Annotated in this window: 96 protein-coding genes, 1 tRNA gene and 2 rRNA genes (1 of these 99 running past the window's edge); 45 read left to right on the top strand and 54 right to left on the bottom strand. The window is 57.8% G+C overall.

Annotated elements, in window-relative coordinates; all coding sequences use genetic code 11:
* On the bottom strand, window positions 1–816 hold the 5' portion of the coding sequence (locus tag U5A05_RS02185; RefSeq protein ID WP_261740644.1) for a threonine aldolase family protein. 225 nt of this gene lie to the left of the window's left edge; only the first 816 of its 1,041 coding nucleotides appear in the window; its start codon is at window positions 814–816; its stop codon lies off the left edge, out of view.
* Window positions 817–1,244: 428 nt separating this feature from the next.
* Here U5A05_RS02185 and glyA point away from each other — a divergent pair, with 428 nt between their 5' ends.
* The 9 genes from glyA to rloA2 all read left to right on the top strand — a co-directional run bounded on the left by glyA (window position 1,245) and on the right by rloA2 (window position 11,563).
* Window positions 1,245–2,498, top strand: coding sequence for a serine hydroxymethyltransferase (gene glyA / locus U5A05_RS02190; RefSeq protein ID WP_261740645.1), 1,254 nt, complete (start codon window positions 1,245–1,247; stop codon window positions 2,496–2,498).
* Between the two features lie 22 nt (window positions 2,499–2,520).
* Window positions 2,521–3,771 carry a sarcosine oxidase subunit beta gene (locus U5A05_RS02195; RefSeq protein ID WP_261740646.1) on the top strand — a complete coding sequence of 417 codons (1,251 nt, stop codon included), beginning with the start codon at window positions 2,521–2,523 and terminating at the stop codon, window positions 3,769–3,771.
* A gap of 14 nt (window positions 3,772–3,785) precedes the next feature.
* A complete protein-coding gene (locus U5A05_RS02200) occupies window positions 3,786–4,118 on the top strand; it encodes a sarcosine oxidase subunit delta (protein WP_261740647.1) in 333 nt (110 codons plus the stop codon).
* A complete protein-coding gene (locus U5A05_RS02205) occupies window positions 4,115–7,132 on the top strand; it encodes a sarcosine oxidase subunit alpha (RefSeq protein WP_261740648.1) in 3,018 nt (1,005 codons plus the stop codon). Before U5A05_RS02200 ends, U5A05_RS02205 begins: the two co-directional genes overlap by 4 nt.
* A 79-nt stretch (window positions 7,133–7,211) precedes the next feature.
* On the top strand, window positions 7,212–7,844 hold the full coding sequence (locus tag U5A05_RS02210) for a sarcosine oxidase subunit gamma (protein WP_261740649.1): 633 nt from the start codon (window positions 7,212–7,214) through the stop codon (window positions 7,842–7,844).
* Window positions 7,845–7,991: 147 nt separating this feature from the next.
* On the top strand, window positions 7,992–8,849 hold the full coding sequence (gene purU, locus U5A05_RS02215) for a formyltetrahydrofolate deformylase (RefSeq protein ID WP_261740650.1): 858 nt from the start codon (window positions 7,992–7,994) through the stop codon (window positions 8,847–8,849).
* A gap of 66 nt (window positions 8,850–8,915) precedes the next feature.
* Window positions 8,916–10,115, top strand: a complete 1,200-nt coding sequence (gene fdhA / locus U5A05_RS02220; RefSeq protein ID WP_261740651.1) for a formaldehyde dehydrogenase, glutathione-independent — start codon at window positions 8,916–8,918, stop codon at window positions 10,113–10,115.
* Between the two features lie 347 nt (window positions 10,116–10,462).
* A complete protein-coding gene (locus U5A05_RS02225; protein WP_261740652.1) occupies window positions 10,463–11,020 on the top strand; it encodes a DUF2780 domain-containing protein in 558 nt (185 codons plus the stop codon).
* A gap of 42 nt (window positions 11,021–11,062) precedes the next feature.
* Window positions 11,063–11,563, top strand: coding sequence for a retropepsin-like aspartic peptidase RloA2 (rloA2, locus tag U5A05_RS02230; protein ID WP_321835492.1), 501 nt, complete (start codon window positions 11,063–11,065; stop codon window positions 11,561–11,563).
* Window positions 11,564–11,611: 48 nt separating this feature from the next.
* Here rloA2 and U5A05_RS02235 read toward each other — a convergent pair whose 3' ends face one another.
* The 7 genes from U5A05_RS02235 to U5A05_RS02265 form a co-directional block, all read right to left on the bottom strand.
* Entirely contained in the window at window positions 11,612–11,788 is a 177-nt protein-coding gene (locus U5A05_RS02235; RefSeq protein ID WP_261740654.1) for a hypothetical protein, read from the bottom strand.
* Window positions 11,785–12,897 (bottom strand): PepSY-associated TM helix domain-containing protein, encoded by a 1,113-nt coding sequence (locus U5A05_RS02240; RefSeq protein WP_261740655.1) that lies wholly within the window; start codon window positions 12,895–12,897, stop codon window positions 11,785–11,787. Before U5A05_RS02240 ends, U5A05_RS02235 begins: the two co-directional genes overlap by 4 nt.
* Before the next feature lie 140 nt (window positions 12,898–13,037).
* Window positions 13,038–15,452 (bottom strand): TonB-dependent receptor, encoded by a 2,415-nt coding sequence (locus tag U5A05_RS02245; RefSeq protein ID WP_321835494.1) that lies wholly within the window; start codon window positions 15,450–15,452, stop codon window positions 13,038–13,040.
* A gap of 90 nt (window positions 15,453–15,542) precedes the next feature.
* Window positions 15,543–16,520, bottom strand: a complete 978-nt coding sequence (locus U5A05_RS02250) for a FecR family protein (RefSeq protein WP_321835496.1) — start codon at window positions 16,518–16,520, stop codon at window positions 15,543–15,545.
* Window positions 16,517–17,041 (bottom strand): RNA polymerase sigma factor, encoded by a 525-nt coding sequence (locus tag U5A05_RS02255; RefSeq protein ID WP_261740658.1) that lies wholly within the window; start codon window positions 17,039–17,041, stop codon window positions 16,517–16,519. Before U5A05_RS02255 ends, U5A05_RS02250 begins: the two co-directional genes overlap by 4 nt.
* Before the next feature lie 210 nt (window positions 17,042–17,251).
* Entirely contained in the window at window positions 17,252–17,962 is a 711-nt protein-coding gene (locus U5A05_RS02260) for a 3'-5' exonuclease (RefSeq protein WP_261740659.1), read from the bottom strand.
* A complete protein-coding gene (locus tag U5A05_RS02265) occupies window positions 17,959–19,893 on the bottom strand; it encodes a putative nucleotidyltransferase substrate binding domain-containing protein (protein ID WP_321835498.1) in 1,935 nt (644 codons plus the stop codon). Before U5A05_RS02265 ends, U5A05_RS02260 begins: the two co-directional genes overlap by 4 nt.
* Window positions 19,894–20,187: 294 nt before the next feature.
* Here U5A05_RS02265 and U5A05_RS02270 point away from each other — a divergent pair, with 294 nt between their 5' ends.
* Window positions 20,188–20,628, top strand: a complete 441-nt coding sequence (locus tag U5A05_RS02270; protein WP_321835500.1) for a response regulator — start codon at window positions 20,188–20,190, stop codon at window positions 20,626–20,628.
* A 75-nt stretch (window positions 20,629–20,703) separates the two neighbouring features.
* Here U5A05_RS02270 and U5A05_RS02275 read toward each other — a convergent pair whose 3' ends face one another.
* Window positions 20,704–22,881 carry a malate synthase G gene (locus tag U5A05_RS02275; protein WP_321835501.1) on the bottom strand — a complete coding sequence of 726 codons (2,178 nt, stop codon included), beginning with the start codon at window positions 22,879–22,881 and terminating at the stop codon, window positions 20,704–20,706.
* A gap of 435 nt (window positions 22,882–23,316) precedes the next feature.
* Between U5A05_RS02275 and U5A05_RS02280 the strand changes: the two genes are divergently transcribed.
* Complete coding sequence (locus U5A05_RS02280; protein WP_261740663.1) at window positions 23,317–23,835, top strand: glycine cleavage system transcriptional repressor; 519 nt, start codon at window positions 23,317–23,319, stop codon at window positions 23,833–23,835.
* A gap of 3 nt (window positions 23,836–23,838) precedes the next feature.
* Here U5A05_RS02280 and rarD read toward each other — a convergent pair whose 3' ends face one another.
* The 5 genes from rarD to U5A05_RS02305 all read right to left on the bottom strand — a co-directional run bounded on the left by rarD (window position 23,839) and on the right by U5A05_RS02305 (window position 29,701).
* On the bottom strand, window positions 23,839–24,726 hold the full coding sequence (gene rarD, locus U5A05_RS02285) for an EamA family transporter RarD (RefSeq protein ID WP_261740664.1): 888 nt from the start codon (window positions 24,724–24,726) through the stop codon (window positions 23,839–23,841).
* A gap of 174 nt (window positions 24,727–24,900) precedes the next feature.
* Entirely contained in the window at window positions 24,901–25,875 is a 975-nt protein-coding gene (locus U5A05_RS02290) for a serine/threonine protein kinase (RefSeq protein ID WP_261740665.1), read from the bottom strand.
* Between the two features lie 190 nt (window positions 25,876–26,065).
* Window positions 26,066–27,967 (bottom strand): PhoX family protein, encoded by a 1,902-nt coding sequence (locus U5A05_RS02295; RefSeq protein ID WP_321835504.1) that lies wholly within the window; start codon window positions 27,965–27,967, stop codon window positions 26,066–26,068.
* 171 nt (window positions 27,968–28,138) lie between these two features.
* Window positions 28,139–28,903 (bottom strand): TOBE domain-containing protein, encoded by a 765-nt coding sequence (locus U5A05_RS02300; protein WP_261740667.1) that lies wholly within the window; start codon window positions 28,901–28,903, stop codon window positions 28,139–28,141.
* Window positions 28,904–28,960: 57 nt separating this feature from the next.
* On the bottom strand, window positions 28,961–29,701 hold the full coding sequence (locus tag U5A05_RS02305; protein ID WP_321835507.1) for a ComF family protein: 741 nt from the start codon (window positions 29,699–29,701) through the stop codon (window positions 28,961–28,963).
* Between the two features lie 86 nt (window positions 29,702–29,787).
* On the opposite strand from U5A05_RS02305, the gene bioB reads away from it, so the two are divergent.
* The 7 genes from bioB to U5A05_RS02340 all read left to right on the top strand — a co-directional run bounded on the left by bioB (window position 29,788) and on the right by U5A05_RS02340 (window position 38,513).
* Complete coding sequence (gene bioB, locus U5A05_RS02310) at window positions 29,788–30,843, top strand: biotin synthase BioB (RefSeq protein WP_261740669.1); 1,056 nt, start codon at window positions 29,788–29,790, stop codon at window positions 30,841–30,843.
* 171 nt (window positions 30,844–31,014) lie between these two features.
* Complete coding sequence (bioF, locus tag U5A05_RS02315) at window positions 31,015–32,187, top strand: 8-amino-7-oxononanoate synthase (protein WP_261740670.1); 1,173 nt, start codon at window positions 31,015–31,017, stop codon at window positions 32,185–32,187.
* Window positions 32,180–32,911 (top strand): alpha/beta fold hydrolase, encoded by a 732-nt coding sequence (locus tag U5A05_RS02320; protein ID WP_261740671.1) that lies wholly within the window; start codon window positions 32,180–32,182, stop codon window positions 32,909–32,911. Before bioF ends, U5A05_RS02320 begins: the two co-directional genes overlap by 8 nt.
* Entirely contained in the window at window positions 32,904–33,716 is an 813-nt protein-coding gene (gene bioC, locus U5A05_RS02325) for a malonyl-ACP O-methyltransferase BioC (RefSeq protein ID WP_321835511.1), read from the top strand. Before U5A05_RS02320 ends, bioC begins: the two co-directional genes overlap by 8 nt.
* Window positions 33,713–34,393, top strand: coding sequence for a dethiobiotin synthase (bioD, locus tag U5A05_RS02330; protein WP_261740673.1), 681 nt, complete (start codon window positions 33,713–33,715; stop codon window positions 34,391–34,393). Before bioC ends, bioD begins: the two co-directional genes overlap by 4 nt.
* A gap of 280 nt (window positions 34,394–34,673) precedes the next feature.
* The gene (locus tag U5A05_RS02335) at window positions 34,674–36,479 is read left to right on the top strand and encodes a phenylacyl-CoA dehydrogenase (RefSeq protein ID WP_261740674.1); all 1,806 of its coding nucleotides are present in this window, start codon (window positions 34,674–34,676) and stop codon (window positions 36,477–36,479) included.
* A gap of 255 nt (window positions 36,480–36,734) precedes the next feature.
* Window positions 36,735–38,513, top strand: coding sequence for an acyl-CoA dehydrogenase C-terminal domain-containing protein (locus tag U5A05_RS02340; protein ID WP_261740675.1), 1,779 nt, complete (start codon window positions 36,735–36,737; stop codon window positions 38,511–38,513).
* A 266-nt stretch (window positions 38,514–38,779) separates the two neighbouring features.
* Here the strand turns inward: U5A05_RS02340 and U5A05_RS02345 are convergent, their stop codons facing one another.
* Entirely contained in the window at window positions 38,780–39,679 is a 900-nt protein-coding gene (locus U5A05_RS02345; RefSeq protein ID WP_261740676.1) for a LysR family transcriptional regulator, read from the bottom strand.
* Between the two features lie 217 nt (window positions 39,680–39,896).
* Between U5A05_RS02345 and U5A05_RS02350 the strand changes: the two genes are divergently transcribed.
* Window positions 39,897–41,180, top strand: coding sequence for an aspartate aminotransferase family protein (locus U5A05_RS02350; protein WP_321835514.1), 1,284 nt, complete (start codon window positions 39,897–39,899; stop codon window positions 41,178–41,180).
* Window positions 41,181–41,365: 185 nt separating this feature from the next.
* The gene (locus tag U5A05_RS02355) at window positions 41,366–41,524 is read left to right on the top strand and encodes a YqaE/Pmp3 family membrane protein (protein WP_004419451.1); all 159 of its coding nucleotides are present in this window, start codon (window positions 41,366–41,368) and stop codon (window positions 41,522–41,524) included.
* A 169-nt stretch (window positions 41,525–41,693) separates the two neighbouring features.
* On the opposite strand, the gene U5A05_RS02360 is transcribed toward U5A05_RS02355, so the two are convergent.
* The 15 genes from U5A05_RS02360 to rpsU all read right to left on the bottom strand — a co-directional run bounded on the left by U5A05_RS02360 (window position 41,694) and on the right by rpsU (window position 60,911).
* Complete coding sequence (locus tag U5A05_RS02360) at window positions 41,694–43,526, bottom strand: S9 family peptidase (protein ID WP_321835517.1); 1,833 nt, start codon at window positions 43,524–43,526, stop codon at window positions 41,694–41,696.
* Window positions 43,492–44,628, bottom strand: coding sequence for a pyrroloquinoline quinone biosynthesis protein PqqE (gene pqqE, locus U5A05_RS02365; RefSeq protein ID WP_321836483.1), 1,137 nt, complete (start codon window positions 44,626–44,628; stop codon window positions 43,492–43,494). Before pqqE ends, U5A05_RS02360 begins: the two co-directional genes overlap by 35 nt.
* A 7-nt stretch (window positions 44,629–44,635) precedes the next feature.
* Window positions 44,636–44,911: a pyrroloquinoline quinone biosynthesis peptide chaperone PqqD gene (gene pqqD / locus U5A05_RS02370; RefSeq protein WP_261740679.1), complete on the bottom strand. Its 276-nt coding sequence runs from the start codon at window positions 44,909–44,911 to the stop codon at window positions 44,636–44,638.
* On the bottom strand, window positions 44,908–45,660 hold the full coding sequence (gene pqqC / locus U5A05_RS02375) for a pyrroloquinoline-quinone synthase PqqC (protein ID WP_261740680.1): 753 nt from the start codon (window positions 45,658–45,660) through the stop codon (window positions 44,908–44,910). The genes pqqD and pqqC overlap by 4 nt, the downstream gene beginning before the upstream one ends.
* Window positions 45,661–45,792: 132 nt before the next feature.
* Window positions 45,793–46,704, bottom strand: a complete 912-nt coding sequence (pqqB, locus tag U5A05_RS02380) for a pyrroloquinoline quinone biosynthesis protein PqqB (RefSeq protein WP_321835520.1) — start codon at window positions 46,702–46,704, stop codon at window positions 45,793–45,795.
* 95 nt (window positions 46,705–46,799) lie between these two features.
* On the bottom strand, window positions 46,800–46,874 hold the full coding sequence (gene pqqA, locus U5A05_RS02385; RefSeq protein WP_003444522.1) for a pyrroloquinoline quinone precursor peptide PqqA: 75 nt from the start codon (window positions 46,872–46,874) through the stop codon (window positions 46,800–46,802).
* A gap of 153 nt (window positions 46,875–47,027) precedes the next feature.
* The gene (gene pqqF / locus U5A05_RS02390) at window positions 47,028–49,475 is read right to left on the bottom strand and encodes a pyrroloquinoline quinone biosynthesis protein PqqF (protein ID WP_321835522.1); all 2,448 of its coding nucleotides are present in this window, start codon (window positions 49,473–49,475) and stop codon (window positions 47,028–47,030) included.
* Window positions 49,476–49,514: 39 nt separating this feature from the next.
* A complete protein-coding gene (locus U5A05_RS02395; protein ID WP_261740683.1) occupies window positions 49,515–50,309 on the bottom strand; it encodes a carbon-nitrogen hydrolase family protein in 795 nt (264 codons plus the stop codon).
* A gap of 130 nt (window positions 50,310–50,439) precedes the next feature.
* Window positions 50,440–52,122 carry a flavin monoamine oxidase family protein gene (locus tag U5A05_RS02400; RefSeq protein WP_261740684.1) on the bottom strand — a complete coding sequence of 561 codons (1,683 nt, stop codon included), beginning with the start codon at window positions 52,120–52,122 and terminating at the stop codon, window positions 50,440–50,442.
* A 150-nt stretch (window positions 52,123–52,272) separates the two neighbouring features.
* The gene (locus U5A05_RS02405; protein WP_261740685.1) at window positions 52,273–52,725 is read right to left on the bottom strand and encodes an Lrp/AsnC family transcriptional regulator; all 453 of its coding nucleotides are present in this window, start codon (window positions 52,723–52,725) and stop codon (window positions 52,273–52,275) included.
* A gap of 48 nt (window positions 52,726–52,773) precedes the next feature.
* Window positions 52,774–52,850: transfer RNA gene (locus U5A05_RS02410), tRNA-Ile, on the bottom strand.
* A gap of 15 nt (window positions 52,851–52,865) precedes the next feature.
* A complete protein-coding gene (locus U5A05_RS02415) occupies window positions 52,866–56,237 on the bottom strand; it encodes a bifunctional diguanylate cyclase/phosphodiesterase (protein WP_321835525.1) in 3,372 nt (1,123 codons plus the stop codon).
* A gap of 116 nt (window positions 56,238–56,353) precedes the next feature.
* Window positions 56,354–58,201 (bottom strand): RNA polymerase sigma factor RpoD, encoded by a 1,848-nt coding sequence (rpoD, locus tag U5A05_RS02420; protein ID WP_261740687.1) that lies wholly within the window; start codon window positions 58,199–58,201, stop codon window positions 56,354–56,356.
* Window positions 58,202–58,268: 67 nt separating this feature from the next.
* The gene (gene dnaG, locus U5A05_RS02425) at window positions 58,269–60,224 is read right to left on the bottom strand and encodes a DNA primase (protein WP_261740688.1); all 1,956 of its coding nucleotides are present in this window, start codon (window positions 60,222–60,224) and stop codon (window positions 58,269–58,271) included.
* A 471-nt stretch (window positions 60,225–60,695) separates the two neighbouring features.
* Window positions 60,696–60,911 (bottom strand): 30S ribosomal protein S21, encoded by a 216-nt coding sequence (gene rpsU / locus U5A05_RS02430; protein WP_002551877.1) that lies wholly within the window; start codon window positions 60,909–60,911, stop codon window positions 60,696–60,698.
* Between the two features lie 198 nt (window positions 60,912–61,109).
* Between rpsU and tsaD the strand changes: the two genes are divergently transcribed.
* Window positions 61,110–62,135, top strand: coding sequence for a tRNA (adenosine(37)-N6)-threonylcarbamoyltransferase complex transferase subunit TsaD (gene tsaD, locus U5A05_RS02435; protein ID WP_261740689.1), 1,026 nt, complete (start codon window positions 61,110–61,112; stop codon window positions 62,133–62,135).
* Between the two features lie 44 nt (window positions 62,136–62,179).
* Here tsaD and plsY read toward each other — a convergent pair whose 3' ends face one another.
* Window positions 62,180–62,749 carry a glycerol-3-phosphate 1-O-acyltransferase PlsY gene (gene plsY, locus U5A05_RS02440; protein WP_261740690.1) on the bottom strand — a complete coding sequence of 190 codons (570 nt, stop codon included), beginning with the start codon at window positions 62,747–62,749 and terminating at the stop codon, window positions 62,180–62,182.
* Window positions 62,750–62,823: 74 nt separating this feature from the next.
* Here plsY and folB point away from each other — a divergent pair, with 74 nt between their 5' ends.
* The gene (gene folB / locus U5A05_RS02445) at window positions 62,824–63,177 is read left to right on the top strand and encodes a dihydroneopterin aldolase (protein WP_261740691.1); all 354 of its coding nucleotides are present in this window, start codon (window positions 62,824–62,826) and stop codon (window positions 63,175–63,177) included.
* The gene (folK, locus tag U5A05_RS02450) at window positions 63,168–63,695 is read left to right on the top strand and encodes a 2-amino-4-hydroxy-6-hydroxymethyldihydropteridine diphosphokinase (protein WP_321835528.1); all 528 of its coding nucleotides are present in this window, start codon (window positions 63,168–63,170) and stop codon (window positions 63,693–63,695) included. Before folB ends, folK begins: the two co-directional genes overlap by 10 nt.
* Window positions 63,696–63,838: 143 nt before the next feature.
* Here folK and U5A05_RS02455 read toward each other — a convergent pair whose 3' ends face one another.
* From U5A05_RS02455 to U5A05_RS02505, 11 genes are all read right to left on the bottom strand, one after another.
* Window positions 63,839–65,068, bottom strand: a complete 1,230-nt coding sequence (locus tag U5A05_RS02455) for a multifunctional CCA addition/repair protein (protein ID WP_321835529.1) — start codon at window positions 65,066–65,068, stop codon at window positions 63,839–63,841.
* 63 nt (window positions 65,069–65,131) lie between these two features.
* Window positions 65,132–66,694, bottom strand: coding sequence for a SpoVR family protein (locus U5A05_RS02460; RefSeq protein ID WP_261740694.1), 1,563 nt, complete (start codon window positions 66,692–66,694; stop codon window positions 65,132–65,134).
* Window positions 66,691–67,965: a YeaH/YhbH family protein gene (locus U5A05_RS02465; RefSeq protein ID WP_261740695.1), complete on the bottom strand. Its 1,275-nt coding sequence runs from the start codon at window positions 67,963–67,965 to the stop codon at window positions 66,691–66,693. Before U5A05_RS02465 ends, U5A05_RS02460 begins: the two co-directional genes overlap by 4 nt.
* Before the next feature lie 99 nt (window positions 67,966–68,064).
* On the bottom strand, window positions 68,065–69,987 hold the full coding sequence (locus U5A05_RS02470; protein WP_261740696.1) for a PrkA family serine protein kinase: 1,923 nt from the start codon (window positions 69,985–69,987) through the stop codon (window positions 68,065–68,067).
* 299 nt (window positions 69,988–70,286) lie between these two features.
* Window positions 70,287–70,616: a thiosulfate sulfurtransferase GlpE gene (glpE, locus tag U5A05_RS02475; RefSeq protein WP_261740697.1), complete on the bottom strand. Its 330-nt coding sequence runs from the start codon at window positions 70,614–70,616 to the stop codon at window positions 70,287–70,289.
* Between the two features lie 32 nt (window positions 70,617–70,648).
* Window positions 70,649–71,530 carry a symmetrical bis(5'-nucleosyl)-tetraphosphatase gene (locus U5A05_RS02480; RefSeq protein ID WP_261740698.1) on the bottom strand — a complete coding sequence of 294 codons (882 nt, stop codon included), beginning with the start codon at window positions 71,528–71,530 and terminating at the stop codon, window positions 70,649–70,651.
* Window positions 71,530–71,910, bottom strand: coding sequence for a Co2+/Mg2+ efflux protein ApaG (apaG, locus tag U5A05_RS02485; protein ID WP_261740699.1), 381 nt, complete (start codon window positions 71,908–71,910; stop codon window positions 71,530–71,532). Before apaG ends, U5A05_RS02480 begins: the two co-directional genes overlap by 1 nt.
* A gap of 123 nt (window positions 71,911–72,033) precedes the next feature.
* Entirely contained in the window at window positions 72,034–72,852 is an 819-nt protein-coding gene (rsmA, locus tag U5A05_RS02490) for a 16S rRNA (adenine(1518)-N(6)/adenine(1519)-N(6))-dimethyltransferase RsmA (RefSeq protein ID WP_261740700.1), read from the bottom strand.
* Window positions 72,849–73,838, bottom strand: coding sequence for a 4-hydroxythreonine-4-phosphate dehydrogenase PdxA (gene pdxA, locus U5A05_RS02495; RefSeq protein ID WP_261740701.1), 990 nt, complete (start codon window positions 73,836–73,838; stop codon window positions 72,849–72,851). The genes rsmA and pdxA overlap by 4 nt, the downstream gene beginning before the upstream one ends.
* Window positions 73,835–75,169, bottom strand: a complete 1,335-nt coding sequence (surA, locus tag U5A05_RS02500; protein ID WP_395247281.1) for a peptidylprolyl isomerase SurA — start codon at window positions 75,167–75,169, stop codon at window positions 73,835–73,837. The genes pdxA and surA overlap by 4 nt, the downstream gene beginning before the upstream one ends.
* Window positions 75,150–77,903 carry an LPS-assembly protein LptD gene (locus U5A05_RS02505; protein ID WP_261740703.1) on the bottom strand — a complete coding sequence of 918 codons (2,754 nt, stop codon included), beginning with the start codon at window positions 77,901–77,903 and terminating at the stop codon, window positions 75,150–75,152. The genes surA and U5A05_RS02505 overlap by 20 nt, the downstream gene beginning before the upstream one ends.
* Before the next feature lie 131 nt (window positions 77,904–78,034).
* Here U5A05_RS02505 and U5A05_RS02510 point away from each other — a divergent pair, with 131 nt between their 5' ends.
* The 3 genes from U5A05_RS02510 to U5A05_RS02520 are packed head-to-tail and all read left to right on the top strand — an operon-like array spanning window position 78,035 to window position 80,494.
* The gene (locus U5A05_RS02510; protein ID WP_321835536.1) at window positions 78,035–79,060 is read left to right on the top strand and encodes an aminoglycoside phosphotransferase family protein; all 1,026 of its coding nucleotides are present in this window, start codon (window positions 78,035–78,037) and stop codon (window positions 79,058–79,060) included.
* Window positions 79,057–79,728: an N-acetylmuramate alpha-1-phosphate uridylyltransferase MurU gene (murU, locus tag U5A05_RS02515; RefSeq protein WP_321835538.1), complete on the top strand. Its 672-nt coding sequence runs from the start codon at window positions 79,057–79,059 to the stop codon at window positions 79,726–79,728. Before U5A05_RS02510 ends, murU begins: the two co-directional genes overlap by 4 nt.
* Window position 79,729: 1 nt before the next feature.
* Window positions 79,730–80,494: a DnaJ domain-containing protein gene (locus tag U5A05_RS02520; protein ID WP_321835539.1), complete on the top strand. Its 765-nt coding sequence runs from the start codon at window positions 79,730–79,732 to the stop codon at window positions 80,492–80,494.
* 6 nt (window positions 80,495–80,500) lie between these two features.
* Here U5A05_RS02520 and U5A05_RS02525 read toward each other — a convergent pair whose 3' ends face one another.
* Window positions 80,501–81,478, bottom strand: coding sequence for an alpha/beta hydrolase family protein (locus U5A05_RS02525; protein WP_261740707.1), 978 nt, complete (start codon window positions 81,476–81,478; stop codon window positions 80,501–80,503).
* A 74-nt stretch (window positions 81,479–81,552) separates the two neighbouring features.
* Here U5A05_RS02525 and U5A05_RS02530 point away from each other — a divergent pair, with 74 nt between their 5' ends.
* From U5A05_RS02530 to U5A05_RS02555, 6 genes are all read left to right on the top strand, one after another.
* The gene (locus U5A05_RS02530) at window positions 81,553–83,943 is read left to right on the top strand and encodes a PAS domain-containing sensor histidine kinase (RefSeq protein WP_321835541.1); all 2,391 of its coding nucleotides are present in this window, start codon (window positions 81,553–81,555) and stop codon (window positions 83,941–83,943) included.
* Window positions 83,944–83,950: 7 nt separating this feature from the next.
* On the top strand, window positions 83,951–84,586 hold the full coding sequence (locus U5A05_RS02535; RefSeq protein WP_261740709.1) for a response regulator: 636 nt from the start codon (window positions 83,951–83,953) through the stop codon (window positions 84,584–84,586).
* Window positions 84,587–84,982: 396 nt separating this feature from the next.
* Window positions 84,983–86,107, top strand: a complete 1,125-nt coding sequence (locus U5A05_RS02540) for an ABC transporter ATP-binding protein (RefSeq protein WP_261740710.1) — start codon at window positions 84,983–84,985, stop codon at window positions 86,105–86,107.
* Between the two features lie 40 nt (window positions 86,108–86,147).
* Window positions 86,148–87,188: an ABC transporter substrate-binding protein gene (locus U5A05_RS02545; protein WP_261740711.1), complete on the top strand. Its 1,041-nt coding sequence runs from the start codon at window positions 86,148–86,150 to the stop codon at window positions 87,186–87,188.
* Between the two features lie 68 nt (window positions 87,189–87,256).
* A complete protein-coding gene (locus U5A05_RS02550; RefSeq protein ID WP_261740712.1) occupies window positions 87,257–88,504 on the top strand; it encodes an ABC transporter permease in 1,248 nt (415 codons plus the stop codon).
* Window positions 88,505–88,514: 10 nt separating this feature from the next.
* Entirely contained in the window at window positions 88,515–89,339 is an 825-nt protein-coding gene (locus U5A05_RS02555; RefSeq protein WP_321835544.1) for an ABC transporter permease, read from the top strand.
* On the opposite strand, the gene U5A05_RS02560 is transcribed toward U5A05_RS02555, so the two are convergent.
* Window positions 89,336–89,794, bottom strand: coding sequence for an REP-associated tyrosine transposase (locus U5A05_RS02560; protein WP_321835545.1), 459 nt, complete (start codon window positions 89,792–89,794; stop codon window positions 89,336–89,338). The genes U5A05_RS02555 and U5A05_RS02560 overlap by 4 nt on opposite strands.
* Window positions 89,795–90,127: 333 nt before the next feature.
* Here U5A05_RS02560 and rpe point away from each other — a divergent pair, with 333 nt between their 5' ends.
* The 3 genes from rpe (at window position 90,128) to trpE (ending at window position 93,169) form a co-directional block, all read left to right on the top strand.
* Window positions 90,128–90,802, top strand: coding sequence for a ribulose-phosphate 3-epimerase (rpe, locus tag U5A05_RS02565; protein ID WP_019823117.1), 675 nt, complete (start codon window positions 90,128–90,130; stop codon window positions 90,800–90,802).
* Window positions 90,799–91,617: a phosphoglycolate phosphatase gene (locus tag U5A05_RS02570; protein ID WP_261740715.1), complete on the top strand. Its 819-nt coding sequence runs from the start codon at window positions 90,799–90,801 to the stop codon at window positions 91,615–91,617. The genes rpe and U5A05_RS02570 overlap by 4 nt, the downstream gene beginning before the upstream one ends.
* Window positions 91,618–91,687: 70 nt before the next feature.
* Window positions 91,688–93,169 carry an anthranilate synthase component I gene (gene trpE / locus U5A05_RS02575; RefSeq protein ID WP_261740716.1) on the top strand — a complete coding sequence of 494 codons (1,482 nt, stop codon included), beginning with the start codon at window positions 91,688–91,690 and terminating at the stop codon, window positions 93,167–93,169.
* A 54-nt stretch (window positions 93,170–93,223) separates the two neighbouring features.
* Here trpE and estP read toward each other — a convergent pair whose 3' ends face one another.
* Window positions 93,224–95,155 carry an esterase EstP gene (gene estP / locus U5A05_RS02580; protein ID WP_321835548.1) on the bottom strand — a complete coding sequence of 644 codons (1,932 nt, stop codon included), beginning with the start codon at window positions 95,153–95,155 and terminating at the stop codon, window positions 93,224–93,226.
* Window positions 95,156–95,552: 397 nt separating this feature from the next.
* Between estP and U5A05_RS02585 the strand changes: the two genes are divergently transcribed.
* The 4 genes from U5A05_RS02585 (at window position 95,553) to U5A05_RS02600 (ending at window position 98,872) form a co-directional block, all read left to right on the top strand.
* A complete protein-coding gene (locus tag U5A05_RS02585) occupies window positions 95,553–96,146 on the top strand; it encodes an aminodeoxychorismate/anthranilate synthase component II (RefSeq protein WP_261740718.1) in 594 nt (197 codons plus the stop codon).
* Between the two features lie 9 nt (window positions 96,147–96,155).
* Window positions 96,156–97,205, top strand: a complete 1,050-nt coding sequence (trpD, locus tag U5A05_RS02590; protein ID WP_261740719.1) for an anthranilate phosphoribosyltransferase — start codon at window positions 96,156–96,158, stop codon at window positions 97,203–97,205.
* On the top strand, window positions 97,202–98,038 hold the full coding sequence (trpC, locus tag U5A05_RS02595) for an indole-3-glycerol phosphate synthase TrpC (protein ID WP_261740720.1): 837 nt from the start codon (window positions 97,202–97,204) through the stop codon (window positions 98,036–98,038). The genes trpD and trpC overlap by 4 nt, the downstream gene beginning before the upstream one ends.
* A gap of 132 nt (window positions 98,039–98,170) precedes the next feature.
* Entirely contained in the window at window positions 98,171–98,872 is a 702-nt protein-coding gene (locus U5A05_RS02600; protein ID WP_261740721.1) for a lipoate--protein ligase family protein, read from the top strand.
* On the opposite strand, the gene crp is transcribed toward U5A05_RS02600, so the two are convergent.
* Window positions 98,869–99,513, bottom strand: a complete 645-nt coding sequence (gene crp / locus U5A05_RS02605; RefSeq protein WP_261740722.1) for a cAMP-activated global transcriptional regulator CRP — start codon at window positions 99,511–99,513, stop codon at window positions 98,869–98,871. The genes U5A05_RS02600 and crp overlap by 4 nt on opposite strands.
* 222 nt (window positions 99,514–99,735) lie before the next feature.
* On the opposite strand from crp, the gene U5A05_RS02610 reads away from it, so the two are divergent.
* A complete protein-coding gene (locus U5A05_RS02610; RefSeq protein ID WP_003444470.1) occupies window positions 99,736–100,158 on the top strand; it encodes an OsmC family protein in 423 nt (140 codons plus the stop codon).
* Window positions 100,159–100,263: 105 nt separating this feature from the next.
* Here U5A05_RS02610 and coq7 read toward each other — a convergent pair whose 3' ends face one another.
* The 6 genes from coq7 to hemJ all read right to left on the bottom strand — a co-directional run bounded on the left by coq7 (window position 100,264) and on the right by hemJ (window position 104,305).
* Complete coding sequence (gene coq7 / locus U5A05_RS02615) at window positions 100,264–100,911, bottom strand: 2-polyprenyl-3-methyl-6-methoxy-1,4-benzoquinone monooxygenase (RefSeq protein ID WP_261740723.1); 648 nt, start codon at window positions 100,909–100,911, stop codon at window positions 100,264–100,266.
* A 118-nt stretch (window positions 100,912–101,029) separates the two neighbouring features.
* Complete coding sequence (locus U5A05_RS02620) at window positions 101,030–101,368, bottom strand: histidine triad nucleotide-binding protein (protein WP_083369746.1); 339 nt, start codon at window positions 101,366–101,368, stop codon at window positions 101,030–101,032.
* A gap of 66 nt (window positions 101,369–101,434) precedes the next feature.
* Window positions 101,435–102,223: an SDR family NAD(P)-dependent oxidoreductase gene (locus U5A05_RS02625; protein WP_261740724.1), complete on the bottom strand. Its 789-nt coding sequence runs from the start codon at window positions 102,221–102,223 to the stop codon at window positions 101,435–101,437.
* A 76-nt stretch (window positions 102,224–102,299) separates the two neighbouring features.
* A complete protein-coding gene (locus U5A05_RS02630) occupies window positions 102,300–102,815 on the bottom strand; it encodes a DUF805 domain-containing protein (protein WP_261740725.1) in 516 nt (171 codons plus the stop codon).
* Between the two features lie 62 nt (window positions 102,816–102,877).
* A complete protein-coding gene (locus U5A05_RS02635) occupies window positions 102,878–103,849 on the bottom strand; it encodes an NAD(P)H-dependent flavin oxidoreductase (RefSeq protein WP_321835554.1) in 972 nt (323 codons plus the stop codon).
* A gap of 30 nt (window positions 103,850–103,879) precedes the next feature.
* Window positions 103,880–104,305: a protoporphyrinogen oxidase HemJ gene (gene hemJ / locus U5A05_RS02640; RefSeq protein ID WP_261740727.1), complete on the bottom strand. Its 426-nt coding sequence runs from the start codon at window positions 104,303–104,305 to the stop codon at window positions 103,880–103,882.
* A 133-nt stretch (window positions 104,306–104,438) separates the two neighbouring features.
* Between hemJ and argC the strand changes: the two genes are divergently transcribed.
* Complete coding sequence (argC, locus tag U5A05_RS02645) at window positions 104,439–105,473, top strand: N-acetyl-gamma-glutamyl-phosphate reductase (protein WP_321835556.1); 1,035 nt, start codon at window positions 104,439–104,441, stop codon at window positions 105,471–105,473.
* 167 nt (window positions 105,474–105,640) lie between these two features.
* Window positions 105,641–105,991 carry an iron-sulfur cluster insertion protein ErpA gene (erpA, locus tag U5A05_RS02650; protein WP_016782396.1) on the top strand — a complete coding sequence of 117 codons (351 nt, stop codon included), beginning with the start codon at window positions 105,641–105,643 and terminating at the stop codon, window positions 105,989–105,991.
* 65 nt (window positions 105,992–106,056) lie between these two features.
* Here the strand turns inward: erpA and U5A05_RS02655 are convergent, their stop codons facing one another.
* Both U5A05_RS02655 and U5A05_RS02660 read right to left on the bottom strand, forming a co-directional pair.
* Entirely contained in the window at window positions 106,057–107,148 is a 1,092-nt protein-coding gene (locus tag U5A05_RS02655) for an anhydro-N-acetylmuramic acid kinase (RefSeq protein WP_261740729.1), read from the bottom strand.
* 3 nt (window positions 107,149–107,151) lie between these two features.
* Complete coding sequence (locus U5A05_RS02660) at window positions 107,152–108,555, bottom strand: peptidoglycan DD-metalloendopeptidase family protein (protein WP_321835559.1); 1,404 nt, start codon at window positions 108,553–108,555, stop codon at window positions 107,152–107,154.
* Between the two features lie 213 nt (window positions 108,556–108,768).
* Between U5A05_RS02660 and tyrS the strand changes: the two genes are divergently transcribed.
* From tyrS to U5A05_RS02675, 3 genes are all read left to right on the top strand, one after another.
* On the top strand, window positions 108,769–109,968 hold the full coding sequence (gene tyrS / locus U5A05_RS02665) for a tyrosine--tRNA ligase (protein ID WP_261740731.1): 1,200 nt from the start codon (window positions 108,769–108,771) through the stop codon (window positions 109,966–109,968).
* Between the two features lie 479 nt (window positions 109,969–110,447).
* Window positions 110,448–111,984 (top strand): 16S ribosomal RNA (locus U5A05_RS02670).
* 327 nt (window positions 111,985–112,311) lie between these two features.
* Window positions 112,312–115,203: ribosomal RNA gene (locus tag U5A05_RS02675) — 23S ribosomal RNA — on the top strand.
* The 16S and 23S rRNA genes sit together here, the layout of an rRNA operon.
* The last annotated feature ends 140 nt before the right edge of the window (window positions 115,204–115,343 follow it).

Consider the following 115,343-nt stretch of genomic DNA (forward strand, 5'->3'; position numbering starts at 1 on the left):
GCTCAGCAATTGCGCGCAGTGGTTGGCGTGGCGGGAGTGTTTGAGCCATGCGTCGTTTTCCAGCAAGCCCACCCAGGGTGCCGACAAAAAGCGCATTTTTGACGCCAGTTGCCCGGCCTGTTTGCAGCGGTAGTCAAAGTCCACCGACAGGTCGTGGTTGAAGAACAGAATTGCTTCACCCACTGCCATGCCGTTTTTGGTCCCGCCAAAGCACAGCACATCCACGCCGGCTTTCCAGCTCAGCTCTGCCGGGGTGCAACCGAGGAAGGCGCAGGCGTTGGAGAAACGGGCGCCGTCCATGTGCAGCAACAAGCCCAGCTCTTTGCAGGTAGCGCTGATGGCGCGAATTTCTTCAGGGCGGTACACGCTACCGACTTCGGTGGCCTGGGTAATGGTGACCACGCGCGGTTTTGGGTAGTGGATATCTTTGCGCTTGAGGGCGATTTCGCGGATCGACTCGGGGGTGATCTTGCCGTTTTCAGTGCGGGCGATCAGCAGCTTTGAGCCGTTGGAAAAGAACTCAGGAGCCCCGCATTCGTCGGTTTCGACGTGGGCGGTTTCGGAGCAGATTACGCTGTGGAAACTCTGGCACAACGACGACAGGGCCAAGGAGTTGGCCGCAGTACCGTTGAAAGCGAAATACACCTCGCAGTCGGTTTCGAACAGGTTGCGAAAATCGTTGGAGGCACGCAGGGTCCACTCATCGTCGCCGTATGAGCGCTGGTGGCCGTGGTTGGCCTTTTCCATGGCAGACCAGACTTCGGGGCAGATACCGGAGTAGTTGTCGCTGGCGAATTGTTGGCTCTTGTCAGTCATTTCCCGGTTCCTTGGTCGAATGTTGTGGTGCACTTTATCCAAGAATCTTGCGGGTGCACAGACACGACTTAAAGTGCGGAAAATCCCTACAAAAGAATAGTTCTATAACTCCGTAAAACCTGTAGCAGCTGAGGAGCGGAGCGAGGCTGCGTTCGGCAGCGAAGCGGCCGTAAACCTGCGATCTGAATTTAACTGGCACACCGCAGGGCCTGATTTTAGGGCTGCTGCGCAGCCCGACGCAGCCTCGCTCCGCGAGTCAGCTGCTACGAGGGGCCTGTTGTGCAGAGATCTGCTTTTGCGCCATGTCGTAAACGCACCATTGCGTGGCGTCCATAGGCATTTGATCCGTCTGCGCCAGCTCTACCATCGGCTCAAAGGGCACAAGCCCCACCGAGACCAAAAGGCGCGCTGGCGCTGGGAGACACGCAATGTTCAGCAAGCAGGATCAGATCCAGGGTTACGACGATGCCTTGTTAGCGGCCATGAATGCCGAAGATCAGCGCCAGGAAGATCACATCGAGTTGATCGCCTCCGAGAACTACACCAGCCAGCGCGTTATGGAAGCCCAAGGCAGCGGTCTGACCAACAAGTACGCCGAAGGCTATCCGGGCAAGCGCTACTACGGCGGCTGCGAGCACGTGGATAAAGTCGAGCAACTGGCCATCGACCGCGCCAAGCAACTGTTCGGCGCCGATTACGCCAACGTGCAGCCGCACTCCGGCAGCCAGGCCAACGCGGCGGTGTATCTGGCGCTGCTGAATGCCGGTGACACCGTACTGGGCATGAGCCTGGCTCACGGTGGGCACTTGACCCACGGCGCCAGCGTCAGCTTCTCCGGCAAGTTGTACAACGCCGTGCAGTACGGTATCGACACCGCTACCGGTCTGATCGACTACGACGAAGTGGAACGCCTGGCCGTTGAGCATCAGCCAAAGATGATCATTGCCGGGTTCTCGGCTTATTCCAAATTCCTCGATTTCCCGCGCTTTCGTCAGATCGCTGACAAGGTGGGCGCCTACCTGTTTGTCGACATGGCCCACGTTGCCGGTCTGGTGGCGGCGGGGCTGTACCCGAACCCGCTGCCGTACGCCGATGTGGTCACCACCACCACTCACAAAACCCTGCGCGGGCCACGGGGCGGGCTGATCCTGGCCAAGGCCAACGAAGCGCTGGAGAAAAAGTTCAACTCGGCGGTGTTCCCTGGTGGTCAGGGCGGGCCGTTGATGCATGTGATCGCGGCCAAGGCAGTGTGCTTTAAAGAGGCGCTGGAACCCGGCTTCAAAGCGTATCAACAGCAGGTTATCGACAACGCTCAAGCCATGGCTGAAGTGTTTATCAAACGTGGGTTTGACGTGGTCTCGGGCGGTACCGACAACCATCTGTTCCTGCTCAGCCTGATCCGTCAGGGCCTGACCGGCAAAGACGCCGATGCTGCACTGGGCCGCGCCCATATCACGGTCAATAAAAATGCCGTGCCCAACGATCCGCAATCGCCGTTCGTGACCTCGGGCCTGCGCATTGGCACCCCGGCGGTGACCACTCGCGGTTTCAAAGTGGCGCAATGCACGCAGTTGGCGGGCTGGATCTGCGACATCCTCGATCACCTCGGCGATGCCGATATCGAGGCCGACGTGGCGCGCCAGGTGACCTCGCTGTGCAAAGACTTCCCGGTTTATCGCTGAGCGCGTTTTTGGAGTTAATCCTATGCAACGGTATTCAGGCTTCGGCCTCTTCAAACACTCCCTCAGCCACCACGAAAACTGGCAGAAGATGTGGCGCACACCGACCCCGAAAAAGGTCTACGACGTAATCATCGTCGGCGGTGGCGGCCACGGGCTGGCAACGGCCTATTACCTGGCCAAGGAACACGGCATCACCAATGTGGCCGTGGTCGAAAAGGGCTGGCTGGGCGGCGGCAATACGGCGCGCAACACCACCATTGTGCGTTCCAACTACCTGTGGGACGAGTCGGCGCACCTTTACGAACATGCGATGAAACTGTGGGAAGGCTTGTCCCAGGACTTGAATTACAACGTCATGTTCTCCCAGCGTGGCGTCTACAACCTGTGCCACACCCTGCAAGACATACGCGACTCGGAGCGCCGGGTCAGCGCCAACCGCCTCAACGGCGTGGACGGTGAGCTGCTCGACGCCAAACAAGTGGCGGACGAAATTCCGTACCTCGATTGCTCAAAAAACACTCGTTACCCGATCATCGGTGCCACCGTACAACGCCGAGGCGGCGTGGCCCGTCACGATGCCGTGGCCTGGGGCTTTGCCCGCGCTGCGGATGCGCTGGGCGTGGACTTGATCCAGCAAACCGAAGTACTGGGGTTTCGCAAGGAAAACGGCGTGTGCATCGGCGTCGAAACCAGCAAGGGCTTTATCGGCGCCAAGCGCGTGGGCGTGGTCACCGCCGGTAACTCCGGGCATATGGCGCGCCAGGCCGGCTTTCGTTTGCCGATCGAATCGCACCCGCTGCAAGCGCTGGTGTCGGAGCCGATCAAACCGATTATCGACAGCGTGATCATGTCCAACGCGGTGCACGGTTACATCAGCCAGTCCGACAAGGGCGACCTGGTGATCGGTGCCGGGATCGACGGCTACAACGGCTACGGCCAGCGCGGCTCATACCCGGTGATCGAGCACACGATCCAGGCGATTGTAGAAATGTTTCCGGTACTGTCCCGCGTGCGCATGAACCGCCAGTGGGGCGGCATCGTCGACACCACACCCGACGCTTGCCCGATCATCTCCAAGACCCCGGTGCCGAACCTGTTTTTCAACTGCGGCTGGGGCACGGGTGGCTTCAAGGCTACGCCGGGCTCGGGCAACGTGTTTGCCGCCAGCCTGGCCAAAGGCGAGATGCACCCATTGGCTGCACCGTTTTCCATTGACCGGTTCCATTCCGGCGCCCTGATCGACGAACACGGCGCTGCCGCTGTCGCCCACTAACAGGAGAAACACCCATGCTCCATATCTTCTGTCCCCATTGCGGCGAATTGCGCTCCGAAGAGGAATTTCATGCCAGCGGCCAGGCGCACATCCCGCGCCCGCTCGACCCCGGCGCCTGCACTGATGCCGAGTGGGGCGATTACATGTTCTTTCGCGACAACCCTCGCGGCCTGCACCACGAACTGTGGAACCACGTCGCCGGTTGCCGCCAGTTCTTCAATGCCACGCGTAACACCGTGACCTACGAAATTCTTGAAACCTACCTGATCGGCACCAAGCCACAGTTCACTGAACAGGCGGCGCCACTGATCACCACGGCCACTCGCGAGCAGGGAGAAAAGGTATGAGCCAGACCCATCGCTTGCCTAATGGCGGCCGTGTCGACCGCAGCAAGGTGCTGACCTTTACGTTCAACGGTCAACAATACAAAGGCTACGAGGGCGACAGCCTGGCCGCCGCGTTGCTGGCCAATGGCGTCGACGTGATTGGTCGCAGCTTCAAATATTCCCGGCCCCGTGGCATCTATGCCGCCGGTGCCGAAGAGCCCAACGCGGTGCTGCAAATCGGCGCCACCGAAGCTACCCAAATTCCTAACGTGCGCGCCACGCAACAGGCGCTGTATCAGGGCTTGGTCGCCACCAGCACCAACGGCTGGCCCAACGTCAACAACGATGTGATGGGTATTTTGGGCAAGGTCGGCGGCAAGCTGATGCCGCCTGGCTTCTACTACAAAACCTTTATGTACCCGCAGTCGTTCTGGATGACCTACGAGAAGTACATCCGCAAGGCAGCAGGCCTGGGCCGTTCGCCGACTCAGAACGATCCTGACACCTACGACTACATGAACCACCATTGCGACGTGCTGATCGTCGGTGCAGGCCCTGCAGGCTTGGCGGCGGCTTTGGCCGCAGCGCGCAGCGGCGCCCGAGTGATCGTTGCGGATGAACAAGAAGAGTTCGGCGGCAGCCTGCTCGACAGCCGTGAAAGCCTGGACGGCAAACCAGCGATGGAATGGGTCGGCAAAGTCATCGCTGAACTCAAGGAACTGCCGAGCGTAACTCTGTTGCCACGGGCGACAGTCAACGGCTATCACGACCACAACTTTCTGACCATTCACGAACGCCTCACCGACCACCTCGGCGATCGTGCCCCGATTGGCCAGGTGCGTCAGCGTATTCACCGGGTACGGGCCAAGCGCGTGGTGTTGGCCACCGGTGCCTGCGAGCGGCCATTGGTGTACGGCAACAATGACGTGCCGGGCAACATGCTGGCGGGCGCGGTGTCCACTTATGTACGTCGCTACGGCGTAGCGCCAGGCAAAAAAATGGTGCTCAGTACCAACAACGACCACGCCTACCGCGTCGCGCTGGATTGGCTCGATGCCGGTCAGCAGGTGGTAGCTGTGGCTGATGCGCGCAGCAACCCTCGTGGCGCGCTGGTAGAAGCGGCACGGGCCAAAGGTATCCGTATTTTGACCTCCAGCGCGGTGATCGAAACCCGTGGCAGCAAGCATGTGACCGGTGCTCGGGTGGCGGCGATTGACCTTAAATCCCTCAGTGTCGCTAGCCCCGGCGAGTGGCTGGAATGCGATCTGGTTGCGACCTCGGGCGGCTACAGCCCGGTGGTGCATCTGGCCTCGCACTTGGGCGGCAAGCCGACCTGGCGCGAAGATATTCTTGGTTTTGTACCCGGCGAAGCACCGCAAAAACGTGTGTGCGTAGGTGGCATCAACGGTGTTTACGGGTTGGGCGACAGCCTCGCCGATGGTTTTGAAGGTGGCGTGCGTGCTGCCAGCGAAGCCGGGTTCAAAGCGGTCGAAGGGGTATTGCCCAAAGCCCTGAATCAGCTTCAGGAAGCCACGCTGGCGCTGTTCCATGTACCCCATGAAAAGGGCACGGCGCGGGCACCGAAGCAATTTGTCGACCTGCAAAACGACGTCACCGCCGCGGCCATTGAACTGGCAACCCGCGAAGGCTTCGAGTCGGTCGAGCACGTCAAACGCTACACCGCGCTGGGTTTTGGTACCGACCAGGGCAAGCTGGGCAACGTCAACGGGCTGGCCATTGCCGCGCGCTCGCTGAACGTGACTATCCCGCAGATGGGCACCACCATGTTCCGCCCCAACTACACGCCGGTGACCTTTGGCGCTGTAGCTGGTCGCCATTGCGGGCATATTTTCGAGCCGGTGCGCTACACCGCGCTGCAAGCCTGGCACGTCAAGCAGGGCGCCGAGTTTGAAGACGTCGGTCAATGGAAACGTCCATGGTACTTCCCGCGTAACGGCGAGGACCTGCACGCTGCGGTCAAGCGCGAGTGCCAGGCAGTGCGTGACAGCGTCGGCATTCTCGATGCTTCGACCCTGGGAAAAATCGATATTCAAGGCCCGGACGCGCGGGAATTCCTCAACCGCATCTACACCAACGCCTGGACCAAACTCGATGTGGGCAAGGCCCGCTATGGCCTGATGTGCAAAGAAGACGGCATGGTCTTCGACGACGGTGTGACCGCGTGCCTGGCCGACAACCACTTTGTGATGACCACCACCACCGGCGGCGCAGCGCGGGTACTGCAATGGCTGGAAATCTACCAACAGACCGAATGGCCTGAGCTGAAGGTGTATTTCACCTCTGTGACCGACCATTACGCGACGATGACTCTGTCCGGCCCCAACAGCCGCAAGCTGCTGAGCGAAGTCACCGATATCGATCTGGACCGTGAGGCCTTCCCGTTCATGACCTGGAAGGAAGGGTTGGTGGGCGGTGTACCGGCGCGGGTGTTCCGAATCTCGTTTACCGGCGAGCTGTCGTACGAGGTCAATATCCAGGCTGACTACGCGATGGGTGTGCTGGAGAAAATCGTCGAGGCGGGCAAGCAATACAACCTCACCCCGTATGGCACCGAGACCATGCACGTGCTGCGGGCCGAGAAGGGTTTCATCATCGTCGGCCAGGACACGGACGGCTCCATGACCCCGGACGATTTGAACATGGGCTGGTGCGTGGGCCGCACCAAACCGTTCTCGTGGCTGGGCTGGCGCGGCATGAACCGCGAAGACTGTGTGCGTGACCAGCGTAAACAGCTGGTGGGCCTCAAACCGGTCGATCCGAAACAATGGCTGCCGGAGGGCGCGCAACTGGTGTTCGACCCGAAGCAGGCAATCCCGATGACGATGGTCGGCCACGTGACGTCCAGCTATGCCCACAACTCACTGGGTTATTCGTTTGCAATGGGTGTGGTCAAAGGCGGTTTGAAGCGCATCGGCGAGCGGGTGTTCTCGCCCCAGGCCGACGGTAGCGTGATCGAGGCTGAAATCGTGTCTTCGGTGTTCTTCGATCCGAAAGGCGACCGGCAAAATATTTGAGTGAAGCCCTTTCGCGAGCAGGCTCGCTCCCACAGGGGATGTGGGAGTCAATCAACACAACATTGCTAACGGGTGACCCATGACCACAGCCAACGTATACCAACAACGCCCGGACTCGGGCGCCAAAGCCGAGTCATCGTTGCACCAGGCCAATCTCGCCGGTCTGATCGGCAAGGGCCGTAAAAACCCTGGCGTGCGGGTGCGCGAGAAAAAACTGCTGGGCCATTTGACCCTGCGCGGCGACGCCAATGACCCGGCCTTTGCCGCAGGCGTGAACAAGGCCTTGGGGCTGGAATTGCCCGTGGCCCTGAGCCTGGTGGCCAAGGACGAAACATCGCTGCAATGGATGGGGCCGGATGAGTGGTTGCTGATCGTACCCGGTGGCCAGGAGTTCGCCGTGGAACAGGCGTTGCGCGCCGCATTGGCCGGGTTGCACATCTCGGTGGTCAACGTCAGCGGCGGGCAACAACTGCTGGAGCTGAGCGGGCCAAAGGTGCGCGAAGTGCTGATGAAGTCCACCAGTTACGACGTGCATCCGGACAACTTTCCGGTGGGCAAGGCGGTGGGCACGGTGTTCGCCAAATCGCAGCTGGTAATCCGTCATACGGCCGAAGACACTTGGGAACTGCTGATCCGTCGCAGCTTTTCGGACTATTGGTGGCTATGGTTGCAGGATGCAGCGGCGGAGTATGGGTTGAACGTCGAAGCGTAAATATGATCCTGCCTGCGCCTCTGTGGGAGCGGGCTTGCTCGCGATTGCAGCACCACGGTCATCCGGATGTACCGTGTTGTTTGCATCGCGAGCAAGCCCGCTCCCACACAGGTCGTGTGCGTTCCAATACCCATCAAGGAGCACCCCATGAGCCGCGCCCCCGACACCTGGATTCTCACCGCCGACTGCCCAAGCCTCTTGGGCACGGTGGACGCGGTCACGCGTTATCTGTTCGAACACAGTTGCTACGTCACCGAACACCATTCCTTCGACGACCAGCGCTCGGCACGTTTCTTTATTCGGGTGGAGTTTCGCCAGCCCGACGGTTTTGACGAGCACGCCTTTCGTACAGGCTTGGCCGAACGCGGCGCGGCCTTTGGCATGACCTTTGAACTGACGCCTCCCCATCACCGGCCCAAAGTGCTGATCATGGTGTCCAAGGCCGATCACTGCCTTAACGACCTGCTCTATCGCCAGCGCATTGGCCAGTTATCGATGGACGTGGTGGCCGTGGTGTCCAATCACCCCGATCTTGAGCCCCTGGCTCGCTGGCACGGTATCCCGTATCACCATTTTGCGCTGGACCCGGCAGACAAACCGGCCCAAGAGGCCAAGGTCTGGCAGGTGATCGAAGACACTGGCGCCGAACTGGTGATCCTTGCGCGCTATATGCAAGTGCTGTCCCCTGAGCTGTGCCGCAAGCTCGATGGCAAGGCGATCAACATTCACCACTCCTTGCTCCCCGGTTTCAAAGGCGCCAAGCCCTATCACCAGGCCTACGAAAAGGGCGTCAAGCTGGTGGGCGCGACGGCGCACTACATCAATAACGACCTGGACGAAGGTCCGATCATCGCTCAGGGCGTCGAGGTGGTGGACCATAGCCATTACCCCGAAGACCTGATCGCCAAGGGCCGCGACATCGAGGCCCAGACGCTGGCTCGCGGCGTGGGCTATCACATTGAGCGGCGCGTTTTCCTAAATGGAGGTCGTACCGTGGTGCTGTGAGGCACCTGCAAGTTCTAAGCTGCAAGCAGCAAGTTAATCCCTCCAATAACAACAAGGGTGAATACGATGGCTGACAACCGCGGTGTGGTGTACCTGGGCAATGGCCAGGTTGAAGTGCAAAGCATTCCATTCCCCAAGATGCAAAACCCTCAGGGCAAGCAGATCCACCACGGCGTGATTCTGCGGGTGGTGTCGACCAATATTTGTGGCTCCGACCAGCATATGGTGCGTGGTCGTACCACGGCGCAAACCGGTCTGGTGCTGGGCCATGAAATTACCGGCGAAGTGATCGAGGCCGGGCGCGATGTGGAACATCTGAAGGTCGGCGATCTGGTGTCGGTGCCGTTCAACGTGGCATGCGGGCGTTGCCGCAGCTGCAAGGAACAGAACACTGGCGTATGCCTGACCGTCAACCCGGCCCGTCCCGGTGGCGCCTATGGTTACGTGGACATGGGCGATTGGGTCGGCGGCCAGGCTGAATATGTGTTGGTGCCCTACGCCGATTTCAACCTGCTCAAGCTGCCCAACCGTGACGCTGCGATGGAGAAAATTCGCGACCTGACCTGCCTTTCCGACATTCTGCCCACCGGCTACCACGGTGCCGTAACCGCAGGCGTTGGCCCTGGTAGCACGGTGTATATCGCCGGTGCTGGTCCGGTCGGTCTGGCGGCGGCGGCCTCGGCGCGCTTGCTGGGGGCGGCGGTGGTGATTGTCGGCGACGTGAACCCGATTCGCTTGGCTCACGCCAAGGCTCAGGGTTTCGAAATTGCCGACCTGTCCAAAGACACACCATTGCACGAACAAATCGCCGATCTGCTGGGCGAACCTGAAGTGGATTGCGCCGTCGACGCCGTGGGCTTCGAAGCCCGTGGTCACGGGCATGACGGGGTTAAACACGAAGCGCCGGCCACGGTGCTCAACTCGCTGATGGGCGTGGTGCGGGTGGCGGGCAAGATCGGGATTCCGGGCTTGTACGTAACCGAAGATCCGGGTGCTGCCGATGCAGCTGCAAAAATGGGCAGCCTGAGCATTCGCTTTGGTCTGGGCTGGGCCAAGTCCCACAGCTTCCATACCGGGCAAACGCCGGTGATGAAATACAACCGCCAACTGATGCAAGCGATCATGTGGGACCGGATCAAGATCGCCGATATCGTAGGCGTTGAAGTGATCAGCCTGGACGACGCGCCGCGGGGTTATGGCGAGTTCGATGCGGGTGTGCCGAAGAAGTTTGTGATCGATCCGCACCGGATGTTCAGCAAGGCTTAACAATTGGCAGAAAACCTGTAGCAGCTGCCGAAGGAACGAGGCTGCGTTCGGCTGCGAAGCAGTCGTAAAACCACACAATGCGGTCGTTCAGATAGACCGCGATTACCGGTTTTACGAGGGCTTTGCCCTCGGACGCAGCCTCGTTCCTACGGCAGCTGCTACGAGGGTTTGGTGCCTGGTACAAAACGGGGCCGCCAGTTCGCACAGCGGATGCACTGGTTTTCAATTAAGATTGCCCGCCGTTTGATCCAATAGTGGCACTTGGGAACAACTGCCGGGGTTTTGGGTCATACACATAGTTTTACCGCTCCATGGCGGGCGGTTTTTTGGTTCTAGAGGTTTGAGCGATGAATAAGTTGAGCGGCGTGGCACTGGCAACATTGATGACCGTGGCAGCGAGCCCGGTGTTTGCAGGTTTCAGCCTGAGCGACGTAGCCAACGTGGCGGCGCAAGTACAGGGTGCCAACGGGAATGGCGCGACCACCGACAAATCGGCGCAAGCCGTACAGATGCTGACCAAGGTCAACGAGCTGGGTGTAAAGCCTGAGCAAGCGGCAGGCGGTATCGGCGCGATGTTGAGCCTGGCGAAAAACCAGCTGACCTCCAGCGACTATTCCGAACTGACCCAGCAAGTACCAGGTGTTAACAAACTGGCTGGCGCCGGTGCACTGGGTCAGTTGAGCCAGTTGGGCGGCCTGTTGGGCAAGTCCAGCGGCGTATCCGAGACCGCGACCAGCGCAGTCAGCAACGTGGCCAACACTGATCAGTTGAACGGCGCATTCACCGCGCTGGGCATGCAGGACGGCATGGTTGCCAAGTTCGCACCGGTATTGCTGGACTACTTCAAGGGCCAGAACGTCAGCACTTCGTTGCTGAGCAAGTTGGGCAGCGCCTGGGGCGTTTAAACACTTACTGCGTGCTCTGTACTCTTTGAAGGAACTGCCTGCATGAAGTCTATTCTTGCGTTGCTTTCTGTATTGGCGCTGCCGGTGATGGCCGCCGAGCCGACCCTTTATGGGCGTTACGAATACATCAAGTTGCCAGAAATCGGCGAGACCCTTCAGGCCAAGATGGACACAGGCGCCCTGACCGCGTCGCTGTCGGCGAAAAATATCCAGACCTTTACCCGTGATGGTGACGAGTGGGTACGCTTTCAGCTGGCGACCGAAGGTGCGAGCAGCAAGGTGTACGAGCACAAAGTAGCGCGCATCAGCAAAATCAAAAGTCGCTCCGATGAAGACGAAGACAGGGATGTACCTGAAAGCGCCAAGCGGCCGGTAGTTGATCTGGAAATGTGCCTGGGTAACGTCAAGCGCACTGTGGAGGTCAACCTCACCGATCGCAGCAGCTTCAACTATCCGTTGCTGATTGGCGCCAAGGCCTTACGTGAGTTTGGTGCGGCAGTGAACCCGGCACGTCGTTATACAGCGGACAAACCGGACTGCTGATTGCCGATTTATGTGGGTGCGGGCTTGCCCGCCCCCACAGATTTGGCGTTAGCGTTTAAGCAACCCGCGCACACTGATCCACAGCGGAATTCCCAGGCCAATCCAGCTCAATATGTCCCAGGCGCCGTCTCCCAATAGCGCGCTGAACAATCCCGTCACACTGACGAGTCCAATCGCCAGCGGGATCGCAAATACCTTCCAGAAGTTCGACTGCCGTGGCCTCATCGAGCGCTCTCCTTGGCCGCGCGTCTGCGCACCCACCATAGGTACAACCCGCTGCCGAGCACCACAATGGTCAGCAGGTCGAGGGCTGCCCAGAGGATTTTCATCGGCATGCCGCCGTAGTCGCCAAAGTGCAGCGGCTGCGACATGCCCATCGCGTCCATGTACCACGGGCGACCCGCCACGGCGGTGACTTCAAGGGTGCTGGCGTCAATCAAAACCGGGGTCAGCAGGTGTGAGGTCAGGTGTGTGCTGCCTTTCATGAAGACCGCGTAATGGTGCTCGCTGGAGAACCGGGTGCCGGGGAAGGCGATAAAGTCCGGGCGCATGTCGGGTGCGGCCTTGGCTGCGATTTCCAGGAGTTGGCTGGCTGGGGCGAGGTGAGTCAGCGGTGGGGCATCGCGGTAAGGCTCGATCATGGCGCTGAGGCTGTCATTGCGCCAGGCGGCGATGATCAGGTCGGCACAGGCGCTGATAACACCGGTCACTCCCACCACCAGGGCCCAGGTCAAGGTCACGGCGCCAATCAGGTTATGCAGGTCGAGCCAGCGCAAGCGGGTGGACTTGTCGGTACGCACGGTCGCGAATTCGTGGCGGCGCATAAACGGCAAGTACAGCACCGTGCCGGAGATGATCGCCAGCACAAACAGCAGCCCCATAAATGCCAGCAGCAGCTTGCCGGGCAGCCCGGCAAACATGTCCACGTGCAGGCGCAGCATGACCATCATGATCCCGCCATTGGCTGACGGCACTTCTATCGCCTCACCGGTACGCGCATCGAGCATAAAGGTGTGGGACGAGTTGGGCTCGGTGCCTGCGGTGGGCGCCATGATGGTCAGGACTGCGTTGGGTTCGTCTTCTTCCCAGCCGAAATACTGCATGACCTCGCCCGGCCGATGAGCCTCGGCGGCGCGTACCAGTTGTTGCAGGTCAAGGGTCGGGGTATCGGCGGGCAGTTCTTTGACTTGTGGCGCATCGCCCAGTAGATGGTCGATTTCATGATGAAAAATCAACGGCAGACCGGTGAGTGCCAACAGCAGCAAAAAAGCGGTGCTAATCAGGCTGGTCCAGGTATGGATAAAGGACCAGCGGCGGATGGTTTTGCTTTTCATGACTTTCCCAATTGCAACAACACCCTGTGGGAGCGGGCTTGCTCGCGATGCAGACAACCCGGTGTATCTGAAAATACCGAGGTGATGCTATCGCGAGCAAGCCCGCTCCCACAGGGGGAGGTGATGCGCCAACGATTTGTTTAGAACTCCAGCTGCGCCGAGAACTGCACGGTGCGCGGGTCGCCCAGGTAATGACTGTTGAGCCAGTAGTCTTTGTTGGCCAGGTTGCTGACGTTCATGCGCAAGGTCAGATCATTTTCCGAAACTTTCATGCGGTAGCGTGCACCGGCATCAAAGGTGGTGAACGACGGCAATTGATAGTCGTTGTTGACGTCGGTGTATTGCTTGCCGGTGTAGAACGCGCCACCGGTCAGGGCCAAACCGGGTACGGTATTGATGTCGTATTCGGCGTAAACCTTGGCCAGTTGCTTGGCAACGTCGACCGGGGCATTGCCATCGTTGGCCTTGTTGTCTGCGTCCTTGACCTTTGGATCAAGCAAGGTAAAACCGCCTACAACCGTCAGTTCCGGGGTGACCTTACCGGTCACGCTGAACTCCAGGCCGTTGTTAACCTGCTTGCCGCTTTCGGTGTAGGTCATGGTCTCGTTGAGGAAACCATTAGGCTTTTCGATGTTGAACAAGGCCAGGGTAAATAATGTGTCGCCCACGGTAGCTTTGGCGCCTACTTCGTACTGCTTGCTGACTTGCGGCGCGAAGATTTGACCGGCGTTGCTCGCGTTGTAAGGTGCCGTGCCGCCTGCCTGTAGGCCTTCGATGTAGGTGGCATAGGTGGTCAGCCAAGGGACCGGTTTGTAGATAAGCGAAACGCTGGGCGAGGTTTTGCTTTCGTCGTAGCGGGTTTTCTTCTCGGGTGTGGAGTAGATGAAGTCATTGGCATAAGACTTGATCTGGGTGCGGGTCACACCGAGGATGCTCGACCATTGATCATTGAAGGTAATGACGTCGCCGATCAGGAAGTTATTGTTTTGTGAGGTGCTCGCCAAACGCTGATCGCCATGGCCAACCGAGTAACCCGGCTTGTCGACTTGTTGGCTGTTGCCGAAAGGGATCGGGCCGCCGCCGACGTCGCCATACTGTGTGCCGTTCGAAGGGATGTGGTCCTCGTACATGCGCACGCGTGTGTCATTACCCTGATAGCCCATGGTCATTTTGTGGCCAATGGTGCCTGTCGCAAAGGCGGCATCCAGAAACAGGTATGCAGAGTTCTCCACATGCTCAATGGGCGCAAAGGCATACAGCGGTTGGGTGTAAACCCCAGGGCTGTAAACGGTCGGGCCGGTGTAGGTGTTCTGTTCGGTGAACTTCTGAGTGGCGAGTGCGCCGCGCAGGGTGAAGGTGTCGTTCAGGCGCCACTTGGCCCTTACGCCGCCTTTGTCGGTTTCGTTATCCGAGAATGCCCATTTCTGGCTGTACAGTTTGTTGTTATCCAACTGCGAGGCACGGGGGCGCAGCGCCTGATCACCGAAGTACCAGTAACTGGTGACTCCCCGGATTTGAGTTTTCTTGTGTGATGCATCGAACTGAATTTGCAGGTCGTCGCTGACGTTCCAGTCCACGGCCAGGCTGATCATCTCGCGGCGGCGTTTCTGCATGTCGATGGCGGTTTCGCCATCCTGGGTCAGCAGGTTCAGGCGATAGGCGAATTTGCCTTCGTCGTCGATCTTGCCGCCAAAGTCGCCGTGCAGGTAATAGTTTTCCCCGCCGGCATTGCCCAAGGTCACGCTACGATAATTTTGATAGGTCGGGCGTTTCAGTACGTAGTTGGCTAAACCGCCCGGAGACGCGGGGCCATACAAAAAGCCGGTCAGGCCGGTGATAACTTCCAGTTGCTCGGTTTCTTCCAGAAAGTTACCCGCGTCGGCGAGTGTGCTGAAGCGCAGGCCATCGTTGGCAATGTTCAGGTTACCCGCGCCACTGAAACCGCGAATGTTTACCGCGCTGGCATAACCCGCGCCGGTTGGGGAAAACAGCTGAGTGAAAGGGTTGCGCTTGAACACGTCATCCAGAGATGTGGCTTGCATGTTTTTGAGCAAAGCCTGGGAGGTCACGCTCATGGAGTAGGGGGTGTCTTGCAGTTTCATCCCACCCAGTGCGCCGACATTATTCAGGTTTTCGCTGACGTAACCTGCTGCTTCCGACCCTTCAGCGACGTCAGCGCCGTTGATGTTGACGTCGCCCAAGGTCAGTGCGCCTTCGACGATGGGCATCAGGGTGTAGGAGCCGTTGCCAGTGCTCTGCAACTGCAACCCACTCCCCTGCAACGCCTCACGCAACGCCGTGGTTGCCTCGAACGTGCCTTGTACCGGCGCCGAGGTTTTGCCCGCCAGCAGGGACGAGTCGATGGCCAGGGTGATGCCGGCCTGGCTGGCGATCTGGTTCAGGGTGGCCGCCAAAGGTCCGGCAGGCAGGTTGTAGCTGCGTGCGCTGGATGCCTGTTCGGCGGCGATCAGCGTGGTGCTGGTCAACGGGGCACAAAGGGCAATGGCTACGGCCAACAGGCTGGGGCGCAAAAACGTGTCGAGGGTGCGGGACATTCGGCGGGTTCCTGAATGGAAATGTTTCTCAATGCCTATCTGCCGCACGAGATCGCAAAAGTGATAGGGCTGATTGAAAATAATTTAGATTCAGTTCTTTTGGGGCTTGGCGCTAACGGTGACCCACCACGGGGTGCGCTGCTGGATCTGTACCGGCAAGGTCGGCATCAGGGCATTGAGCGCCAGTTCGACATTGTTCAGCGGGAAGCTGCCGGTGATGCGCAGGTCGGCCACTTGCGGGTCAACGCCCAAGTGGCCGCGATGATAACGATTGAGTTCGCTGACCATGTCGGCCAAGCGCACGTTGTCGAGCACCAGCATGCCGCGTGTCCAGGCGTCTGCGCCAGGGCTTACGGCGAGCATTTGACCAAGGCGGTCGCTGTACATCAGCACTTGCTGGCCTTCGCTGTAGATGGTTTGTTCGGCGCTGTTTTCAGGATGCGCCTCGACCCGCGATTGCAACACGCTCAGGCGTGTGCCGTCGTCTTCGCGCTTGACCATGAATCGTGTGCCCAGCGCACGCAGGCTGCCATCGCGGGTTTGCACGATAAAGGGGCGAGGGTCGCCATGGCCTGTTTCGACCATGATTTCACCTTCTTGCAGGATGATTCTCCGGGTCGTGTCATCAAAGCGCACATCGACTGCGCTGTGGGTATTGAGGTTGAGCAGCGTGCCGTCAGCCAGGCGCAGCTGACGTTGTTCGCCGGTGGCGGTGCGCTGGTCGGCCATCCAGTAATCAATAGGCAGATAGCTTTTACCGGCGAACAAGGCCAACCCGCACACCAGGGCGATACTGGCCAGGTTACTGCTGATTTTACGCACCCGCTGCTGCACGCCATTGCGTGCATTGAGCAGTGCGTTGCGTGCCGGAACGCCAGCATTGCTGAAGCGCTGATCGAGCATGCCCAGTTGCAGCCAGGCGCGGGCGTGTTCTTCGCTGGCGCTGTACCACTTGGCAAACTCGGCCTGTTCCACGGCGCTGCCGTTGCCGCAATCCAGGCACAGCTGCCAGGCGATGGCGGCGTCCAGCACCTGGGCCGAGACCGGCTTGGTGTTGGCTTGGCTCATGTCGGCTCGCCATACAGGGCGACGTAGCACTGGCGGATGCCCTGGGCCAGATACTGGCGCACACGGGGCACTGACACGCCCAGGCGCTCGGCGATTTCAGCGTGGGTCAGGCCATCGAGGCGGCTATGGAGGAAGGCTGCGCGGGACTTGCTCGAGAGCTTGCTGAGCAGGCGGTCGATGGCCCTGAGGTCTTCAAGGATCATTTGCTGGGCTTCAGGCGAGGGGTGCTCGGCCTCGGGGATCAGCATCAGTTCGTTGAGCCAGGCCTGCTCCAGAGCTGCGCGGCGAAAGTAGTCAAACAGCAGACCCTTGGCGATGGCCGCCAAAAACGCCCGGGGTTCGCGGGGGGCTTGCAGTTCGGTGCGGCCCAGCAGGCGCACGAAGGTGTCCTGGCTGAGGTCTTCAGCCCGCTGCGGGCAGGCAACGTTGCGCCGCAACCACGCCAGCAGCCAGCCGCGATGGTCGCGATATAGCGCTCCAACCAGCTCACTGTGTGGGTTTTGGACTGACGACAAAGACATCACCGACTGCAAGTTTTAACTAACGATAATTATTCGCGATTGTGTCAGAGCGAATGGTCCTACGCAATTGACGCTCATCGGATGAGGATAAAGAGTCTGTAGCCGCTGCCGCAGGTTGCGATCGAGCCCGAAGGGGTCGTGTCTTTTAAAGAGCGAAGGTCCAGCGGGCCTTATCGCAGCCTGCGGCAGCGGCTACAAAGGGTACGTAGGTTAAAAGCTGTGCACCTGTTTGCGCCGTTGCCACTGGTTCAGCCGCTGTTGCAGGGCCTGAGGGCTGTCGATGCCCTGGACCCGGGCGCGGCTGAACAGGATCAGCGCCAGTTCGGCGGTGGCCAGGGCGTCGGCACTGGCGTTGTGGCGGTCTTCGACCTGGAGGTTGAAGTGATTGATCCACTGGTCAAGCCCGGCTTCGCGCTGATTGACCTGCGGGCAAAGCATCGGTGCCAGTGCCGCAACATCCATAAACGTATGCTGCAAACGGTAATCCAGGCTGTCTTTGAGGGCTCGGGTGAGCATGTGCTGGTCAAACGGCGCATGGAACGCCAGCAAGGGGCTGTCACCCACAAATGCCATGAAGTCGAGCAGGGCATCTACCGGTTCGCTGCCTGCGGCAATGGCGGCTGGCCCCAACCCATGTAGCAGCACGCTGGGGTTGAGAGGGCTGTTGGGGCGCAGCAGCGTGCGTTCAAACGCCTGGCTCAGGTCAATGGCGCCGTCTTCAATCACCACCGCACCAATCGACAACACCTGATCACGATTGAGGTGCAAACCGCTGGTTTCCAGATCGACCACCACCCAGCGCTGCGCGCGGAGCGGTGCGTCGCTCAATCCCGAGGCGGTTGGCAGTTGCAGCAGGCGCTGTTGCTGTTCAAGGCCCAGGACCGGTTTTTTACGCGGTAACAACCATGACAACAGGCTCATAGCTGATACCGCAGGGCCAGGCTGCTTTGCAGGCGCTGGGCCTGGCGCAGGGCTTCACGCAAGATGCGCCGGTCCAGCTGGTTAAGGCTGTCCGGGTCTACGCGGTTGGAGTACGGACGGTTCTCGCGGGTTTGCAATTGGTGCTGCTGCATGCGGGTCTGCTGGATGAAGTGATAGGCCTCTTCATACGCGGCGCCGTCCAGTGGTTCGATAACTTCAAGGGTCACCAGCTGGCGCAGGCGCTCAAGGGTGTTGTTGGCTTCAACGCCGTTGGCCAGCGCCAGCAAGCGTGCGCCATCAACAAAGGGCGTAAGGCCCTGGACCTTGAGGTCGAGGGTGGCCTTGTCGCTGCCTTTGCGCTCCAGCACAAATTCGCGAAAGCGTCCCACTGGCGGGCGATGGCGCAGTGCGTTGTCGGCCATCATGCGCTGGAACAGGCGGTTGTCGGCCACTTGCTCAAGCATGCTGCGGCGCAGTTGCGCGCAGCCCTGTTCATCGCCCCAGACCACCCGCAAGTCGAAATAGATAGTGGAAGCCAGCAGGTTTTCGGGGGTGGCTTCGCGGATAAAGGCGGCAAAGCGTCGGGCCCATTCGCCACGCGACAGGCATAGCTCGGGGTTACCGGCCATGATGTTGCCCTTGCACAGAGTGAAGCCGCAGGCCGCAAGATGATGGTTGATCTGCTGTGCGATGGGCAGCAGGCGCTGGCGGATTTCGGCGGCCTGGGCAGCGTCTTTGGCCTCGAACAGAATGCCGTTGTCCTGATCCGTGTGCAGGGTTTGCTCGCGTCGCCCTTCGCTGCCAAAACACAGCCAGGTAAATGGCACGCCAGGGTCGCCCTTGTCGGCCAGTACCAGCTCGATAACCCGGCACACGGTGTGGTCGTTGAGCTGGGTGATGATGTGGGTAATCTGCGTGGAGGACGCGCCGTGGGCCAGCATGCGCTCTACCAGTTGGCCGATTTCGCCACGCAGGTTGATCAGGGTGTCCAGCCGTGGCGCGTGACGGATGGTGCGCGCCAAATGAACCAGATCGACCCGTTGCAGGGAGAACAGGTCACGCTCCGACACCACGCCGCACAGGCGCTGATCCTTAACCAGACACACATGGGCAATGTGCCGTTCGGTCATGGCAATGGCTGCGTCGAAGGCGCTGTGGTCGGGGCTCAGGTAGAACGGCCCTGGGGTCATGTGCAGGTCAATGGCCTGGTCGAAATTCTCCAGGCCATTGGCGACCACCTGACGCAGGTCGCGCAGGGTGAAAATACCCAGCGGTGCCTTGTGTTCGTCGACCACGACGATGCTGCCCACTTGCTGTTCGTGCATCAGGCGCACGGCTTCGCGCAGCGCGGCTTTTGGCGAACAGGTCACAGGGTGACGCATGGCCAGCTCACCCAAGCGGGTGTTGAGCGAGTATTGGGTGCCGAGAGTTTCAGCGGCTTTTTGCTGAACCTGCTGATTGACCTTGTCGAGCAGGCTACTGACGCCGCGCAAGGCAAAGTCACGGAACTCGTCGGACAGGGCAAACAGTTTAATAAACGCGGCCTTGTTCAGTTGCAGGCAGAACGTATCTTCAGCGGCGCGGTGTTCGGTGCGGGTGGCGCGCTCGCCCAGCAATGCGGCGAGGGGGAAGCACTCGCCGGTAGTGATCTCAAAGGTGGTCTGGGCTTCTTCTCGACCGGTATGAGTCCGCTCACCCACCACTCGGCCCTGTTTGACGATATAGAAGTGCTCAACCGGGCCGTCGGTCGGCCGGATGATGCTTTCGCCCGGAGCATAAAAGCGCAGTTGGCACTGTTCGACCAGATACGCCAGGTGAGTGTTTTCCATCTGGTTAAAGGGCGGGTATCGCTGCAAAAACTGCATGGTGCCGTGAATGTTCTGCAGCACCGCGGTCTTCCCTGCCTGGAGAAACGCATCCGATTTGCTCATTACTGATACCGCGTTGTGGGTGGTGAACCATTGTTGTTATGACTGGGCAGGGCTGGGCCCCACTGCGTGTTTCTATCCCTCATGCTCGGCGGTCTGCGCGCGGGTGCCCATTGGACGTAAGTCTATGGAGTCGCGCTATGCTGATATCTTCGAAAAGGCGTGTATTTATTTTGTACATTTCGGCTACTGCAAGGCTTGGAAATGCACGCGCCTAAGTGCACATTGGCGGACGGTGAGGAATAACGGACTACACCGTAGGGACAATTAACCTACAGGGCAGTTTTCGAGAAACATATGACTGAACATGACATTTTGACCGACGCCGAACGCGAGGCCTTGCACGAGGTGATGCAGGCACCTGCTTCGGCTTCGTCCTGTGTGTTGATTGTTGATGACGATCCATTGGCTCGCGAATTGTTGGCGGAGTTTTTGGAGCTGAACGCGATCGAGTGCCTGACAGCAAGCAACGAAGAGCAGGCGCTGGCGCTCCTGGAGTCCGACCAGCCGATTAACCTGATGCTCACCGATTTGCGCATGCTGCCCCACGATGGCTTGCACCTGATACGCAAAGTCCGCGAATCGGAACGGGCCACCTTGCCGATCATCATCATGTCGGGTGATGCGAATGTGCTTGATGCCATCGATGCCATGCACTTGCATGTGGTGGATTTTTTGCTCAAGCCGATTGATACCGACAAGTTGCTGGCGCTGATCAGGCAGGAATTGGGGATGTAGCCCTCTGCCACAAGATTGGAACAGCAGATGCAAAAAAGCCCCGGCACATGGCCGGGGCTTTTTATTGGGTGCGGGTTACAGGCCGTTTTTGGCTTTGAACTCGCGACGACGACGGTGCAGTACCGGTTCGGTATAGCCGTTCGGCTGTTTGGTGCCTTCGATCACCAGCTCGACTGCCGCCTGGAAGGCGATGTTGCTGTCGAAGTTCGGCGCCAATGGACGGTACAACGCGTCGTTGGCGTTCTGGCGGTCAACCACTGGCGCCATGCGCTTGAGGCTTTCCATGACCTGGGTCTGGCTGACGATGCCATGACGCAGCCAGTTGGCGATGTGCTGGCTGGAAATACGCAACGTTGCACGGTCTTCCATCAGGCCGATATCGTTGATATCCGGCACCTTCGAACAACCCACGCCCTGGTCGATCCAGCGCACCACATAGCCCAGAATGCCCTGGGAGTTGTTGTCCAGTTCGTTCTGGATCTGCTCCGGGGTCCACTGCGGGTTCACCGCCAGCGGGATGGTCAGGATGTCGTCCACCGAGGCCGGAGTGCGCTTGGCCAGTTCGGCCTGACGGGCGAACACGTCAACCTTGTGGTAATGCAGCGCGTGCAAGGCCGCGGCGGTCGGTGATGGCACCCAGGCGGTGTTGGCACCGGCCAGCGGGTGAGCGATTTTTTGCTCCAGCATCGCGGCCATCAGGTCGGGCATGGCCCACATGCCTTTACCGATTTGCGCACGGCCTTGCAGGCCAGTGCTCAAGCCAACATCGACGTTGTTGTTTTCGTAGGCCGAAATCCACTTCTCGGCTTTCATGTCGGCCTTGCGCACCATTGGCCCGGCTTCCATCGAGGTGTGGATCTCGTCGCCGGTGCGGTCCAGGAAGCCGGTGTTGATAAACACCACGCGCTCGCTGGCAGCCTTGATGCACGCCTTGAGGTTGATCGTGGTGCGCCGCTCTTCGTCCATGATCCCGACTTTGAGCGTGTTGCGTGGCAGCTTGAGCACGTCTTCGATGCGGCCAAACAGTTCGTTGGTGAACGCCGCTTCTTCAGCGCCGTGCATCTTCGGCTTCACGATGTAGACCGAGCCGGTGCGGCTGTTGCTGCGCGTGGCTTTACCGTTAAGGCTGTGGATCGATGCGAGGCTGGTCAGCAGACCGTCGAGAATGCCTTCTGGCACTTCGTTGCCATCTTTGTCGAGGATCGCATCGATGGTCATCAAGTGACCGACGTTGCGCACGAACAGCAGCGAGCGGCCGTGCAGGCTGACGGTGCCGCCGTTGGGCGCCGTGTACTCGCGGTCCGGGTTCATGGTGCGGGTGAAGGTCTGGCCGCCCTTGGACACTTGCTCGCTCAGATCGCCCTTCATCAGGCCGAGCCAGTTGCGGTAAATCACTACCTTGTCATCGGCATCGACGGCGGCAACCGAGTCTTCGCAGTCCATGATGGTGGTCAGGGCCGCTTCCATCAGCACGTCTTTAACGCCTGCAGCGTCGGTCTGGCCGACCGGGCTCGATGCGTCGATCTGGATTTCGAAGTGCAGGCCATTGTGCTTGAGCAGCACGGCGGTCGGCGCTGCTGCTGAACCGTGGTAACCGATCAGTTGCGCGGCGTCGCGCAGGCCGGTGCTGGCGCCGTCCTTGAGGGTAACCTGCAAGGCGCCGTCAACGATGGCGTAGCTGTTGGAGTCAACGTGAGTGCCGCTGGCCAGAGGCGCGGCTTCGTCGAGAAAGGCGCGGGCGAAGGCAATGACCTTGTCGCCACGGACCTTGTTGTAGCCTTTACCCTTCTCGGCACCATCGGCTTCGCTGATGGCATCGGTGCCGTACAACGCGTCGTACAGCGAACCCCAGCGGGCGTTCGAGGCGTTGAGGGCAAAGCGCGCATTCATGACTGGTACTACCAATTGCGGGCCAGCCATGCGAGCGATTTCGTCATCGACGTTTTGCGTCGTTGCCTGGAAATCTGCGGCTTCTGGCTGCAGATACCCAATATCCTGGAGGAAGGCTTTATAAGCCACGGCGTCATGGGCCTTGCCGGCCTGAGCCTGGTGCCAGGCGTCGATCCGCGCCTGCAAATCATCGCGTTTGGCGAGCAGTGCTTTGTTCTTGGGCGCCAGGTCATTGATGACCTTATCGGCACCTGCCCAGAACTGATCGGCGGTGAGGCCGGTACCGGGAATAGCTTCGTTGTTTACGAAGTCGAACAGGACTTTGGCGACCTGCAGGCCACCGACGTGAACGTGTTCAGTCATTGCTTGCCTCACTCATTTTTATTTAAAGCCTGACACCGCCTTGGCTCATGCGGGCGGGGTGGTGCGGGTTATTGCAGACGCCTTGACGGACCGTGTTGCAAATTATGTAGTGGTCGCCGAGGCATACTACATGATCAATTGCAGATGTGAAAATCAGACTAATCACGTCGTTCTGCGACCGTTTTTACGCTATCGGTCACACAGAAGAACAAGATGTTCTCAAGAAATATGCAGGTTGTCCCGGATAATTCTAAAAACAGTACACAATTTAATCTGTGGTGATTTGGTTTTGACGGGTGTAGCCGCTGCCGCAGGCTGCGATAAGGCCCGTAGGGCCTTCAAAAATCCAAACCCATCGCAGCCTTCGGCAGCGGCTACAGGTATTTCATAGCGGCCTATACTCAACCGACCCCCCTAATAAGAGAGCCCCCCGCCATGAACCATCTTGTGATTACGGTCTTTGCCCAGGACAAGGCCGGGCAGGTCGAGCGTATTGCCCAATGCATCGCCGAGCATGGGGGTAATTGGCTGGAGAGTCGAATGTCGCGAATGGCCGGGCAATTTGCCGGGATCTTGCGCGTAGGTGTGCCCGCCGAGGCCCACGATGAGCTGGTCGATGCACTGCACGGTCTGGCCAAGGAAGGGATTCGGGTATTGATTGCCGAAAGTGGCATCGAGCAATCCTGCACCTGGAAGCCCATCGCCATGGAGCTGGTAGGTAACGACCGCCCCGGTATTGTGCGCGACATTACCCGGGTGCTGACGGAGCAGGGGGTGAATCTGGAGCGGCTGGTGACAGATGTGCGGCCCGCGCCGATGAGCAACGAGCCGCTGTTTCATGCCGAGGCGATTTTGGCGGTGCCTCTGACCTTGTCCCTGGACGTACTGCAAAAACGTCTGGAAACCTTGGCGGATGAACTGGTGGTTGATCTTAAGTTCAGCACCGAGGACTAAGCTTCAACCGCGCTGGCGCATGCTGAACCAGGCATCGAGGCTGTACACCACCAGACCGGCCCAGATAAATACGAAGGCGAGCAGGGTACTGTCGGACAAGTGCTCGCCGTACACCGTTATCGCCAGGATCAATACCAGCGTCGGCGCGATGTACTGCATAAAACCCAGCGTGGTGTAAGGCAAATGCCGTGCGGCGGCGTTGAAACACACCAGCGGTATCAGCGTTGCCGGGCCGGCAGCCACCAGCAACCAAGCTTCTGAACTGCTCCAGAATTCGCTATGGGCACTGTTGGCCTCAGGGTGCAGCAGCAACCAGCCGATGGCGACGGGGACCAGGATCCAGGTCTCGACCACCAGCCCCGGCAGCGCCTTGACCGGCGCCTGCTTGCGGATCAGGCCGTAAAACCCGAAGCTCAGCGCCAACACCAGCGAGACCCACGGCAGGCTGCCGACTTGCCACACTTGTTGCGCCACCCCGGCGGCGGCCAGACCCACCGCAATCCACTGCAGGCGGCGCAGGCGTTCGCCCAGCAGCAACATGCCGAGCAGCACGTTGACCAGCGGGTTGATGTAGTACCCCAGGCTGGCTTCAAGCATGCGGTCGTTGTTCACCGCCCACACGTAGGTCAGCCAGTTGACGGCGATCAGCAGGCCGCTGATGGTCAGCACGCCAATGCGTTTGGGGTTGTCGCGCAGTTCTTGCCACCAGCCGGGATGTTTCCATACCAGCAGCAACAGTGAGCCGAACAGCGCGGACCAGAGCACCCGGTTCACGATAATTTCGGCGGCCGGGACGCTGGCCAGTAGTTTGAAATAGAGCGGGAAGATGCCCCAGATGACATAGGCGCTAAGGCCTAAAATATACCCGCGACGCGGGTTGGCGGCTTGCATGCAGAATCCTTGCTTAGGCAACTAACGGACACGGAAGAAGCCAAGAGTGTAAGCAGGTTTTTCCATTTGTGGGAGCGGGCTTTCTCGCGATTGCATCACCGCGATTATCCAGGGGCACCGCGTCGCCTGAATCGCGAGCAAGCCCGCTCCCACGAGAGCAACAATGAGGGCTGATCAGAACAGCTTCAGCGGTTCTTCATTGAGCGCCGACAATTGTTCGCGCAGCGCCAGGATCTGGTCGCCCCAATAACGTTCAGTGCCAAACCACGGAAAACTGTGGGGGAATGCCGGGTCGTCCCAACGTCGCGCCAGCCATGCGCTGTAGTGCATCAGACGCAAGGCGCGCAGCGGTTCGATCAGCGCCAGTTCACGTGGGTTGAAATCATGGAACTCGCTGTAACCATCCATCAGTTCGGACAGCTGGCCCAGGCATTCCTGACGATCACCGGCCAGCATCATCCATAAGTCCTGCACCGCAGGGCCCATGCGGCAGTCGTCGAGGTCGACGATATGGAACACTTCGTCGCGGCACATCATGTTGCCGGGATGGCAGTCGCCGTGCATGCGGATATTGGTGTGCGGGGTGGCGGCGTATACGTCTTCGACGCGCTTGAGCAGGTCGCGGGCGACTGACTCGTAGGCCGGGAGCAAGCTGCGCGGAATGAAGTTGCCTTCAAGCAGGGTGGTCAGCGAGTCGTGACCGAAGTTCTTCACGCCCAGCGCTTCGCGATGTTCAAACGGCTTGGTGGCGCCCACGGCATGCAGGCGACCGAGCAGTTGGCCGAGGCGATACAGCTGATCGAGATTGCCTGGCTCCGGCGCACGGCCGCCACGGCGAGGAAACAGGGTGAAGCGGAAACCTTGGTGCTCGAACAGGCTTTCACCGTTATGAATCATCGGCGCCACGACAGGTACATCGCACTCGGCCAGTTCAAAGGTGAAGCGGTGTTCTTCGAGGATCGCCTCGTTGGTCCAGCGCTGGGGGCGGTAGAACTTGGCGATCAGCGGTTGCGAGTCTTCAATACCGACCTGATACACGCGGTTTTCGTAGCTATTGAGCGCCAGCACGCGGGCATCGCTCAAGAAACCGATGCTCTCGACGGCGTCGAGCACCAGATCAGGGGTAAGTGTTGCAAACGGATGAGACATGCTGACTCCTGCGCGCAGCAGGCTGCCGCGTCCGGCCATGCATGTTAACGCAGACCGGGTGGCTGAGGGCGATTGAATATAGTCTGGCCCCCTTGTGGGAGCGGGCTCGCTCGCGATGCATGCGACGCGGTGTTTCTGGATCACCGCAGTGATGCAATCGCGAGCAGGCTCGCTCCCACAAGACTTTTTGTTATGCGCCGACGATGCCGCCGTCTTCCCGGCTGATGGCCATGACCGAGGAGCGCGGTTTACCGTTGGGCAGGTGCTCGGGAAAGGTAGAACCGCCGTTCTCGCCTGGGTGCTGAATACCCACGAACAGTGTTTTGTGATCGGGTGAGAAGCTGATGCCGGTCACTTCGCAGCCAATCGGGCCGACCATAAAGCGGCGGATTTCACCGCTGACCGGGTCGGCGCAGAGCATTTGGTTATTGCCCATGCCGGCAAAGTCGCCGCTGTTGCTGGAGTCACCGTCGGTCAGAATCCACAAGCGCCCGGCATCGTCAAAGCCCAGGCCGTCGGGGCTGTTGAACATGTTCTGCGGGGTAATGTTGGCCGAGCCACCCTTGGCAGCTTTGCCGTGAACTGCCGGGTTGCCGGCCACCACAAACAGGTCCCAGTCGAAGGTGTCTGCGCCATGATCGCCATTACCTGCTTGCCAGCGCAGGACCTGGCCGTAGACGTTCTTCTCGCGCGGGTTGGGGCCGCCGACCGGTTGCCCGTCTTCGCCGCGTTTGACGTTGTTGGTCAGGGTGCAATAGACCTGGCCATCCTTGGGGCTGACGACAATCCATTCCGGGCGATCCATGCGGGTGGCGCCGACGGTGCTGGCAGCCATGCGGGCGTGAATCAGCACGTCGGCCTGGCTGGCAAACCCGTTGCTGGCCTCTACACCATTTTTGCCGTGAGTCAGTTCAACCCATTGGCCGTGGCCCTTGGGGCGATCAGGGTTGCTGTCGCCACCGTCGAAGCGCGCCACATAGAGGGTGCCGTGGTCGAGCAGGTCGCGATTGGCCTTCGGATTTTGGTGGTTGATCTTGTCGCGGCTGATGAATTTGTAGATGAACTCGCCGCGCTCATCGTCGCCCATATAGACCACGGCGCGGCCGTCGCCCGTTTCGGCCAGTGCGGCGTTTTCGTGTTTGAAGCGGCCCAGTGCAGTGCGTTTGACCGGTGTCGAAAGCGGGTCGAACGGGTCGATTTCCACCACCCAGCCGTGACGATTGAGTTCGTTGGGGTTGAGTGCCAGGTCGAAGCGCGGGTCATGCTGGTGCCAGTTGATATCTTTGCTGGCAGCGACTGCGCCATAGCGCTTTTGTGCCGCGTCGAAGGTCTGTTTGGGGTCGGAGCTGCCAAAGCAGTCGGTGAAGTTTTCTTCGCAGGTCAGGTAGGTGCCCCACGGGGTCTTACCGTTGGCGCAGTTCTGGAAGGTGCCCAGTGCGCGGGTGCCGCTGGCATCTGCCTGGGTGCGCAGCAAAGCATGGCCGGCTGCGGGGCCGCTCAGCTGGATGGGTGTGTTGCCGTGGATGCGGCGGTTAAAGGGTGAACCCTGAACAAACTGCCAGCCGTGGTCCTTGCGCTGAATCTCGATGACCGATACGCCTTCAGAGGCCTGGGCCTTGTTCACTTCTTCAAGCGATGTCGGTGAACCGCCGTGGGGGTAGAGGTAGCGATAGTTGGTGTATTCGTTGTTGATCGCCATCAGTGCGCGGTTCGGGTCATCGGCGAAGGCGAACAGGCTCATGCCGTCATTGTTGTCGCCAAACTGCACTTCCTGTTCGCGGGCAGTGCCGTTGCCGGAAGGGTCAAACGCCGGGCCTTTGGCCTGTAGCGGTTGGCCCCAGCTGATAAGTACCGAGGCGCGATAGCCGGGCGGCAGGCTGATGGTATCGGTGGTGGCGGCGTTGATACTGTCGAACCCCAGCAGGTTGCTGTTGGCAGTACTGACACCGGCCGCCAGGGCGCTTCGACTGAGCAGGCCGCCACCCAGAAACATAGCTGCGCCGCACAAGGCGCCCGCGCTGATAAAGCCACGTCGACTCAGGCCGATGATCTGCTCAAGGTCGGTGGGTTGGTTTTCTTCTAATAGGCTCATGGCTGGCTCGGCTCTGGACGGTTTTGGCAGACACCATAAGCAGCAGGTATGACAAGGATGTTTCAAGTGTTAGCAGGGAGGTGTGCGGGAGCAGGCGAGCTCGCGATCATGCACAGACACAGCGTCGCCTGCATCGCGAGTAAGCCCGCTGCCACAGGGTGGCATCGAGTGTTACAAGGCCGTTCCCAGTAACACCATCGATGGCGAAAACTGCACCTGAGTCTCGTCGCCAACGTGTAACTCTAATGTTTCAAGGTGTTGCGGCTCGGTAAGGGCGCACAAGGTCTGGCCATTGGGCAGGCTGATGCGTACTTCGCTGGGGCCATTGTCGGTGTGCACGATCTGTTCGATCTGGCCGTGCAGATGATTGTGATCAGGGCCGGGCAGTTGCGCGGCGCTCGTCAGTTGCAGCCAGCCTGCTTTGATCAGCGCCACCGCCGGGCTGCCGATCGCCAGTTCCAGGCGTTGGGTGCTGTCGTGGGTGATTTGCGCGTGGAGGGTCAGGCCGCCGGGTAGTTCAAGCTGGATCAGGTCGTTGTGGCCATGCCCATGGATAGCAATCACGGTGCCATGCAACTGGTTACGGGCGCTGGTGCGCAACATCAGGCGGCCCAGCAGATCAAGGTCTTGGGAGTCTTCGGCAGCGTCCAGCACCTGATTCTGCAATGCTTGTAGGCGCTGATAAAGCCGCAGCACCCGCTCACCGGCCACGGACAGTCGAGCACCGCCTCCGCCTTTGCCTCCGATGCTGCGCTCCACCAAGGGGGTTTGCGCCAGGTTGTTCAGTTCATCAATCGCATCCCATGCGGCTTTGTAGCTGATGCCCGCACTTTTGGCCGCAGCGGTGATCGAGCCCTGTTCGGCAATATGCTGCAACAGGGCGATGCGTTGCGGGCGGCGGACGATGTGTTGAGCGAGCAAGGTGGGCAGGTGCATAACGGCAGATTCGCAAGGTGGGACGTGCCCGGAAAGTGCCTGCTCCGCCGGGGTGAGTCAAGGAGGCCCGTCGGGTTTTGGGGTTCGGGCCAGGCAATACACGTCGACTCGCCGTGCCCCGGCCCTGATCAACAAGCGCGCCAGGCTTTGCGCCGTGGCGCCGGTGGTCAGCACGTCATCGACCAGCGCCAGATGCAATCCGCCAACCTGCACCCCAGGCGCGAGGCTGAATGCGTGCAGCAAGTTGCGCTTGCGGGTTTTGGCATCCAGAGCCTGTTGTGCAGCGGTGTCCTGAATGCGCAGTAGCCAGTGCTCGCGCTGAGGGATGTTCAGTGCAGTGCTGAGCCATTGCGCGAGCATGGTGGCCTGGTTATAGCCGCGCTGACGCAGGCGCTTGATGGACAGGGGCACCGGTAGCAGAAAGTCGGGCCGGGGATCGCCTGAATTGAAGCCATCGAGCAGCGATTGGCTGAGAAGTTCGGCCAACAGTCGGCCATATGGCCATTTGCTGTGGTGCTTGAAGCGAATGATCAGGCTGTCGACCGGAAATCCATAGACCCAGGGTGCATGCACGCGCTCGAAAGCGGGCGGTTGCTTGATGCAATGACCGCACATCAGCCCAGCCATTGGCAGTGGCAAGGCGCAGCACTGACAGCTGTCGCCGAGCCAGGGCAGCTCCAGCTCGCAGGCAACGCACAGCGGGTGCAGTGTGTAGCTGCGTTCATCGCATAACAAACATGTCTGGTTATTAAATAACCAGATGTAAACCTGCCTAATCCATTGTGGTTGACAGTTCATGTCACATCCTTAAACATGCCGACATCCGTGCCGTGCCTGGGCGATTGCCTCAGGTTCTAGTCAAAGCATAACCAAGAGAAACGCCGATGAGCGCCAGCAGCCTTGCCAACTTGCGACATGATTGGTCTTTAGCCGAAGTCCGGGCGATGTTTACCCAGCCTTTCAACGACCTGCTTTTCGAGGCGCAGACCGTTCACCGCAAGCATTTCGATGCCAATCGGGTACAGGTTTCGACGCTGCTGTCGATCAAGACCGGCGCTTGCCCGGAAGATTGCAAATATTGTCCGCAGTCGGGCCACTACAACACTGGCCTGGCGAAAGAGAAGTTGATGCAAGTGCAAAAGGTGCTCGAAGAAGCACAGCGCGCCAAGGCCATCGGTGCCACCCGCTTTTGCATGGGCGCGGCCTGGAAGCACCCGTCGGCCAAAGACATGCCCTTCGTGCTGGAAATGGTCAAAGGCGTGAAGGCCATGGGCCTGGAAACCTGCATGACCCTGGGCAAGCTCGATCAGGAGCAGACTGCCGCACTGGCCCACGCCGGTCTCGATTACTACAACCACAACCTCGACACCTCGCCCGAGTTCTATACCAGCATCATCACCACTCGTACGTACAGCGAGCGCCTGCAAACCCTGAGTTACGTGCGCGATAGCGGGATGAAAATCTGCTCCGGCGGGATTCTGGGCATGGGCGAGTCGCTGGACGACCGCGCCAACCTGCTGATCCAACTGGCCAACCTGCCGGAGCACCCGGAGTCGGTGCCGATCAACATGCTGGTGAAAGTGGCCGGTACGCCAATGGAAAACGCCGAAGACATCGACCCGTTTGATTTCATCCGCATGCTGGCCGTGGCGCGGATCATGATGCCGCACAGCCATGTGCGCCTGTCGGCCGGACGTGAGGCAATGAACGAGCAAATGCAGGCGTTGGCGTTTTTTGCCGGGGCCAACTCGATTTTCTACGGTGACAAATTGCTGACCACGGCCAATCCGCAGGCGGACAAGGACATGCAACTGTTCAGCCGCCTGGGGATCTTGCCCGAAGCCCGCGAAGATCACGCAGACGAAGTGCATCAGGCGGTGATCGAACACGCGCTGCGCGATCAGAAATCCAGCGAGCAGTTCTATAACGCTGCGGTTTAAATCACATATCCCCGTAGCAGCTGCCGACGGCTGCGTTCGGCGGCGAAGCCGTCGTAAAGTCGGATTGCACAGTTTTCCTGTCAAAACGTGTGCTCTGGATTTACGACGGCTTTGCCGCCGAACGCAGCCTCGTTCCTTCGGCAGCTGCTACGAACGCTCATCGAGGCCAGCATGTCTTTTGATTTAAGCGCCCGTCTGGCCGCTCGCCGTGCCGATAACCTGTATCGTCAGCGCCCGCTGCTGGAAAGCCCGCAAGGGCCGTTGGTGGTGGTCGACGGGCAGCCTCTGCTCGCGTTCTGCAATAACGACTATCTGGGGCTGGCCAATCACCCGCAGGTGATCGAAGCCTGGCAGGCCGGTGCGTCGCGCTGGGGCGTGGGCGGCGGTGCGTCGCATCTGGTTATCGGTCACAGCACTGCGCATCACGTTTTGGAAGAAGCCCTGGCCGAATTCACTGGCCGCCCGCGGGCACTGCTGTTCAGCAACGGCTATATGGCCAATCTGGGTGCCGTCACGGCGCTGGTGGGGCAGGGCGATACGGTGCTCGAAGACCGGCTCAATCATGCCTCGTTGCTGGATGCGGGTCTGTTGAGCGGTGCGCGGTTCAGCCGCTATCTGCATAACGATGCGGTCAGCTTGGCTAAACGTCTGGAGAAGGCCTGCGGCAACACGCTGGTGGTCACCGATGGCGTGTTCAGCATGGACGGCGACCTGGCCGATCTGCCCGCACTGGCCCTTGAAGCAAAGGCCAAGGGTGCCTGGCTGATGGTGGACGATGCCCACGGCTTTGGCCCGTTAGGCGCCAATGGCGGCGGAATCGCCGAACACTTCGGCTTGGGCATGGACGATGTGCCGGTGCTGGTCGGTACGTTGGGAAAGGCATTTGGCACCAGCGGTGCATTTGTAGCGGGCAGCGAAGAACTGATCGAAAGCCTGATCCAGTTCGCCCGCCCTTACATTTACACCACTAGCCAGCCGCCAGCACTTGCCTGTGCCACGTTGAAAAGCCTTGAGCTGTTGCGCACCGAGCACTGGCGCCGTGAGCACTTGAACACCTTGATCGGTCAATTCCGTCGTGGCGCCGAGCAAATCGGCCTGCAATTGATGGACAGCTTTACCCCAATCCAACCCATCATGATTGGCGACAGTGGCCGGGCTATTCGCTTGTCGCAGATGCTGCGCGAGCGCGGCTTGCTGGTGACCGCCATTCGCCCGCCCACGGTGCCTGCAGGCAGCGCACGCTTGCGTGTGACCTTGTCGGCTGCCCACACAGAGGCCCAGGTGCAGCTATTGTTAAGTGCACTCGACGACTGTTGGCGTACGTTGGAGCGAGATCATGCGTGATCGTTTGATTCTGCTACCGGGTTGGGGCCTGGGGGTTTCACCCCTGGAGCCGCTGGCTGTGGCTTTACGTGGGCTGGACGAGCACTTGCGGGTTGAAATCGAACCGCTGCCGGTGCTGTTGTCCGCCGATCTTGACGACTGGCTCGATGAGCTCGACTCGACCCTGCCCGATAACGTCTGGCTGGGCGGCTGGTCGCTGGGCGGGATGCTCGCCAGCGAGCTGGCCGCGCGTCGGGGCGATCGGTGTTGCGGGCTGGTGACATTGGCCAGTAACGCGAGCTTTGTCAGTCGCGAGGATTGGCCAAGCGCGATGCCCGCGTCTACTTTTGAGCCGTTCCTGAGCGGTTTTCGCGATGCCCCCAACACCACCCTGAAGCGCTTTTGCCTGCTGTGCAGCCAAGGTTCACATGAGTCTCGGGCACTGGCCGGGCTGCTATTGGGCGCTGCGCCGAAAGCCCAGCCGGACACTCTGTTGGCGGGTCTTGAATTGCTGGGCAAGCTGGACACGCGGGCCGCCTTGCAGCGGTTCAACGGACCGCAATTGCATCTGTATGCCGGGCTCGATGCCCTGGTGCCGGTACAGGCTGCATCCGATGTGCTGGCGTTATTACCCGATGTCGAAGTGGGCCTGATCGAACAGGCCTGTCATGCATTTTTGCTGGAAGCCCCCCATGAACTGGCGGCGGCAATCCAGGCTTTTTTACACGAGTCGGGCGATGAATGATTTGAGTATTGCGATGCTTGCGGCCAGCTTGCCGGACAAGCGTCAGGTGGCGGTTTCGTTTTCCCGTGCGGCGAGCAGCTACGACAGTGTCGCCGAGTTGCAACGTGCCGTTGGCCACGAACTGATTACCCGTTTACCGCCAGGGCTAACCCCGCAACGCTGGCTGGATCTGGGCAGTGGTACGGGCTATTTCAGCCGTGAGTTGGGCCAGCGTTTTGCCAATAGCCAAGGGCTGGCGCTGGATATCGCCCAAGGCATGCTGGCGTATGCCCGGCCCTTGGGTGGGGCGCAGCATTTTATTGCCGGCGATGCCGAAAGCCTGCCGCTGCAGTCGAACAGTTGCGACGTGATTTTTTCCAGTCTGGCGTTGCAATGGTGCGCTGATTTCAGAGCGGTTCTGAGCGAAGCCCATCGTGTGCTCAAGCCCGGTGGTGTGTTGGCATTTGCCAGTTTGTGCGTGGGCACTTTGAGTGAGCTGCGCGACAGTTGGCGGGCGGTTGATGGTCAGGTTCACGTCAATCGCTTTCGTGAGTTCGAGACTTATCAGCAGTTGTGTGCAGACAGCCAGTTGCACGTTGCCAGCTTGCACAATCAGGCGCATGTGCTGCACTACCCGCAAGTTCGCCAGTTGACTCATGAACTGAAAGCTCTTGGGGCTCACAATCTGAATCCAGGGCGCCCCGAAGGATTGACCGGAAGGGCACGGCTTCAGGGGTTGATTGGCGCCTATGAGCAGTTTCGTCAACCGCTCGGGCTACCGGCGACGTATCAGGTGGTCTACGGCATTTTGGAGAAAGCGCGATGAGCCCTGCGTACTTCATTACCGGTACAGATACGGATGTGGGCAAAACCACGGTGGCAGCAGGTTTGTTGTATGCCGCGCGCGCCGCCGGGCTGAGCACGGCAGCGGGCAAACCGGTGGCGTCTGGCTGTGAAGTCACGCCACAGGGTTTGCGCAATGCGGACGCGCTGGCGCTGATGGCTGAAAGCACCATCGAACTGAGTTATGCCGAGGTCAACCCGGTCGCGTTCGAACCGGCAATCGCCCCGCATATTGCTGCGCGTGAAGCCGGGGTGGTGTTGACGGTGCGCTCGTTGCTGACGCCCATGCAGCAGATCCTGGCCAAACAGGCAGATTTCACCTTGATTGAAGGCGCTGGCGGCTGGCGCGTGCCACTGTCAGGGCAAGACAGTTTGTCGGACCTGGCGCAGGCCCTGGACCTGCCGGTAATTCTGGTGGTGGGCGTGCGTTTGGGTTGTATCAGCCATGCATTATTGACGGCCGAGGCGATTGCCCGGGATGGCCTGCAACTGGCTGGCTGGGTGGCCAATATCATTGGCCCGAAAACTTCACGCCTGGAAGAAAACCTCGCCACCCTGGCGGAACGCTTGCCCGCACCCTGCCTGGGGCGGGTGCCAAAGTTGAAATCAGCGTCGGCACAGTCCGTGGCTGAATACCTGCAACTCGATTTGCTGGACTGAAAGCCGCTCCAATTCAGACCACGATCTATTGTGGGAGCGGGCTTGCCCGCGATGGCATCGGCTCGGTCTGACAGACTGTCCGCGTCGCCTGTATCGCTAGCAGGCTCGCTCCCACCATTCCTTTTCCTTTTACCTGACAAATCCGACCTAAGACGAACGGCGGCTTCGCGCTGCTTGACAATAAATAGGCGTAAACGTATGTTTCAAACAACTGTTTGACCGCTATAACAAATCCACGCGGTTGTTCATCTCCCGGATTCATCAGCAGAGGTTTATCGCTATGCCTGACTACAAGGCCCCCTTGCGTGATATTCGCTTCGTTCGTGACGAACTGCTCGGTTACGAAGCGCACTATCAGAGCCTGCCGGCTTGCCAGGACGCTACTCCAGATATGGTTGACGCCATTCTTGAAGAAGGCGCCAAGTTTTGTGAGCAGGTGCTGGCACCTCTGAACCGCGTGGGTGACATCGAAGGCTGCACCTGGAGTGAATCCGGGGTTAAAACCCCTACCGGTTTTAAAGAAGCCTACAAGCAATTCGTTGAAGGCGGCTGGCCAAGCCTGGCGCACGACGTAGAGCACGGTGGCCAAGGCCTGCCGGAGTCTTTGGGCCTGGCGGTAAGTGAAATGGTCGGCGCTGCCAACTGGTCGTGGGGTATGTACCCAGGCCTGTCTCATGGCGCGATGAACACCATCTCCGAGCACGGCACCGCCGAGCAGCAAGAGACCTACCTGAGCAAACTGGTGACCGGCGAATGGACCGGCACCATGTGCCTGACCGAATCGCACTGTGGTACGGACCTCGGCCTGCTGCGCACCAAGGCTGAACCTCAGGCTGACGGCTCGTACAAGATTTCAGGCACCAAGATCTTTATCTCGGCCGGCGAACACGACATGGCCGACAACATCGTCCATATCGTACTGGCCCGCCTGCCGGATGCACCGGCTGGGACCAAAGGTATTTCGCTGTTTATCGTGCCCAAGTTCAAGGCTAACGCCGATGGCAGCATCGGTGAGCGCAACGCCGTGTCCTGTGGCTCGCTTGAGCACAAAATGGGCATCCACGGTAACGCTACCTGTGTGATGAACTTCGACGGCGCTACAGGTTTCCTGATCGGCCCGCCGAACAAAGGCCTGAACTGCATGTTCACCTTTATGAACACCGCACGTCTGGGCACCGCCCTGCAGGGCTTGTCCCACGCAGAAATCGGTTTCCAGGGCGGTTTGAAATACGCTCGCGACCGTTTGCAAATGCGTTCGTTGACCGGCCCTAAAGCACCTGAAAAGGCAGCTGACCCGATCATCGTTCACCCGGATGTTCGCCGCATGCTGTTGACCATGAAGGCTTTCGCCGAAGGCAACCGTGCGATGGTTTACTTCACCGCCAAGCTAGTCGACATCGTCAAATACGGTGTTGATGAAGAAGAGAAGAAGAAAGCCGACGCACTGCTGGCTTTCATGACTCCGATCGCTAAAGCGTTCATGACTGAAGTCGGTTTTGAGTCCGCCAACCACGGCGTTCAAATCTACGGCGGCCACGGCTTTATCGCCGAGTGGGGCATGGAGCAGAACGTTCGCGACAGCCGCATTTCGATGCTGTACGAAGGCACCACCGGTATCCAGGCACTCGACCTGCTGGGCCGTAAAGTGCTGATGACTCAAGGCGAAGCGCTTAAGGGCTTCACCAAGATCGTGCACAAGTTCTGCCAGACCAACGAAGGCAACGAAGCCGTTCAGGAATTCGTGACTCCGCTGGCTGCACTGAACAAGGAATGGGGCGAGCTGACCATGAAGGTCGGTATGGCAGCCATGAAAGACCGTGAAGAAGTAGGTGCGGCCTCGGTCGATTACCTGATGTATTCCGGTTATGCGTGCCTGGCGTACTTCTGGGCTGACATGGCCCGTCTGGCGGCTGAAAAGCTGGCGGCAGGTACTTCGGAAGAAGCCTTCTACAAAGCCAAGCTGCAAACTGCGCGCTTCTACTTCCAGCGCATCTTGCCGCGCACTCGCGCACACGTTGCCACCATGCTGTCGGGCGCTGCCAACCTGATGGACATGAAAGAAGAAGACTTCGACCTGGGCTACTAAGCCTCGGCGGGTCATTTAAAAAGCTGCGTTCCCATGGGGTTCGCAGCTTTTTTTCTTTCGGGCACTCCTCAAGAAACCATCTGTGGGAGCGAGCCTGCTCGCGAAAGCCTTCGCGAGCAGGCTCGCTCCCACGCAATACATATCCGAGTGACTGTTATCTTTGCATTGGTCACAGCATGACCCTATGTATCGACATCGTCGTTAAGATAGACTGGGTCCTACATTAATCGCCGTTTACAGATTACGAGGTTTGCCATGGCTGACTACAAAGCGCCCCTGCGCGATATGCGCTTCGTCCTCAATGAAGTCTTCGAGGTCGCTACACTTTGGGCGCAATTGCCTGCGTTGGCAGAGACCGTAGATGCTGAAACGGTTGAAGCCATACTCGAAGAAGCGGGCAAGGTCACCGCTAAAAGCATCGCACCGCTGAGTCGTAGCGGCGATGAAGAAGGTTGCCACTGGGACAATGGCGCGGTAACCACCCCGGCCGGTTTCGTCGATGCCTATCGCACCTACGCTGAAGGCGGTTGGGTTGGCGTGGGGGGTGACCCCGAGTTCGGCGGCATGGGCATGCCCAAGGCGGTATCGGCCCAGGTCGAAGAAATGATCAACTCCTCCAGCCTGTCGTTCGGCTTGTACCCGATGCTGACAGCCGGGGCCTGTGTCTCTATCAACGCCCACGCCAGCGACGAATTGAAGGCCACTTATCTGCCGAATATGTACTCGGGTGTGTGGGCCGGTTCCATGTGCTTGACCGAGCCCCATGCCGGTACGGACCTGGGGATTATTCGCACCAAGGCCGAGCCTCAAGCAGATGGTTCTTACAAGGTCAGCGGGACCAAAATCTTCATCACCGGCGGCGAGCACGACCTGACGGAAAACATCATCCATCTGGTGCTGGCCAAACTGCCGGATGCGCCGGCCGGGCCTAAAGGTATTTCGCTGTTCCTGGTGCCCAAGTTCATGGTCCATGCCGATGGCAGCCTGGGTGATCGCAACCCGGTTACCTGCGGCTCGATCGAGCACAAAATGGGTATTCAGGCTTCGGCCACCTGCGTGATGAACTTCGACGAAGCTGTGGGCTATCTGGTAGGTGAGCCCAACCGCGGCCTGGCCGCAATGTTCACCATGATGAACTACGAGCGTCTGGGCGTTGGGATTCAGGGCCTGGCCTCGGGTGAGCGTTCATATCAGAACGCTGTGGAATATGCCCGTGACCGTCTGCAAGGGCGCGCAGCTACCGGCCCTCAGGCCAAAGACAAAGTGGCTGATCCGATCATCGTGCACGCTGACGTGCGGCGCATGCTGTTGACGATGAAAGCCTCGAACGAAGGCGGGCGGGCTTTTTCGACCTACGTTGCCAATCAACTGGATATCGCCAAGTTCAGCGAAGACCCGGCTGCGCGTGAGCGGGCGGATGATCTGGTCGCGTTGTTGACCCCGGTCGCCAAGGCCTTCTTGACCGACCTGGGCCTTGAAACCACCGTGCATGGTCAGCAAGTGTTCGGCGGTCATGGCTATATTCGTGAGTGGGGCCAGGAGCAACTGGTGCGTGATGTGCGCATCACCCAGATTTACGAGGGCACCAACGGTATCCAGGCGCTGGATCTGGTGGGGCGCAAGATCGTTGGTAATCGCGGTGTTTACTACCGTTTATTTGCCGATGAGATTCGTCAGTTCATCGCCTCTGCAAGCAGCGACTTGAATGAGTTCACCCAGCCATTGGCTGCAGCTTTGGACACACTTGATCAGTTGACCGCCTGGGTCCTGGACCGTTCGCAGAGCAACCCGAACGAGATCGGTGCAGCTTCTGTCGAGTACCTTCAGGTTTTTGGTTACACCGCGTATGCATATATGTGGGCGCTGATGGCCAAGGCTGCGTTAGGTAAAGAGTCCGATGAAGCGTTCTATGTCAGCAAACTGGGGACTGCACGCTTCTATTTCGCACGTTTGCTGCCGCGTATCCACTCCTTGAGCGCTTCGGTGAAGGCGGGCAGTGAGTCGCTTTATCTGCTGGATGAAGCACATTTTTAACCTGTTTAGTACGTTGTAAGCATTTGCTTACATAACATGCTGCCAATCGCCCATATCGCCAGATTGGATCCATGGGTAATCTACTTCTCATGGACGTAGAGCAGGAAGCTCAAAGCAACAACACGGACACGTAGGATTCTGCCAGGATGGCGGAGTGAAAAGGAAGTCAGGGAAACAGTCTGCAAAACCCCGCCTCGGCGGGGTTTTCTTTTTTGTGCGTCAGTATTTTCTGTTTGATCGGGTTTCAACATATCCCGCTCCCACATTTACATCGTGGTGGCCTGTGGATGCATCACATCCTCAAGCAGTGTGCGCAACAACCCCAATGTTGCCTGCTGACGTTGCACATCGCGGCACACCAACCCCACCTTTAGCGGCACCCTCGGCTCACTCAGCGGTTTCCACAGTAGAGCCTTGTCGTCATGTTGCTGACGCGAGCGTCCCGGCAGTACGGTGGCCAGTTTGCTGTGAGGCAGGCTGTCGAGAATCCCGGCCATGGTGTTCAGCTCAGCCTGAACCTGCGGTCGTCGGCCCAGGTTGGCGAGCTGGGTTTGCCAGATCTGGCGTACCTGAAACTCTTCCCCCAGCAGCAACATCGGTAGTTCAGCGGCCTGACTCAGCGAGACTTTCTTGAATTCGCGCAATGGATGATCGGCAGGGATCACCAGTTGCAGTTCGTCTTCGTACAGCATCATCCCGTGCAGCCCCGGCTGTCGTGGCGGCAGGTAGCTGATACCGATGTCGAGTGAACCATTGAGCAGGCGTCGTTCGATCTCGATCCCGGTCAGTTCGTAAATCTGTACCACCAAGTGGGGTTGAGCCTGTCGTACTCGCTCAAGCATTTGCGGCACCAGGCTGGTATGCACGGTTTGCAGAACACCGATGGCAATAGTGCGCAGGGCCTGGCCCTGGAAGTTGTGCAGGGCCTCTTTGGCCCGCTGTAAACCGTCGAGCAGTGGCAATGCGTGGTTGTACAGCGTGTGCGCCGCCAGGGTGGGCAACAGTCGTTTGCTGCTGCGCTCAAAGAGGCTGACATCAAGCGTGTGTTCGAGCTGGCGAATCTGCTGCGACAAGGCTGGCTGCGAGATAGAAAGCCGCTCGGCAGCGCGTCCAACATGGCCTTCTTCATAGACCGCGACGAAATAACGCAGTTGCTTGAAATCCATAAGTTTTACTTATCGAAAATACTTAAAAAACGAAATGGCTCAACGGCCCGCAGGCGCCTAGTCTACGCCCATTCTAGAAGGCTCATCGAGCCTGAGATGCTGATTTGTAGCGGTGTTTTACATAGGCAAGGCAATAAACCCATCAAGAGGTTTACCTTCCGACTGAACTGCCAGTAGTTGCAAATCGAATCTGTTTATGGTCACAAGGTCCGCGTGCATGAACCTGTTTAACCTGCGTCGTCACTCCCCCAGCCTTGAAGAGATGGCTGCGCATTCTGCGCCGTCCATTTCTGGCAACCACCCTGCCCGTGAGTACCTGATGCCCTGCGTTGAGCGCGAAGCTCAAGTGTTTGTGCGGGGGCAGGGGTCGTGGATGTGGGACAGTGACAGCCGTGCGTATCTGGATTTCACCCAGGGCGGTGCGGCCAATAGCCTGGGCCACAGTCCGGCGGCTGTGGTCAAGGCGTTGGCCGATCAAGCTCAATCGTTGATGAATCCGGGGGCGGGCTTTTTAAACCGCGGGATGCTGAACCTGGCGCAGCGTTTGTGCGAAAGCACTGGCTGCGATCAGGTGCATTTACTCAATACCGGAGCTGAAGCCAACGAGGGCGCGATCAAGCTGGCGCGCAAATGGGGGCAACTGCATCGCGGTGGCGCCCATCGGATTATCACCGCCAGCCGCAGCTGTCACGGCCGCAGCTTTGGTGCGATGTCGGCCTCGGGCAGTGCGACGCTGGATAACCGTTTCGAGCCGCAATTGCCGGGCTTTATCAATGTGCCGTTTAACGATTTGCCCGCGTTGCATGCGGCGGTCGATGCACAGACCGTGGCCATCATGCTGGAGCCGGTGCAAAGCGAGGCCGGTGTGATCCCGGCGACCGAGCATTACCTCAAGGGTGTTGAGCGGTTGTGCCGCGAACTGGGAATTCTGCTGATCCTGGATGAAGTCCAGACCGGTATGGGGCGTTGCGGCACCTTGTTGGCGGAACAGAACTACGGCATTCGTGCCGACATCATCACTCTGGGCAAAGGCCTGGGCGGCGGTGTGCCACTGGCCGCGTTGCTGGCCAGGGGCAAGGCGTGCTGTCTGGAGCCTGGTGAGTTGGGTGGCACTCATCACGGCAACGCGCTGATGAGCGCCGCTGGTTTGGCGGTGCTCGACACGCTGCTGGAAAAAAGCTTTTTGCAACAAGTACGCGACACGGGGCAGCACCTGCGCGAGGGCTTGGGCCGGTTGGCCAATAGTTATGCACAGGGTGAATTGCGCGGACAGGGCTTGTTGTGGGGGCTGACCTTGTCGGATGACTCAGCAGAAGCGGTGGTCAAGGCTGCCCTGTACGAGGGTTTGCTGATCAGCGCGCCGCAGCCCGACTGCCTGCGCTTTACCCCGGCCCTGTGCGTGAGCAAAGGCAATGTCGATGAGATGTTGCTGCGTCTGGCCCGGGCATTTGCTCGGGTACGAACGGCGCAATTGCAGTGCCGTCGCGGGGTCGCCGTCTGATTGCCGCCGCCATACAGAATTTAAAGAACCGTCTCGCGGTATAACGCGTCGCCCTGTGCCTGATTCCTTCGGCACAGGGCGTTTTTTTTGGGTTGTGGATAAGTCTGAGTGAACCTTTGGTCCGCGCTCAGAGTCGATTAATGGCAGGGCTTGATTGAGCCCACCATTATTAGGGAGCTGACTGTATGGACCTTATTAAAATCATCTTCGCCATCCTGCTCCCGCCACTGGGCGTGTTTATGCAAGTGGGTTTTGCCGGGGCGTTCTGGCTGAATATTCTGCTGACCCTATGCGGTTACATCCCGGGGATCGTGCACGCGGTGTGGATTATCGCCAAGCGCTAATCTTTAAGACTGTAGATATCTGTAGCAGCTGCAGAAGGAACGAGGCTGCGTTCGACGATGCAATCGTCGCAAACCCGGTTAGCGCGATACATCTGTAACACCAAGGCTGACTGGTTTACGACTGCTGCGCAGCCGGACGTAGCCTCGTTCCTTCGGCAACTGCTACAAGTTATTCATCAGCTTGCATCACCTGGCTGTAAAACAACCATTCCTGCTCCAGCGCGTGGGCCTGATTGCTGGCTTTGCGAAAACCGTGGCGTTCGTCGGGGTAGTAATGCGCTTGGGCCGGGATGCCGTTGTCTTGCAGGGCCTGGAGCATGTCGCGGGTTTGTTGCGGCACCACGACGGCGTCCAGTTCGCCTTGGAAGAAAATCACCGGCACGCTGATCTGGCTGGCGAACAGCAATGGAGTACGCGCCGCGTAGCGTGCTGCGTCGCGCTCGGGATCGCCAATCAGCCAGTCCAGGTAGTCGCCTTCAAACTTGTGGGTAGCGCGCGTCAGTGCAATCGGGTCGCTGACGCCATACAGGCTGGCGCCTGCGCGGAACACCTGGTTGAACGCAAGTGCGCACAAGGTGGTGTAACCGCCCGCGCTACCGCCGCGAATAAATGCGTTGTCGGGATCAATCAGTCCCTGTTCGGCGAGATAACTGACAACTGAGCAGGCATCTTCGACATCCACCACTCCCCATTCCAGATGCAGGGCTTGGCGATATTCGCGGCCATAGCCGCTGCTGCCGCGATAGTTGAGGTCGGCCACGGCAAAGCCGCGCTGGGTCCAGTACTGAATACGCGGGTCGAGCATCGGGTAGCAGGCAGAAGTCGGTCCGCCGTGAATAAATACCAGCAATGGCGGTTTGCTTTCGCCGTGCATCGACGGGTAGAAAAACCCGTGAGCCTGGCCACCGCCCGAAGGATAGCGCAGGGTTTGCGGACGGCTGATGCGCTCGGGTGGCAACGGCGCCGCGCCACCGGCCAGCACGTCCACCTGGTGGTCGGCGCGGCGAATACGGACCACCGCTGAAGGGCGTACCGGTGATGCGGCGATGCAGTAAATAAACTCGTCATCCAGCGCCAGGCTGCGAAAATGACTGTAATCGCCGGTGAAGTCTTCAAGGTTACCGTCAGCCGAGCGGATGCCCAAATGTCCGAAACCGGCTTCGGTCCAACTGGCCAGATAGGTCTGTTCACCCAGGGGCAGCCAGGTACAGGTACCTAACTGCCAGGGAGCCGGGGCGTGATCGGCGCGAGCCCCGGGTGCGGGCACCAGGCCTTCGCCGGACTCAGCCCACGGCTGCCAGAAACCTGCACGGTCGGTCAGGCAATGCAGGCGGTTGTGTTCGTCGAAGCGCGGCTGTTGCAGCGATTCTTCGCCCAGATCACCGGCCAGACATTGCGCGGTATTCCAGAGACCTGCGTTTTGGCCTTCGCCCAGCATCAGGCGGGTCGATGTCCACGGCTGATGCGGGCGGCTCCACTCAACCCAGGCCAGGCGTTGGCCGTCAGGGCTCAGCGCGGGCGCTGCATAGAAGTCGGCACCTTCGGCCAATACCCGGCGCTCAAGGGTGCTGAGGTTGATGCTGACCAGTCGATGCTGATCAATATTCTCTTCGACGGCCAGCACCAGCCCGGCAGCAAACTGCAGGCCGCCGTAGCGGCATGTGCCTTGGGTCAGCGCTTGTGGGGCGGTGCCGTCCAGAGGTTGCAAGTACAGTTGCTGATCGGCTTCGTTGACGAACACCACGGCCTCATCGCTCAGGCAAAACGCGCCACCGCCGTACTCGTACACCCTGCTGCGTGCGCTGAAACCGCTGGGCGTCAGGCAGTGTGCCAGGCCATCGCGCCAGTGCCAGATGCGGGAGGCGGCGTCTTGTGGGCGATATTCATTCCAGAACAGGCCCTGTGGGCCGACTCGCAACTCTGCGAAATCGACCCCGGCGGCAACGGCGAGTGCGGCGCTGAATGGTTCAGCTTTTAGCGATGAGGCGCGAGTTTCGTTCATTTCGGAAGGCCAATTGTTCGATGGTCTGGGTGGCGTGCTCGGCTTCTTCGCGCGCCTTGAGAATCAGGTCGTGTTGTGGCGATTTGCTGCAGACCGGGTCGGCATTGCTGGCGTCTCCGGTGAGCATAAAGGCCTGGCAACGACAGCCGCCGAAGTCCTTTTCTTTCTCGTCGCACGAGCGGCAGGGCTCGGGCATCCAGTCATAACCGCGAAAACGGTTGAAGCCAAACGAGTCGTACCAGATGTGCTGCATGCTGTGGTCGCGCACATTGGGAAACTCGACCGGCATTTGCCGTGCACCATGACACGGCAGTGCCGTGCCGTCAGGTGTCACGGTCAAAAAGATGCTGCCCCAGCCGTTCATGCAGGCTTTGGGGCGCTCTTCGTAATAGTCCGGAGTGACGAAAATCAGCTTGCAGGGATGCCCTTCGGCTTCAAGCTTGGCCCGGTATTCATTGGTGATGCGCTCAGCCCGGACAAGCTGTTCCTTGGTCGGCAGCAGGCCAACGCGATTGAGCTGGGCCCAGCCGTAGAACTGGCAGGTGGCGAGCTCGACAAAGTCGGCCTCAAGGGCGATGCACAGCTCGATGATGCGGTCGATCTTGTCGATGTTGTGCCGGTGGGTGACGAAGTTCAGCACCATCGGATAGCCGTGGGCTTTTACGGCGCGGGCCATTTCGAGCTTTTGCGCGAAGGCCTTTTTCGAGCCCGCCAGCAGGTTGTTCACTTGCTCGTCGCTGGCCTGGAAACTGATCTGGATATGGTCCAGCCCGGCTTTTTTGAAATCGCTGATTTTTTGCTCGGTCAGGCCGATGCCCGAGGTGATCAGGTTGGTGTAGAAGCCAAGCGTGCGGGCCTCGCCGATCAGCTCTGCCAAGTCCTGACGCACCAGCGGCTCGCCACCGGAGAACCCAAGCTGAGCGGCGCCCATCTCCCGCGCTTCGCGAAAGACCTTGATCCACTGCTCAGTGCTTAGCTCTTTGCCTTGCTGGGCGAAGTCCAGCGGGTTGGAGCAATACGGGCATTGCAGCGGGCAACGATAGGTCAACTCGGCCAGCAGCCACAGCGGCAGGCCCACGTCGGGCTTGGGGGGCAACGGCATCAGGCGGTCAGGCGAGTTCGATCCAGTGCTCTGCACGAGCGACCTCCATAAATTGCTCGATGTCGGCACCGAGCTCAGGTACGCCGGGGAACTGTTTGTCCAGTTCACCAATAATGGCCGCGACATCGCGTTGGCCATCGATCAGGCCGCCGATCAGTGCGGCGCTTTCATTGAGTTTGATCATGCCTTCGGGGTATAGCAGCACATGGCCTTTTTGCGCGGGTTCGTACTGAAACCGGTAGCCGGTACGCCAGGTGGGGATTTTGCTGCGATCGAAGTTCATAAGGTGATTCCTTTATGCCAGACCCGTTCGCTGGTCACGCTGTGATAAGGCGGGCGGTCCAGTTCGTAGGCCATGGTCATGGCATCGAGCATGCTCCAAAGGATGTCGAGTTTGAACTGCAGAATTTCCAGCATGCGCTGCTGGCCCGCGTAGGTGGTGTAGTGCTGCAGGGTGATCGCCAGCCCGTGCTCCACGTCGCGTCGGGCCTGGCCCAGGCGAGTGCGGAAGTACTCATAGCCGGCCGGGTCGATCCACGGGTAATGCTGGGGCCAGCTGTCGAGTCGCGACTGGTGGATTTGCGGCGCGAACATCTCGGTCAGCGAGCTGCTGGCGGCTTCCTCCCAACTGGCGCGGCGGGCGAAGTTTACGTAAGCGTCCACCGCGAAGCGCACGCCGGGCAGTACCAGCTCCTGGGAGCGCAGTTGGTCCGGGTCCAGGCCGACTGCTTGGCCCAGGCGCAGCCAGGCTTCGATGCCGCCGTCTTCGCCGGGGGCGCCGTCGTGGTCGAGCAGGCGTTGAATCCATTCGCGACGTACTTCGCGATCCGGGCAGTTGGCCAGGATGGCGGCGTCCTTGAGCGGGATATTGACCTGATAGTAGAAGCGGTTGGCGACCCAGCCCTGAATCTGCTCGCGGGTCGCGCGGCCTTCGTACATTGCCACCTGATAGGGGTGGTAGATGTGGTAATAGGCGCCTTTGGCACGCAGGGCGGCCTCGAATTCGGCGGTTGAGAGTGGGACTTGGGTCATCGGGCGCCTCCAAAAAATGCTTTTGTAGCCGCTGCCGCAGGCTGCGATAAGGGTCGTAGACCCTTCATAACAACGAGGCCGCTAGGCAGCCATCGCAGCCTGCGGCAGCGGCTAAAAAGTTGGATGGTTCAATTACAACTCGATACTCATGCCATCAAAGGCCACTTCAACCCCCCGGCGCACCAGTTCGGCACGTTCGGCAGAGTCTTCGTCGAGGATCGGGTTGGTGTTGTTGATGTGAATAAGTACTTTGCGCTGCTCCGGCAGTTGCTCAAGCACGTCGAGCATGCCGCCGGGACCGTTTTGCGCCAGGTGGCCCATTTCGCGGCCGGTACGGGTGCCGACGCCACGGCGCTGCATTTCGTCGTCATCCCACATTGTGCCGTCCACCAGCAGGCAGTCGCTGCCGGCCATGATTTCGAGTAACGGCGCATCAACCTTGCCCAGTCCAGGCGCATAGAACAGCTTGCCACCGGTGCGCAGGTCTTCGACGATCAGGCCAATGTTGTCACCTGGGTGCGGGTCGAAACGGTGCGGCGAATAAGGCGGTGCTGCACTGCGCAATGGCAGCGGGCTGAAACGCAGGTTGGGGCAGGCCGGGATGGTGAACGAGCCTTCAAGCTCGATGCGGTTCCAGTTCAGGCCCCCGTTCCAGTGCTTGAGCATGGTGAACAGCGGGAAGCCGGTGCTCAGGTCTTCGTGGACCATATCAGTGCACCACACATCATGTGGGCAGCCTTCGCGCAGGCTGAGCAGACCAGTGGTGTGGTCGATCTGGCTGTCCATCAGGATGATCGCGCTGATCCCGGTATCACGCAGGGCGCGGCCCGGTTGCATCGGGGCGAAGCTTTGCAGCTGGGCGCGAATATCGGGCGAGGCGTTGCATAGAACCCAGTTCACGCCGTCATCGGAAATCGCAATGGAGGACTGGGTGCGGGCGGTGGCGCGCAGGCTGCCATCACGAAAACCCGAGCAGTTGACGCAATTGCAGTTCCACTGCGGGAATCCGCCGCCAGCGGCGGAACCTAGAATCTGGACGAACATGAGGTGTTCTCTTGCGAAGCTGAAAATAAAAACGCCCCGGCGAACCGAGGCGTTGGGTTGCCCTGCTTGGCTCTTTTATTCAAGAGGCAGGCAGATCAACGGCTTGCGAAGTACATGGTGACTTCAAAGCCAATTCGCAGATCGGTGTAAGCGGGTTTAGTCCAAGCCATTAGGTGACTCCTTCAGCGGGTGGGTGAATGGGTGTCTCTTGATTAGTCCAGCTCCCTAAGGAGTTGTTCAAAAGCTTAGGGAGCAATATTACTAAATTTAACTGTTTTTGAACGCCCAATGTCGGAGAAAGCTAATTACAGGGTTGGTAACGATCAGCTTCTCCCTTGATAAAACGTTTCAGTTGGTGGACTTGTTGCAAGACACAGCCAGCGGCTGGCGGGCGAGTTAATTTGCTCGGCAGCTTTCAGTGTAGTGCCTGTATCCATCGTCATAAGTGCAGTGTAGAGACCCGTCAGGTAATCCGACGGGTGGCCTGCCAGCTTTGCTTGCCATACCAATTCACTGGCTTGAAGCACGCCCAGGGCCTCGGTCGAGAATTGTTGTGCCAAGGCTGAGCGGGTCTGTGTGAAAGTTGTTTCATCCAGTGCCGAGATCAGACTCGGCAAATTGGCGAGGAAATTCTGGATGTGCTCAAGGATTTGCGCCGTAGATGCGTGGGGCGATTGCACGCCGAACAGCAGGCCGGTTTGGCCATTGATTTGGCGCAGGCCACTGAATACCGCATAACCCAATTGCAGCTCGACTCGCAGGCGTTGGTAGAACGGGGTTTGCGCCACTTGGGCGAGCAGGCGCCAGGCGGCTTCGTCAGCCAGTGTTGCTGCTGGAACGGTGCAAAACAGGATGAGTGCCTGTTCACTTGAATCGCAGTTTTCGGTGTGCCAATGGCGTTGGGTCTGCGGTTCAGAGTGCTGTACAAGCTGCGCATCCGGAGTACCGGGGACCTTATTCAGTACGGGTGTGATCAGGGCGTGCGTGGCGGCTGGCAGCCCTACCGCCAGCCCGTCCCAACGTGCCTGGCCCCAGCAGTGTTGCAGGTCGCTGACGGCAGACCCGCTAACGGGCTGGCATAGCTCGGGCAGGCGCTCAAGCAGTTGGCGAATCGGCATCAAGGGTGCGGCAGGTGGCGTGTAGCTTGGCTGTTCATTTGCAGGCGCGCTGAGTGTGCGCAACGCGTGTTCCAGAATGGCGGGCATCGGCTCATGGAAACCGTGCATTTTAAGTAGCCAGTCATTACCCGCGCCAGTGAGCGAAAGTTCGACCCCAGCCTCGCGAGCATCAAGTACAAGCGAGCGCAGGCTGGTTTGCAGCGCTCTCAGCAGGCTGATGGCAGGGGCTGCGGACAACCGCCAGCGCAGGTAAATCGCGGCCTCGCCGTTATGGCCGGGGATAGCCGTGCTGAAACTCATGGCGGACACGTCACGGCGACTGCGCAAACGATCCTGCGCAAAGGTTCGCAAGCCTCGGTGAGCGCTGGTTTGTCCGCGAATCAGACCGGCATTGAGCGGTTCTTTCGCCGCGTGCAGAAACGGATTGGGCGCAGGCAGTTGCCAGTCATATTGCGATGACGGCATTGCGCTTGGCTGCATCTGTTCCAGTACTGTCTTGAGGGTAGATGTGTCCTGGTCTGACAGGCCGGGTGTGCGATCCTCACAATCGCTGCGGGCCAGTTCCAGTGCACTGCTGACATCTTGCTGGCGCTGTTGCAGTAGGCGGAACTCGTCACGCAGCGCTGGCCAATCCTGTTGTGCGCTGAAAAACGCCAGCCAGTCATGGAAAGTGTCGCGGATTTGCGAGGCACGTTGAGCAATGTCGGTAGCGGCAGTGAACTCAACGTGCAGCAGGGCCTGGCCATTGAAGCGATAGAGCGGCGTGGCCTTCAGGATGTCGATCAGTTGCTGCTGGCGCAAGTGTGCGAGGAGACCGCCGGTTTTGTCGGTATTGATCCAGTGGCACAGAAACTCCAGGGCTTTAGCGCACGCGAGCGGCAACTGTTCGAGGGCGAACATCAGGTTCAGGCGAGGGCCGTCGATGTGTTGATAGTGCGGTTCGGTGCTGGCCATCAGGGTCGGTGCACTGGCCTGTTGAACGCGGTCGCCGCGCAGCAGTGCGGCGCTATAGCGTTCAGCCAGGGCAATCAGGTCTTGCGCTGATTGCGGGCCGGTCAGGCTCAAGGTCATTTGCCCGGTCTGATAGTACTGCTGGTAAAAGTCCTTTAGAGCCTGCTGAAAACTCGCACGCGGTACTGGCAAGCTATACCGGTTGCCCGCATGGAACGCCCGTAACGGGTGAGCCGGGTTCAGGGGCTGGAAAAGTTTCATCTCGCGCTGTGCCGAAGTCTCACGGGCCCAGGCAATAAATTCGGCATGTAGCACTTCACGTTCGCGTAGTTGTTCATCCAGATTCATGCGCGGGTGGGCGAGCATGTCGCACAAGCGCTCAACACCGCCATCAAAGGCTGCGGTCGGCAGTTCGAAAAAGAAGTCGGTGTGTCGTTCGCAGGTTTTGGCATTCACTTGGCCGCCGTGGCGCTGCACGTAAGCCATCAGGCTGTCTGGTGCCGGGAAGCGCTCGGTGCCCAAAAACAGCAAGTGCTCCAGAAAGTGTGCCAGGCCGGGCCAGGCTGCGGGCACGTCGTGACTGCCTGCGGCAACCCGTAAAACGGCCGCGCAGCGCTTAAGGCGCGGCTCATGGCGCACGCAAAGAGTCAGACCGGATTTACAGGTCAAACGTTGGGTGTGAGGGTGGTTCAGCGCAGGCATGGGCACTTCCGGAACAGAGAAGCGCTCATGCTAGCGGATTTAGCGCGTGCTCAGCTCGCGATAAAGCTCGGGGCGACGGTCTGCCAGGTAGAAATTTCCAGTTTTGGCATCCAGCAACTGTTGGCGTTCCAGGGTGGCGGTTATCAGGGCTTCGTCTTGTTGGGCCAGCGCAACTTGCAAGCCGTTGGGTGCGGCGATACTGCTTTGGCCGCAGTAATGAATGCTGCCTTCGCGCCCGCAATAGTTGGCGTAGGCCACATAGCATTGGTTCTCGAAGGCTCGGCAACGCACAGTGACATCGGCAATAAAGTCGTACGGCGCCATGTTGGCGGTAGGTACCACGATCAGTTCGGCTCCGGCCAAGGCCAGGCGGCGGGTGTTTTCCGGGAACTCGATGTCGTAGCAAATCAGCAGGCCAAGCTTCCAGCCATTGAGTTCGAAAACCGGGAAGGCGTCGGGGCCTTTGGTGAACATCGAATGGTCGAGCTCGCCGAACAGGTGGGTTTTACGGTAATTGCACAGGCTTTTGCCGTGGGCATCAATCAACTGCACGCTGTTGTAGATATGCCCGTTTTCGCCGCGCTCGGGGTAGCCATACACAATTGCCATGCCAGTGGCTTTGGCCAGTTCGGCGATCTGCCGTGCTGCTTCGCCGTCGTTGGCTTGCGCAAGTCTGGTCACCGCCTGCACGCCGATGTTGTAGCCGGTGAGGAACATTTCGGGTAAGACCAGCAGGTCGACGTCCTTGCTTCGCCGGGCAATTTCACTCAAGCGTTGCAGGTTGCCCGCGACATCCAGCGGTAGAGGCGGGCATTGGTAAAGGGCGACGCGCATGGGGCTCTCCTGTTAATCAACGCTGTAGCCGCTGTCGCAGGCTGCGATGGAGACCGCAGGGCTGGTTTTTTAAAGCCAAGGTCCTGCGGCCCTTTTCGCAGCCTGCGGCAGCGGCTACAGGTGGTGTTTATCAATCCGGCAAGGCAATCGGGCCGATTTCGTGGAACACATCCCCCGGGCCAGGGTTCTCGGCAGGGGTGCTGCCGCCGAAGTGGGTCATGATGCCCCATACCGCGTTCAATGAGGTCTGTACCGCACCTTCAACCCAGGCCGGAGTCCACGATACGTCATCGCCGGCAATGAAAATACCGCGTTGTTCAGCCGGCATTTCCTGTTGCATGAAGTGCGAGTACATCCGCTGGTTATAGCGGTAATGTCCGGGCAAGGCACCCTTGAACGCGCCAAGAAAGTGCGGGTCTGCTTCCCACGATACGGTGATCGGATCGCCGATGATGCGGCTGGCGATATCCACTTTCGGGTAAATCTTTTTCAGCGAGTCGAGGGCCAGCTTCACGCGTTTTTCGACAGGGTGCGGGAGCATTTTCAGCGCATCGCTCATCCATGAGTACGATAGGCAAATCACCCCCGGTTTGTCGTCGCCGTTGTCGAACAGGTAAGTCCCACGAGTCAGGCGGTCGGTGAGGGTCATGCTCATCAGGTCGCGGCCGGTTTCCGGGTCTTTGTCTTTCCAGAACGGGCGGTCGACCATGACGAAGGTTTTCGATGATTGCATGTAGCGCGTGCGGTCCAGCGCCATCCACACCTTCTGTGAGAACAACGACTCTTCGCAATCGATCTGAGTGGTCAGCAGCCAGCTTTGGCAGGTGACCAGTACGGCCTCATAAGGGCGCGTGACACCGAGAATGTCGGTAACAGAAAACAGCCCGTCTGGCGTACGAGAAATAGCTTTGACCCCGGTACGTGGTGCGCCGTGGTGCAGCGAACTGAGACTGGTGCCAGCAGGCCAATGGGCGCAACGCTCGGGGGCGTGGCGCCAGATCCCTAGCGGCACTTGTTCGACACCGCCGACGACAAGATGTTGATGGTCGTCGCAGTTGGTCATCACCACGCGGAAGATTTCGAGCATCGAGTTGGGGAAGTCCGAGTCCCAACCACCGGTGCCGAAGCCAACCTGGCCAAACACTTCACGGTGCTGGAACGAGAGCTTGGCGAAGGCCTTGGACGTGGCTACAAAGTCGTAGAACGTGCGGTCGTCCCACAGCGGAACCAGCGTATCCCACAGCTCTTTAAGGCGGGGCACGTCACGGTCACGGATAGCTTGCTGGATATCGCCAAAGCGCGAGCCTTCTTCCAGAGCGTCAGCCCAAGCGTCGGCTACTTCCTGGAACAGTGCAGGCAGATCCGCCAGTTTTTGTGCGTAGAAGGTTTGGCCTTCGAGGTCGATCACGGTACTGCCCGAAGCGGGCGTCAGCGGGTTGGGAAAGGGTTTGGTCTCCAGCCCCAGCTTGTCGACGTAGTGGTAAAACGCCGTGGAGGACACCGGGAAGCGCATTCCGCCCAGCTCGGCGATCACCCCTTCGCTGCCTTCAAAGGCTTGCGAGCGCAACCGTCCGCCCATTTTCGAGGCTTCATAGACTACGGGTTTGAGGCCCAGCTTCATCAGTTCATAAGCGGCCACCATCCCGGCCATCCCGGCGCCGACAATCGCCACCTCAGAGCCCAGCTTGTCAGCCGGAATGCTGCCCAGGCCCGCGGGGTGTTCGATCCAGTCATCGAAGGCAAACGGAAAGTCCGGGCCGAAGATGGTGATGGGCTTTTTTCCGTCGATAGGGTGGCGATTATTCTTGTTCATGGCTGACCTTGCTGGCGACCCAAGCATTACCTTGAGTATAGGAAAAGACAGGCACCATGATAGGGAGCGTAGAAGACGTTAATAAGACGCAAATTGTCGTCGTTATGGCTTTTGTTTAGTCGATGTGACGAACTTGGCGCTCAAAATGACTTATCCACGATCTACTTTGCTGCTGAGGATGATTGAAGTGGTGGTTTTCTCGACGCCTTCGACGCTACCGATCTGATCGAGCAATTGATCCAGTTGCTCGGGAGAGTCACTACGCAGCCAGGCCACGTAATCGAATTCGCCACTGACCGCGCACAGTTGCTGCACCTGGGCCATTGCGCTCAAGCGCCGTACCACCTCTTTGCCGGAGCGTGGCTGCACGGTAATCCCGACATAGGCCTGCAAGCCGCCATCAATCAGGCGCTGCCCCAAGCGAACCCCGTAGCCAGTAATTACCCCGGTTTTCTCCAGCCGCGCCAGCCGTGACGTCACGGTGGTGCGCGCAATCCCCAACTGGCGTGCCAGCATCGCCACGCTTTCACGGGCATTGAGCTGCAAGGACGCGATCAGTTGACGGTCGATTTCGTCCAGTGCGGGAGGGCGGGTGTCAGGCACGAGGAGGCTCCAGAAACACGAAAGCCGCGCAGTGCGCGGCTTTGAGTATGGTGGGCCCAGTAGGACTCGAACCTACGACCAAGGGATTATGAGTCCCCTGCTCTAACCAACTGAGCTATAGGCCCTCAGTAGGTCGCGGATTATAGCGACGGTTTCTCGGTAGTGCTATCCGAAAAATCTGAAATAGAGCTGCGAAGGAAGGTCGCTGCGAATTTTTCGGGAAGTAACGGGGGGCTGACGAGGTCACCCTGGATCAGTTCGCAGCCTGCCTGCGTCAGGAATGCTTGTTGCTCCCGGGTTTCAACACCGTCGGCAATGATGGTGAAGTGCATGCTGTGCCCCAGTGCAATGATGGCGTGTACGATCGCGGCATCATGGGTGTCGTCGGGGAGGCCGTGTACAAATGAAGGGTCGATTTTCAACGTGTCCAGCGGCAAACGCTTGAGGTAGCTGAGGGATGAGTTTCCGGTGCCGAAGTTGTCGATGGACAGTTTTACGCCCAGTTCCTCGAGTCGATGCAGGGCTTCAAAAGCTTGTTCTGTCTGACCCGTGATGAAGGTTTCGGTGATCTTCAGCTTCAGGCTGTCGGGTTTGAGCTCGCAGGTTTCTAGCAGTTGCCGGATGTGCTCCATTAGCCCCGGTTGGTACAGTTGAGCGCTGGCGAGGTTGACTGAAATCGGTCCAAAGGGTTTGTACAGCTGATTCCATGAATGCAGTTGCTGGCATGCACGCTCGAGCATCCAGTCCCCAATTTGTATGATCATTCCGTTTTCTTCGGCCAGATGAATCAAGCGCTCGTGCGAGATTTCACCGAGTAGTGGGTGGTTCCAGTACAACAGTGCTTCAGCACCGGCCAGAGTGTGGTCGCGCAGACGGATTTTTGGCTGATATCGCAGTGACACCTGGCCGCGTTCAAGGGAGCGGCGCAGTTCTTGCCCCAGCAAAATCCGTGCACTGGCTTGGGAGTTCAGATCGTGGCTGTAGCGTTCTACGCGGTTACGCCCTTTGAGTTTGGAGTGGTACATCGCGATATCGGCATTTTTGACGAGTGTAGCCACGTCGCTGCCATCATCCGGGTAGACGCTGGTGCCGATGCTGGCGCTGATAAATAGCTCGTGTTCGCCTGCGAGGAAGGGCGCGTTAAAACTGGCCAGCAATTTCTCGGCAACCATCTGTGCATCGTCCGGCTGTTTGAGGCCTGGCAGCAGGATGATGAATTCATCGCCGCCCAAGCGGGCAACCGTATCTATGTCGCGAAGTTGTTCTTTCAGGCGGATGGCGATGCATTTTAATAAAAGATCGCCTACCGGGTGGCCGAGGCTGTCATTGATGTTTTTGAAGCGATCAAGGTCCAGAAACAATACGGCGCTGTATTGGCCATTACGACGCTGATTGGCGAGCACCTGGCGCAGCCTGTTTTCGAACAGTAAACGGTTGGGCAGGTTGGTCAGTGGATCATGGTGTACCTGGTGATCAAGGCGTGCCTGGGCATGTTTGAGGGTGGATATATCAGAGAAAACGGCGACAAAGTGGGTGACCAGATTATCGCTGTCGCGCACCGCGCTAATGGTCATCCAGTTGGGGTAGATTTCGCCATTTTTGCGTTTGTTGCTGATCTCCCCCTGCCAGTTGCCACCGGTCGAGAGCTGGTACCACATGGCAGTAAAGAATGCGCTGTCGTGTTGGCCGGAAGCCAGGATGCGCGGGGTGCGACCCAGGACTTCACTCTCGCTGTAACCGGTGATTTCGGTGAAAGCCCGGTTCACTGCGGTGATTTTTTGTTGGGGGTCGGTAAAAACGATGCCTTCTGCCGTGCTGTCAAATACGGTGGCCGTTTGCAGCAGTTTTTCCTGCATCTGGTGGCGTTCGGTGATATCGCGGGCGATGGTCAGTATGCAGTTTTCGGTTCCGATCATCAGTGGGCAACTGGATATTTCACAGAGCCGAATTCGTCCGTCCTTGTGGCGAATATTGCATTTGAAATCACGCACAAAGCCATCTTTCTCCAAACGTGTCAGCAGTTCGAGGCGTTGTTGCAGATCGGCCCACAGTTGCAGCTCCAGTGTCGAGTGAAGCAGGGCACTGGCACTGTCATAGCCGCTGAGGTGGCAAAACCCTTCATTTATCTCGATCAGCAGGCCATCGCTTTGTCGACTCAATACCAGGCCATCAGGCGATGCATGAAATGCCTTGGCAAATTTTTCCTCGGAGAGGCGCAAGGCCTCTTCGATCTGTTTGGTCTCGCTGATGTTGATCATCAGGCCGCGCAGTAGGGCCTGTTGATGGTGGGTTGTGATGCTGGCAATGTCGCGTAGCCACAGGATGTTGCCGTCAGCGGTAATCACGCGATAGTCAATGCTGTGGTCGTGGCCTGCACTGATTTCCCTGGCGCGACAGGCCTTGGTGCGGGCCAGGTCGTCGGGGTGCAAAATCTTGTTCCAGAACCCAGGGCTTACCCAGTCTGCGATCGGGTAGCCGAGCAAGGCTTCGGCCTGGGGCGAGACGTAGGTGTAGGTATCGCCATCCAGAGGCGCTTCCCATGCGATAGCTGAAAGACTTTCTATCATGCCCCTGTAGTGATATTCGCTGCTGCGCAGTTCCTGTTCGAGCGCCGTCCGCCGTGAGATTTCGGAGCTCAGGCGGCGGTTGATGCGGATGACCACGAGCAGAACGATGAGCAATAGTAGCGCGCCGGGAAGGACATACAGCAGCAAGGGTCGCCACAGTGCTCGATAGTCAGTGGTGTCGCCGGTCCAGTGCTGCTGAAGGCTTTCGGCTTCACTTGGGCTTATGTCGGCCAGTACTTTGTCGAGCAGTCCAAGCAAGACCGTCTGACTTTTCGGAACGGCCATGGCCAATTGAAAGCGATAAGGTGTTTCCCCGCTGACGTAGAGGCCATCGAGCTTGAGCTGACGCAAACTCCAGACGCTTGAAGCCAGATCGCCGACCATGGCGTCCACTTGGTCGGTGGCCAGTGCCTGAAGCGCCGAGCTGACGTTGGGCAGTGCGACTATGTTCAGGTCCGGGTGTTGAGTGCGCAGCAGTTCGTGGGGGGCGTAGTTCTCGACTACGCCTACTCTGAGGCCATATAGCTCTTCAAGGTCTTTCGGGGCAGCGCCTCCCTTGTGGGCCAGGATGACGATGGGGAAGTCCAGGTACGAGCGGGTAAACGCAAGGCGTTTCTGGCGCTCAGGGGTCGACATGACGCCGGGCAGCCAGTCGATGCGCCCTTCTTTAGCCTGCTCTAATACTTCACCCCAGTTCGAGGCTTTAACCGGTTTGGTGGTGACCCCCAGCCGGTTTTTAATCAGGCGCACATAGTCGGCAGCCAAGCCGGTATAGACACCCTCATGGTTAAGGAACTCGAATGGCGGCCACGTGGTATCGATGCCGAGGAGCAGTTCAGGATGATTTTTAAGCCACTGCTGTTCTTCATCGGTGAACGTCAGGGCACAGGTGCCGGAGGTCCAGGCGACAAGCGACAGAAGCAGGATGGGCAGCAAGCGTGACATGCGCGTCCCTTCAGTGCGCTTGGATGCATGCAGTGTAGTCGGGCAATTGCGGGGGTGGGGGCAGGAGGTTTTTTAGCTATAAAGCAAAACCCCCGGCAGGGCCGGGGGTTTTGTTATCACTCGTCGAGGAAGGAGCGCAAATGCTCGCTTCTCGTCGGGTGGCGCAGCTTGCGCAGCGCCTTGGCTTCGATCTGACGAATACGCTCACGGGTAACGTCGAACTGCTTACCAACCTCCTCAAGGGTGTGGTCGGTATTCATGTCGATACCGAAACGCATGCGCAGTACTTTGGCTTCACGTGCCGTGAGGCCGCCGAGTACGTCGCGTGTCGCTTCTTTAAGGCTCTCAACGGTAGCAACATCGATTGGCGACTGCATGGTCGAGTCTTCGATGAAGTCACCCAGATGGGAGTCTTCGTCATCACCGATCGGGGTTTCCATGGAGATCGGCTCTTTAGCGATCTTCAATACCTTGCGGATTTTATCCTCAGGCATTTCCATGCGTTCGCCCAGCTCTTCCGGGGTCGGTTCGCGACCCATTTCCTGCAACATCTGGCGGGAAATACGGTTGAGCTTGTTGATCGTCTCGATCATGTGCACCGGAATACGGATGGTGCGGGCCTGGTCGGCGATCGAGCGAGTGATCGCCTGACGGATCCACCAGGTGGCATAAGTCGAGAATTTGTAGCCGCGGCGGTATTCAAACTTGTCTACCGCTTTCATCAAGCCGATGTTGCCTTCCTGGATCAGATCGAGGAACTGCAAGCCACGGTTGGTGTACTTCTTGGCGATGGAGATCACCAGACGCAAGTTGGCTTCAACCATCTCTTTCTTCGCGCGGCGGGCCTTGGCCTCACCGATCGACATGCGACGGTTGATGTCCTTGATCTCGGCAATCTTCAAGCCGGTCTCGGCTTCCAGAGCAGACAGCTTTTGCTGGCAACGGATGATGTCCGGTTGCAGGCGACCAATGGCTTCAGCGTATTTGCTTTTGCCTTTGGCCAGCGCATCGCTCCAGCTTTCGTCGACTTCGTTGCCCGGGAACAGGCGCAGGAAATCGGTACGCGGCATGCGTGCATCACGTACACACAGCTGCATGATGGCGCGCTCTTGTGCACGCAGACGCTCCAAGGCGCTGCGAACACGCTCAACCAGGCCTTCGAATTGCTTCGGGACCAGTTTGATCGGCATGAACAGCTCAGCCAGTGCAACCAGCTCGGCAATTGCCTGCTTGCTGCCACGACCGTGCTTTTTCAGTGCCTTGCGAGCGAGTTCCATCTGATCTGAAACAGCGCCAAAACGCTGAGCCGCGATGATCGGATCGGGGCCGCTTTCGACCTCTTCCTCTTCCTCGGCAGCTTCTTCCTTATCGTCCTCTTCGTCATCACCTTCGGCTTTCACCTTGGGGTCGACAGGAGGCGGCACTTCGGCTGCGGGTGGTGCAATACCGTCGTCCGGGTCGATATAACCGCTCAGAACGTCGGACAGGCGACCACCTTCGGTGGTGACGCGAGTGTACTCGGAGAGAATATGGTCAACCGTGCCAGGGAAGTGCGCAATTGCGCCCATCACTTCACGGATGCCTTCTTCGATACGCTTGGCGATTTCGATTTCGCCTTCACGTGTCAGCAGTTCTACCGTGCCCATTTCACGCATATACATGCGCACTGGGTCGGTAGTACGACCAATGTCGGTCTCTACTGCCGCCAACGCTGCAGCCGCTTCTTCAGCCGCTGCTTCGTCGGTGTCGGCATCGGCCAACATAAGGGCGTCCGCATCCGGAGCACTCTCGTGTACGGGGATCCCCATGTCATTAATCATGCGGATGATGTCTTCCACTTGCTCCGGATCTGAAATATCTTCGGGCAGGTGGTCGTTGACCTCTGCGTAAGTCAGATACTTCTGCTCACGGCCGAGGGTGATCAACTCTTTGATACGAGACTGCTGTTGCGCTTTTCCGGACATAACACCCTATCCACTGAAGGTCTTGGCGGGCAAAAAACAAGCCGAGGATTATACCTTAGCTATGACCTCACGCGCCAGTTGAGGTCGGGTTCGATGCAGGATTATTGCGACTTAAAAGGTCGCGTAACTGATTTTTTTCCTCGGTACTTAGCTCGCCTTGACGTGCTTTTCGAAGAAGTTGCTCTAGATTTCGCTCGCGTTGACGAGCTGACAGGCTAGTTATGGTGTCAAAAAATTGTTGTTCAAGGTTGTCAGCATCAATTAGCCATTCCTTTTCCAGCAGTCTTTGCAGTAAACGGCCCTGTTCGGTGCCGTGCCAGCGGGACAGTAGCTGTATAGAGCTTAGCTTAGGATTTTTCTGTACGGCCTCTACCAGAGCAATCAAAAGCTGATTATTAGTCTGGTCTTCAGCTGCAAAGTGCCCGGCATCTTCAACTTTCTTGGCCAGTTGCGGGTGGTGCAGCAAAGTCCGCAGAGCTGTCAGTGTAGGCGGTTCAACGCCCACGGGGATCCAGGCCTGCTCGCGTTCGCCGCCACGCTTGCCTTTTTTGTCCCAGGGTTTGTTTTCCCACTTTTTGCCGCCAGCGCCAGGCTTTTTCGGGGTCCATTCCTGTTGGGGGATGTACATGTCCGGTTGCTGGAAGTCGCTGTAGTCGGGCATCGCATCGTAATCAATGCCTGGGTCGTACGCGGGTTGTGCCTGGGCCTTGGCGGGCGCGCTTTGCGCCAGCTGGCTGACTGTTTCGCTGGTAAGGCCGGTGATTTCGCTCAGGCGCTGACGCATCAGGGTGCGCAGGTTGGCGCCCGGAACTTTGTCGATCAGCGGTGCGGCCAGCGTGGCCATATGGGCCTTGCCTTCAAGTGAGCGCGGGTCGGCTTCTTCGGTCAGTTGCTGGAAGAAGTAATCGGCCAGCGGTTGTGCGTGCTGGTTGATGCGGGCCTTGAAGGCGTCGGTGCCTTCTGAGCGCACCAGGGTGTCTGGATCTTCGCCTTCAGGCAAAAACAGGAAGCGCGCGCGCCGTCCATCCTGCAGGCAGGGCAATGTGGCTTCGAGTGCGCGCCAGGCGGCATTGCGGCCTGCCTGGTCGCCGTCAAAGCAGAACAAGACACTGGGCACCACGCGAAACAGGCGTTTCATGTGCTCTTCGCTGGTGGCGGTGCCCAGTGTTGCGACGGCATTGCGCAAGCCTTGCTGGGCCAGGGCGATAACGTCCATATAGCCCTCGACCACGATGATTTCGTCGAGGCTACGATTGAATTTACGCGCTTCGAACAGCCCGTACAGCTCCTGGCCTTTATGAAAGACCGGAGTTTCCGGGGAGTTCAGGTATTTGGGCTTGTCGTCACCCAGCACTCGACCACCAAAGGCGATGATGCGGCCGCGACTGTCGCGGATCGGAAACATCACGCGATCGCGAAAGCGGTCGTAGCGTTTGCCGGTCTCGGCGTTTTCCACCAGCAGGCCAGCATCGATCATGGCTTTTTGCTGAAGGGTGTCGCTGCTCAAGTGCTTGTACAGGTTGTCCCAGCCTGGCGGTGCGAAACCCAGGCCGAAGTCGCGGGCGATCTCGCCGGTCAGGCCGCGGCCCTTCAGGTATTCCACGGCTGCTTTGCGTGCCGGATGGCTTTTTAAGGCCTGGCGGTAAAAGTCGGCTGCCGCAGTCAGAAGTGGGTACAGCGGAGAGTCGGTCGGTTGCCGTGGTTTGTGTGGGCGACCGCTTTCTTCTCGAGGGATTTCCATGCCGGCGGCTTTGGCCAGTTCTTCGACAGCCTGGGGGAAGTCCAGGTTGTCGTGGTCCATGATGAAGCCGAGGGCGTTACCGCCTGCGCCGCAACCAAAGCAGTAATAGAACTGCTTGTCGGGGCTGACGCTGAAAGACGGAGTTTTTTCTTTATGGAAGGGGCAGCAGGCAGTGTAGTTCTTGCCGGCTTTCTTCATTTGCACGCGCGAGCTAACGACATCGACGATATCGGTACGGTTCAGAAGGTCGTCAATAAAGCTCTGGGGGATTAACCCGGCCATGGCGTTCTCGTCATCACTGCGCAGAATTGGGTCCGTCTAAAGGGCTTGGTCATCGTGCGTGCAGGCGAAAGCTCTGCTCGATCGTGGGACGTCTGCTCAATTATTTCGGGGAAGTGTATCTGTCGAAACCCGCTCAACTCATTTTAATCAGAGTCGATGGGATCGATAAGTGTCACGCTCTGAGTCCGGCGCTGACCAATGGTTGGTCTCGGATAGCTCATAAGCAGGCACTGGAGAGGTGCCTTGGGCTGATCGTCTTTAAGGAAAATCAGAGGGGTGTGCTCGTCGGTAGCCTTGGAAGGCTCGTCAGTAAAGACGTGCACCGCTGGCTATTAGGCCAGGTCTGACGTGATGTAACGCTTGTCGCGGTCGCATCTGCGGCCTTGACGATAAAGCATGTAACTTGCAACAACTGCCTACGGCCCGGCTTTAGGCCGGGCTTGGCAGAAGCGTGCAACGAACGTCTGTGTATTAGTACAGACGAACGGCGCGGCGCTGCTCGCGCTGAACTTTCTTCGCGTGACGCTTAACAGCAGCTGCTGCTTTGCGCTTACGCTCGGAAGTCGGCTTCTCGTAAAATTCGCGGCTGCGAACTTCAGCCAGAACACCGGCTTTTTCGCAGGAGCGCTTGAAACGACGCAGAGCTACGTCGAAGGGTTCGTTCTCTTTTACTTTGACGGCTGGCATCCAGAGCTACCTTCATTCATTACCGGGGTCAACGTCTCAAGGCAAAATCGCGTTGGAAGACGTCGGTTTTTAAGGGTTGCGGATGTTAACCCCTCATCGCCCGGAATGCAAAGCCTCTGATCGAAAACCGCTGGCCGGGGGCGGGAGTGGCGACTATTATGCGCGCCTTCGAATTTAGCCTCTACAAGGCGTAAACCCATGCTAGTACTGGGATTAGAAACCTCCTGCGACGAAACCGGCGTCGCGCTATACGACAGTGAACGCGGGCTTTTGGCCGATGCGCTGTTCAGTCAGATCGACCTGCACCGTGCTTATGGCGGTGTGGTTCCGGAGCTGGCTTCACGGGATCACGTAAAGCGAATGCTGCCCTTGATTCGTCAGGTGCTGGCCGAGGCCGACTGTGTGCCTACGGAGATTGATGCGATTGCCTACACGGCGGGCCCGGGATTGGTTGGAGCCCTGTTGGTTGGGGCTTCTTGCGCTCAGGCGTTGGCATTCGCCTGGGGCATACCGGCCCTTGGCGTGCATCACATGGAAGGTCATTTATTGGCCCCAATGTTGGAGGAGCAGCCTCCAGAGTTCCCGTTCGTCGCTTTGTTGGTGTCCGGTGGTCATACGCAGCTGGTTCGCGTCGATGGTATCGGTCAATACGAGTTGTTGGGCGAGACTCTCGATGATGCTGCGGGCGAAGCGTTCGACAAGACCGCGAAGATGATGGGGCTCAACTATCCTGGCGGCCCTGAGATTGCGCGGTTGGCGGCTCAGGGGGTTGCAGGGCGTTTTGTGTTCCCCAAGCCCATGACCGATCGTCCGGGGCTGCAGTTCAGCTTCAGCGGCCTTAAAACCTTCGCCTTGAACACATGGCAGCGTTGTGTGGCGGCCGGAGACGATACCGAGCAAACCCGTTGCGATATCTCGCTGGCGTTCCAGCAGGCCGTGGTTGAGACGTTGACCATCAAGTGCAAGCGCGCGCTGAAGCATGCAGGCATGAAGCGTCTGGTGATTGCAGGCGGGGTCAGTGCGAATAAGGCGTTACGCGTATCGCTCGAAAAAATGCTGGGCGATATGAATGGCAATGTTTACTACGCCCGACCGGAGTTTTGTACCGACAATGGCGCGATGATTGCGTTTGCCGGTTGCCAGCGTTTGCAGGCAGGCCAGCATGAAAGTTTGGCCATCAGTGTTCAGGCGCGCTGGCCAATGGAGCAATTGAAGCCCCTGTGAAAGCAGGGGCTGGGTCGAGCGTGAAGATTTTTCATGCGGTTGATTCAGAAATGCCGTTCGCGCCCAGCCATCAGGTCGCGTAAATTGCCGCGGTGGCGCCAGACAATCAGTGCGGTCAAGGCGCTCATTGGCAGCAGGGCAGCGGGCTCTTGCCAGGCCAGTAATGGCAGGGTCAGGGGTGTGGCGATCAGTGCCGCCAGAGAGCTGGTGCGGGTCAGCTGGAAGGTCAGTAGCCACGCGGCGACAGCCAGCAGTGCTGCTGGAGGGTAAAGCCCCAGCAGCATGCCGGCAGCCGTGGCGACACCCTTGCCGCCCCGAAAGCGGAAGTAGATGGGGTACATGTGCCCTACCACGGCGCAGACGCCAACCCAGGCCTGATCCTGGAGCGAAAAATCGAGTTGGTCGGCCAGCAGGACGGTTAAAAACCCCTTGCACAGGTCGCCGAGCAAGGTCAGGGCGGCAAGTTTTTTGCCGGTCAGGCGCAACATGTTGGTTGCACCCGCATTGCCCGAGCCACTCATTCGCGGATCGGGGTTTCCCGTCAGGCGGCTGAGCAAAATGGCAAAGGACAGAGAGCCGAGCAGGTAGGCGAGGATCGCCAGTAACCAAAACATGCTAACTATTCCGGGCGAGGACGCCCTGATTCTAACGGCGCATTGCGCCCTTGTCGTGCTGCGGAGAAGAGTGCTTGGACAGAGTGTTTATCGAAGGCCTGGAAGTTGACACCGTGATTGGTGCCTATGACTGGGAGCGTGGCATCCGTCAGTGCCTGCGCCTGGATCTGAGTTTCGCGTGGGATAACCGGCCGGCTGCGGCTGGTGATGATCTGACGCTGGCACTGGATTATGCGAGTGTTTCGTCGCGAATTCAGGCGTTTGCCGAGCAGGCTCAATTTCAGCTGGTCGAAACTTTCGCAGAGCGTCTGGCGCAAGTGCTGATGAGTGAGTTCAATATTCCCTGGCTGCACCTCAAACTGACCAAGCCCGGAGCCGTTGCAGCGGCCACTGGGGTGGGCGTGGAGATTGAGCGCGGATGTCGCTAACTCAGGTTTATCTCGGGCTGGGCAGCAATGTCGAGCGCGAAAAGCATTTGCTGGCGGGGCTGGACGCATTGACCGGTTTTTTGCGGGATATGCGTTGCTCGGCAGTGTTTGAAAGCCAGCCGGTGGGGATCAAAAGCGGGCCTTTTTTCAATCTGGTCGTGTCGGCGAAAACCGATTTTTCGCTGATTGATTTAAGCCGACGATTGAAGCTGATCGAGGCGGATAACGGGCGTTATGCTCAGGATCGCAAGGGCTTGCCTCTGGATATCGACGTGTTGTTCTACGGCGATCTGGTGGGAAATTTTGACGGGTTGACCTTGCCCCGTGCCGAGATTCTCAAGAACGCTTTTGTGTTGTGGCCGCTGTCGTTGATAGCGCCCGACAAAGTGCATCCAGGTGTGGGTAAGACCCTTTCTCAAATGTGGGCAGAGGCGCAGATTGATCAAGTGCTCGCGCCTGCCGCGTTTGAGTGGCGGGGTGAGCAGTTGACGCCGGTAGAGCTGCTTTTACCTTTGTAGATACTCTGTTCCAGGTCAAGCTCCCACGTTTGAAGTATCTCTGTAGCCGCTGCCGCAGGCTGCGATGGGCAGCGCAGCGGCCCTTTCTTGAAGGTCCTGCGGCCCTTGTCGCAGCCTGCGGCAGAGGCTACACAAGCTCGGTATCAGGTTTTTGCCGCATCCTTGTAGGCTTGCAGTGCCTTGAGCCGTTCGCGCTTCAGCGCTTCGCCCAGTTCCGGACCTTTGTAGCCTTGCTCCAGCAATGGTTGCACCGCCACTGCCTGGGCGGCCTTCGCCGCGCCGCGCAAGTAGTCGGCTTGCGGATATGGGCGGCTCTCCAGTCCAAGGCGGCCTTTGGCGTCCATCTCGCACGCGACGATAAATTCCTCGAACCGCTGTGGTCTACGGTACACGTCAAAGCGCTGCAGTAACTCCAGTAGCGTCGAAGCCTTGAGTTCAAGGGCGCGATGACCGTGGGTGTGATATTCGCCCACCAGCAATGCCAGCTCCTGGCAATCTCGCGGAACCTTGTAGCGATCATTGACGACTTTGATCAGACGCAGCCCTTTGTGTTCGTGGGCAATGTGTCTTGGCCAGTCTTTTTCCGGAGTAAGCCCCTTGCCCAGATCGTGCAGAAGGCAGGCCCAGCGAACAGTTAGCGGCTGCTTGTGCAGCGCGGACTGTTCCAGCACGCTCAGAGTGTGTACGCCGCTGTCGATTTCCGGGTGATGGAGCGGCGGTTGTGGCACTCCAAACAGAGCGTTCACCTCGGGCAGCAGCACTTCAAGCGCGTCGCAACTGCGCAGCACTTCAATAAAAACCTGTGGCTGATCCTCCATCAAGGCGCGGGATATTTCCTTCCAGCAGCGCTCCGCAGTCAGGGCTTGCAGTTCGCCAGACCTGGATAGTTGGCGCATCAACTCCAGGGTTTCGGGCGCGATAGTGAAACCGAGGCTGGCGTAGCGCGCTGCAAAGCGGGCAACCCGCAGAACTCTGAGAGGATCTTCGGCGAATGCGGGGGAAACGTGGCGCAGAATTCGGGCTTCAAGATCGCGTTTGCCGTGGTACGGGTCCGTCACATTGCCTGCATCGTCCTCCGCCATCGCATTGATGGTCAGGTCGCGGCGAATCAGGTCATCCTCGAGGGTGACATCGGGGCTGGCATGAAAGATAAAACCGCCATAGCCATGACCGCTTTTGCGCTCGGTGCGTGCCAGCGCATATTCGTCGCCGGTTTTGGGGTGTAGAAATACCGGGAAATCCGAGCCTACAGGGCGATACCCCAAGGCCTGCATCTGTTCGGCAGTTGCGCCGACCACCACCCAGTCAATATCGGTGACGGGCTTGCCCAGCAGGCGATCACGTACGGCGCCGCCAACTTTATAGATCTGCATAAAAAAGCCTCCGTTAGCGCGACAGGATAACCCTTGTGTCGCGTGAACGGAGGCTTGGGTGTGTTACAGGTGGATGGCGCCCATATCCAGGCGCCCGCGGTCAGAATCACCGTGATCGCCTTTTGGCGGCACATGGTGGACTTTCATTATCTGGTCGCCTTGCAGTGTCTCGAGATGGATGTCGAACCCCCACAAACGGTGCAGGTGCTTGAGGACTTCGTCGGTTGAGTCGCCTAGCGGTTTACGGTCATGTTGCTGATGGCGCAGGGTCAGTGAGCGGTCGCCACGCCGGTCGATGCTCCAGATTTGTATGTTGGGTTCACGATTACCCAGGTTGTACTGCGCGGCCAGGGTTTCACGAATGATGCGGTAGCCGTTTTCGTCGTGAATGGCAGGCACCAGCAAGTCGTCTTTTTGATCGTCGTCCATGATGCTGAACAGCTTCAGGTCGCGGATCACTTTGGGTGACAGGTATTGCAGGATAAAACTCTCGTCCTTGAAGCTGCTCATGGCGAATTTGATACTCGATAGCCAGTCGCTGCCAGCCAGGTCCGGGAACCAGTAACGATCCTCGTCGGTAGGGTGCTCGCACATGCGCCGGATATCGCAATACATCGCAAAACCCAGCGCGTAGGGGTTGATGCCGCTGTAGTAAGGGCTGTCAAAGCCGGGCTGGAACACCACACTGGTGTGTGAAATGAGGAATTCCATGATAAAGCCCTCGGTCACCAGGCCTTCGTCGTAGAGGTCGTTCATCAAGGTGTAGTGCCAGAAAGTTGCCCACCCCTCGTTCATCACTTGTGTTTGCCGTTGTGGGTAAAAGTACTGGGCTATCTTGCGCACGATACGCACGACTTCGCGCTGCCAGGGCTCCAGCAGTGGTGCGTGTTTTTCGATGAAGTAGAGGATGTTCTCCTGAGGCTCGTCGGGGAAGCGCGCGTTGTCCTTTTCGCTGAATTTGTCCGCGCTTTTAGGGATGGTGCGCCACAGATCATTAATCTGTTTTTGCAGATGCTCTTCCCGTTCCTTTTGCCGACGGCGTTCTTCTTCGGCTGAAATCGGATCGGGCCGTTTGTAACGATCTACGCCGTAGTTCATCAGGGCATGGCAAGAGTCGAGCAAGTCTTCGACCGCGTCGATGCCGTGGCGCTCTTCGCATTGCATGATGTACTGCTTGGCAAACACCAGGTAATCGATGATCGAGCTGGCGTCGGTCCAGGTGCGGAACAGGTAATTGCCCTTGAAGAAGCTGTTATGGCCATAGCAGGCATGGGCCACCACCAGTGCTTGCATGCAAATGGTGTTTTCTTCCATCAGATACGCAATGCACGGGTCAGAGTTGATGACGATTTCGTAGGCCAGCCCCATCTGGCCGCGACTGTAGGACTTCTCAGTGCTCAAGAAGTGTTTGCCGTAGGACCAATGGTGATAGCCCAGCGGCATGCCCACAGAGGCGTAGGCATCCATCATCTGTTCGGCGGTAATGACTTCGATCTGGTTGGGGTAGGTGTCCAGTGCATAGCGTTCCGCCAGGCGGCCGATTTCACGGTCGTAAGCCTGGATCAGTTCAAAGGTCCACTCTGAGCCCGTGGAGATGGGATGGCGTTTATTCTCTTTGGCGGTCATGTCACTAACCTGCGCTGGAAGAGTTCACGGAAGACCGGGTAAATATCGCCGGCCGAGACCAGTTGCTGTTGGGCGAAGGTGTCGGAAAACACCTCGCTGATACGTTCGTACTCGTACCAGAGGGCCTGATGTTCGCGCGGGGTTATCTCTACATAAGTGTAGTACTGCACGAATGGCATGATCTGGTTGATCAGTATGTCGCGGCAAATGGGTGAGTCGTCGTTCCAGTTATCCCCGTCAGAAGCTTGCGCTGCGTAAATATTCCACTCGTTGGTAGGGTAGCGTTCGGCCATGATCTCCTGCATCAGCTTGAGTGCGCTTGAGACGATGGTGCCGCCAGTTTCTCTGGAGTAGAAAAACTCCTCCTCATCGACCTCGCGTGCACTGGTGTGATGGCGAATAAACACTACTTCAATCTTGTCGTAGTTCCGTTTCAGGAACAGGTACAGCAAGATGAAAAAGCGTTTGGCGATGTCTTTTGTGGCTTGGGTCATGGAGCCTGAAACGTCCATCAGGCAGAACATGACGGCTTTTGAGCTGGGATTGGGCTGCTTGACCAGCAGGTTGTACTTCAGGTCAAAAGTATCGAGAAATGGTATGCGGTGAATACGCGCGCTGAGCTTCTCGATTTCTGCTTCGATTTCTTTAATATCGCCGAAATTGTCTGGCTCATCGCGTTTTAGCCGTTCCAGTTCGGCTTTGGCTTCCCTGAGTTTTGCCCGGCTGCTGCCGGACAAGGCAATGCGCCGCGCGTGAGCTGAGCGCAAGGTGCGGATGATATTGATGCGAGACGGGTTGCCTTCGTTGCTGATACCGGCGCGTACAGTTTTGTAAGTGTCGGTACCGGTCAGGTTGCGTTTGACCAGGTTGGGCAACTCGAGGTCTTCGAACATGAATTCGAGGAACTCTTCCTGGGTGATCTGGAATACGAACTCGTCCATGCCTTCGCCGGAATTGCCCGCCTTGCCAGGACCACCACCACCTCCCGCTCCGCCTTGAGGTCGGGGGATGTGCTCACCGCTGGTGAATTCCTTGTTGCCAGGGTGAACCACTGTCTGTTTGCCACCGCGCCCATGGTGCAACACTGGCTCGTCGATATCGCGGCCAGGGATGCTGATTTGCTCGCCATGCTCCATGTCAGTAATGGAACGGCGGCCCACGGCCTCTTCTACGGCCTTCTTGATGTGGTCACGGTAGCGCCGCAGAAAACGCTGACGGTTTACCGTGCTCTTGTTTTTGCCATTGAGGCGTCGGTCGATCACATAGCTCATGGAGCCCTCCGGGCAGCTTCAAGTTGTGAGCTGCAAGCTGCAAGAAAAAGCACGCACACGGGCTCTTCTTGCAGCTGCCGCTGGTGGCTTACAGCTGCCTTACTGCGACTTACGGACCCGCAGGTACCACTCGGAGAGCAGTCGTACTTGTTTGTCGGTGTAGCCGCGTTCGACCATTCGAGTGACAAAGTCGTTGTGTTTCTGTTGGTCTTCCTTGCTCGCTTTGGCGTTGAAGCTGATAACCGGCAGCAGGTCCTCGGTGTTGGAGAACATTTTTTTCTCGATGACTACGCGCAGCTTTTCGTAGCTGAGCCAGGTCGGATTTTTGCCGTTATTGTTGGCACGGGCACGCAGTACGAAGTTGACGATTTCGTTGCGGAAATCCTTCGGATTGCTGATGCCTGCCGGTTTTTCGATTTTCTCCAGTTCTTCGTTGAGCGCCACGCGGTTGAGGATTTCGCCGGTTTCCGGGTCACGGTATTCCTGGTCCTGAATCCAGAAGTCAGCGTAAAGCACATAACGATCGAAGATGTTTTGCCCGTACTCGCTGTAGGACTCCAGGTAAGCGGTCTGGATTTCCTTGCCGATAAACTCGATGTAGCGCGGCGCCAGGTATTCTTTGAGGAAACGCAGGTAGCGCTCGCGGGTTTCGGGCTGGAACTGCTCCTGTTCGATCTGTTGTTCGAGCACGTAGAGCAGGTGAACCGGGTTGGCGGCAATTTCGTGCGGGTCGAAGTTGAATACCTTGGACAGGATCTTGAACGCGAAGCGGGTCGAAAGGCCGTTCATGCCTTCGTCGACGCCTGCGTTGTCGCGGTACTCCTGGATGGACTTGGCTTTGGGATCGGTGTCCTTGAGGTTCTCGCCGTCATAGACCCGCATCTTGGAGTAGATGTTGGAGTTTTCCGGCTCTTTGAGGCGTGAGAGTACGGTGAACTGGGCCAGCATTTTCAGGGTGTCAGGTGCGCAATGGGCTTTGGCCAGTGAGCTGTTGAACAGCAGTTTGTCGTAGATTTTTACTTCGTCACTGACACGCAGGCAGTACGGCACTTTGACGATGTAGATCCGGTCGATAAACGCTTCGTTGTTTTTGTTGTTGCGGAAGGTGTGCCACTCCGACTCGTTGGAGTGGGCCAGCAGGATGCCCGTAAACGGAATCGCGCCCAGGCCTTCGGTACTGTTGTAGTTGCCCTCCTGGGTGGCGGTCAGCAGTGGGTGCAGCACCTTGATCGGTGCCTTGAACATCTCCACGAACTCCATCAGGCCCTGGTTGGATCGGCACAGTGCGCCGGAATAGCTGTAGGCGTCTGCGTCGTTTTGCGGGAATTCTTCGAGCTTGCGGATATCGACCTTGCCCACCAGTGCCGAAATATCCTGGTTGTTCTCATCGCCTGGTTCAGTCTTGGCCACTGCGATCTGGTTGAGGATCGAAGGGTAGAGCTTGACCACGCGGAACTGACTGATATCGCCACCGAACTCGGCCAGACGCTTGGTGGCCCACGGCGACATGATGGTGCTCAGGTAGCGTTTCGGAATGCCGAAGTCTTCTTCGAGGATTGCGCCATCTTCGGTGGCGTTGAACAGGCCCAAAGGCGACTCAAAGACCGGTGAGCCCTTGATTGCGTAGAAAGGGACTTTTTCAATCAGTTGTTTCAGCTTTTCGGCAAGCGATGACTTGCCGCCCCCGACCGGGCCCAGCAGGTAGAGGATTTGTTTCTTTTCTTCCAGACCCTGCGCGGCATGGCGGAAGTAGGAAACGATCTGGTCGATGCATTCTTCCATTCCGTGGAAGTCTTCAAAGGCCGGATAGCGGCGAATCACTTTGTTGGAGAAGATTCGCGACAAGCGAGAGTTGTTGGAGGTGTCCAGCAGTTCCGGTTCACCAATGGCCAGCAGTAGCCTTTCAGCGGCAGAGGCATAAGTGCTTTTGTCTTGCTTGCACAGCTCAAGATACTCCTGGAGCGTGAGCTCTTCCTGGCGTGTGGATTCAAAGCGTTGTTGGAAGTGGCTAAAAATACTCATGACGTCACCTCGCTCGATACGTGGAGTCGGCGATAGACCGGTCAGTTCGAGTGCTGGCATGCAGCAGCATTTCAGCTGCTGTGTACCCCCCAGGACACCATCAAGGTGGCTAAGCCCTTGAAGTTACTACCGATGATCCATTCGCCGGTGTACCGGCTCTCCCCAGATTTGGATGGCCTGAGGTAAAGGATAGTTGGTAATCCGCAAGGTCAAGGCGCGATGCATGAATTGTTGCGTTTGACCGTTGGTCAGGAAGGGCGCCAGCCCACTGATCACGGGGGCTGGCGTAAATAAAAATATTATTCGTTTGTGCTTTGAGCGGTTTCGGCTGGATAGGTTGTACGCCACAACTCGAAGCCGCCATCCAGGCTGTAGACCTCGCTAAAACCCTGGCTTACCAAATACGCTGCGGCGCTTTGACTGGAGTTGCCGTGGTAGCAGGCGACGATCAGTGGTGCGTCGAGGTCGGCGTTGGTGATGAAGTCGTGCAGCGAGTGGTTGTCCAGGTGCTTCGCGCCGCTGATATGGCTGGCTGCGAAGGCTTGCGGGTCGCGTACATCAACCACTACGGCGCCTTGCTCGCGCAAGGCCTGGGCCTGCTCTGGCGGGATACGTTTGAATTCGGTCATGGGAAGTTCCTGTGGCCTGACAGCGGGCGCGGTTAGCCGGCGCCCAAGGGTTGGGAAGGTTGGGCTGATTGCGGGACGATGGAGGGTGCGGCAATGCCAGGGCCGTCGCAGTCGCAACTCAGGCGTTGGCCGGTGTCGACATTGAGCAGAGTCATGGCTCCACCCCAAACACAGCCTGTGTCGAGTGCGAAAATGCCGGGCTCCTTGCAGTTCCCTTCCAGCGCCGCCCAATGCCCGAAGATGATCTTGAGGCCTTGGGTTTTGCGTTCTTTATAGCTGAACCACGGTGCATAGCCGGGCGGGGCGCTGCCGAGGCCTTCTTTGCTTTTGAGGTCGAGCTTGCCTTCGCGGGTACAAAAACGCATCCGGGTGAAGTAGTTGGTAATAACCCGCAGACGGGTGACGCCGGTGAGGTCGCTGTCCCACTTGGCCGGGTCATTACCGTACATGCCATCGAGATACGGCCTGATGAGATCGTCATTGCGCAGGGCCTGCTCGACTTCGCTGGCGCACTTGAGGGCTTTTTTCAGCGTCCATTGCGGCGGAATCCCGGCATGCACCAGTGCGATGTTGCGCTCACTGTCGTGGTGCAGCAGCGGTTGCTGGCGTAGCCAGTCCAGCAACTCATCACGATCGGGTGCTTCGAGGATTTCGCGCAGTGTGTCGCCTTTTTTCAGGCGCTCGATGTTATAGCCCACAGCCAGCAGGTGCAGGTCATGGTTGCCCAGTACGCATACCAGTGATTCACGCATGCGGTATAGAAACCGCAGGGTTTCCAGCGATTGCGGGCCACGGTTGACCAGATCACCTACCAGCCAGAGCTTGTCTTTACCCGGGTCGAACGCTACGCGCTCCAGCAGGCGCTTGAGTGGCTGCAGGCAGCCCTGCAGGTCGCCAACGGCATATACCGTCATCAGTGCAGGGCTCCGGGCACCGCAAGGCGGAAGGGCGCAATGATGGCTTTGAATTCATGACCGTCGTCGGCATGCATCAGGTAGCTGCCTTGCATGGTGCCGACCTTGGTCATGATCACCGAGCCACTGCTGTAGGTGTGTTCGCTACCGGGGTCGATTTTCGGTTGTTGTCCGACAACGCCAGCGCCGCGGACTTCTTCGACATGGCCATCGCCGTCGGTTATCACCCAGTGCCGGGACAACAGCTTCGCGGGTACTGAGCCGTTGTTGCGCACCGTGATGGTGTAAGCAAAGGCAAAACGCTGATGTTCGGGCTGTGATTGTTCTGGCAGGTAACGGGTGACGACGCTGACGTCGACCAGATAGCGGGGATCGGGCATGCGAAAGGCCTTACTTGAAAGCGGAGACACAGTTCGGGATAAAACTGATGCCTGAGTCTAGGCCAAACAACGGGTACTAGGCCAGACGTGGTGTCTGACCGGGTACCCGTTTTTTCTCAGCGGTCAGTCGGCAGCGGGCGCTTCGACAGGTTGTTCGCTGAGCTTGTCGGCCAGACGCACAAAGGCGGCCAGGTCGAGTTGCTCTGGGCGCTTGCTGCCATCGACGCCGGCGGCTTCGATTTCAGCGTTGCTGAGCAAGGCTTTGAGGGTGTTGCGCAGGGTTTTACGGCGCTGGTTGAAGGCTTCGCGAACCACGCGCTCAAGCATGCGATGGTCCTTGGCCGGATGCGGCAGCACTTCGTGCGGCACCAGGCGGACAATTGCCGAATCAACTTTTGGCGGTGGATTAAACGCGCCGGGGCCTACGTTGAACAGGTGTTCGACGCGGCAGTGGTACTGAACCATGATCGACAGACGACCCCAGTCGCCACCGCCAGGACCAGCGGCCATGCGTTGAACCACTTCTTTTTGCAGCATGAAGTGCATGTCGCGGATCAGGTCGGCGTTTTTCAACAGGTGAAAAATCAGCGGGGTGGAAATGTTGTACGGCAGGTTTCCGACCACGCGCAGGGTGCGCGGTGCTGCATTAAGGCTCTTGAAGTCGAACTTCAGCGCGTCACCCTGGTGCAGGGTGAAGTTGCTCATGCCTGCAAACTGGCGATTGAGGATCGGGATCAGGTCTTTGTCGAGTTCCACGACGTCGAGCTGGCCACCGCTGTTCAAAATGCCTTCGGTCAGGGCACCCTGGCCCGGCCCGATTTCCAGCAGGCGATCGTCAGCCTTGGCGTGGATGGCACGCAGGATGCGGTCAATAACGCCCGCATCGTGCAGGAAGTTCTGACCAAAGCGCTTGCGCGCCTTGTGTTGGTATTGCTCGTTCATATACGGGTCTCGGCCATCTGGTAGGCGGTTTCCAGGGCGACTTGCAGGCTGCCGGTATCGATCTTGCCGCTACCCGCCAGATCCAGGGCGGTGCCGTGGTCGACAGAGGTGCGGATAATCGGTAAGCCCAGGGTGATGTTGACTGCGGCACCGAACCCCTTGTACTTGAGTACGGGCAGGCCTTGGTCGTGGTACATCGCCAGCACTGCGTCGCAGTGTTCCAGATATTTGGGGGTAAACAGAGTGTCGGCAGGCAGCGGGCCACGCAGGTCCATGCCCTCGCTGCGCAGGCGCTCCAGGGTTGGTTCGATGATGTCTATTTCTTCATGGCCCAAATGTCCGCCTTCACCGGCATGGGGGTTGAGCCCGCAGACCAGGATACGCGGTTGGGCAATGCCGAATTTTTGTTGCAGGTCGGCGTGCAAAATACGGGTAACCCGCATCAGACGCTCGGGTGTGATTGCATCGCTGACCAGGCGCAGTGGCAAGTGAGTGGTTACCAGTGCCACGCGCAGTCCGTGGGTGGCAAGCATCATCACGACCTGCTCGGTCTGGGTCAAGTCAGCAAGGAATTCGGTATGCCCGGAGAACGGGATGCCCGCTTCGTTGATCACGCCTTTATGCACCGGGGCGGTGATCATGCCCGCGAAGTCGCCATTCAGACAGCCTTGCGCTGCGCGGGTCAGGGTTTGCAGCACAAACGCTGCATTGGCCTTGTCCAGTGTGCCGGCAGTGACTTTGGCATTCAGTGGGGTATCCCAGACGTACAGGCTGCCTGCTGGGGCAGGTTTTTCGGGCCAGTTGCCAGGCTCGACCGGTAACAGGCTGACAGCCACACCGAGCTGCGCGGCCCGCTCAAGGAGCAGGTCGCGGCTGGTGATTGCTATCAGGGGGTGCGGCTGGGGTTGCGAGGCGAGTAGCAGGCACAGGTCTGGACCTATACCTGCCGGTTCGCCGGGTGTCAGTGCAAAACGCTGTGTTTTCACTGCGCGGCCTGACCTGCGCCATCTGTTGCGCTAGCGCCAGGAAGTTTGATTTCTACATAGGCTTCGTCGCGGATCTGACGCAGCCAGGTTTGCAGCTCTTCGTCGTACTTGCGGTTACGCAGTGCGTTCATTGCCTGCTGTTCACGGGCCTGGGTGGTGCTGTCAGTGGCGCGGCGGCCAAGGACTTCCAGGACATGCCAGCCATATTGAGTCTTGAACGGCTTGGACAGTACGCCTTGCGGAGTATCGGCCATGGCTTCGCGGAACTCGGGTACCAGCGAATTGGGGTCAACCCAGTTCAGGTCGCCGCCGTTAAGGGCAGAACCCGGGTCTTCCGAATACGTCTTGGCCAGAGTGGCAAAGTCTTCGCCCGATGTGATGCGGTCGTAGATTTTGGCTGCCAGCTCTTTGGTTTGCGCTTCGCTGCGGATTTCACTTGGCTTGATCAGGATGTGGCGAACATGAACTTCGTCCACTACAACCGATCCGCCGCCACGTTTTGCATTCAGCTTGAGGATGATGAAGCCGCCAGGCGTACGCACTGGAGGCGTCACGTCACCCACAGGCATTTCGCTGAGCATACGGTCGAAAGGAGGTGGCAGTTGGGCAGCTTTACGCCAGCCCATGTCGCCGCCTTCCAGTGCCGTATCGCTGCCGGAGCGAGCGATAGCCATTTGGCCAAAGTCCGCGCCTTGCTTGAGCTTGTTGTAGACGTCCTCAGCCTGCTTGGCTGCGTTCTGGATGGCTTCCGAATTCGCGCTTTCAGGCGTTGGAATCAGGATATTGGCCAGTTGGTACTCTTCGGACAGCTGCATTTTGCCAAGGTCAGAGGCCAGGAAGTTCTTCACTTCCTGATCCGTTACCTGAATGCGCTCAGCCACGCGGCGTTGACGCACACGGCTGATGATCATTTCGCGACGAACCTGCTCGCGGGCATCTTCATAAGACAGGCCGTCGCGGGCCAGAGCCTGACGGAACTGTTCGATGGACATGCCGTTGCGCTGGGCAATGCTGCCAATGGCCTGGTTCAGCTCTTCATCCGCGATACGGATACCTGAGCGTTCGCCGATCTGCAGTTGCAGGTTTTCGACGATCAGGCGCTCAAGCACTTGCTGATCCAGAACGCTGGCAGGCGGTACGCCTTGGCCACGCTTGGCAATGGTTTGCTGAACTTCGTGGACACGCTGGTCCAATTGGCTCTGCATGATCACGTCGTTGTCGACAATGGCCACCACCTTATCCAGGGGCTGTACCGCAGCGCTAGCTGCGGTACCCAGGAACAACGCGCCCAGCATTAGCGGGCGCAGACACTCAGAAAGCTTGATCTTCACGTTCACGATAACCTTGGATGCCTTTGTCGAGGAAGCTCTCTACTTTGGTGCCAACAACGCCACCGAGACCTTTCAGCACAACTTGGAGGAAGAGACCATGGTCGCCCTTCTCATTAAGAGGGGCTGCTTGGGTGTACTCGTCGTTGGATACCCAATAACGGCTGATCAGACGAAGCTTCCAGCAGCAGTTGTCGTACTCGAAACCACCGAAGGCTTCCAGGGTACGGTTGCGGTTGTAGTCGTACTGCCAGCGGCTGATGGCGTTCCATTGCGGCACGATCGGCCAGATAACCGAGAAATCGTGCTGCTGGATCTTGTAGTAATCCTTGATGTAGCCCGGTTGTCCTGGAGACAGGTAGTCGCCGCCGCCCACAGTCCATTTGCCGGTGTATTGGTCGTAGCGGACCTGGTCGTCGCGATAGCGGTAGCCGACGTTGATAACCTTGTTCGGGTTGTCTTCAGGCTGGTAGTGCAGCATCGCACTGCCCGAGCGCGGGCTGTGGGTTTCCGGATCCCAGTTGTAGTCGGCTGTTGCGCGCCAGTCGCGGTTGAAGCGGTAGGCGTATTCCAGTGCATACGGAGACACGCTGGAAGTTGCGTCCTTACGGTTTGCGTCAATCCCAGGCAACTGAACCTTGCGGTCCTGGAAGTAGTAAGCCTGGCCCAGGCTGATGCGCTGACGCTCAAAGCCGTCGTCTTCGATCAGGCGACTGGTCAGGCCCAGCGACAGCTTGTTCTCGTCGCCCACACGGTCGGTGCCGGTGAAACGGTTGTCACGCCACAGCGAGGAATAACTGAAGGTGCTCTGGCTGGTATCGAAAATCGGGATGTCATCCTGATTTTTCTCCGGTACATACAGATAGAACGCACGCGGTTCCAGGGTTTGGCGGTAGTCGGTGCCGAACCAGTTGGTGTTACGGTCGAAATACAGGCCGCTGTCGACGCTGGCGATTGGCACGCTGCGGTTGACCGAACTGTTGAATTTCTGGCCGTCTTTGACCATTTCTGTCTTGCCGATGCCATCCAGATCCAGATCGTACTGGGTGTACATGTACTTCAACGAAGGCGTCAGGTAACCGTAGCTCCAGTTCAGCGGCATGCTGACGTTCGGCGCAAGGTTCAGACGCGTACCGTTGGCCCGGGCCAGGCCAGCCACGTTGTTGTCGAGGCGAGGATCTACCGTGCCATCTTCGTTGGTGTAGCTGCCGTTTTCGAGGTTGCGATCGAAGCGAACCAGCTCGGTGTTGTAGCCGATATTCAGACCACCCGGTTGCGTCGGCAGGACACCATTGAGGGTGAGCTGCGGCAGCATGTCGTAAGGCGTGATCTGAGTAACGGTGGCCAGCTGATAAGCCTGCACGTTCAGCTTGGCGGTGTAGTCATCGCCACGGTAGCTGACGGCACCCTGCTGGTTCAGGTAATCACGGCTTTCAACGCCGATCTGGTCGCTTTCCAGGTCCTGGAAGTAATACGGGTCGCTGATCTTGGTGTAGTCAACTTCGGTCAGGACGCGCGAATCCAGGCCGCCCTTGTGCTGCCAGTTAAGCATGTAGCGCTTGTCTGTGTAGTCGGTCTGACGTTTGCGGTCGTCATTGTCGTCGTTGAGGTACGCGGCACCAAACTGACCTTCGCTGGATTCGGTCAGGTAGCGGAACTCACCTTCCATCAACAAGCCGCGCTTGGTCATGTAGCGCGGGTACAACGTGGCATCGTAGTTAGGTGCCAGGTTGAAGTAGTACGGAGTCACGAGCATAAAGCCGGTGTCGGAACTGCTGCTGAAAGACGGCGGCAGGAAACCGGACTGACGGCGATCGTCGATCGGGAAATAGATGTACGGGGTGTAGAAGATCGGGATGTCTTTGACCCGTAGCGTCACGTTGGTCGCCGTACCGAAACCGGTAGCCGGGTTCAACGTGATGTTGTTGCCCTTGAGTTGCCAGGCGTTGCTGCTCGGCTCGCACGTGGTGTACGTACCGTCCTTGAGACGGATGATCGAGTCTTCAGCCCGTTTGGCGTACAGCGCACTGCCGCGAATACGCGACTTGTGCAGCACGTATTCGGCGTTGTCGACCTTGGCGGCGCCGGTGTCCAGTTGAACGTCGGCGTGATCACCAACAATCAATGCACCGTTGTCACGCAGGCGGACGTTGCCATTGAGTTCGCCACGGCTTTCAGCCTGATACAGGCTGGCTTCGTCGGCTTCGACCTGCATGCTGCCCTGGCGCATGACGACGTCACCGGCCAGGGTCGCGACCTGCTCTTCCTGCTGATAGCGGGAGGCTTTGGCGCCCACAAACGTAGGCGCATCGCTTTTGCTGGTGGTGTCATGCATGCCCGGACGGTTGGGCTCGACGTAAGACCCGGAGCAGTACGGACCGGTTTCGGCCAGTTGCGCGGCTGTCAGCTGCTCACGCGGAACCCAGTCGAGGTGACTGTAGTCAGCACTGCGAGCCTTGAGCCCGCGGCCTTTGGCTTCAGTCACCAGCGGAGCCTGTGCGGCTTGCTCGGCGGTTTCACCGTTGGCGCCTAAAGACCCGTCACTGTGTGACGGACGTGGCGGCAACTGCGCAACGTTGGTTTTTGGCGCGCAATCCCAGCCACCCGTAGCCGACACGGAACAGTCATACTGTTCCTCGGCAAAAGCGAACGGCGTAGCTAGAGGTTGCATGGCCAGCAAACTGCCGGTTACCAGCAACGGAAATTTTTTACGAAACGCGGGGGATTTCAATGCCATCTTATTAGTCCGGGCTTCCTGCGTGCCATCAGCCCGCGGTGGGGGACCGCACGCCTATCGATGGTCTGGAAAAGATTCTGGATAATAAAGCATGACCCGCTTGACGGCTAGCGCCGTCGGAGACCCTTGTAATGCCTGACCAAGATGTACGCTTGCAACACCTGAAAGTTTGGCTGGATGAACAGTTGGCAACCTTGTTCGCGAATGAGGGTTGGGGTCCTGTACCCCCAGCCACGTTGACTGCTGCCAGTAGCGATGCGAGTTTCAGACGCTATTTTCGCTGGGAAGGCGAGGGGCGCAGTTTTGTCGTCATGGACGCGCCGCCGCCCCAGGAAAACTGCAAACCTTTCGTCGATATCGCTGATTTCTTGCGAACCTGCCAGATAAACGTACCGAAAATTTATGCCCAGGACCTCGAGCGCGGCTTTCTTTTGCTCAACGATCTGGGTAATAAAACCTTTCTCGATGTGATTAACAGCACCAACGCCGATGAATTGTTCAAGGATGCCATCGAAGCCTTGCTGGCCTTTCAGCAATTGCCGATGACCACTCCTTTGCCCAGCTATGACGTGGCCTTGCTGCGCCGTGAGCTTGAACTGTTCCCCGAGTGGTACGTGCGCGCTCACCTGGGCGTGGAATTCAATGAACAGCAACTGGGCGCCTGGCAACGGGTCAGCGGGCTGCTGATCGACAGTGCCCTGGCACAGCCTCAGGTGCTGGTTCACCGCGACTTTATGCCGCGCAACCTGATGCTCAGCATCCCCAACCCCGGGGTGCTGGATTTTCAGGACGCGGTGTATGGCCCGGTGACCTACGACATCACGTGCCTGTTCAAGGACGCCTTCTTGAGCTGGCCCGAAGAGCGTGTGCGTGTGTGGTTGCAGGACTACTGGAAGCTGGCGCTGCCGTTGGGTATCCCGGTGCAACGCGACTTTGAAGAGTTCCTGCGCGCCAGCGACCTGATGGGTGTGCAGCGGCATTTGAAAGTGATCGGTATTTTTGCCCGAATTTGCCATCGCGATGGCAAACCACGCTATTTGGCCGATGTGCCGCGTTTCTTCTCTTATATAGAAGCAGTGCTGGCGCGGCGTCCCGAGTTGGCTGAACTGAGTGAATTGTTCGCCAGCCTTGGCCTGGCCAGCGAGGCCGATGCATGAAAGCGATGATTCTGGCAGCAGGCAAGGGCGAGCGTTTGCGACCGCTGACCCTGCACACGCCAAAACCATTGATTCGCGCGGGTGGCGTGCCGCTGATCGAGTACCACTTGCGGGCACTGGCAGCGGCGGGCTTTACCGACATCGTGATCAACCACGCCTGGCTGGGTCAGCAAATTGAAGACCACCTGGGCGACGGCTCGCGGTTTGGCGTCAGCATCCAGTACTCCCCGGAAGGTGAGCCGCTTGAAACCGGTGGCGGGATTTTTAAAGCCCTGCCATTGCTGGGCGATGGACCTTTTGCCGTGGTCAACGGTGACATCTGGACCGACTACGACTTTGGCGCCTTGCGCCAGCCACTCACAGGGCTGGCGCATTTGGTGCTGGTAGCTAATCCGGCGCACCACACGAGCGGGGATTTCAGCCTTAACGGCGAATACGTTCAAGACGGCCTGCCGGGTGCCGATACGCTGACCTACAGCGGGATCGCAGTACTCGACCCTGAGCTGTTCAAGGGTTGTGCTGCGGGTGCGTTCAAGCTGGCGCCGCTATTACGCAAGGCGATCGCCGCAGGGCAAGTGACAGGGGAACGTTTGCAGGGGCATTGGGTGGATGTGGGCACGCATGAACGCTTGGCCGAGGTCGAGTCGTTGATCAAGGGCGCCAGCTAAAATGTTGTGGCCAGGGACTCTGATTGGAGCCGGAGCGGGCTTTTTCATTGCCAGCATTCCGGGGGCCATGCTCGGTGCTTTATTGGGGCAAGCGCTGGATCGGCGTTTGCAACTGCACAGTTGGGCGCATCTGCTTGAACGTCTTGGTGCCCGGCCGGTGCTGCGCAACGATGAACTGCTGTTTCTCCTGCTTGGCCGATTGGCGAAAAGCGGTGGTCGTGTAGTGGATAAACATATCGAGCAGGCGCGGCTGGAAATGCGTCAACTCGATATGCAACCCTCTGCGCAGAATCGTGCGATTGCCGCGTTCAATCGTGGCAAGTCCGGGAGTGATTCATTACGCGGCTATCTGCGTCGTCTCAAGGTTCAACCCCATGCGGCAGAAGGGGTGTTGCGTGCCTGTTGGCGGATGATTCTGGCGGACGGCCGAGTGGCTCCCCAAGAGCGCGAGCTGATTGTGCTTTGGGGTAGTTGGCTGGGTTGGACCCGGCAACAGGTTCTGTTGCTGGGGGGTGAACATGATACCCAAAGAAAACCCCTGGCCACCCGTGGCGGTACTTATCAGCAATCGCTGACCTTGCTGGGGGTCACGGCCACCTGTGAACCGGCACACATCAAACGTGCCTATCGACGTTTGCTCAGCCGTCATCACCCGGACAAGGTAGCTGGCACCGGAGCCAGCCCGGCTCAGGTGCGTGAAGCCACGGAAAAAACCCGCGAATTGCATCATGCCTACGCCTTGATTCGTGAGCGGCGCGGCTTCTAGCACCGTTCATTTGTCCACAGGCTGCGGGCTGAGCCAGCCACGCACTCGACGGAACAACTGCTCCTGTTCGCCATCCCGGTTTCCCGGGGTGGCAACCAATCCCACTTGTTTGAAATTCGCCCCGTTAGCCCGCTTGCTGGCCTGTAACCGTTGCAAGGCGGCTTCGCGAGCCAATGGTTGGTCTTTATAGAAAATATCCAGCAGCGCGATATTCAAGGCGGGCGTCAGTTGGCTCAAATCAGGTTGGGCCTGAACGGGCTTGTGGGCTTCAACCATGATCAGTTTTTGAATCTGGGCCGGGTGCTTAGCACTGATATAGCGTGATGCCCAGTAAGCTCCCGAGCCATGCCCGAGCAAAACAATGCTGCGCATGTTCTGTTGCTGGGCAAAGGCAATGCCCGCTTCGATGCGCGCGAAGATGCGTTCGGCATCGAGCTTGCTCAATTCGTCAGGGTTTTGCGTGGTCTCGGAGTCCGGGCTTTCTGTACCAGCACTGGCCGCCTGCTCGATGGGTTTGGCTGTGGTGCTGGCCGCTTTGCTGCTACTGTCTGTCGCTAATGTCGTAGGAGGTTTCTCTGGTTCGACCTCCCGCGGCTGGCTGGCCTCGCTTTGCATGTCCGGCAAGCTCAGGCTCAGGCTGGCCCAGTTGGCGTCCGGCAGCTTGTTGCGCAACGGGCCCACGACCAATGGCCAGTCGGCAGTTTCACCAGCACCGGGGATGATAATCACCGCACCGCTGGCGGCACTACTGTTGGCAGGTTTCCACAGGGCGAGAAAGCTATCGTTCGGGGCCTGCAGTTGTTGCTGCTCTTGTTGCGGAATTTGTCGCTGCAGAGCCGCCGCATCTTCCTGGCTGCGTTCGGGCAACGGTTCGCGCACGGGCGGCTTGGTCTCGGATTCGGTCTCGGCTGCAAATACTGGCAGGGCGAGTGGCAACATCAGCGACAGGCACAAGGCCGGTAGCGCCAGACGATAAGAAAACATCGGATATTCCAAGCCAGAAGTAGTCCCGGCAGCGTAATGGGTTGATCAGTATTTGTCAGGGTGTGAGCGTTTAGATGAGACGTTTTTGCTATCTGTGGGTTATCGGCTGGTTGTGGCTGCCCTTGATGGGCCATGCGGCACCTGTGCCTGCGGCTCAATTGTCGCAGGAGCAGCGCCAATGGCTGGCCCAGCATAAAGAGCTGCGGGTGGGGTTGGTCTTGCAGGCACCCTATGCCAGGTTTGATCAACGGCTTCAGCAGCTCTCGGGCGCCAATGTCGAACTGATGAAGTGGCTGGCGCAGGCGCTCGATGTTGAACTGGTGTGGCGTAACTACCCGGACCTTGCACAGCTTGAGCAGGCCGCCCGAGCGGGAGAGATCGATCTCGTGCCGGGGTTGACGCAAACCCCTGCCGGTTTGCGCTTGTGGCTGTTTTCCGATCCTTACATGCGGGTTCCGCAGTTACTGGTTGGCGTACGCAATGGCACCGGCTCGGTCGACCTGGAGAGAGTGGATAGCAAGACCCGGGTCGCAGTGCGCATGCCCAGCGCCACGGCCGATTTTTTGCGCAGCAGTTACCCCGGCCTCAACCTGCAAGGTGTGCCGCTGGAGCGTCAAGCCCTACAGTTGTTGCTCAGCCAGCAAGCCACTTACGCGGTAATCGACGAAGCTCAGCTCAGCCGGCTGTCTGCCGAGCCAGAGTTTGCGGGGCTGGCGGTGGTGGGTGATGTTGGCTTGCCGCAATTGTTGCGGGTTGCGACGCGCCGAGACTGGCCGCAGTTGGCCGGTATCGTAGAGCGTGGGTTGCATGCAATTCCGGCGCGGGACATGGAGCAACTGCACAGCCGCTGGCTGCAACCCAAGTATCCGCACCTTGGGCCATCGCCCGGCTTTTGGCAGAACCTGTGTTTATTGATCGGTACGTTGCTGTTGGCCAGCATGGCCATTGTGGTGTGGCAACGTCGTCAGCAGACGGCTCTGGAGCGCGCCTTGCTCGGCGCACGTGAAGACTTGGTCTTGCATACTGCCAGTGCCGAGGCTTTGCGCTTGAGCCAATTTTCAATCGACCAAAGCCCGGTGGGCATCCTGTGGGTCAATTGGGACAGCCATGTGCGCTACGCCAATCGGGCTGCCGAAGACATGCTCGGCTATCAGCCGGGGGCTGTGCTGGACCGGCCGTTGAGCGATTTTGAACCAGGCCTGAACATGGACCGCTGGTTGAATATGTGGCGGCGTGCACGCAATCGCAAAGAGGGCGTGCACCGCAGTGAAAGCCTCTGTGTGCGGGCCGATGGCAGTGAGTTTCCGGCGGATGTGACCTTGAGTTTTCTGCGCTTTCAGACGGCGGAATACCTGGTCGTGTACCTCAATGACATCACCGAACGGCACCGGGTGCAGGCCGCACTGCAAGAGAGCGATGCACGTTTGCAGGGCATTGCCGCCAATGTGCCAGGGTTGGTCTTTCGTCTGGAGCGCTCATTGCTGACTGGCGAACTGGACTTTCCCTATATCAGTGAAGGCAGCGAAAGCCTGGCGGGCTTCTCCCCGGCGACGTTGCGCTTGCGCGAGGTGGGTTTGCGCAGCCTGGTGCATCCTGATGACCGGGCCGACTACCACCGGATGCAGGATCTGGCGCTGGACAGCGACAGTGACTGGTCATGGCAAGGTCGGATTCTGACCCGCCAAGGCCAGCAGCGCTGGGCTGAAATCAAGGCGATCACTCGCCGTCTGGATGATGGCACCGTAGTGTGGGACGGCATTGTCTGGGATATCAGCGAAAGCAAACGTATTGAACTCGAACTCGACAGCTCCCGTGGGCAACTGCGCGAATTGTCGGCGCACCTTGAAAGCGTGCGTGAAGAAGAGAAGGCGCGCATCGCCCGTGAAGTTCATGATGAGTTAGGTCAAATGCTGACGGTGCTCAAGCTGGAAACCTCGATGTGCGAGCTGGCCTATGCGCAGCTCGATCCGGGGTTGAATGAACGGCTCAACAGCATGAAAAAACTGATTGCACAGCTCTTCCAGCTAGTGCGTGATGTGGCCACTTCACTGCGCCCGCCGATTCTGGATGCGGGTATCAGCTCAGCCATCGAATGGCAGGCCAGACGCTTTGAAGCGCGTACCCACATTCCGTGTCTGGTGCAGGTGCCGGAACACTTGCCGCCGCTTGGCGCGGCCAAGGAAGTGGGGTTATTTCGTATCCTGCAGGAAGCTCTGACCAATGTGATGCGCCATGCCCATGCGCATACGGTTGAGCTGACCCTGAGCGTGGAAGGCAAGGAGCTGTGCCTGAGCATCAGTGATGATGGGCAGGGCTTTGTGCCGTCTACTGGCCGGCCGACTTCGTTCGGCGTGGTAGGAATGCGCGAGCGGGTTTTGATGCTGGGCGGAACGCTGTCTTTGCACAGCATTCCGGAAGAGGGAACGACCCTGACGGTCCGCGTGCCTTTGGTTGATAAACGTTGATGAGGAAATGCTCGTGATTCGTGTACTGGTAGCAGAAGACCACACCATCGTGCGTGAAGGGATCAAGCAATTGATCGGCCTGGCCAAAGACCTGCTGGTGGTGGGCGAGGCCAGTAATGGCGAGCAGTTGCTGGAAACCTTGCGCCATGTTCCGTGTGAGGTGGTGCTGCTGGATATCTCCATGCCCGGGGTCAATGGTCTGGAGGCGATACCGCGGATTCGTGCCTTGAACAATCCACCGGCGATTCTGGTGTTGTCGATGCACGACGAAGCACAAATGGCGGCGCGCGCGCTGAAGTTTGGTGCGGCGGGCTATGCCACCAAAGACAGTGACCCGGCGCTATTGCTGATGGCTATTCGCAAGGTGGCGGCAGGTGGGCGTTATATCGACCCGGACCTGGCGGACCGCATGGTGTTCGAGGTTGGCCTGACCGATTCACGCCCTTTGCATGCCTTGCTGTCCGAGCGCGAATTTTCGGTGTTCAAGCGACTGGCCCAGGGGGTTAATGTCAACGATATTGCCCAACAGCTGGCGCTGAGCAGCAAGACCATCAGCACCCACAAGGCGCGGCTGATGCAAAAGCTCAATATCACTTCGCTGGCTGATTTGGTGAAGTACGCGATGGAACACAAGTTGTTGTAACCGTATTCGAAGCGGGGGGGGGGGCGTAGCAGCTGCCGAAGGAACGAGGCTGCGTTCGAGTGCGTAGCGCTCGTAAAACCTGAGCCTGCGGTTTAACTGAAAGACCGGGTTCTCAGGTTTTACGACGGCTGCGCCGCCGAACGCAGCCTCGTTCCTTCGGCAGCTGCGGGATTGTGGCATGCCCCACATATCTGTTTACGACCCTTATGACATAACCCTGCAGCGTAATGCAGGGCTTAATCGGTGCAACCATCCCAATCGCGACATCCCTGTAGGGCAATCCCTACCCAAGCCCTTCCAGCCTCCTGATGTGAATCTCTCTTGCCCCCCGATTACTGTGCGGTGGTCGCTTCTTTAGTCTTGGGCTACGGCAGTCCAAAACAAAAAGGTGTGGTTATGAGTGAGGTCGGTGCAAGCGCTGGGGCAGATGAGATTCTGGTCAGCTTTCGTGGCGTGCAAAAGAGCTACGACGGCGAAAACCTGATCGTTAAAGATCTCAATCTGGAGATTCGCAAAGGCGAGTTCCTGACCTTGCTCGGGCCGTCCGGTTCGGGCAAAACCACCAGTCTGATGATGCTGGCCGGCTTCGAGACCCCAACCGCGGGTGAGATTCTGCTGGCGGGGCGCTCGATCAATAACGTGCCTCCGCACAAGCGCGATATCGGCATGGTGTTCCAGAACTATGCGCTGTTCCCGCACATGACCGTGGCCGAAAACCTCGGCTTTCCGCTGTCAGTACGTGGGCTGAACCGCACCGACATCAGTGAACGGGTCAAGCGCGTATTGAGCATGGTGCAACTCGATGCTTTCGCCCAGCGCTATCCGGCCCAGCTCTCTGGCGGCCAGCAACAGCGCGTGGCACTGGCTCGCGCACTGGTATTCGAGCCACAGCTGGTGCTGATGGACGAACCGTTGGGCGCATTGGACAAGCAATTGCGTGAACACATGCAGATGGAAATCAAACACCTGCATCAGCGTCTCGGCGTGACCGTGGTCTACGTGACACACGACCAGGGTGAGGCCCTGACCATGTCTGATCGCGTTGCGGTATTTCATCAAGGTGAAATCCAGCAAATTGCCCCGCCGCGCATGCTCTATGAAGAGCCGAAAAATACCTTTGTTGCCAACTTCATCGGCGAAAACAACCGTCTCAATGGCCGTCTGCACAGTCAGAACGGTGATCGCTGTGTGGTCGAGCTGAGCAGGGGCGAGAAGGTCCAGGCGCTGGCGGTGAATGTCGGTCGTACAGGTGATCCGGTGACCCTGTCGATCCGTCCGGAACGCATTAGCCTCAATGGTTCCAGTGAGTCATGCGCCAACCGCTTCTCGGGCCGGGTTGAAGAATTTATCTACCTGGGCGATCACGTTCGGGTGCGTATGGAAGTCTGCGGCATGAACGATTTTTTTGTGAAACAGCCGATTGCCGAGCTGGACCCCACCCTGGCCGTCGGTGACGTCGTGCCATTGGGTTGGCAGGTCGAACATGTACGTGCGCTGGACCCTCTCTTAGAGGCGAATTGATCGCCCCGGCTTCACCAACCCTGCACAGCGGAGAACAACAATGCATACATCCTTCAAATTCACGGCCTTAAGTCTGGGCCTGATGTTCGCGGCCAATGCTCTGGCCGCAACCGATCTGACCGTGGTGTCGTTTGGCGGCGCGAACAAGGCGGCTCAAGTCAAAGCGTTTTATGCCCCTTGGGAAGCCAAGGGCGAAGGCAAGATCATCGCCGGGGAATACAACGGTGAAATGGCCAAGATCAAGGCCATGGTCGACACCAAAAGCATCTCCTGGGATCTGGTAGAAGTGGAGTCCCCGGAACTGTCCCGCGGTTGCGACGAGGACATGTTCGAGCCTCTGGACCCGGCACTGTTCGGCAATCCCGAGCAATACGTCAAAGGCGCGATTCAATCCTGCGGAGCTGGCTTCTTCGTGTGGTCTACCGTGCTGGCCTACAACGCCGACAAGCTTAAAACCGCGCCGACCAGTTGGGCCGATTTCTGGGACACCAAAACCTTCCCGGGTAAACGCGGGCTGCGTAAAGGCGCCAAGTACACCCTGGAGTTCGCCTTGATGGCCGACGGTGTCGCGCCCAAGGATGTATACACCGTGCTGGCGAGCAAAGACGGTCAGAACCGTGCCTTCAAAAAACTCGATGAACTCAAGCCGAACATTCAGTGGTGGGAAGCGGGCGCACAGCCGCCCCAGTACTTGGCCTCTGGCGATGTGGTAATGAGCTCGGCCTACAACGGTCGCATCGCTGCCGTGCAGAAAGAAAGCAATCTGAAGATCGTCTGGAATGGCGGCATTTACGATTTCGATGCATGGGCCATTCCTAAAGGGTTGGGCAAAGCCAAGGCGGACGCCGCCAAGAAGTTCATGGCGTTCACGCTGATGCCACAACAGCAAAGTGTGTACTCGCAGAACATCGCTTACGGTCCGGCCAACAAGGAAGCGATGCCACTGCTGCCTAAAGAGGTGCAGGCCGATATGCCTACAGCCCCGCAAAACATCGCTAACCAAGTGCAGATCGACGTCAGCTTCTGGGCTGATAACGGTGAGCAACTGGAACAACGCTTCAACGCCTGGGCTGCCAAGTAAGCAGCGTTGACATGCGGTGCGACCCACTGGGTCGCGCCGCCATCGTTTAAAGATTTTCGGAGTTCGCCATGGCCGTCGCCGTTCCCCTGAACGAGGTCTCCAGCCCCACCTTGAAGAAACGCCTGGCACATGCCGAGCGGATTAACCGCTGGAAGGCGCAGGCGCTGATTGCGCCCCTGGTGATATTTCTGCTGCTGGTGTTTCTGGTGCCGATTGCGGCCCTGCTCTACAAAAGCGTGGGTAACCCGGAAGTGGTCGAAGGCTTGCCCCGCACCGTCGTGGCTGTTGCCGGGTGGGATGGCAAGGGTTTACCAGCGGAACCGGTGTATCAGGCGCTGAGTGAAGACCTGGCCCAAGCGCGCAAGAATCAAGTCTTGGGCGATTTGTCCAAGCGTCTGAATATGGAATTGGCCGGCTATCGCAGCCTGCTGATGAAAACCGCCAAGGCGCTGCCATTCAAAGCGGCACCTGAGTCGTACAAAGATGCGATGGAAGTCATTGATGAGCGTTGGGGCGACCCGGCTTACTGGCAGGCGATCAAGCGCAATACTTCCAGCGTGACCCCGTTTTATCTGCTGGCGGCTGTGGATCACCGTATCGACGACCTGGGTGAAATTGCCCAGGCCACGCCGGATCAGTCGATCTATCTGGACATCTTCGCCCGTACTTTCTGGATGGGCTTTGTGATTACCTGCATTTGTCTGGTGCTGGCCTACCCGTTGGCGTACTTGCTGGCCAACCTGCCGACCCGGCAAAGCAACCTGCTGATGATTTTGGTGCTGTTGCCGTTCTGGACGTCGGTGCTGGTGCGGGTTGCGTCCTGGATTGTGTTGCTGCAATCGGGCGGGCTGATCAATAGCGCGCTGATTAGCATGGGGCTGATCGACAAGCCGCTGGAGTTGGTGTTCAACCGCACCGGGGTTTACATCTCAATGGTGCACATTCTGTTGCCGTTCATGATTCTGCCGATTTACAGCGTGATGAAAGGTATATCGCCTACCTATATGCGTGCAGCGATCTCACTTGGCTGCCATCCGTTTGCCAGCTTCTGGCGGGTGTATTTCCCGCAGACTTACGCCGGTGTAGGGGCAGGTTGTTTGCTGGTGTTCATTATCGCCATTGGCTACTACATCACCCCTGCCTTGCTCGGAAGCCCGAACGACCAGATGGTCAGCTACTTCGTGGCGTTCTACACCAACACCAGCATCAACTGGGGTATGGCGACAGCATTGGGTGGTTTGTTGTTGCTGGCTACCGTGGTGCTGTACCTGATGTACAACTGGCTGGTAGGCGCCAGCCGCCTGCGCTTGAGTTAAGGAGAACGCCATGCTGAGCCCATACATGTCACCCTTTGAGCGGGTCTGGTTCTACAGCTTGCGCATTCTTTGCGGGCTGATCCTGTTGTTTTTGATTTTGCCGGTACTGGTGATTATTCCGTTGTCATTCAACTCGGGCAGTTTCCTGGTGTATCCGCTGCAGGGGTTTTCGCTGCACTGGTATCAGGACTTCTTTGCTTCGGCCGAATGGATGCGTGCCCTGAGAAACAGTGTGATCGTGGCCCCGGCGGCCACGGTGCTGGCGATGGTGTTCGGCACGCTGGCGGCAATTGGTCTGACCCGTGGTGACTTCCCCGGCAAAGCATTGGTGATGGCGTTGGTGATCTCGCCGATGGTGGTGCCGGTGGTGATTATCGGTGTGGCCAGTTACCTGTTTTTTGCCCCGCTGGGGTTGGGTAACAGCTACATCTCGTTGATTGTGGTGCACGCGGTGTTGGGCGTGCCGTTTGTGATCATTACCGTGTCAGCAACCTTGCAGGGTTTTAATCACAATCTGGTACGGGCGGCGGCCAGTTTGGGTGCCTCGCCGTTGACTGCCTTTCGCCGGGTGACCTTGCCGTTGATTGCGCCGGGGGTTATTTCGGGTGCGCTGTTTGCCTTCGCCACCTCGTTTGATGAAGTGGTGGTCACGCTGTTTTTGGCCGGGCCCGAGCAGGCGACCCTGCCACGGCAGATGTTCAGCGGCATCCGCGAAAACCTCAGCCCGACCATTGCTGCTGCGGCAACCTTGCTGATCGCTTTTTCGGTGGTGTTGTTGCTGACCCTTGAGTGGTTGCGTGGGCGCAGTGAAAAGCTGCGTACGGCGCAGGCCTAGAACCAGCAGGCATCCCACAAGGGGTAATCGCCGATCCGTGTGGCCAGCTGTGCACGGATCGGGTTTCTGATGATGTAGCGGGCTGCGGCCTTAAGGTCCTCTTCATGGCGTAGTGCCCTGTCGTAATAGCCTTTTTGCCAGAGTCGGTCATTGGATTGGCTTGCGTGGTTAACTGCCACGCTACTGCGTGATTTTATGCGGCACATCAGCTCGCTCACCGATTTATGACGTAGCTCGACCAGCCAATGGCAATGGTCGGGCATGACTACCCAGGCAATTGAGTTGACGACGCCTTCGTCGTGAGCGTGCCGGAGCTGGTTGACTACGAGGCGGCCTAGGTGAAAGTCATTGAATACTGGCCGCCGTTGGTCGGTGACAGTGGTGAGCAGATAGATACCACCCGGTTCTGAGTAGCGGCCTATACGCAGGCGGCATGCGTTGTTTAAAACTGGCAATCCTTTGCCCTCCGGTTTGATGATTACTAACGCTAGATCAGCCATCGGCAAGTAACAAAGCCAACCTTTAACCGGATATTGCACCCGGCGTAGCAGCTGCCGAAGGAACGAGGCTGCGTTCGACGGCGTAGCCGTCGCAAAACCTGAAATTGCGGTGGGTCAGGTAAAACGGGGATTGAGGATTTGCGGTCGCTGCGCAACCGAACGCAGCCTCGTTCCTTCGGCAGCTGCTACGCATGGCATATGGCCAATCATCGTGGCAAGGCGGTGCGCGCGTCACGGTGGGCGGTATACAATGCGCGCCACCGTGTTTAGCCCACTAAAAGGTGCGTCATGCAGCCCTTCGCTATTGCCCCATCGATTCTTTCCGCCGATTTCGCCCGTCTTGGCGAAGAAGTGGACAACGTACTCGCCGCGGGTGCTGATATCGTTCACTTCGATGTCATGGACAATCATTACGTACCCAACCTGACCATCGGCCCGATGGTCTGCGCTGCCTTGCGCAAGTACGGCATCACCGCTCCCATCGATGCGCACCTGATGGTTAGCCCGGTCGACCGGATCATCGGCGACTTTATCGAAGCTGGCGCGACCTACATCACCTTCCACCCCGAAGCGACGCAGCACATCGACCGCTCCCTGCAACTGATCCGCGAAGGCGGCTGCAAGGCAGGTCTGGTGTTTAACCCGGCGACCCCGCTGGATGTGCTCAAGTACGTGATGGACAAGGTCGACATGATCTTGCTGATGAGCGTAAACCCAGGCTTCGGCGGGCAAAAATTCATCCCCGGCACGCTGGATAAACTGCGTGAAGCCCGTGCACTGATCGATGCATCCGGGCGCGAGATTCGCCTGGAAATCGACGGTGGCGTGAACGTTGGCAATATCCGTGAAATCGCCGAAGCCGGTGCTGACACCTTTGTCGCCGGTTCTGCGATTTTCAACACGCCAAACTATGAAGAAGTCATTCAAAAAATGCGTGCCGAGCTAGCGTTGGCCCGTCCATGAGCCGTTTTGAGCAGCTACTTCAGGGGCGGCTGCCAAAGCTGGTGATGTTCGATCTGGATGGCACCCTGATTGACTCAGTACCGGATTTGGCCGTCGCCGTGGAGGCCATGCTGCTCAAGTTGGGTCGCCCGCCCGCCGGGATTGAGAACGTGCGGCTGTGGATCGGCAACGGTGCGCCCATGCTGGTGCGCCGTGCCCTGGCCGGCAACATGGAAGGCAGCGGTGTTGACGACACTGAGGCCGAACTGGCGCTGGAGATTTTCATGGAGGCCTACGATGGTGGCCATGAACACACCAAGGTTTATCCCGGTGTACGCGAAAGCCTCAAGTGGCTGCAAAAACAGGGCGTTGAAATGGCCCTGATCACCAACAAGCCGGAGCGCTTCGTAGCGCCCTTGTTGGATGAGCTGAAGCTGGGGCGGTTTTTTCGCTGGATTGTCGGTGGCGACACCATGCCACAGAAAAAACCCGACCCTGCCGCGTTGCTGTTTGTGATGAAGATGGCTGGCACCACTCCTGCGCAATCAATGTTTATCGGCGATTCGCGGAATGACGTGCTGGCGGCGAAGGCCGCAGGTGTGCGCTGCGTAGCCCTGAGTTATGGCTACAACCACGGCCGACCGATTGAAGAAGAATCACCGGATATGGTGATTGGCAACCTGCAAGAGCTGATAGCCGGTTGCTTAGATTCTGCGCCTGAGATAACGTTGGGCAATTCTGTTTCCCCCTCTCGAAGAGATTCCATCGTGGTGGTCACTCGCAAACTCTGGATGAAAGTTATCAAGGCCCTGGCCCGCTGGCGTTGGCGCGCCTGACTTGAATCTGGCCGCATAGCCGGCACGTTTGCATACCTGACCGTTTTACCCTCAGACCACGAGGCACCTCATGATCCGCGAAGAATTCCTGCGTTTGGCCGCTGCTGGCTACAACCGTATCCCCCTTGCACGCGAAACCCTGGCCGACTTCGACACACCGCTGTCGATCTATCTGAAGCTGGCCGATCAGCCCAATTCCTATTTGCTGGAATCGGTGCAGGGCGGCGAGAAGTGGGGCCGTTACTCGATCATCGGCTTGCCATGCCGCACGGTGCTGCGTGTGCATGATCATCAGGTCAGCGTGACCCACGATGGTGTCGAGATCGAGTCCCTCGAAGCTGAAGATCCGTTGACCTTCGTTGAGGAGTTCAAGGCTCGTTACAACGTGCCGACCATTGCCGGTTTGCCGCGTTTCAACGGTGGCCTGGTAGGGTATTTCGGTTATGACTGCGTGCGTTACGTGGAAAAGCGTCTGGGCAAGTGCCCGAACCCTGATCCGCTGGGCGTGCCGGACATTCTGCTGATGGTGTCCGACGCTGTTGTGGTATTCGATAACCTGGCTGGCAAGATGCACGCCATCGTGCTGGTCGATCCGGCGCGGCCTGACGCTTATGAAGAGGGTCAGGCCCGGCTTGAGGCGCTGCTAGAGCAACTGCGTCAACCGATTACGCCGCGCCGAGGTCTGGACTTCACTGCGCAGCAAGCGGCTGATCCAGTGTTCCGTTCCAGCTTCACCCAGGACGACTACGAAAAAGCCGTCGACACGATCAAAGACTACATCCTCGCAGGCGATTGCATGCAAGTGGTGCCGTCGCAGCGCATGTCTATCGACTTCAAGGCCGCGCCGATCGATTTGTATCGTGCGCTGCGCTGCTTCAACCCAACGCCGTATATGTACTTCTTCAATTTTGGTGACTTCCACGTGGTGGGCAGTTCGCCTGAAGTGCTGGTACGGGTTGAAGACAACCTGATCACCGTACGCCCGATTGCCGGGACGCGCCCTCGGGGTGCGACTGAAGAGGCCGATCTGGCGCTCGAAGAGGACCTGCTCAGTGATGACAAGGAAATCGCCGAGCACCTGATGCTGATTGACCTGGGGCGTAACGACACGGGCCGCGTCTCAGAAATCGGCTCGGTCAAGCTCACCGAGAAGATGGTGATCGAGCGTTACTCCAACGTGATGCACATTGTGTCCAACGTCACCGGCCAGCTCAAAAGCGGACTGACAGCGATGGACGCACTGCGGGCGATTTTGCCAGCGGGTACGTTGTCCGGTGCACCGAAAATCCGCGCGATGGAGATCATCGATGAACTGGAGCCGGTCAAGCGTGGTGTGTATGGCGGCGCGGTCGGTTATTTTGCCTGGAACGGCAATATGGACACGGCCATTGCGATCCGTACCGCAGTGATCAAGGACGGTGAATTGCATGTGCAGGCTGGTGGCGGCATTGTCGCTGACTCGGTCCCGGCCCTTGAGTGGGAAGAAACCCTCAACAAACGCCGCGCAATGTTCCGTGCTGTTGCCCTGGCCGAACAAACCCCACGGGATTGATTGCGTCCCTTTGTGGGAGCGAGCAAGCTCGCTCCCACACGCACCCTCGAGATTTTAGAAGTTCAGGCTAACCCCGACATTCACCCCCTGCTGCATAACCCCGTCACTCTTTCTCGCGTTATAAGCCGCCCGCAGCATAAGGTCGGAGGTCAGTTTGTGGCTGACCCCCAGGCTCAAACGGGCAAGGTTACTTGGCGGTGTATAGCCTTCGAGCTTGAAACGATTATTGGGCAGGCTGTTAAGCGCGATGTTCAGGCGTTGGGTCTGGTCCTGGAACTCATGTTCATGGGCGGCTTCGCCAAACAACAGCGTCTGAGGGGTGGCCTGGTAACTGGCGAGCAAACCCGCACCAAGGCGATTTGAAACAAGCGTCTGCTCTTCGTAGTTCAATGCAGTCGAACGTCGCCCCTTTTCTTCATAGCGATTAACCTCCACCCGCGAATATTCGGCGCTGATAAAAGGCGACAGGTGCCACAGGTCTGAGGCCGGTGCGATGTCATAACCCAGGCGAGTACTTAGCGCCCGAAGGTGCCCGTTAGCTTGCCCTTGCTCCATGCCTTCACCTATGCCAAACGCGAATTTTCGCTTTAGGCTGTCGTAATCCAGCCTTCCCAACGTCAGCGCGGCATCACCCCACCAATGATTGTGTTGGTATTGCGCAAACACACTGCCCAGATAGCTATTGAGTTTGTAATCCGATTCATTGGCGCCTGCTTCCAGGTGTTGCCGATAAAACCCGCCTGCTACTCCAAAACGCCAGTTTTCATCTGCCCTGTAGCTGGTGCCGATATTGACGTTATAGCCTCTGCCATCTGCACTCACGGAGGTGTCCTGTCCGTCGATTTCCAGGCGCTGCCCACCACCAGCAGCCATGGATCTCCATTGGCCAGTGGCTTGCCATTGACCGTTGTCGCCAGCCCATTGGTTGCGCAGTTGGTCTTGATGGGCGTTTAGCGTGCCTTGAGCCATGACGGGTAACAAAGTCAGTTCCCAAGGGACGGCAAGCAATGAATAGGCGTAGTCGGCAATTAACTGCTGACCCACCTCGGTGGGGTGCACCTTGTCGTTGAACAGCAGTTTGCCCGGGTTGGGAGTTGAGCTGTTGAGGCCGTACTTCGGGTTTTCCGCACATTCATCACCGTTGAAGCAAGTACCGATAAGGTCCTGTCCAAGTGCCAAGCCATAACGGGCAGGATCGGTAACGGCTTCACGCAGCAACAGCGGGATATTGAGAGGGATGATTTCGGCGTCTATCTGTTCGAGTTGCTGTACCAACTCATGGTTGAACATGGTGCTGAGGTAGCTGGTACCCGCCTGGGCAGATGTGCCGTAAATGGCCGGGGTCAGGCCCAGGTCGGGCAGCAGCCAGACCATGATGTAGCGCGCCCCGGCCTGTTGCAGGGCGTAGGTGCTTGCAGCCAGCCTTTGTGCGGTTTTGCCTGCTTCAGCGGGGCTGGTGACCTTTCCTTGAATGAAGTCATTACCGCCACCGGAAATGAAGTACAGCGCCTTGGGGTCAGCCTTGAAGTTGTTCTCCACAAGGTAACCAGGCTTGCTGCGCAGTACGGAACCGCCAATTAAAAACCAGTCATCAGGGACGGTGACTTTTGAAACAGTTGTGACGGAATTGAGTATCTGGTCCGTGCGGTAACCACCGACCGCCCAGTTATTGCCATCGGGCGAGCCTGTGACGGAATTTGTCATCGATGTGGACGGGCCCAGATCACCGGGTGCAATACCCAGTTTTGCGCCCAGCCGCATGGGCGCTACGGCAACATACTCCTCGCCGCTGTATTCCTTGTACGTGGGCCCGGTGTGATTGGTGAAACGCATGCCACTGCCTACACCTGGAAATTGCCCCGAATCGCTCAGGCTGTCGCCGAACACGATCATGGTGGAGTAGGGAGTTGGGGCCGCTATGGCGCGTTCGCTGACGATGGACAAAATGCATCCCGCCAGAGGGATAAGTAGTGAAAGCCTGCGCATGGGACGACCTTTTTTATTGTTAAGAGCGCGGACATTAACAAAACGATCTGTATTAATTGTTTCGTGTAAAACAAAGTCACAAAGTACTTAATGGTTGTTTTCCCCTGTATTCGCTACCCCATGTTGCACCTGTCGCGAGGCTACGTTACTGTGCCATGACGTAGAAATGAGACCCTTCCTGTGTTGATCATCAGCAAACTCTTTATGCGAGTTGTTAAGGCCCAAGGCCGTTGGCGTTGGCGCGCCTAATATTTCTCTGCCGGCCCCGCCGGACCTGCCCCCTGCGTTTTCCTGAATGGCTCCCCCTCGGTTGGTGTGTTCAAACCAGCAACTGAAACTGCGGGCATAGAGTTCTGAAAACAGTTTTGAATGTCAGTGAATTCAGAGGTTTAGCAACATGTTGCTGATGATCGATAATTACGACTCTTTTACTTACAACGTTGTGCAGTACCTCGGCGAATTGGGTGCCGAGGTCAAGGTGGTGCGCAATGACGAACTGACCGTGGCCCAGATCGAAGCGCTCAAACCTGAGCGTATTGTGGTCTCGCCCGGCCCGTGTACGCCGAACGAGGCGGGTATCTCCCTCGAAGCGATCAAACACTTTGCAGGCAAACTGCCAATTCTGGGCGTGTGCCTGGGCCATCAGTCCATCGGCCAGGCTTTTGGCGGTGATGTGGTTCGCGCCCGACAAGTGATGCACGGTAAAACCAGCCCGGTGTATCACCTCGATACTGGGGTGTTCCAGGGCTTGAACAACCCGTTGACCGTGACCCGTTATCACTCGCTGGTGGTCAAGCGCGAAACCCTGCCTGACTGTCTCGAGCTGACCGCCTGGACTCGGCTTGAAGATGGCACGGTCGACGAGATCATGGGCTTGCGCCACAAGACACTGAATATTGAAGGGGTGCAATTTCACCCTGAATCGATCCTGACCGAACAAGGTCATGAACTGTTTGCCAACTTTCTTAAACAAACCGGCGGCACGCGCTAAGGACTTCAAATGGATATCAAGACAGCCCTGAACCGTATCGTCGGTCATCTCGATCTGAGCACCGATGAAATGCGCGATGTAATGCGCGACATCATGACCGGTCAGTGCACCGAGGCGCAGATTGGCGCGTTCATGATGGGCATGCGCATGAAGAGCGAAAGCATCGACGAAATCGTCGGTGCCGTGACCGTAATGCGCGAATTGGCAGACAAGGTAGAGCTCAAAACCCTCGATGGCGTGGTCGATATTGTCGGCACCGGTGGTGACGGCGCGAATATCTTCAACGTATCCACAGCTTCGGCTCTGGTGATTGCGGCTGCAGGCTGCACCGTGGCCAAGCACGGTAACCGTGCGGTATCTGGCAAGAGCGGCAGTGCGGACTTGCTCGAAGCAGCGGGTGTATATCTGAACCTGACCCCTGCACAAGTAGGCCGTTGCATCGACAGCGTAGGTATCGGTTTCATGTTCGCCCAGTGTCATCATGGCGCCATGAAACACGCAGCCATTCCGCGTCGCGACCTTGGCCTGCGAACCCTGTTCAATATGCTTGGCCCGCTTACGAATCCGGCTGGTGTGTTGCATCAAGTAGTGGGTGTTTTCAATCAGGCACTGTGCCGGCCTTTGGCTGAAGTGTTGCAGCGTCTGGGCAGCAAGCATGTGCTGGTGGTGCATTCGCAAGACGGCCTGGATGAGTTCAGCCTGGCAGCACCGACCTATGTGGCGGAGCTGCATAAAGGTGAAATCAAGGAATATTGGGTCCAGCCTGAAGACCTGGGCATCAAGAGCCAAAGCCTGTTTGGCCTGGTGGTCGACAGTCCGGAGCAATCGCTGGAGTTGATCCGCGATGCCTTGGGTCGTCGCAAAACTGAAGCGGGCCAGAAAGCCGCTGAAATGATTGTTCTCAATGCGGGTGCTGCACTGTATGCCGCTGACCTTGCCTACACTCTTAAAGAAGGTGTGGAATTGGCCCATGACGCGCTGCACACCGGGTTGGCCCGAGAGAAGCTCGAAGAGCTGGGCGCATTTACCGCGATTTTCAAGCAGGAGAATGAAGCATGAGTGTGCCAACCGTTCTGGAGAATATTCTGGCGCGTAAAGTTCAGGAGGTTGCCGAGCGCAGTGCTCGCGTGAGCCTGGCAGAACTCGAACGTCTGGCTGCTCAGGCTGATCCGGTTCGCGGCTTTGCCAATGCCTTGTTGGCACAAGCCAAGAAGAAACAGCCCGCGGTAATTGCCGAAATTAAAAAGGCTTCACCCAGCAAGGGTGTGATTCGCGAGCACTTCGTGCCTGCCGAAATTGCCAAGAGCTATCAAACGGGCGGCGCGACCTGTTTGTCCGTGCTGACCGATATCGACTACTTTCAAGGCGCCGATGCGTACCTGCAACAGGCACGCGCGGCCTGTACCTTGCCGGTAATTCGCAAGGACTTCATGATCGATCCGTATCAAATCGTCGAAGCCCGTGCGTTGGGTGCCGACTGCGTGCTGTTGATCGTGTCCGCTTTGGACGACGTGAAAATGGCCGAACTGGCTGCCGTTGCCAAAAGCGTAGGGCTTGATGTGTTGGTTGAAGTGCATGATGGCGATGAGCTTGAACGCGCACTTAAAACCCTCGATACGCCTTTGGTGGGGATCAACAACCGTAACCTGCACACGTTTGAAGTCAGCCTGGAGACCACGCTGGATCTGTTGCCACGTGTTCCTCGTGACCGTTTGGTGATTACCGAAAGCGGGATTCTTAATCGTGCGGATGTCGAACTGATGGAAATCAGCGAGGTGTATTCGTTCCTGGTTGGCGAAGCTTTTATGCGCGCCGAGAATCCAGGTACCGAACTGCAGCGCTTGTTCTTCCCTGAGCGGGTTGTGCCGGTGACGGGTTCGACACTGGACTGACCTGCAAAACTTCCTGTGGGAGCGAGCTTGCTCGCGATGCAGGCAACGCGATCTGTCAGGTAAATGCGGTGATGCCATCGCGAGCAAGCTCGCTCCCACCGTCATTGTTGTTCTGCGTTTGGAAGGAATCTTATGCCGCTGGTCAAACAACTCACTGTCGAAGCAGGCCTCAAGGCCGAGCAGGATTTGCTGGCCTCGGTTTGTGCCGGGGAGTTGGAGGCTGGAGTGCTGTTCTGGCAACCCACGGATCGGGCGTTGGTCATGCCGCGCCGCTTGAGTCGCTTGCCGGGTTTTGAACAGGCCAGTGTCGAGTTGGCAGCCAGCGGCTGGCCTATTCTGTTACGTGAAACGGGTGGCGAGCCGGTTCCTCAGTCTGCGTCGACGATCAATATCGCTCTGGTCTACGCGCCTTTGCGCAGTGAAGGTGACCATGGGCGTATCGAAACCGCGTATCGACGCTTGTGCGAGCCCATTTGCGATTTGTTGACTCACTTGGGTGGGGCTGCGTCTTTGGGTGAGGTTGAGGGCGCGTTTTGTGATGGTCGTTTCAACGTCAATCTCAATGCTCGCAAGCTGGTCGGAACTGCTCAGCGCTGGCGACAGAGCCAAGGTGGGCAGCGACCTGTCGGCCTGGTGCACGGTGCATTGCTGGTCGATAACGAGCGTGAGTCGATGGTGGCTGCGGTCAATCGTTTCAATCAACTGTGCGATCTTGAGCAACGCTGCTTGGCTGACAGCCACATTGCCTTGCACGAAGCGTTTGTTGCCCCCGACTTCTTTGAGCGCCTGAGTGCCAGCTATCAACAGATCCTGGCGCCCTTGCTCAAGCCTTAACGTGTACCGAACACCACCATGGTCTTGCCTTTGACGTTCACCAGGTTCTGTTCTTCCAAACCTTTTAGTACGCGGCCAACCATCTCTCGCGAACAACCGACAATCCTGCCGATTTCCTGACGGGTAATCTTGATTTGCATGCCGTCAGGGTGGGTCATGGCGTCAGGTTGTTTGCACAGCTCAAGCAGGCAGCGAGCAACTCTTCCCGTGACATCAAAGAACGCCAGGTCGCCGACCTTGCGCGTGGTGTTGCGCAGGCGTTGAGCGATTTGGCCACTTAGCGCGTAAAGAATTTCTGGCTCTTGCTGTGTGTATTCTCTGAATTTTGAATAGCTGATCTCTGCTAATTCGCACTCGGTCTTGGCCCGAACCCATGCGCTGCGTGTCTGTTCCTGTCCCGGTTGTTCAAACAGACCCAGCTCGCCAATAAAGTCTCCGCTATTGAGGTAGGCAATGATCATTTCACGACCGTCCTCGTCTTCAATCAAAACCGTTACCGAACCTTTGATAATGAAGAACAGTGTGTGTGAGGACTCGCCTGCGCAGATGATATTGCTCTTGGCCGGATAACGTTTGCGCTGGCAAAAAGTCAAAAACTTGTCGAGGTTCTTGATTTTGGGTATGGGAGAAAGAGCAACCATGGTTGTATCCCGAAAAGCTTGCACAGTAAGGGTTAGATCTATTTTTATATAGAGCGCTTGCTGGCTGGCGCCAGCGATTTGGCGCCAGCTTACCAGACAGGTTCTGCTGGGTTTGCAGAATTTTCCCCGCCGGATGCCAGAGAAACGCTTCAGTGTGGCGAGTTATCAGTTTCTGGCCCTGTGCTAAGCTGGCGCCCCTTTTAAAACAGTGGAGTCTGGGCGATGAAGGCACGCATTCAATGGGCTGGCGAAGCCATGTTTCTGGGCGAATCAGGCAGCGGCCACGTCGTTGTGATGGATGGTCCGCCTGAAAGTGGTGGTCGCAATCTGGGCGTACGCCCGATGGAAATGCTGTTGTTGGGGCTCGGTGGGTGCAGCAACTTTGACGTTGTCAGCATTCTCAAAAAATCGCGTCAGGCGGTTGAGAGCTGCGAGGCGTTCCTGGAAGCAGAGCGCGCCACCGAAGATCCAAAGGTGTTCACCAAGATCCATCTGCACTTTGTGGTCAAGGGCCGAGGTTTGAAAGAAGCTCAGGTCAAGCGCGCCATCGAGCTGTCGGCCGAGAAGTATTGCTCGGCATCCATCATGCTGGGCGCTGCAGGTGTTGCGATTAGCCACGACTACGAAATCATCGAGTTGGGCTGAGCGAGTCGCCATTACGGTTGCAGCATAAAAAAGGGCCTGAGTTCAGCCCTTTTTATGCGCAAAGTACCGCTACAAACTGTAGCTGCCCAAAGTTAGAGGCTGCGATCAGATGCGGTACGTGCTTTTGGTCATGACTTTGGCCATCAGGCTCATGCCAAATTTGACCGGGGCAGGGAAGCGGTAGCCGCCTGCATTGAGCGCCGACTCTGCGTGTTGTTCTTCGTCGATACGCATTTGCTCGAGAATTGCCCGAGACTTCTCGTCTTCAGCCGGCAGTTGCTCAAGATGTTCGTTCAGGTGTTTGCACACTTGATCTTCGGTCGCCGCCACGAACCCCAGACTGACTTTGTCGCTGATCAGCCCTGCTGCCGCGCCGATGCCAAACGACATCCCGTAAAACAACGGGTTCAGTACGCTTGGGTGGCTACCCAACTGACGGATGCGTTGCTCGCACCAAGCCAGGTGGTCGATTTCTTCTTCAGCGGCATGTTCCATCGCTTCGCGCACATGGGGCAGCTTGGCTGTCAGCGCCTGGCCCTGATACAAGGCTTGGGCACAGACTTCGCCGGTATGGTTGATACGCATCAGCCCGGCTACATGGCGAGTGGCCTGGGCGTCTAACGGGTTTTCAGGTTTGACGATGGCAGGCGACGGCCGATGAGGCATACCGCTGAAAGGCAGCAGTGTGCGCAAGGCGGTATCGGCTTGTAACAGAAGACGGTCAATCGGCGAGTAGTGACGTTGGGTAGTCATGCTTACCTCCGGAAAAAATCACGGCGGTCAGTTTACCCCAATCAGGCGGGCGGAGTTTGCGTTGGATCATGGGTGAATGTGGGAGCTCTGCAGCTCCCACGGCAGAATCGTTGGCCAATCAGCCCGGTGGCCAGTTCATCTGGCGTTGACCTAAAACGTGCATGTGAATGTGGTAGACCGTTTGGCCACCCTTTTCATTGCAGTTCATCACTACGCGGAAACCGTCTTCGCAACCCAGTTCTTTGGCCAGACGTTGCGCTGTGAACAGGATATGGCCTGCCAGAGGTTTGTCTTCTTCGGTCAAGTCGTTAAGCGTGCGTATCGGTTTTTTCGGAATGACCAGAAAATGGATCGGCGCTTGTGGGGCTATATCGTGAAAGGCGAGCACTTGATCATCTTCGTAAATGATCTTTGCGGGTATTTCACGGTTGATGATCTTGGTGAACAGAGTATCCAAAGCTGTGTCTCCGTGAGTGAAGTCCGGTCTGAGTGTACTCAGGGTGGTGAGTTACGCCCAGTCTCGTTAACGAGGGCAGTAGGATTTGTTGACTGAGGCGGCAATTTTCCGCGTCATCCAGCGCGAGAAGACTCGTGGGAGACGGGTTAGCCAGCGGTTGCGTCGACCCGGAATGATGATCGCCTTGTTTTTGTCGAGGGCGCGCACGGTGTAGAGCGCAACTTCTTCGGGGCTCAGGGCTCTGGCGTTTTGCTTGATGGCGTCGGTGTTCATTTTAGCCGCATCGAAAAAGCCGGTTCGGGTAATGCCAGGGCAAAGGACCGAGACCTTGATGCCGGTTTTTTTCACTTCTTCGCGCAAACCTTCGGAAAAGTGCAGCACATACGCCTTGCTGGCAAAGTAGGTGCTGAGCCACGGCCCGGGCTGGAAAGCTGCGATCGAGGACACATTGAGGATTTGCCCGCCGCCCTGAACTGCCATCATGTTGCCGATGGCATGGCACAAGCGGGTGAGTGCCAGAACGTTGAGTTCAATCAGGTCTTGCTCGGCGCTCCAGTCGTGAGCCAGAAAAGGGCCGCAGGTACCGATGCCTGCGCAATTGACCAGCAAGTCGATCTGGCGGTCACCTTCTTCTAGCTCCAGCAAGAAACCTGACAAACGCAGGGGTTCGCCCAAATCGCAGGCGCGGAACAAAACCTCAACCCCAAAACGCTGGGTCAGTTCAAGTGCAATGGTTTCCAGAGCATCCCGCTGGCGGGCCACCAAAATCAAACTGCGCCCGCGTCGGGCAAGGGCTTCAGCCAGGGCCAGGCCAATGCCGCTGGAGGCGCCAGTGATTAAAGCGTAACGGGTCATGCTGTTCTCCATTGCAACGGTACAGTCCGGTGACAATGATGTCCCTGGCGTTAACGCGTTCATTAAGGCGGGCAGTCTACAGGCTGTTGCTGTTGACTGCGTTGATCAACGCAGTCAACAGGCCCAAAGCAAAGAGGGCGATCATTGCGCAGATGCTCAGACCAATCAAAAAGATGGTGATCGAGGCGATGACGTTGACCGCCCGGCTGTTCGGTGGCGGCGGGGGACCATATTTATTGGGGCCGGGAGTGCCAGGCATCAATAGCATCATCAGGGACAGAACCAGGTTGGCCACGGGCACCAGATGCAGCAACAGCATCCAGGCGGACCAATTAAGGTCGTGCAAACGCTGGGCACCCATTCTCAGGCCAAGGATGAAATAGACCATCGAGAGTGTAGCCCCGCAGGTAATGCCAAGGGTGGGCGACACCTTGACTGCGAGCAGAACCAGAAGCGACGTCACCATGGCGATGACGGTGAGTACCATGCTCCAGGCCAGCAGCCTTAAACGCCCGATGCGGCCGCTGAACCCTACAGGGTCCAGTGCCGCATAGGGTTCTTGAGGGATTTTGTCCAGGCTAAGCTCGGGCATGGTGGCATCCTTGTCCGGATATGTTTAACAAAAGCCCGCCGAAAATGGCGGGCTTGGCAATGTCAGTGGTGCGGCCAATGTTGCGAGAGCCTTGAGGTGAGGTCTTGCGCCTTGCGGTATTCCTCATCCAGACGCGCGATCAATTGATCGATGGTTGGCAGATCGTGAATTTCCCCGACACCTTGCCCGGCAGACCATACCGTTTTCCATGCTTTGGCTTCATCGGTAAGCGGCTTGAGTTTATTGCCTGCCCCCGTTTCGCTTTTACCCTGGAGTGCGGCGAGGTCGAAACCTGCGTTTTCAAGGCTTTGGCGCATAAAACTGGCGGGTACACCTGATACCGCTGGGGTGTGGATGATATCGGCGGCGCGGGATGTCAGCAGCATATCTTTGTAGGCGTCAGGAGCATGGCTCTCTTGGGTAGCGATAAAGCGTGTGCCGAGGTAGGCAAGGTCTGCCCCCAGAACTTGTGCCGCCAGAATCTCGTGGCCGTGGTTCAGGCAGCCAGACAGCAGCACGGTTTTGTCGAAGAACTGACGAATTTCGGCCAGCAGGGCAAAAGGGCTCCAGGTGCCGGCATGACCGCCAGCACCAGCGGCGACGGCAATCAGACCATCGACTCCGGCTTCTGCGGCTTTTTCTGCATGACGCCGGGTGGTGACATCGTGGAACACCAGGCCGCCATAGCTGTGGACGGCATCCACCAGCTCTTTGACTGCCCCAAGGCTGGTGATGACGATTGGCACCTTGTGTTCAATGCAGATCGCCAGATCTGCCTGCAACCGTGGATTGCTGTTGTGCACAATCAGGTTTACGGCGTAGGGCGCAGGGTTATCCAATGTGGCGAGCCCTGCTTCTATTTCTTCAAGCCATGCCTTGAATCCGCTGCTCTCGCGTTGGTTGAGCGCAGGAAAACTGCCAACAACCCCGTTACGACAGCAGGCCAGGACAAGTTGAGGGTTGGAAATCAGAAACATGGGGGCGGCAACTACCGGCAGGCGCAAGCGTTGTTCAAGCAGGGCGGGCAGTGACATTGGATAACCTCGGATCTTCAGGAAGTGAGTTTAAAACGGTTTGACCACCACCAGAATTACGATAGCCAGCAAGAACACCACGGGCACTTCGTTGAACCAGCGATAGAACACGTGAGTGCGCTTGTTTTCACCACGAGCGAAGCGTTTTAGCTGCGCGCCACACATGTGGTGATAACCGATGAGCAGAAAGACCAGCGTCAGTTTGACGTGCATCCATCCTTGGCTGAGAAAGCCAGGGTTGAGCATGAGCAACCAGCCCCCGAAAATCAGGGACGCGATCATTGCCGGGCCCATGATGCCGCGATACAGCTTGCGCTCCATGATGATGAATCGTTCTTTGCTAACGGAATCTTCGCTTTGTGCGTGGTAAACAAAGAGGCGCGGAAGGTAAAAAAGGCCAGCAAACCAGCAGACGATGCTGATGATGTGGAAGGCTTTGAGCCATAGATAAAGCATTTTTAGTTATTCCCAGGTTCACGGTAGATCAAATAGTAGTAGTAGAGCGTCCGGGAGTCACCTTGGCGGTTGTCGCAGGGGCGTGGTGTCCCTATTATCGAAGGCTTTCCAGTGGTTTCGTTGAGGGCAGGTTATGGTCAAGGTCGGTATTGTCGGCGGCACGGGTTACACCGGGGTCGAGTTGCTGCGTTTGCTGGCACAGCATCCGCAGGCTGAAGTGGTTGTCATCACTTCTCGATCCGAGGCTGGCCTGCCAGTTGCCGATATGTATCCCAACCTGCGCGGTCACTACGATGGTCTGGCCTTCAGCGTGCCGGACACACAAACGCTGGCCGCGTGCGATGTAGTGTTTTTCGCAACACCACACGGTGTAGCCCATGCGTTGGCTGGCGAGTTGCTGGCTGCAGGTACCAAGGTTATCGACCTCTCGGCTGATTTCCGGCTGCAGGATGCTGATGAGTGGGCCAAGTGGTACGGCCAGCCCCATGGTGCGCCAGAATTGCTGGGGGAGGCCGTTTACGGCTTGCCGGAAGTCAATCGTGAGCAAATCAAACAGGCGCGGCTGATTGCTGTGCCGGGTTGCTATCCAACGGCAACACAACTGGGCTTTATTCCTTTGCTGGAAGCGGGCCTGGCTGATACCGCGCAATTGATCGCGGACTGCAAGTCGGGTGTGAGCGGCGCGGGTCGTGGTGCAAGCGTGGGCTCGTTGTATGCCGAAACGTCAGAAAGCATGAAGGCGTATGCAGTTAAAGGTCATCGTCATCTGCCAGAGATTCGCCAAGGTTTGCGTCGCGCTGCCGGCAAAGACGTGGGTCTGACCTTCGTGCCGCATCTGACACCGATGATTCGCGGCATTCACTCCACGTTGTATGCGACCGTGGTCGATCGTTCTGTCGATTTGCAGGCACTGTTCGAGAAGCGTTACGCCAACGAGCCTTTCGTGGATGTGATGCCAGCGGGCAGCCATCCGGAAACCCGTAGCGTACGCGGCGCCAACGTGTGCCGTATTGCCGTGCATCGGCCGCAGGACGGCGACCTGGTTGTGGTGTTGTCGGTCATCGACAACCTGGTCAAGGGCGCTTCTGGCCAAGCAGTGCAGAACATGAACATCATGTTCGGTCTGGACGAGCGCCTGGGCTTGTCGCACGCAGGGATGCTGCCTTAAAAGCAGCTGCAGGTTTCAAGCTATAAGCTGCAAGTAGCGAGCTTTTCACTTGCGGCTGGTAGCTGATCGCTTGCAGCTACCCTCAAATGGTTGACCGCTTTTCTAGGAGAAGCGGATAATGCGCGTTATCACGCATTATGGCGGCATAACGCCGGGAGATAGTCAGCATGAGCGTCGAATCCTTCACCCCCATGGCTTTGCAATTCACCGAAGGTGCTGCGCACAAGGTGAAGAGCCTGGTCGATGAAGAGGGTAATGATCGTTTGAAGTTGCGCGTATTCGTTACGGGCGGCGGTTGTTCCGGTTTTCAGTATGGTTTCACCTTCGATGAAGAAGTGGCCGATGACGACACCCTTGTTGAGCGCGAAGGCGTTAGCCTGGTGGTCGATCCAATGAGCTTCCAGTACCTGGCGGGCGCCGAGGTGGATTATCAGGAAGGTCTGGAAGGCTCGCGCTTTGTGATCAAGAACCCGAATGCCACCACAACCTGTGGTTGCGGATCATCGTTCTCGATCTGATTGTGTTGTAAAGGCTTCAAACTCAACGCCGCGTAGATTCGCGGCGTTTTGCTGTCTGCACTTTGTCAGGCAGGGTAGATGGCGCCCAATACGCGCAAACCGCGTGCGCCCGTGACGCTGGGGCGGTTGGTGGGGATGCTTTCCAGGCAACAGTGCGCAAGCCATGCAAAGGCCATTGCTTCAACCCAGTCGGGATCAACGCCCTTGGCTTGGGTGCTGCTTACCTTGGCTGGCGCCAGCAAGTCTGCCAGGCGGGCCATCAGCGCCGCATTGTGGGCGCCGCCACCACATACCAGCAGTTCATCAGTATGTGGCTGAGCAGCGCGCAGTGACTGCACGATGGTCTGCGCGGTGAGTTCCAGCAGGGTTGCCTGAACATCTTCTGCGGGGAAGGTTGGCAGGCGGAACAGGTGCTGTTTCAGCCACGCCAGATTGAAAACCTCACGCCCTGTGCTTTTTGGACCCTTGGTCTGGAAGAAAGGATCGCTGAGCAGGGCGTTGAGCAGCAGTGGCTCAATCTTGCCGCTGGCGGCCCACTGACCGCTGCGGTCGTACAGTTCGCCGCGCTGCTCTTGTATCCAGGCATCCAGCAGGACATTTCCTGGGCCACAATCGAATCCTGCAACCGGAGCAGTAGGTGTTATCAGGCTTAGATTGCTGAATCCGCCTACGTTCAGCACTGCCCTGTTTCCGATTTCATTCGTGAACAAGGCTTCGTGGAAAGCGGGAACCAAGGGTGCACCCTGGCCTCCGGCAGCCACATCGCGACGACGAAAGTCACCTACGACACAGATGCTGGTTAATTCGGCCAGCAGAGCCGGATTGCCGATCTGTACGGTAAAGCCCCGGGCGGGTTCGTGGCGTATGGTCTGGCCATGACTGCCGATAGCGCGGATATCTGTCGGGGAGAGTTGTTGCTGCGCGAGGAGTGCGTTAACCCCCTGTGCAGCCAGCTCGACCCAATGGTTCTCTGCGATTGCACAGCGTGCCACTTCGTCCGGGCCGCTCGCGCACAAGCCAAGCAGCTCACTTCGCAAGGCTTCTGGCATGGGGGTGTAATGGGTGGCGAGCAAGGTGATGCTCGGCCCCAGCTCAACAAGGGCGATGTCCATACCGTCGAGGCTGGTTCCGGACATCACACCTATATAGAGGGCCATGACTTAGCGCTTGCTCGAGGCCAGGAGGGTGGCCTTTTCCTGGTTCATGCGGGCCATCAATGGCTGGCTTTGTTGCAGGAAGCGAGTGCGCTCGGCTTTGGCAATCGGGTCGGCCATCGGCAGCTTCTGGCCCAATGGATCAACGTGTACGCCATTGACCTGGAACTCGTAGTGCAGGTGCGGGCCGGTCGAAAGGCCGGTTGTACCGATGTAGCCAATCACTTGGCCTTGCTTGACCGAACCGCCAGTTTTAACGCCTTTGGCGAAGCCCTGCATGTGCCCGTAAAGCGTGCGATAGGTATTGCCGTGTTGAATGATGACGGTGTTGCCATAGCCGCCGCGACGGCCAGCCAAGAGTACTTTGCCGTCACCGGTTGCCTTGATTGGTGTGCCGCGCGGTGCTGCGTAATCCACGCCTTTGTGGGCGCGGATCTTGTTCAGGATCGGGTGCTTGCGGCCCGAGGAGAAGCGCGAGCTGATGCGGGCGAAGTCTACCGGTGTACGGATAAATGCCTTGCGCATGCTGTTGCCATCAGCGGTGTAGTAATTGGTAATGCCCTGCTTGCTGGTGTAACGCACGGCGGTGAAGGTTTTACCGCGGTTAGTGAAGCGAGCCGAGAGGATATTGCCCGTGCCAACAGCTTTGCCGTTGACCACTTTCTGCTCGTAGACCACTTCGAATTGGTCGCCTGGGCGAATATCCTGAGCGAAGTCGATGTCGTAACCAAACACTTTGGCCATGTCCATCGTCATGCTGTGTGGCAGGCCTGCACGCTGGCCGGAGACAGAAAGCGAGCTGCTGATAACGCCGTGTACATACGCCGAACGCATGGTTGGCTGGGTGGTGACCCGGCGAAAGGTATAGCCTTTGGCGCTTCTGTTGAGGGTGATCGTCTCAAGATCGCTGACCTGGCTGTGCAATTTGTTCAACTGCTGGCCGTCGGGGCTCATTTCAAATTCGAGTTTCTGGCCGTGCTTGAGCTGGCTGAACTGCTTGGCTTGTTTGTCGCTGGCCAGTACTTCATGTACGGAGGTCGCTGGCAGGCCAACCTTCTGGAACAAGGTCGAGAGCGTATCACCCTTGCTGACGATGACTTCGCGGTGGCTGGGAGCCTTTGGCGGCTCGATTTTGGCCGTTTCTACAGGGGCGCTGTCCTGCTGTTCAATCTGGGCAAATGGTGGTGGGCTCGCTTCATTTGTGGCTTGGACGAGCTCTGCAGCGTCTTGATCTTGTGTCAGTTGTTCAGCAGGGGTTTCCAACTCCAGATTCAGAGTCGTTCTTTTGGCTTCTACTTCGCTGGAAGGAAATACCAGCAAGGCCAAGCTTAAGAGAGCGGCGATACCACTTGCTGCAAGCAGGTGGGTCTTCGGATAAAGCGGTGGCGCTTTAGGCGGTTGACTGGTCATAGATGATTTTGACTTTGAGATAAAGGATGAATTGGAAAAGATGACTGGCACAATGAATATGAAATAACTGTATAAAATATAACCAAATCGCCCTTGAAGCAAGTCCGCGAGCTATTCGCGCGCGTATATCAGCCGTATGCCGGCCAGAACTTGTAATTAGTCCCTGATCTTGTATCGTTGGTTCCCTTTGAATTTGAGCCTTACGGGTCTGATATGAAGTCGGTTGAAGAGCAGCTAGCGCTAATAAAGCGGGGTGCCGAAGAGGTACTGGTCGAGTCTGAATTGGTCGAGAAACTCAAGCGCGGCCAGCCGTTGCGTATCAAGGCCGGATTCGACCCGACGGCGCCCGATCTGCACTTGGGTCATACCGTGCTCATCAATAAGCTGCGCCAGTTCCAGGAACTGGGCCATCACGTGATCTTCCTTATAGGTGACTTCACCGGGATGATCGGTGATCCGAGCGGCAAGAGTGCAACGCGTCCACCGTTGACGCGCGAGCAGGTCCTTGCGAACGCGGAGACTTATAAGACTCAGGTGTTCAAGATCCTTGATCCGGCGAAAACCGAGGTGGCATTCAACTCCACCTGGATGGATCAAATGGGTCCTGCCGATTTCATTCGTCTGACGTCCCAATACACCGTTGCTCGCATGCTTGAGCGCGATGACTTTGATAAGCGCTACACCACTAATCAGCCTATCGCTATCCATGAGTTTCTTTATCCGTTGGTGCAAGGGTATGACTCGGTCGCATTGAAGGCCGACGTTGAGTTGGGTGGTACTGATCAGAAGTTCAACTTGCTGATGGGGCGTGAGCTGCAGCGTGGCTACGGTCAGGAAGCGCAGTGCATTGTGACGATGCCTCTGCTTGAAGGGTTGGATGGTGTCAAGAAGATGTCCAAGTCCCTGGGTAACTATGTGGGTATCCAGGAAGCGCCGGGGGTGATGTACAGCAAGCTGGTGTCTATTCCTGATGTATTGATGTGGCGTTACTTCGAGCTGTTGAGCTTTCGCTCGATGGACGAAATCATTGCTTTCAAGGCTGAGGTCGAGGCGGGGGCTAATCCGCGCGACATCAAGATCAAGCTGGCTGAAGAAATTGTTGCTCGTTTCCATGGTGAAGAGGCAGCAGCTAATGCTCATCGTGGTGCCGGTAACCGGATGAAAGATGGCGAGCTGCCAGAAGATCTGCCAGAGATCGAGCTGACGGCTGCTGAAGACATGCCTATTGCAGCTGTCCTTAATAAGGCGGGCTTGGTGAAGAACTCTGCGGTGGCGCGAGATCTGCTTGGTTCGGGTGGTGTGCGTATAGATGGTGAGGTGGTTGATCGCACCTATATATATGCACTGGGTTCCACTCACGTTTGCCAGGCCGGGAAGAAGGCTTTTGCACGAATCACGCTAAAAGCTGAATAAACCGGATATTAGTGCTGGACGGCGCATTTTATTAGCCTATAATGCGCCCACTTCCGGCGCAGTCGAAACGGAAAACTCCTTGGGTTTCAATGAGTTGGATTGGTTTTCGGCAGTGTCAGCTTCAAGTCATCGAAGCAGGAAATGAGGTGTTGACAGCAGCGTGTAACGCTGTAGAATTCGCCTCCCGCTAACGAGAGATCGAAAGCGCAAGTGGTTGATGTTACAGAGGAAACTTTGAAAACATCTTAAAATAACCGCTTGACAGCAACAGAGGCTGCTGTAGAATGCGCGCCTCGGTTCAGCGAAAGCTAACCAACCGCTCTTTAACAACTGAATCAAGCAATTCGTGTGGGTGCTTGTGGAGTCAGACTGATAGTCAACAAGATTATCAGCATCACAAGTTACTCCGCGAGAAATCAAAGATGTAACCAACGATTGCTGAGCCAAGTTTAGGGTTTCTTAAAAACCCAAAGATGTTTGAACTGAAGAGTTTGATCATGGCTCAGATTGAACGCTGGCGGCAGGCCTAACACATGCAAGTCGAGCGGTAGAGAGAAGCTTGCTTCTCTTGAGAGCGGCGGACGGGTGAGTAATACCTAGGAATCTGCCTGATAGTGGGGGATAACGTTCGGAAACGGACGCTAATACCGCATACGTCCTACGGGAGAAAGCAGGGGACCTTCGGGCCTTGCGCTATCAGATGAGCCTAGGTCGGATTAGCTAGTTGGTGAGGTAATGGCTCACCAAGGCTACGATCCGTAACTGGTCTGAGAGGATGATCAGTCACACTGGAACTGAGACACGGTCCAGACTCCTACGGGAGGCAGCAGTGGGGAATATTGGACAATGGGCGAAAGCCTGATCCAGCCATGCCGCGTGTGTGAAGAAGGTCTTCGGATTGTAAAGCACTTTAAGTTGGGAGGAAGGGCAGTTACCTAATACGTGACTGTCTTGACGTTACCGACAGAATAAGCACCGGCTAACTCTGTGCCAGCAGCCGCGGTAATACAGAGGGTGCAAGCGTTAATCGGAATTACTGGGCGTAAAGCGCGCGTAGGTGGTTTGTTAAGTTGAATGTGAAATCCCCGGGCTCAACCTGGGAACTGCATCCAAAACTGGCAAGCTAGAGTATGGTAGAGGGTAGTGGAATTTCCTGTGTAGCGGTGAAATGCGTAGATATAGGAAGGAACACCAGTGGCGAAGGCGACTACCTGGACTGATACTGACACTGAGGTGCGAAAGCGTGGGGAGCAAACAGGATTAGATACCCTGGTAGTCCACGCCGTAAACGATGTCAACTAGCCGTTGGGAGTCTTGAACTCTTAGTGGCGCAGCTAACGCATTAAGTTGACCGCCTGGGGAGTACGGCCGCAAGGTTAAAACTCAAATGAATTGACGGGGGCCCGCACAAGCGGTGGAGCATGTGGTTTAATTCGAAGCAACGCGAAGAACCTTACCAGGCCTTGACATCCAATGAACTTTCTAGAGATAGATTGGTGCCTTCGGGAACATTGAGACAGGTGCTGCATGGCTGTCGTCAGCTCGTGTCGTGAGATGTTGGGTTAAGTCCCGTAACGAGCGCAACCCTTGTCCTTAGTTACCAGCACGTAATGGTGGGCACTCTAAGGAGACTGCCGGTGACAAACCGGAGGAAGGTGGGGATGACGTCAAGTCATCATGGCCCTTACGGCCTGGGCTACACACGTGCTACAATGGTCGGTACAAAGGGTTGCCAAGCCGCGAGGTGGAGCTAATCCCATAAAACCGATCGTAGTCCGGATCGCAGTCTGCAACTCGACTGCGTGAAGTCGGAATCGCTAGTAATCGTGAATCAGAATGTCACGGTGAATACGTTCCCGGGCCTTGTACACACCGCCCGTCACACCATGGGAGTGGGTTGCACCAGAAGTAGCTAGTCTAACCTTCGGGAGGACGGTTACCACGGTGTGATTCATGACTGGGGTGAAGTCGTAACAAGGTAGCCGTAGGGGAACCTGCGGCTGGATCACCTCCTTAATCGACGACATCAGCTGCTCCATAAGTTCCCACACGAATTGCTTGATTCACTGTAAAAGACGGTAGAAGCCACTTAAGTTGTACGGCTTCTCTATCGTAAAGCTTAGAAATGAACATTTTCTCGAAAGAGAGTGAATGTTGATTTCTGATCTTTTGATTAGATCGTTCTTTAAAAATTTGGGTATGTAATAGAAAGTTAGACTGGATAACACTTTCACTGGTGTTTATTCAGGCTAAGGTAAAATTTGTGAATGAGTTCTTAATTGAACATGCGAATTTTCGGCGAATGTCGTCTTCATAGTATAACCAGATTGCTTGGGGTTATATGGTCAAGTGAAGAAGCGCATACGGTGGATGCCTTGGCAGTCAGAGGCGATGAAAGACGTGGTAGCCTGCGAAAAGCTTCGGGGAGTCGGCAAACAGACTTTGATCCGGAGATGTCTGAATGGGGGAACCCACCTAACATAAGTTAGGTATCTTAAGCTGAATACATAGGCTTAAGAAGCGAACCAGGGGAACTGAAACATCTAAGTACCCTGAGGAAAAGAAATCAACCGAGATTCCCTTAGTAGTGGCGAGCGAACGGGGACCAGCCCTTAAGCTGTATTGATGTTAGCGGAACGCTCTGGAAAGTGCGGCCATAGTGGGTGATAGCCCTGTACGCGAAAACATCTTTACAGTGAAATCGAGTAGGACGGAGCACGAGAAACTTTGTCTGAATATGGGGGGACCATCCTCCAAGGCTAAATACTACTGACTGACCGATAGTGAACTAGTACCGTGAGGGAAAGGCGAAAAGAACCCCGGAGAGGGGAGTGAAATAGATCCTGAAACCGTATGCGTACAAGCAGTGGGAGCCCACTTTGTTGGGTGACTGCGTACCTTTTGTATAATGGGTCAGCGACTTATTTTCAGTGGCAAGCTTAACCGAATAGGGGAGGCGTAGCGAAAGCGAGTCTTAATAGGGCGTCTAGTCGCTGGGAATAGACCCGAAACCGGGCGATCTATCCATGGGCAGGTTGAAGGTTGGGTAACACTAACTGGAGGACCGAACCGACTACCGTTGAAAAGTTAGCGGATGACCTGTGGATCGGAGTGAAAGGCTAATCAAGCTCGGAGATAGCTGGTTCTCCTCGAAAGCTATTTAGGTAGCGCCTCATGTATCACTGTAGGGGGTAGAGCACTGTTTCGGCTAGGGGGTCATCCCGACTTACCAAACCGATGCAAACTCCGAATACCTACAAGTGCCGAGCATGGGAGACACACGGCGGGTGCTAACGTCCGTCGTGAAAAGGGAAACAACCCAGACCGTCAGCTAAGGTCCCAAAGTTATGGTTAAGTGGGAAACGATGTGGGAAGGCTTAGACAGCTAGGAGGTTGGCTTAGAAGCAGCCACCCTTTAAAGAAAGCGTAATAGCTCACTAGTCGAGTCGGCCTGCGCGGAAGATTTAACGGGGCTCAAACCATACACCGAAGCTACGGGTATCACTTAGGTGATGCGGTAGAGGAGCGTTCTGTAAGCCTGTGAAGGTGAGTTGAGAAGCTTGCTGGAGGTATCAGAAGTGCGAATGCTGACATGAGTAACGATAATGGGTGTGAAAAACACCCACGCCGAAAGACCAAGGTTTCCTGCGCAACGTTAATCGACGCAGGGTTAGTCGGTCCCTAAGGCGAGGCTGAAAAGCGTAGTCGATGGAAAACAGGTTAATATTCCTGTACTTCTGGTTATTGCGATGGAGGGACGGAGAAGGCTAGGCCAGCTTGGCGTTGGTTGTCCAAGTTTAAGGTGGTAGGCTGGAATCTTAGGTAAATCCGGGATTCTAAGGCCGAGAGCTGATGACGAGTTGTCTTTTAGACAACGAAGTGGTTGATGCCATGCTTCCAAGAAAAGCTTCTAAGCTTCAGGTAACCAGGAACCGTACCCCAAACCGACACAGGTGGTTGGGTAGAGAATACCAAGGCGCTTGAGAGAACTCGGGTGAAGGAACTAGGCAAAATGGCACCGTAACTTCGGGAGAAGGTGCGCCGGTGAGGGTGAAGCATTTACTGCGTAAGCCCACGCCGGTCGAAGATACCAGGCCGCTGCGACTGTTTATTAAAAACACAGCACTCTGCAAACACGAAAGTGGACGTATAGGGTGTGACGCCTGCCCGGTGCCGGAAGGTTAATTGATGGGGTTAGCTAACGCGAAGCTCTTGATCGAAGCCCCGGTAAACGGCGGCCGTAACTATAACGGTCCTAAGGTAGCGAAATTCCTTGTCGGGTAAGTTCCGACCTGCACGAATGGCGTAACGATGGCGGCGCTGTCTCCACCCGAGACTCAGTGAAATTGAAATCGCTGTGAAGATGCAGTGTATCCGCGGCTAGACGGAAAGACCCCGTGAACCTTTACTATAGCTTTGCACTGGACTTTGAATTTGCTTGTGTAGGATAGGTGGGAGGCTTTGAAGTGTGGACGCCAGTCTGCATGGAGCCAACCTTGAAATACCACCCTGGCAACTTTGAGGTTCTAACTCAGGTCCGTTATCCGGATCGAGGACAGTGTATGGTGGGTAGTTTGACTGGGGCGGTCTCCTCCTAAAGAGTAACGGAGGAGTACGAAGGTGCGCTCAGACCGGTCGGAAATCGGTCGTAGAGTATAAAGGCAAAAGCGCGCTTGACTGCGAGACAGACACGTCGAGCAGGTACGAAAGTAGGTCTTAGTGATCCGGTGGTTCTGTATGGAAGGGCCATCGCTCAACGGATAAAAGGTACTCCGGGGATAACAGGCTGATACCGCCCAAGAGTTCATATCGACGGCGGTGTTTGGCACCTCGATGTCGGCTCATCACATCCTGGGGCTGAAGCCGGTCCCAAGGGTATGGCTGTTCGCCATTTAAAGTGGTACGCGAGCTGGGTTTAGAACGTCGTGAGACAGTTCGGTCCCTATCTGCCGTGGACGTTTGAGATTTGAGAGGGGCTGCTCCTAGTACGAGAGGACCGGAGTGGACGAACCTCTGGTGTTCCGGTTGTCACGCCAGTGGCATTGCCGGGTAGCTATGTTCGGGAAAGATAACCGCTGAAAGCATCTAAGCGGGAAACTTGCCTCAAGATGAGATCTCACTGGAACCTTGAGTTCCCTAAAGGGCCGTCGAAGACTACGACGTTGATAGGTTGGGTGTGTAAGCGCTGTGAGGCGTTGAGCTAACCAATACTAATTGCCCGTGAGGCTTGACCATATAACACCCAAGCAATTTGCGTCCTTGAATACAAGAGCCTGCAAGTTGCGGTGTGTGAAGACGATACAAACCGAAAGTTTGCGATTCACAAAACACCACTCTATTACATACCCATTCGCTGGAGCGTAAGCCGAAAGGCA

Origin of the sequence: Pseudomonas kulmbachensis (genome assembly GCF_963681935.1) — a bacterium.
GTDB lineage: Bacteria > Pseudomonadota > Gammaproteobacteria > Pseudomonadales > Pseudomonadaceae > Aquipseudomonas > Aquipseudomonas kulmbachensis.

Excerpts from the sequence above, each read along its gene's own strand:
- pqqC (WP_261740680.1), bottom strand. The coding sequence starts at position 45,660 with ATGACCCAAGTCCCACTCTCAACCGCCGAATTCGAGGCCGCCCTGCGT.
- plsY (WP_261740690.1), bottom strand. The coding sequence starts at position 62,749 with ATGTTTTGGTTACTGGCGATCCTCGCCTACCTGCTCGGCTCTCTGTCC.
- U5A05_RS02655 (WP_261740729.1), bottom strand. The coding sequence starts at position 107,148 with ATGGCCCTCTATATAGGTGTGATGTCCGGAACCAGCCTCGACGGTATG.
- U5A05_RS02235 (WP_261740654.1), bottom strand. The coding sequence starts at position 11,788 with ATGAGGCCACGGCAGTCGAACTTCTGGAAGGTATTTGCGATCCCGCTG.
- trpE (WP_261740716.1), top strand. The coding sequence starts at position 91,688 with ATGATCCGCGAAGAATTCCTGCGTTTGGCCGCTGCTGGCTACAACCGT.
- U5A05_RS02585 (WP_261740718.1), top strand. The coding sequence starts at position 95,553 with ATGTTGCTGATGATCGATAATTACGACTCTTTTACTTACAACGTTGTG.
- U5A05_RS02530 (WP_321835541.1), top strand. The coding sequence starts at position 81,553 with ATGAGACGTTTTTGCTATCTGTGGGTTATCGGCTGGTTGTGGCTGCCC.
- fdhA (WP_261740651.1), top strand. The coding sequence starts at position 8,916 with ATGGCTGACAACCGCGGTGTGGTGTACCTGGGCAATGGCCAGGTTGAA.
- apaG (WP_261740699.1), bottom strand. The coding sequence starts at position 71,910 with ATGCCCGATCCCCGCTATCTGGTCGACGTCAGCGTCGTCACCCGTTAC.
- U5A05_RS02340 (WP_261740675.1), top strand. The coding sequence starts at position 36,735 with ATGGCTGACTACAAAGCGCCCCTGCGCGATATGCGCTTCGTCCTCAAT.
- U5A05_RS02360 (WP_321835517.1), bottom strand. The coding sequence starts at position 43,526 with ATGAACGAAACTCGCGCCTCATCGCTAAAAGCTGAACCATTCAGCGCC.
- U5A05_RS02465 (WP_261740695.1), bottom strand. The coding sequence starts at position 67,965 with ATGAGCTATGTGATCGACCGACGCCTCAATGGCAAAAACAAGAGCACG.
- U5A05_RS02635 (WP_321835554.1), bottom strand. The coding sequence starts at position 103,849 with ATGTCACTGCCCGCCCTGCTTGAACAACGCTTGCGCCTGCCGGTAGTT.
- U5A05_RS02395 (WP_261740683.1), bottom strand. The coding sequence starts at position 50,309 with ATGCGCGTCGCCCTTTACCAATGCCCGCCTCTACCGCTGGATGTCGCG.
- U5A05_RS02255 (WP_261740658.1), bottom strand. The coding sequence starts at position 17,041 with ATGTCTTTGTCGTCAGTCCAAAACCCACACAGTGAGCTGGTTGGAGCG.
- U5A05_RS02510 (WP_321835536.1), top strand. The coding sequence starts at position 78,035 with ATGCCTGACCAAGATGTACGCTTGCAACACCTGAAAGTTTGGCTGGAT.
- tsaD (WP_261740689.1), top strand. The coding sequence starts at position 61,110 with ATGCTAGTACTGGGATTAGAAACCTCCTGCGACGAAACCGGCGTCGCG.
- U5A05_RS02205 (WP_261740648.1), top strand. The coding sequence starts at position 4,115 with ATGAGCCAGACCCATCGCTTGCCTAATGGCGGCCGTGTCGACCGCAGC.
- estP (WP_321835548.1), bottom strand. The coding sequence starts at position 95,155 with ATGCGCAGGCTTTCACTACTTATCCCTCTGGCGGGATGCATTTTGTCC.
- U5A05_RS02275 (WP_321835501.1), bottom strand. The coding sequence starts at position 22,881 with ATGACTGAACACGTTCACGTCGGTGGCCTGCAGGTCGCCAAAGTCCTG.
- U5A05_RS02290 (WP_261740665.1), bottom strand. The coding sequence starts at position 25,875 with ATGTCTCATCCGTTTGCAACACTTACCCCTGATCTGGTGCTCGACGCC.
- crp (WP_261740722.1), bottom strand. The coding sequence starts at position 99,513 with ATGGTTGCTCTTTCTCCCATACCCAAAATCAAGAACCTCGACAAGTTT.
- rsmA (WP_261740700.1), bottom strand. The coding sequence starts at position 72,852 with ATGAACGAGCAATACCAACACAAGGCGCGCAAGCGCTTTGGTCAGAAC.
- tyrS (WP_261740731.1), top strand. The coding sequence starts at position 108,769 with ATGAAGTCGGTTGAAGAGCAGCTAGCGCTAATAAAGCGGGGTGCCGAA.
- U5A05_RS02270 (WP_321835500.1), top strand. The coding sequence starts at position 20,188 with ATGACTGAACATGACATTTTGACCGACGCCGAACGCGAGGCCTTGCAC.
- U5A05_RS02535 (WP_261740709.1), top strand. The coding sequence starts at position 83,951 with ATGCTCGTGATTCGTGTACTGGTAGCAGAAGACCACACCATCGTGCGT.
- U5A05_RS02305 (WP_321835507.1), bottom strand. The coding sequence starts at position 29,701 with ATGAACTGTCAACCACAATGGATTAGGCAGGTTTACATCTGGTTATTT.
- pqqE (WP_321836483.1), bottom strand. The coding sequence starts at position 44,628 with ATGCCGTTGCCCCCCAAGCCCGACGTGGGCCTGCCGCTGTGGCTGCTG.
- U5A05_RS02625 (WP_261740724.1), bottom strand. The coding sequence starts at position 102,223 with ATGACCCGTTACGCTTTAATCACTGGCGCCTCCAGCGGCATTGGCCTG.
- purU (WP_261740650.1), top strand. The coding sequence starts at position 7,992 with ATGAGCCGCGCCCCCGACACCTGGATTCTCACCGCCGACTGCCCAAGC.
- glpE (WP_261740697.1), bottom strand. The coding sequence starts at position 70,616 with ATGACCGAATTCAAACGTATCCCGCCAGAGCAGGCCCAGGCCTTGCGC.
- U5A05_RS02295 (WP_321835504.1), bottom strand. The coding sequence starts at position 27,967 with ATGAGCCTATTAGAAGAAAACCAACCCACCGACCTTGAGCAGATCATC.
- coq7 (WP_261740723.1), bottom strand. The coding sequence starts at position 100,911 with ATGACTACCCAACGTCACTACTCGCCGATTGACCGTCTTCTGTTACAA.
- argC (WP_321835556.1), top strand. The coding sequence starts at position 104,439 with ATGGTCAAGGTCGGTATTGTCGGCGGCACGGGTTACACCGGGGTCGAG.
- U5A05_RS02555 (WP_321835544.1), top strand. The coding sequence starts at position 88,515 with ATGCTGAGCCCATACATGTCACCCTTTGAGCGGGTCTGGTTCTACAGC.
- trpD (WP_261740719.1), top strand. The coding sequence starts at position 96,156 with ATGGATATCAAGACAGCCCTGAACCGTATCGTCGGTCATCTCGATCTG.
- rloA2 (WP_321835492.1), top strand. The coding sequence starts at position 11,063 with ATGAAGTCTATTCTTGCGTTGCTTTCTGTATTGGCGCTGCCGGTGATG.
- U5A05_RS02455 (WP_321835529.1), bottom strand. The coding sequence starts at position 65,068 with ATGCAGATCTATAAAGTTGGCGGCGCCGTACGTGATCGCCTGCTGGGC.
- U5A05_RS02345 (WP_261740676.1), bottom strand. The coding sequence starts at position 39,679 with ATGGATTTCAAGCAACTGCGTTATTTCGTCGCGGTCTATGAAGAAGGC.
- glyA (WP_261740645.1), top strand. The coding sequence starts at position 1,245 with ATGTTCAGCAAGCAGGATCAGATCCAGGGTTACGACGATGCCTTGTTA.
- U5A05_RS02240 (WP_261740655.1), bottom strand. The coding sequence starts at position 12,897 with ATGAAAAGCAAAACCATCCGCCGCTGGTCCTTTATCCATACCTGGACC.
- U5A05_RS02630 (WP_261740725.1), bottom strand. The coding sequence starts at position 102,815 with ATGCCCGAGCTTAGCCTGGACAAAATCCCTCAAGAACCCTATGCGGCA.
- U5A05_RS02470 (WP_261740696.1), bottom strand. The coding sequence starts at position 69,987 with ATGAGTATTTTTAGCCACTTCCAACAACGCTTTGAATCCACACGCCAG.
- U5A05_RS02245 (WP_321835494.1), bottom strand. The coding sequence starts at position 15,452 with ATGTCCCGCACCCTCGACACGTTTTTGCGCCCCAGCCTGTTGGCCGTA.
- U5A05_RS02545 (WP_261740711.1), top strand. The coding sequence starts at position 86,148 with ATGCATACATCCTTCAAATTCACGGCCTTAAGTCTGGGCCTGATGTTC.
- pqqB (WP_321835520.1), bottom strand. The coding sequence starts at position 46,704 with ATGTTCGTCCAGATTCTAGGTTCCGCCGCTGGCGGCGGATTCCCGCAG.
- U5A05_RS02195 (WP_261740646.1), top strand. The coding sequence starts at position 2,521 with ATGCAACGGTATTCAGGCTTCGGCCTCTTCAAACACTCCCTCAGCCAC.
- U5A05_RS02300 (WP_261740667.1), bottom strand. The coding sequence starts at position 28,903 with ATGCACCTGCCCACCTTGCTCGCTCAACACATCGTCCGCCGCCCGCAA.
- U5A05_RS02200 (WP_261740647.1), top strand. The coding sequence starts at position 3,786 with ATGCTCCATATCTTCTGTCCCCATTGCGGCGAATTGCGCTCCGAAGAG.
- U5A05_RS02265 (WP_321835498.1), bottom strand. The coding sequence starts at position 19,893 with ATGAGCAAATCGGATGCGTTTCTCCAGGCAGGGAAGACCGCGGTGCTG.
- U5A05_RS02350 (WP_321835514.1), top strand. The coding sequence starts at position 39,897 with ATGAACCTGTTTAACCTGCGTCGTCACTCCCCCAGCCTTGAAGAGATG.
- rpe (WP_019823117.1), top strand. The coding sequence starts at position 90,128 with ATGCAGCCCTTCGCTATTGCCCCATCGATTCTTTCCGCCGATTTCGCC.
- rarD (WP_261740664.1), bottom strand. The coding sequence starts at position 24,726 with ATGCAAGCCGCCAACCCGCGTCGCGGGTATATTTTAGGCCTTAGCGCC.
- folK (WP_321835528.1), top strand. The coding sequence starts at position 63,168 with ATGTCGCTAACTCAGGTTTATCTCGGGCTGGGCAGCAATGTCGAGCGC.
- hemJ (WP_261740727.1), bottom strand. The coding sequence starts at position 104,305 with ATGCTTTATCTATGGCTCAAAGCCTTCCACATCATCAGCATCGTCTGC.
- U5A05_RS02505 (WP_261740703.1), bottom strand. The coding sequence starts at position 77,903 with ATGGCATTGAAATCCCCCGCGTTTCGTAAAAAATTTCCGTTGCTGGTA.
- U5A05_RS02660 (WP_321835559.1), bottom strand. The coding sequence starts at position 108,555 with ATGACCAGTCAACCGCCTAAAGCGCCACCGCTTTATCCGAAGACCCAC.
- U5A05_RS02570 (WP_261740715.1), top strand. The coding sequence starts at position 90,799 with ATGAGCCGTTTTGAGCAGCTACTTCAGGGGCGGCTGCCAAAGCTGGTG.
- dnaG (WP_261740688.1), bottom strand. The coding sequence starts at position 60,224 with ATGGCCGGGTTAATCCCCCAGAGCTTTATTGACGACCTTCTGAACCGT.
- U5A05_RS02480 (WP_261740698.1), bottom strand. The coding sequence starts at position 71,530 with ATGACGGTATATGCCGTTGGCGACCTGCAGGGCTGCCTGCAGCCACTC.
- pqqD (WP_261740679.1), bottom strand. The coding sequence starts at position 44,911 with ATGAACTTCGATCGCAGCAAAATCCCCACCTGGCGTACCGGCTACCGG.
- bioB (WP_261740669.1), top strand. The coding sequence starts at position 29,788 with ATGAGCGCCAGCAGCCTTGCCAACTTGCGACATGATTGGTCTTTAGCC.
- U5A05_RS02210 (WP_261740649.1), top strand. The coding sequence starts at position 7,212 with ATGACCACAGCCAACGTATACCAACAACGCCCGGACTCGGGCGCCAAA.
- U5A05_RS02280 (WP_261740663.1), top strand. The coding sequence starts at position 23,317 with ATGAACCATCTTGTGATTACGGTCTTTGCCCAGGACAAGGCCGGGCAG.
- U5A05_RS02250 (WP_321835496.1), bottom strand. The coding sequence starts at position 16,520 with ATGAGCCAAGCCAACACCAAGCCGGTCTCGGCCCAGGTGCTGGACGCC.
- pqqF (WP_321835522.1), bottom strand. The coding sequence starts at position 49,475 with ATGCCTGCGCTGAACCACCCTCACACCCAACGTTTGACCTGTAAATCC.
- U5A05_RS02260 (WP_261740659.1), bottom strand. The coding sequence starts at position 17,962 with ATGAGCCTGTTGTCATGGTTGTTACCGCGTAAAAAACCGGTCCTGGGC.
- U5A05_RS02550 (WP_261740712.1), top strand. The coding sequence starts at position 87,257 with ATGGCCGTCGCCGTTCCCCTGAACGAGGTCTCCAGCCCCACCTTGAAG.
- U5A05_RS02335 (WP_261740674.1), top strand. The coding sequence starts at position 34,674 with ATGCCTGACTACAAGGCCCCCTTGCGTGATATTCGCTTCGTTCGTGAC.
- U5A05_RS02520 (WP_321835539.1), top strand. The coding sequence starts at position 79,730 with ATGTTGTGGCCAGGGACTCTGATTGGAGCCGGAGCGGGCTTTTTCATT.
- U5A05_RS02525 (WP_261740707.1), bottom strand. The coding sequence starts at position 81,478 with ATGTTTTCTTATCGTCTGGCGCTACCGGCCTTGTGCCTGTCGCTGATG.
- trpC (WP_261740720.1), top strand. The coding sequence starts at position 97,202 with ATGAGTGTGCCAACCGTTCTGGAGAATATTCTGGCGCGTAAAGTTCAG.
- U5A05_RS02415 (WP_321835525.1), bottom strand. The coding sequence starts at position 56,237 with ATGTCACGCTTGCTGCCCATCCTGCTTCTGTCGCTTGTCGCCTGGACC.
- rpsU (WP_002551877.1), bottom strand. The coding sequence starts at position 60,911 with ATGCCAGCCGTCAAAGTAAAAGAGAACGAACCCTTCGACGTAGCTCTG.
- U5A05_RS02320 (WP_261740671.1), top strand. The coding sequence starts at position 32,180 with ATGCGTGATCGTTTGATTCTGCTACCGGGTTGGGGCCTGGGGGTTTCA.
- U5A05_RS02400 (WP_261740684.1), bottom strand. The coding sequence starts at position 52,122 with ATGAACAAGAATAATCGCCACCCTATCGACGGAAAAAAGCCCATCACC.
- bioF (WP_261740670.1), top strand. The coding sequence starts at position 31,015 with ATGTCTTTTGATTTAAGCGCCCGTCTGGCCGCTCGCCGTGCCGATAAC.
- bioC (WP_321835511.1), top strand. The coding sequence starts at position 32,904 with ATGAATGATTTGAGTATTGCGATGCTTGCGGCCAGCTTGCCGGACAAG.
- bioD (WP_261740673.1), top strand. The coding sequence starts at position 33,713 with ATGAGCCCTGCGTACTTCATTACCGGTACAGATACGGATGTGGGCAAA.
- U5A05_RS02600 (WP_261740721.1), top strand. The coding sequence starts at position 98,171 with ATGCCGCTGGTCAAACAACTCACTGTCGAAGCAGGCCTCAAGGCCGAG.
- U5A05_RS02460 (WP_261740694.1), bottom strand. The coding sequence starts at position 66,694 with ATGACCGCCAAAGAGAATAAACGCCATCCCATCTCCACGGGCTCAGAG.
- rpoD (WP_261740687.1), bottom strand. The coding sequence starts at position 58,201 with ATGTCCGGAAAAGCGCAACAGCAGTCTCGTATCAAAGAGTTGATCACC.
- U5A05_RS02610 (WP_003444470.1), top strand. The coding sequence starts at position 99,736 with ATGAAGGCACGCATTCAATGGGCTGGCGAAGCCATGTTTCTGGGCGAA.
- U5A05_RS02540 (WP_261740710.1), top strand. The coding sequence starts at position 84,983 with ATGAGTGAGGTCGGTGCAAGCGCTGGGGCAGATGAGATTCTGGTCAGC.
- U5A05_RS02355 (WP_004419451.1), top strand. The coding sequence starts at position 41,366 with ATGGACCTTATTAAAATCATCTTCGCCATCCTGCTCCCGCCACTGGGC.
- murU (WP_321835538.1), top strand. The coding sequence starts at position 79,057 with ATGAAAGCGATGATTCTGGCAGCAGGCAAGGGCGAGCGTTTGCGACCG.
- erpA (WP_016782396.1), top strand. The coding sequence starts at position 105,641 with ATGAGCGTCGAATCCTTCACCCCCATGGCTTTGCAATTCACCGAAGGT.
- U5A05_RS02225 (WP_261740652.1), top strand. The coding sequence starts at position 10,463 with ATGAATAAGTTGAGCGGCGTGGCACTGGCAACATTGATGACCGTGGCA.